Origin of the sequence: Haloechinothrix alba (assembly GCF_900188115.1) — a bacterium.
In the GTDB taxonomy this organism is placed as follows: domain Bacteria; phylum Actinomycetota; class Actinomycetes; order Mycobacteriales; family Pseudonocardiaceae; genus Haloechinothrix; species Haloechinothrix alba.
Window position 1 is genome coordinate 173,014 of sequence record NZ_FZNW01000003.1, and the last position, 103,835, is coordinate 276,848.

Genomic DNA, 103,835 nt, shown 5'->3' on the forward strand with positions numbered 1-103,835 from the left:
TCCTGGCCGAGCCGCAGCGTCAGCGTGCCGCCCATGGACTGGCCGAAGATGTAGACCGATGCGCACTCCTCGAGCAGCCGTTCGGCCTCGTCCCGCACCCGGGCGTACCAGTCCTGCCACCTGGTCTTGTTCAGCTCCCGCCAGCTCGTACCGTGGCCGGGCAGGCGCGGGCACCGCACGGTGAGCCCGGTGCGTGCCAGGTACTCACCCCAGGGCCGCATGCTCGCGGGCGTCCCGGTGAAGCCGTGGCACAGCAGCACACCGACCTCACTCGAGCCGGGGTGCTCGAACGCCTCGGCGCCGGGCGTCACGGGCATCTGCTGCCCCTTTCCTGTACGCGCGCTCGCGGTGGGTGCTACCTGGCCGGTGGATGCCGACCGTCCCTACCATGGTGGCACGACTCGCCGGGCCGAGGCTCGTGAGCGGACATCCCGTACGGTACCGGTGCTGTCGGCGCCCGTGTGAGATCGGTCGCTTACCCGCCCGTGGTGGGCGCCTGCCGTTGTGCGGGCGGAGTCATCGTTCGTAGGCTGAGGACCGCGGTGCTGGAAGGTGGGTGCGCGGTGCTGTACTGGTTCTTGAAGTACGTGGTGCTGGGGCCGTTGTTGCGGCTGCTGTGGCCGACCAAGGTCACCGGGCGGGAGAACATTCCCCGGACCGGTGCCGCGATCCTGGCCAGCAACCATCTCGCCGTGGCCGACTCCTTCTTCCTGCCGTGCCACGTCCAGCGCCGGATCACGTTCCCGGCCAAGAGCGAGTACTTCGAGGGCCCCGGCATCAAGGGCAAGCTGCAGAAGTGGTTCTTCAGCGGGACCGGGCAGTTCCCGATCGACAGGGGCAGTGGCTCCGCAGCGCAGGCCGCCCTCGACACGTCCGTCCGCCTGCTCAGGGAGGGGCGCCTGCTCGGTATCTACCCGGAGGGCACCCGCTCGCCGGACGGCCGCCTCTACAAGGGCAAGAGCGGGCTGGCGAGGATCGCCCTCGACGCAGGCGTTCCCGTGATCCCGGTCGCGATGATCGGCACCGACCGCGTCAACCCGATCGGATCACGCATGTGGCGCCCGCGCCGCCTGGAGATCCGCATCGGCGAGCCGCTGGACTTCTCCAGGTACGCGGGCCTCGCGGGTGACCGTTTCGTGGAGCGTGCGATCACCGACGAGGTCATGTACGCGCTGATGGAGCTGTCCGGCCAGGAGTACGTCGACATGTACGCGGCTCGCGCCAAGGAGCTTGCCGCGGGTGAGGACGTGCGGGTGCCTGCCGCGCGGCGGGGAGGGGCCGCCGATGGTGACCGGGCGCCGCAGTCGAAGACCGGCTGAGCCGCTCGCGTGCCGAAGCCGTGGCACGCGGAGAAACCGGGGCCAGTAAGGTTTGCCGCGTGCGATTCTTCTATGACACCGAGTTCATCGAAGACGGCGTGACGATCGACCTGGTCTCGATCGGTGTCGTGTCCGAGTCGGGCAGGGAGTTCTACGCCGTCTCGACCGAGTTCGACCCGGACAAGGCCGGTCCGTGGGTCACCGACAATGTCCTGCCCAAGCTGCCACCACGCGGCGACGCGGCGTGGCGCAGTCGCGCGAGTATCCGCGCGGACCTGCTCGACTTCCTCGGCAGGCCGCGCGACGGCGTGCAGCTGTGGGCATGGTTCGCCGCCTACGACCACGTCGCCCTCGCGCAGCTCTGGGGTGCCATGCCTGCCCTTCCACGGCAGCTGCCGCGGTTCACCCGCGACCTCCGTCAGCGCTGGGAGGATCTCGGCAAGCCCAAGCTCCCGCCCGCGCCGGCCGACGCGCACGACGCGCTGGCCGACGCCAGGCACAACCTGCGGCGATGGCAGATCATGGAAGAGGAGCGACGGAGGAAAGGGCTCCCGGTAGCGGGGTAGGGCGGTCCTGTCGAACCCGCCGCGCGGGCTCACTGCGTCGCGAGGGGAGCGTCGCAGTGTCCGGAAGGTGGACCGGCAGGGACGTGCGTCCTAGCCCTCCGCCCGGCCGGAACCACGTTGCCCGCGCCTGGCGACCGCATCCGCCAGCCGGCTGATCAGGTCCTTGGTGGTCTGCCAGCTCATGCACGCGTCCGTGATGCTCTGGCCGTAGTGCAGCTGGTCCGCCCGGCCCAGTGTGAGGTCCTGGCGCCCCTCGTGGAGGAAGCTCTCCAGCATCACCCCGACGATGTCGCGGTCACCTCCGGCGATCCGGTCGGCGAGCTCGCCGGTGACCTCGGCCTGACGGTGATGGTCCTTGCCGCTGTTGCCGTGGCTGGCGTCGACGATGACCCGCTCGGGCAGGCCGGCCGTGCGCAGCTTGGCGACGGCCTCGGCCACGCTCGCCTCGTCGTGGTTCGGACCGGACGAGCTGCCCCGCAGGATCACGTGGCAGTCCGCGTTGCCCGAGGTCGTCAACAGCGCGGCGAGCCCGTCGTCGTTGATACCGGGGAAGACATGGCTCGCCGCGGCCGCGCGGGCGGCGTCCACCGCGACCTGGATGTCGCCCTCAGTGGAGTTCTTGATGCCGATCGGCATGGACAAGCCGCTGCAGAGCTGGCGGTGAACCTGGCTCGCCGCGGTACGGGCGCCGATCGATCCCCAGCTGACGGTGTCGGCGATGAACTGCGGCGTGATCGGGTCGAGGAACTCGCAGCCGACGGGAAGGCCGAGCGTCGAGATGTCCAGCAGGAGCTGCCGCGCGATGCGCAGCCCCCTGTTGACGGTGAAGCTGCCGTCCAGGTCGGGGTCGTTGATCAGGCCTTTCCACCCCAGGGTGGTGCGCGGCTTCTCGAAGTAGACCCGCATCACGACGTGTACATGCTCGCGCACCGACTCGGCGAGTGTCGCCAGGCGGCGCGCGTACTCCAGGCCGGCCTCGGGGTCGTGCATCGAGCACGGACCGACGACGACGAGAAGCCGGTCGTCGTGTCCGCCGAGGATGTCGACGGTCTCGGCACGTCCCTGATGGACCGTCTTCGCGGTCGGCGCGTCGATCGGGATCTCCTGGCGAAGCAGGGCGGGCGAGAGCAGCGGGCTCATGCCCGTTACGCGAGTGTTGTTGAGATCGCCGTCGACCGGCGCGGAGGGCGCCGCGGAGAGCTGTGTCGAATCCTGTGCGGTATCGGCAGACGACATCGCGGGGTCTTCCTTTCCGCAAGCCGCGCTCGCGGAAATCGCCGAGCCGGCTTGCCATTGACTGGATTTCCGGCTCGGACAGGGAATGATCAGCGCATGGTGGTAGCGCCGTGCCCGGTCCGGGCCGGCCCGATAAACCACCGATAGCGCTGCATGGCCGACACACTAACACCCTTACGCCGTGGCATTCACGACGCAGTGAGCCACGTGACCCCGCCGTGCGTGACCCTCGTGCGGGCCACGGCCGCTTCACCAGCGGTTTCGGGTGGCTTCGCGCAGGCCGCCATTTCCGGTCGAGGTGTACATCACGGCCGGAGGCCGGTCCCGCTAGGGTGGGGAAGGGGCGAGTGATCTGGCTCACCGGTCGGCTCGCTCCGGTACGGGGTAGGACAGCGTGTTTCGCCCCGGGTAAGCCCCGGCAGCGACACGTGGCGACGGTAGACAAGCGGAGGTTCGATGCGCGTCGGAGTACTCACGGGTGGCGGGGACTGCCCCGGCCTGAACGCGGTGATTCGAGCGATCGTCCGTAAGGGCACGGAGAAGCTCGGCTGGGAGGTGCTCGGGTTCCGGGACGGTTGGCAGGGGCCGCTGACCGGAAGGAGCATCCCGCTCGGACTGACCGATGTGGACCACATATTGAGTCGTGGCGGTACGATCCTCGGCTCCTCGCGCACCAACCCGTACAAGCAGGACGGCGGGGCCGGCGCGATCAAGAACGTTCTCGCCGAGCAGGGCGTCGAGGCGCTGATCGCGATCGGTGGCGAGGACACGCTCGGAGTGGCCAGGCAGCTGTCCGAGGAAGGTATCAGGGTCGTCGGTGTGCCCAAGACGATCGACAACGATCTCGCGGCCACCGACTACACCTTCGGGTTCGACACCGCGGTACACATCGCGACCGAGTCGATCGATCGGCTGCGCACCACGGCCGAGTCCCACCACAGGGCGCTCGTCGTCGAGGTCATGGGTAGGCACGCGGGGTGGATCGCGCTGCACTCCGGGCTGGCCGGGGGCGCCAACGTGATCCTGGTCCCCGAGCGCCCGTTCGCGGTCGACAAGGTGGTCGAGTGGGTGCAGAGCCGGTTCGAGCGGATGTACGCGCCGATCATCGTCGTTGCCGAGGGCGCCGTTCCGGAGGACGGTGAGCAGGCCCTGCACTCGGGAGAGACCGACGCGTTCGGGCACGTCCGCCTCGGTGGTGTGGGGACCTGGCTCGCCGACGTGCTCGGGGAACGAACCGGTAAGGAGTCACGCGCGGTCGTGCTCGGGCACACCCAGCGTGGTGGCACCCCGACCGCCTACGACCGGGTGCTGGCGACGCGTTTCGGCCTGCACGCCGTCGACGCCGTCGCGGAGGGCGACTTCGGCACGATGGTTGCGTTGCGCGGAACCGAGATCCGTCGTGCCGGCCTGGACGAGGCGACAGCCGAGCTCAAGACCGTGCCGCCGGACCGCTACGCCGAGGCGGAGGTGTTCTTCGGTTGACGGTTCCTGAGATACGTACGGTTCCGTGATCGGCCGTTCTCCCGGGGTTCGGGTGACCGGCTCTGGATCGGTCCAGGCGTCGAAGCTAAGGTGTGTGAACGTGACTCGACGCGCGAAGATCGTTTGCACGATCGGCCCCGCCACCGCTACGAGGGAGAAGGTGCGGAGCCTGATCGACGCCGGAATGAACGTGGCGCGGCTGAACTTCAGCCACGGCGCCCACCGTGACCACAAGCAAGCCTATGACCTGATCCGGGATGTGGCCGCCGAGACGGGCGAGCCGATCGGGATCCTCGCCGACCTGCAGGGGCCGAAGATCCGGCTGGGGACCTTCGGCCAGGGCCCCGTCGAATGGCACGCCGGGGACACCGTGCGTATCACGGTCGAGGAGGTCGAGGGTACTCCGGAGCGAGTGTCGACGACCTATGCCGGCCTGGCCGACGATGCCAAGCCGGGCGATCGCCTACTTGTCGACGACGGCAGGATCGGTCTGACCGTCACCGCAGTCGAGGGCGACGACGTGGTGTGCGAGGTCACCGAGGGCGGTCAGCCGAGTGACAACAAGGGCGTGTCCCTGCCCAGCATGGATGTGTCGGTGCCCGCGCTGCCCGAAAAGGACATCGCCGACCTCGAGTTCGCCCTCGAACTCGGTGTCGACTTCGTCGCGATGTCGTTCGTGCGCTCGCCTGCTGATATCGACCTCGCCCACCAGGTGATGGACAGGGTCGGCACGAGGCGTGTACCGGTGATCGCCAAGCTGGAGAAACCGGAGGCGGTCGCCAACCTGGAAGCCATCGTCCTGGCATTCGACGGCGTCATGGTCGCCCGCGGCGACCTCGGCGTTGAGCTGGCACTCGAGCAGGTCCCTCTGGTGCAGAAGCGAGCGATCCAGATGGCGCGGGAGAACGCCAAACCGGTGATCGTGGCGACCCAGATGCTCGACTCGATGATGGACAGCTTCCAGCCGACACGAGCGGAGGCCTCGGACGTGGCCAACGCGGTGCTGGACGGTACCGACGCGGTCATGCTCTCGGGGGAGACGAGTATCGGCCGGTACCCCATCGAGACGGTCGAGACGATGAGCCGGATCGTCACGGCGGTGGAGGCCGAGTCGACCGTTGTGCCTCCGCTGAGCCACGTGCCCCGGACCAAGCGCGGAGTGCTGTCCTACGCGGCACGGGACATCGGCGAGCGGCTGAACGCCAAGGCGCTGGTGGCCTTCACGCAGTCCGGCGATACGGTCCGGCGGCTCGCCCGGCTGCACACCAAGTTGCCGTTACTGGCCTTCACACCACTGGAAAGCGTGCGGTCCCAGCTCGCGCTCACCTGGGGCACCTCGGCCCAGATCGTGGATCCGGTTGCCTCGACGGACGCCATGGTGCGACAGGTCGATCAGGCCATGCTGGCGAACCCGCGATACCAGCCCGGTGACCTCGTGGTGGTCGTGGCGGGGTCGCCGCCGGGAACTGTCGGGTCGACCAACCTGATCCGGGTGCACCGGCTCGGGGAAGAGGACCACGCATGAGCGGTGCCCGCGGTGCGGAGGGTGCCGATGACCAGACGGTGGTCGACCAGCTGGTGAGCCTGCTCGACCTGGAGAAGATCGAAGAGAACATCTACAGGGGCGTCTCCCCCGAGCACTCGCCGGTGCGGGTGTTCGGGGGGCAGGTGGCCGGCCAGGCACTCGTCGCCGCGGGCCGTACCGTACCGGCCGAACGAGGCGTGCACTCGCTGCACGCCTACTTCATCAGGGGTGGGGACCCGAGCGTGCCGATCCTGTACGAGGTGGACCGCATCCGCGACGGGCGTTCGTTCACCACACGCAGGGTTGTCGCCATCCAGCACGGCAAGGCCATCTTCGCGCTGTCGGCGTCGTTCCATCTGGCCGAGGAGGGCATCGAGCACGCTGTGGAGATGCCGGATGTCGATCCGCCCGAGTCACTGCCGACGCTGCCGGAGCGGCTCAGCGGTGTCGAGGACAGGCTCGGGATCCACGCAAGGCGGCGCCCGATCGACCTGCGCTACGTCAACGACCCACCGTGGGTCACCCGCGAGAACGGCGGCCGGGAAGGCCGCAACCAGGTGTGGATGCGTGCGGACGGCCGCCTGCCCGATGACGGGTTGTTGCACGTGTGCGTGCTGACCTATGCCTCCGATATGACCCTGCTCGACTCGGCGCTGGCCAGGCACGGCGTGTACTGGGAGATGGACAAGGTGCTCGGCGCCAGCCTCGATCACGCCCTGTGGTTCCACCGGCCGTTCCGTGCCGACGAGTGGCTGCTCTACGACACCGAGTCACCGTCGGCCTCCGGTGCGCGTGGCCTGGCCACCGGCCGGTTCTTCGACGGCGACGGCAGGCTGATCGCGACTGTGGTGCAGGAAGGCCTGTTGCGCGTGCTGTGAGGAACCCGGCCCGGCCGGTATCGCGGCCGACCGGCGCGGGTGAGGAATGACCGGTACTGCGCCCGACCGGCGCGGGAATGAAGTGGAGTCCGGGGCCGGTCGGGGGATTTGCGACCCCGGACTCCAGTGCACCCCGTTCCGGCGACGAAGGGGGACCTGGGGAGGGTCGCCGCCGGTCATCGAGGACGTACGCGTGAATCACGCCCTCCGTAGGGTGCGGATGCGAGTGTACACACGCGGAGTGCAACTTGCACCAGGTGCCCCGGCGCGTCGGGTGGATCGTGACTCGGCGGCTCCGCCCGGCTGGTTAGATGGTCCGGTGGAGACTGTTACGGGGGGTCGCGAAACCCCAGGAGGGATGCGGAGGTGCCGTTATGGCACGAGGTCACGGGCCCGAGGTGCGCCGTCGCAGGCTGGCGAGTGAGCTGCGCAGGCTTCGTGAGGCAGCCGAGCTGACGATCGGTGAGGTGAGTGACCGCCTGCGGTGCTCGACGTCGAAGGTCAGCCGCATCGAGACCGGGCACGTCGGCGTGCGGCCGCAGGATGTGCGGGCCATGTTGACGCTCTACGGCGTCGGCCAGCGCGAGTCGGACGAGCTGGTGCAGCTGGCACACGAGGCCCGCACGCGGGGCTGGTGGCACTCCTACAGCGAGGTGTTCACCGGTTCGTTCGTCGGGCTCGAGGCGGACGCGAGCTCGTTACGGGCATTCCAGGCGTTGCTGGTACCCGGGTTGTTGCAGACCCGGCGATACGCACACGCCGTGATCAGGGCCATGCGACCGCACGCACCGGATGCCGAGATCAAGCGCCGGGTGTCGGCACGTATGCGGCGGCAACGCCTGCTGGCCGAGGAGTCACCCCCGTCGTACGAGGCCGTGATGGACGAGGCCGTACTGCACAGGGTCGTTGGCGGGCGTGACGTGATGACCGAGCAGCTGCTCCGGCTGCGCGAAGCCGCGGCGCTGCCGCACGTGACGCTCCGCGTCGTGCCGTTCGACGCGGGAGCCCACTCGGGGATGGAAGGGCCGTTCCTCATCCTGGGCTTTCCCGAGCGGGCCGACCCCGACGTGGTGTACGTGGACAGCACGACGGGTGGTGTCTGCCTCGAGGAACCGGGTGAGGTGGAGCGGTACTCGGTGATGTTCGACCACCTCCGGTACCACGCTCTCGGTCACGAGGACTCCACGCGGGTGCTCGACAAGCTCTCCGGAGCCGCGCGCAGCCGTTGACCGGGATCGCACGAGGCATGCTGCGACGGGTCGACAGCGGACAGTGACGACCATTGAGTCGGGCGGGCGCGTGTGCGAGAGTCCGCGCAGCGAGGTCACTCGTGACATGACGGGCCGCCGACCGTCCGCGCGGGCGCGGTGGCACGGCAGGGGATATGAGGAGCCCGAACGAGGAGCGGGGAGTGATGATCGACAGTGCGCGTTGGCGTAGGAGCCGGCACAGCGGTGGTGGGAACGACTGCGTGGAGGTCGCCCACGACGGCGGCGCGACCTTGATACGCGACTCGAAACTCCCTCGCGAGGGTGTTCTGGTCGTCCCGGAGTCGGGTTGGTACGGTCTGCTCGCCGCGCTGAAGTGGGACCCGGCCGTGGGCTCCTGACTCGGCAGGCGGACGCGAGCGGGAGCTGTGACCGGGCCGCGTGGCGCCGTGGTGAGCCGGGCGGCGCGCGATCCCTTACCCGGTTTGCGGGTGAGGCGAGCTCGCTGAGGTGCTCGGGTAAGGGGATCTACCACCCCGCTCGGGTCCGACGGTAGGTGATTCCCCGATGCCGGGGACCCGCCCTCAGGACGATTCTTGCGTTGCAGGTCGAACGCAGTGATCGTCGAACGGCCGTCGAGCGGCCGTAGGGAGGCGGGGTCATGGAGCAGCGCACGCTGGTCGACGCCTGGAGCGCCGAGATCGCCTACCGCCACGAGCGGCTCGCGGCGGATGCTGAGGCGGTGCGCAGGACGCGACAGGCTCGCGCACGGGCGAAGGCCGATCGTGCCGAGCGGCGTCGCAGGCCCGGACGAGCAGACCCGGACGGGGGCGCGTCCGGAGCCGACGACCGTCCCGGCCGGAAGTGGGGGGCAGGCCGGGAACGGACGCCGGTCGCGCGATCCGGCGCGTGTGGCGTCCTGCTGCCCGGCGAGGCCGGCATGGGCAAGTCGCGGTTGGTCGCCGAGCTGGGTCGGCGCGCGACCGAGTACGGCGCGCTGGTCCTGACCGGTCGTTGTGTCGACATGTCCGAAGGTTCCCTGCCGTACCTGCCGTTCTCCGACGCGCTCGCGCCGCTGGCGATTCCGAAGGGTGGCGAGCTGCGCGGGGTGTTGCGGTCCCGGCCCGCGCTCGGGCGGCTGTTCCCGCAGCTCGTCCAGCCGACCCCGGCCGCAGCGGACTCCTCCCCGTTCACCGTCGAGCACGAGACGATGCGCCGTCCCAACGCCGAGCAGGACATCGGCCAGCTGCAGCTGTTCGACGCCGTCGTGCACGCGTTGACGGAGCTCGCCGATGAGCGCCTCGTCGTGCTCGTCGTCGAGGACCTGCACTGGGCCGACAGCTCGACGCGCGATCTGCTCGCCTTCCTGTGTGCCCGCCTGCGGTCGCAGCGCCTGTTGTTGCTGGCGACGTACCGGCATGACGACGTGCACCGCAGGCATCCGCTGCGCCCGCTACTCGCCGAGCTCAGCAGGGCGGGGCGGGTGGACCGGATGGAGTTGTCCGCGCTGTCCGCGGACGATGCCCACGCGTTCGTCACGGCGATATCGGACGGGCAGCTCGGGGACACCGCGGGGAACATCGTGCGGCGAGCGGAGGGTAACGCGTTCTTCCTCGAGGAGCTTGTCGCCTCCGGAGCGGAGAGCGAGCACGAGGTGCCTGCCGGCCTCGCGGAGGTGCTGCTCGCACGGGTGGAACGGCTTCCTGCCGTCGCACGGCAGCTCATCCGGGTCATATCGGTGGCTCACGGTGGAGTGGCGCACGGGGCGCTGAGCGAAGTCGCCGGGCTCGATGAGCTCGAGCTGGAGGGTGCCCTGCGCGAAGCGGTACAGCACGGCGTGCTCGTCGTGGACAACGGCTACTACGCGTTCCGCCACGCGTTGCTGCGTGAGGCCGTCTACGCGGACCTGCTTCCCGGCGAGCGCACCCGGATGCACGCCGCCTACGCGCGCAGGCTGGTCGGGATGCGACGCAGTGGCGTGGCCGCGCAGCTGGCGTATCACAGCTTCGAGAGCAATGACCTGCCCACGGCGCTGGAGGCGTCCCTGCGCGCGGCGCAGGAGGCCGAAGCGCTCGGCGCGCCCGGCTCAGCACTGCGGCACATCGAGCGGGCGTTACGGGTGTGGGACGCTGTGCCGCCGGAGCGGCGCCCGGACGACGTGAACGAGCTCGAGCTCACCAGGAAGGCCTCGCGTGTCGCGGGAGTCGCGGGCGAGCCGGACCGCTCGATCTCGTACGCGCGTGCCGCGGTGGCCCAGCTCGCCGAGCCGAGTACCCTGCAGGTCAGCGGGGAAGAGGCGGCCAAGATCCACCTGCGTCTCGGGCGGGCGCTGCTCGGCATGACGGCCTCGCTCGACGAGGCGGCATCGGTGATCGACCGTGCCTGGGACCTCGTCGCCGATGCCGAGCCGAGCCATACCCGGACCTGGGTGCTCGCGGTACGCGCACGGATACTCCGTGGCCGGGGCAAGTTCGAGGAGTCGCTGGCCAGCGCGCAGCGCGCGCTCGCGGAAGCGCGCGCCTACGACCTCGGTGGCGCCGAGGCGGACTCGTTGATCACGATAGGCAGGCTCGCCGAACACAGGGGCGACTCCACGGCGGCCCGCGAGTACCTCCGTACGGCGCAACACAAGGCGGCCGAGTCACACGCCGTCGGTACGGAAATGATGGCGCGTTACTATCTCGGCCTCGGATACGAGGAACGCGGCGAGCTCGACGAGGCGGTCGCCGCGTTCGACGACGCGGTCGCGCGGGGTGCCTCGATCGGGGCCGGGCTGACCACCTACGGCGTGGAGTCCCGGGTGCGGCAGCTGCACCTGCGTTACGTGCGGGGCCAGTGGAGCGGTATCGACGCCGCCGAGCCCAACCGGAACGCGTTGTCGAGCATCACGGCGGCGTCACTGGCAGGACCGATCGCCCACGTGCTCGCCGGGCAGGGCCGTTTCGAGGACGCGCTGCGGCTGGTGGACGAGATGCGCCCGCACGTGCGGGTCGAGCTGCTGATCGCCATCGCGGCTGCTGCGGTCGGCACGGACGTTGCCTGCTGGAAGGGGGAGCACTCCGTCGCGGTGCGTCGCGCAGAGGAAGGCATCGCGTGGTTCGACGAGCACGTCCCCGAGCTGCTCGCCTGCGTGCGGGTGGCGGCGCTCGGCATCGCCGCGGCGGCCTCCCATGCGGGCGGGCACCGCCTGCGCCTCGACCGTGCAGGCGAGGACGACGTGGTCGGTGCCGGGGAGCGGTTGCTCGGGCGCACCAGGAGCGTGCTCGATACGCGGTCCGGTGAGGTGGATCCGGCGCCAGGGACGGCGATACGGCCGGTCGGTCCGGAAGCCTTGGCCTGGCAGGTACGGGCCGAAGCCGAGGCGACCAGGTTGCGGGGCAGCTCGGACCCCGAGCTGTGGGCGAAGGCGGTGGAGGCCTTCGGCTACGGGGCTGTGTACGACCAGGCGGTGTGCCGGTGGCGCTGCGCCGAGGCGTTGCTCGACGCGCACGACACAGGTCCGGCCGCCGAGCATCTGGCGGAAGCACATGCCGTCGCCGAGCGGATCGGCGCCGTCCCGCTGCGTGACGCGGTCCGCGCGACGGCGGCGCGCGGGCGGGTGACGCTGGCGGGGCAGCAGGCCCCCCGGGCGGCGAGTACCGGTCCGCTCACCGAACGGGAGAGGGCTGTGCTCGAGCTGGTAGCCCTCGGCCGGACGAACCGGCAGGTGGGTGCGGAGCTCTACATCAGCGAGAAGACCGTCAGCGTGCACCTGTCCCGCGCGATGGCCAAGCTCGGCGCAGGCAGGCGGGCCGAGGCCGTAGCTATCGCCTACGACCGCGGCCTGCTGAATGCTGAATGACGCTTTCAGTCCATGACATGCGCTGAAAGCGTCATTCAGCATTCCGTACGGACTGAAAGCGTCATTCAGCGTGGTAGGTGCCGCATGGCCTTGACGCCACGGGACATGAGCCTGGTCCACAGCTTGGGTGGCATGCCGCGGAACGGTCGCAGGCGCAACCCGCGCTGGGCGGCGATGGTCTGGGACTCGGTGTAGCGCAGGATCCCGTCGGCACCGTTGCGCCGCCCAACGCCGGAGTCACCGACGCCGCCCATCGGGGCATCGATCGACCCGAAGCTCGCTGCGAAACCCTCGTTGACGTTGACGGTCCCGGCGCGGATCCGGGCCGCGACAGCCCGACCGCGTGCCCCGTTGCGGGACCACACGCTCGCGTTGAGCCCGTAGGCCGTTGCGTTCGCGTTGTCGACGGCCTCGTCGAGGTCGGTGTATCCGTAGATCGACACGACGGGCCCGAACGTCTCCTCGGCGTAGACGGTCATCTCGGGCGTGACATCGGTGAGCACCGTCGGTTCGTAGAACAGGGGCCCGAGCTCGGGTCGCGCCCGACCTCCGGTCAGCACGGTGGCGCCCTTGCCGCGTGCGTCCTCGACGTGCCTTGTGATCGTGTCCAGCTGGTCGGCCGAGGTCAGTGACCCGATGTCGGCACTGAAGTCCAGCTCCGCTCCGAGCCGTAGCCGCTCGGTCTGTGCGACGAACGCGCGGGTGAACTCCTCCTTGACGGACTCGTGCACGTAGATCCGCTCCACCGATACGCACAGCTGCCCGGCCGACGAGAAGCAGGCGGTCACGGCGCCCTTGGCAGCGGCATCCACCTTCGCGTCGTCGAGCACGATCATCGGGTTCTTGCCGCCGAGCTCCAGGGAGAAGCTGGTGAGCCGCTCGGCGATCTGACCGGCCAGCCGTTTACCGGTGGGGGTCGATCCGGTGAACCCGACGTAGTCGGACTCCTCGACGATCGCGTCGCCGATCACCGAACCGCGGCCGAGCACGATCGTCCACGCGTCCTCGGGCAGACCCGCCTCGCATGCCAGCTCGTGCAGCCAGAGGGCGCTCAGGCAGGTCTGGTTGTCCGGTTTCTGTACGACGGCGTTGCCCGCAGCGAGAGCGGGCAGGACGTCGAGCGCGGTGAGCGCGAGCGGGTAGTTCCACGGCGAGATGATGCCGGCAACCCCCTTGGGGTGCCGGACCTCGCTCGCCCTTGTCAGTACCGGCAGCGCTCCGGCCCGCCGTTTGGCGCCGAGCAGCTTGGCGCTGTGCTTGCCGTAGTACGACGCGCACAGTGCCGCCGCGGCGACCTCGTCGAACGCGTCCATGCGGGACTTGCCGGTCTCGGCCTGGATGAGATCCAGGACCTCGTCCTGCCTGTCCAGAACGAGGTCCTGCAGCCGCAGGAGGATTCGTTGCCGCTCCGCGACGGGAACCGCTGACCAGGAGCGTTGGGCCTGGCGTGCCCCGGAGTAGGCTGCGCGTGCCTCGGCGTCGGTCGCCTGCGGAAGGGTGGCGATGGGGTTGCCGGTGAACGGCGCCTGCACCTCGGTCCCGCCGGTGTCGTAGCCGCCGGTGACACGGGCGAGCAATGCCTGTGCGCGGGTCCGCGACGGCGCGCCCGGCACGCCACCGATGGTGCCGTGTTGGCTGGTGCTGGCTGTGACCTTGGCCGGCAGGGTGCTCGTCACGACGCCTCCCGTTACTCGTGGGTAGCTTCTCCCGATGAGCATACTGGCGGTACGGCGCTGAACCAAGGTGCCCGTCGGCACGCGCGTGGTGACTGCCGTCGGCGAGCTCGATCAGCGAGCACCGTCAGCGAGCTTCCGTGCCGACCAGGATGCGTTTCCATTCCTCCAGCAGCTGCTTGCGGCGAACCGGGTCCCCGCCGATCTCGGCGTCGAGGGCGAGACCGCGGATGAGGTTGACGGTGAGCCAGAACAGCGTCTCGGTCCGTTCCGAGGGGCTCTCGCCGGTCAGGGACGTGAACAGCGCCAAGGTCGACTTGCCGAGCGCGCGGTCAACGGGGCGGATCGCGGTCTTGAGCTCGGCGTCGGTGCGTGCGGCGACCCACAGCTCCATCACGGCAGCCGAGAGTGTGCCCGAGAACCCCTGCCAGAGCAGCTCCACACCCCGTTCGATGCGCTGCGGCCCGTACGGGAGGCTCCCTGCGGCATCGACGATCTCCTCGCCGATGCGATGGGTGAGGTGCTCGACGGCGGCCGCCATGAGGTCGGCCTTGGTCGTGAAGTGGTGCTGCTGGGCACCCTTGGACACGCCTGCGCGCGCGCAGATCTCGTGTACCGACGTACGCGCGTAGCCCAGCTCGATCAGGCAGTCGACGGTCGCGTCGAGCAGGGCGGTGCGGGTGTGAGCGCTGCGCTCGGCCTGGGTGCGATGGCCCCGGACGCCTCGCCCCGAGGGGTCCTTGGACGGTTCGGCACTGCCCACGTCACGTCTCCCTTGATCGCCCGACGAGTGCACTGTACATTCCAAGTAGAACTTACCTTCCAGTTGGAATGTTTTCTAGTCGACACCGGCATGGGACGCGTCCCGCGCACGAGGCACAGGAGGCCCGAGTAATGGCGCTGCAACTTCCACCGAGCTCGTGGAATGACTCCGATATCGAGGCGTTCCGGGAGCTGGCGCGCACCTTCTGCCAGAAGGAACTCACTCCGAACCAGGAGCGGTGGATCGAGAACAAGCAGGTCGACCGCGAGCTGTGGACCAAGGCCGGGGAGGTGGGTCTGCTCGGCCTGTCCATTCCCGAGGAGTACGGCGGTGGTGGCGGGACCTTCGCACACGAGACCGTGCTCTTCGAGGAACAGGCACGCGCGGGCGACGGAGCGTGGGGCGTCAGCGTGCACAGCGGCATCGTGGCGCACTACCTGCTCGCCTACGCCTCGGAGGAGAAGAAGCGGGAATGGTTGCCCAAGCTGTGCTCGGGCGAGTTCGTCGGCGCGATCGCGATGACCGAACCCGGCACCGGGTCGGACCTGCAGAGCATCGCGACACGTGCGGTACGGGACGGGGACAGTTACGTCATCAGTGGCTCCAAGACCTTCATCACCAACGGAGCGCACGCCGATCTGGTTGTCGTGGCGGCCAAGACGGACCCGGACGCAGGCGCGCAGGGCGTGTCGCTGTTCGCCGTGGAGACGTCGGCCGAGGGTTTCCGCAGGGGACGTGTGCTGGACAAGGTCGGGTTGAAGGGCCAGGACACCGCGGAGCTGTTCTTCGACGACGTACGCGTGCCGGCCGAGAACCTGCTCGGGGAGCAAGAAGGCATGGGCTTCGTCCAGCTCATGGAGCAGCTGCCACAGGAACGGCTGATCATCGCGGTCACGGCGGTGGCCGGTATGGAGGCCGCCGTCAACCAGACGCTCGAGTACACCAAGGAGCGCGAAGCGTTCGGCCGCCCGATCTTCGGGTTCCAGAACACCAAGTTCACCCTCGCCGACGCCGCGACCGAGGCCGCGGTGAGCCGGGCGTTCCTTGACCAGTGCATCGAGCGGCACCTGCGTGGCGAGCTGGACGTCCAGGGTGCGGCCATGGCCAAGCTGTGGACGACCGAGCGGGTCAACAAGGTCGTCGATGACTGCGTGCAGCTGTTCGGCGGTTACGGGTACATGGCGGAGTACCCGATCGCGCGCGCCTGGACCGATGTCCGGATCAACCGGATCTTCGGCGGCACGAACGAGATCATGAAGGAGATCATCTCGCGGTTCCTGTAACGAACTTGCCGGGCCCGAGGACCGGGCTCGTGATGACGACATCGAGAGGATGAGATCGCATATGGCAGCAGGCCCCCTTTCCGGGCTGCGTGTCGTGGAGCTGGCCGGGTTGGCCCCCGGCCCGTTCGCGTGCACCGTGCTGGCCGACCTGGGCGCCGAGGTGATCCGGGTGGACCGCGCGAAGCCGGGAGCCGATGTGCTCATGTTCGACAACGACCCGCTGATGCGCAGCAGGCGCACCATCGGCGTGGACACCAAGACCGCTGAGGGCGTGGAGCTGGTGCTGCGCCTCGTGGACCGTGCCGATGTGCTCGTCGAGGGGTTCCGGCCAGGGGTCGCCGAACGGATGGGACTTGGCCCGCAGGAGTGCCACGCGCGCAATCCCGCGCTGGTCTACGGCCGGATCACCGGATGGGGCCAGGACGGTCCGATGGCATCCTCGGCGGGCCATGACATCAACTATGTGGGCCTGTCGGGTGTGCTGGAGCGGATCGGGCGTTCCGGGCAGCGCCCGGTGCCCCCGTTGAACCTGGTCGCCGACTACGGCGGTGGTGGTCTACTGCTGGCGATGGGCGTGCTCGCCGCGCTGTACGAACGGCAGCACTCGGGCGAGGGCCAGGTCGTAGACGCATCCATGGTGGACGGTTCCGCGCTGCTGGCGACCAGCCTGTACGGGCTGCGCGCGAACGGTGGCTGGTCGGGTGAGCGTGGCGAGAACATGCTCGACGGCGGAGCCCCGTTCTACGACACCTACACCACGGCGGACGGCAAATATGTCGCGGTCGGCGCCATCGAGATGCGCTTCTGGGGCGACCTTGTGAAGGTGCTCGGGCTGGACGCCGACGAGCTGCCGTTCCATTTCGACCAGAACGAGTGGCCGCGGCTGCGCAAGATCCTCGCCGACGAGATCGCCAAGTACGACCGGGACGAGCTGGTGGCGCGTGCCGAAGGCACCGATGCGTGCATCACACCCGTGCTTTCACCGGAGGAGGCGCCCTCGCACCCGCACAACGTGGCGCGCGGCACGTTCGTCGACGTCGGCGGCGTGCGGCAGCCCGCCCCGGCGCCGAAGTTCGACCGCACGCCTGCCGAGGACCCGACCCCGCCGCACGAGCGTGGTTCGGACACCGAGGAGGTGCTCGGCGAGCTCGGCTTCGCCGGCGCCGACGTGCAGCGGTTGCGCGAGGCCGGAGCGATCGCCTGACTCAGCCGGGTAGCACGATCTCCGCGAACACCGCCCGGTGATCCCCGCTGGGCACGTCCGCTGTAGCCACGTCCCGGGCCGAGGCTCGCTCGTCGAGCACGATGTGGTCCAGTGTGGCCAGCGGCACGGGGAGGTACCGCTGGAGCGGCCAGGTGGGCACGAGCCCCTTGCCCACCTGGCCGGCCGCGTCGGCGTAGCCGGAGTCGAGCAGCCGCCGGAGCTCGGCATGGTCCAGCGTGGCGTTGAAGTCGCCGGACAGGATGCGTAGCGGATCGTCCGCCGCGGCTTCCGGCAGGGCGCGCAGCTCGGCGCGCCAGTCGGTAGCTCGGGTCACGGGTGGCACCGTGTGGACCGCGACGATCTCGACGGGCAGGGCGGAGTCGAGCCGTACACGCGCGCTCGGTTGCCGGAACCAGGATCCGCCGACCTCGCCCAGCTCCTCCAAGGGGTACCGCGAGGCGATCCCGGAGCCTGCCGCGGCGGGCGCCGGCATGAAGTGCTGGTGCGGCAGGAGCTCGCCGAGGCCGGCTGCGTCCAACTCCGTGGCCGTTCGCGGGTGCAGCTCGAGCACGGTCAGCACGTCCACCTCGTACTCGCGCACCAGCTCGACAACGGCCTCCGGGTCGACCCGGCCGAAGAAGAGGTTCACGGTGAGCACCCGCACCGTGGCACCGTCGGACTCCGGCCTCTCGGCCGGCAGCGCCCTGGGGAGCATGACGGCCACAAGCGCGACGACCAGTGCTGTCACGATGCCGCCGACCCACAAGCGGCGCAGGACAAGAGCCAGTACACCGAGCACGCCCCCGGCCAGCGTGACAGCCGGTGTCAGCGCCAGCAGGGCCGTCGTGTAGCGGTTGCCATCGGTCCACAGCAGGCCGGAGACCACCAGCCGCAGGACGGCCGCAGCGCAGAACGCGGCGGCGAGCAGGACGAGGACCGTGGTGACGACGCGGGCCACGAGCGCGCGCCGCGGGCGGGGTTGCTCGTGACCACGGACCGGTTCCCGGGGTCGCCTCACGCGGTACCTCCTCGTGCGCCGCCGTACGCGTACGTCCGTCGGTCGTGCCTGCCGCAGTCGACCAGCCGATCGGCCCACCGTGTCCGGCCACTCCTCGCTACCGGTGGTTGGCCAGACTCACCGCATGTCACGCGCGCGACAGCGGGACAGGAGCCTGCCTACGCGCCCTGCTTCGGGATCGGACCGGCAGGCAACGCGATACTGGATGCTATGCGAGAGCCGGATGCCGCTGCGGACGACCCGTCGTGCCGGCACAGGCAGCTCGGCTGGGAAGGGTTCCACAACGCAAGGGATCTCGGTGGCCTGCCCACCATGGACGGTCACAGCACGCGGTTCGGCGCGTACGTCAGATCGGCGGAGCCGACCCTGGTCACCGGAGCGGGGTGGCAAGCGGCGCTGGACGCGGGGGTGCGCACGATCGTCGACCTGCGCAACGCGGACGAGATCCGACCGGTGACGGGGGAGGGACCGACGCGGCTCGCGGGGACGGCGTTGTTCCCCCGCACGACGGACACCGCCGTGGCGCATGCCGGATGCGACAGGTGGGAGGGTGGAGGGAGCCGAAGGTGCCATCGGGCTCCATAGAAGGAGCCGATGGCACCTTCGGTCCACAATCGGCACCGCATCTCGTGGGCGCCCAAGGTGGCCTTGGTTCCATAGAAGGAGCCAAACGTGACATTCGGCTCCAACCCCTCATGTCTCGAAGGTGCCGTGGCGCCCGGCTCCGCCTGCGAAGCGGGCCGCGCCGGAGATCGCCTCCTCGGAGAGGGAGGTGTTGCCTGTGCCGATCGTGAACTCCCTTGCCAGCGCTTCCTCGGCACTCTGGCCGTGTTGCTCGAGGACCGACTGCCGGTCGGAACGCATGCAATCCTGCGGGAATGCCGCGATCTGCGCCGCAAGTTCCTCGGCGGCCGCACGTGCCTGGCCCTGAGGCACGAGCCGGTTCGCCAGACCGATCGCGTGGGCCTCATGCGCGTCGACCGGGCGGCCAGTCAGGATCAGGTCCATCGCGCGGGACTCGCCGATCAGCCGGGGGAGCCGGACGGTGCCGCCGTCGACAAGTGGCACGCCCCATCTGCGGCAGAACACGCCGAACACCGCCGACTCGTCCGCGACTCGCAGGTCGCACCACAGCGCGAGCTCGAGGCCCCCGGCCACGGCGTGCCCGTGCACCGCCGCGATCACCGGCTTGCCGAGCCGCATCCGGGTGGGTCCCATCGGCCCGTCGCCATCGGGATCGAGCACGTTGCCGCGTTCGGTACCGACGGCCTTGAGATCGGCCCCGGCGCAGAACGAGTCCCCGGTGCCGGTCAGTACAGCCACCCGGGCCGCAGGGTCGCGGTCGAACTCGCGGAAGGCCTCCGCGAGGGCGCGCGCCGTCGGCCCGTCCACGGCGTTGCGCGCCTCGGGGCGACGAAGGGATACGGTCGACACGGGCCCGTCGCGTTCCACGTCTACGTTGTCGGGTGTCACGATGGCACTCGCCTCTCTGTCACGGACGGGGTGCTTACTCTATGCTTATTCGTGGACACACTGAAGTGGCCTCGTCACGCTCGCGAGGCCGTCACGACCGGATGGGATAAGGACGACTATGCCACCGAATCTCAAGAAGGCCTTGATCGTCGGTGCTGTTGGTCTCGTGCTGTTCTTCCTCATTACCCAGCCGACGGAGTCCGCTGGCGCGGTACACGCCGTGCTCGGGTGGCTGCAGGAAGGTGCGGAGGCCTTGGTGACATTTGTTCGTGCCCTGTTCGAGTAATCGTCACTCGAGTGTGGGGTGTCTCACAGTGCGGACCGTGATTAGGCCATCCGAGTGGTTTCCCTGGATGAAGGTCCAGGTCATCGAATTCTCTCAACTGAAGGTCTGGCGAACGTCCCCGGTCGCGTCCTACCGTGCTCACAATACGTGACCGACCGGTTCTGCATCGTTAACAGGCAGGACGGTTCATCGAGGGAGGCGGATATGACCCGAGACCCAGGTGTGGACGCGTTGATCCGGCAGTGGTCGGCCGAGCGGGATGCGACAGCCGAGGACAGCGAGGTCAACCGCATTACGGCGGAGTGGCTGGCCGACGCGCCGAGCAGCGCACCTGGGATCCCTGGTCAGCGCGACAACGGGGGAGACTCCAGCTGGTCGGAGGTGCAGGCTGCCGACCCCCGCTACGTCGAGGCCATGCGGCGCAGGCTTCCCGGCGTGCCCGAGGAGCTTCTGGGCGCGGCGGCGCGCTGGTGGCAGGTGGTCGGCGGCCTGGCCGAGGCAGAGGAGTGGTGGGACGCGGGCATCAGCCCGCTCGACCAGCGTGCCTTGGAGTACCGGGCGGCCGGTTTGGCTCCCGGCGACCTCAGCGTGCATCTCGGCCCGTACACCGTGCTGGAACACCTGCGGCGCGGAAGCGCGGCCGCCTGGTGCGTCGCGCGGCTGGCCAAGGCCCGGCGCGCGGCCGCATCCTGAGCCCGCCCGACAGCCCTCGCCCGACAGCCTTCGCACGACACCGTATGCGGCGTTGTGCACCGCATTCGGCGCGCGCCTCTTCACTGACGTGTGACATCGGATCGTGGTACAACAACGCGTAACGTGACCGCGGTGCGCGTCGTTGTGTAACCGGGACGGCATCACCGTACGCGCATGCCGATGGTGCGGGCGCGGTCACGGTTGTGCGGGAGTGTTCGAACGGGAGGCAGGTGTCCGTGCGACAAGCGCATAGCGCGGATGGTGGTCCGGAGGCCGACGGGCCGACGGATCCCGCACGCTGGCGCCGGGAGACCGGTGGCGTCCTGGCGCGGCTGGGCATCGTGGTCGGTGTGCTGCTGGTGGCAGGAAGCGGCGTATTCGCGTTGAACCACGTCACGGCACCGGAGTTCAGCCCGACGACCAACGAGATCCCCGCGCTGTCGGTGCAGCCGGCGTCGGTGGAGCCTGGTACGAACGTGCCGGGTAACGCGACGGTGGCCGGCACGGCCGTCGAGGGCGACGAAGATCGCGACGACGCGGAGCCGGACGAGCCGGAGCAGCCGTCGGCCCGGGAAACGCTGCGTGACTGGGCCGAGAGGCTCGGTCCCGAGCTCGACGTCCCGCCCCGAGCGCTGGTCGCGTACGGGATGGCCGAGATCTCGATGCGGGAGAGCCAGCCGAGCTGCCAGTTGTCCTGGGCGACGTTGGCAGGGATCGGCCGGGTCGAGTCCTATCACGGCCAGTACGGGGACGCGGTCCTCCAGGACAACGGAGTGCCGTCCGAGCCGATCATCGGGATCGCGCTGGATGGCTCCGGTGACGTGAAACGGATCCAGGACACCGACGGGGGCAAGTGGGACGGCGATGCGGAGTACGACCGCGCGGTCGGGCCCATGCAGTTCATCCCGAGCACCTGGAGCCGGTTCGCGGTGGACGGCAACGGCAACGGCGAGTCCCACCCGCAGCAGATCGACGACGCCGCGCTCGCTGCGGCCCACTACCTGTGCCGCAGCGGCCGCGACATGTCCAGCGGGCAGGGCTGGTGGCAGGGTGTCCTGTCGTACAACGACTCCGTCGAGTACGGGCAGCGCGTCTTCGCCGTCGCCGACTCGTACGCGAGCACGGCGCAGTCACTCGGCTGAGTACGGAACCGGTCGCGCCCCGTCAGCGGCTGCCGGAGCACCCTCCTGGCGGCCGCGCAAGCGCTGGACGCGTGGCAGCCGCGCGCTCGCCGGCGGGTGAGCGCGGTGTGTGACGGTGGCCTTCGTGACGCCCGCGTGAAGTGCTAGCGTCGATTCGTGCCGGTCAACAGCTTCTCCGTCGGGCGAAGGCTCGCCGAGGTCGGCGTCTGCGTCGCCAGCCTGGCCGCGAGTGTCGCGCTGGCCTGGTGGCAGTGGGAGCAGTTCGCGTCGGCGGGCGGCACACTGCAGAACCTCGGCTATGTGCTGCAGTGGCCCCTGTTCGGGCTCTTCCCCGCATTCGTCTGCTGGCGTATGCGCGTGCTACGCAAGCGGGCCGCAGGCGACGGCCACGGGACGGATCAGGTGGCGCCGGGCGATCCAGGGGATGCGCTCCGGCGCGCACCCGGTCCGGCCGTGACCGGCAGGCAGGGCGGCGATGCCGGCGACGGTGGCGGCGAGGCCGGGGCCGGCGACGGGGCCGATGACGAGCTCGCGGCCTATAACCGGTATCTTGCGGAGCTGAACGCGCGGGACAACCACCGAGGAAGGCCGGCTCACCCGAGATGACAACGCGTACGGAATCGAGCGGTTCAGCGTCCCCAGCCGTGGAGGGGGGCGCGCTTCGGCGGTTCCGCGCCGCGGCGATCACGACCGGGTTCGGGCTGCTCGGGCTGGTCGTCGTGATGATCGTGCGTTACGGCTTCGGCAACGCGACCCCCTCCGCGGTGTGGTCGCCGATCCACGGCGTCATCTACATGGTTTACATGGCCCTGACCATCGATCTCGCTATCAAGGCACGCTGGTCCATCGTGGGCACCCTGCTGGTGCTGCTCGCCGGGTGCGTCCCGGTCGTGTCGTTCGTCGCCGAACATCGCGTTACCAAGCGGGTGCGTGCCGGCCTGCGGATCTGAGAACAGGTACACCCCGAGGGGGTCGCGACGCGCCCGCGTGCCGGGCTTGTCGTCGGTCGGCAGGCGGTCGGCAGGCGCTGACGGCAGCACACTGGGCGCGGTAACGGTGTCCCGCATGTTCCCGGTCGCACCGTAATGCGCTACGGTCCGTGACTATTCCGGCCGGGAGGCGCGGTTCGATCTTTCCGTAGCGATACTGACGCTCGCTTGCAGTTACGATAAGTAATCGAAAGCGGAAAGTGCTCCGGCAATGAACCGCCGAAAGTGTTGCATTCTCCCGGTGTTGATCACTTGCTGTTCCGTAAAACGGGCCTGGATGGCGGGTGAACACCACATCATCGTGCGTAGATTTCCCCGTAACGCTCGCCAACTGCGACGCTCAGTATGTACATCCAGTGCGTTATGTCCAGAGTTCTAGCCCATATGGGTGACACATAGCCTGCGGCTTGCGCTGCGTTGGTGACGGAATGCGGTAAGTTCATGCGTAGACATGGAGAAAGCTCACCCTTTAGCGTGGGCGAGACGGGAAATCGCAGGTCACGGAAGGAATGCGAGTCACGGTGGTGATCACCTGATAGGTGTAAGATTCTCCCGTGGTGCGAGACGTAGTGGTCCGTGGCAGAGCTTGACCCGGATTCCGGAAAACAGGGTCGAACGCGTTGAACAGGGAGTCACATTCGTGGCCGATACAGGACAAGAGCAAGTTCCTGTCGAGAAACTTCTCGGTCGACAACCACAACGGTCGGCATCCTGGAGGCACCGGCTGGCCACGCTCAGCCGGTGGCGTGACTGGAACCTGCCGGTGAAGCTGGCGGCAGTCACGATCGTGCCCATCCTCATCGCCGCCGTTCTCGGTGTATCCACCCTGAACGGGCAGCTGGACCGGGTCAGCAGCCACGAGCGCACCGACAGCCTGCTCAGCCTCAGCGGCGAGGTGGGCCTGCTGCTCGACCTGGTCCAGCAGGAGCGCACCGAGACCGTGGCCTCGCTGGTCGACGGGATGGAGGGGGGCGAGCTCGACGATGCTCGCGCGGCCGTCGACAACCAGATCGACACCACAAGGCAGGCCGCCGAGCAGGCCGTGCAGTCCGACCGGGGTATGGCGGACGCGGTGAGCGAGACCGAGAACGTCCTCGGCCAGCTCGGGCAGCTGCGGGAGGACGCTGACGCGGGACAGCTGGAGCCGGTTGCGGCGATCGACGAGTACTCGGTGATCACCGAGGCGTTGCTCGGACTCGACGCCGCTGCGGTGTCCAGGATGTCCGAGGAGGCGCTCGGCGGTACTCCACAGGCGCTCCTGGACCTGCGCGGCGCGCAGGAGGCGACATCGGCACAGCAGTCGCTGGTCGCCTATGGCATCGAACGGGGCATTCTCGCTCCGTCCGAGCTGAGCAGGACCCGCACGGCAGAGGTCCGGATCGAGGACAGGCTCGCGGGCTTCGAGGCGTCCGCCACTCCCGAGCAGCGGCAGCTGTTCGACACGACGATCAGTGGCCCCAGCTTCGCCACGCGCGAGCGCATGGCCAGCGCCGCATTCGGTGAGCTCGGCTCGCCTACGGACATGGCTGTCCAGCAGCTCCCGCTGGACGAATGGACCAGTAGCTCGAGCAGGATCGTCAGCCAGCTCTCCACTGTCGGGGACGAGCTGCACGCCGAGGCCACTGACGTCTCCGCGGCACTGCTCGCCGACGCGCGCAAGAGCGTGACGCTCCTGTCGGTACTGCTCGGGCTGGCCTTCGCCCTCGCGCTGTTCGTGGTTTTCGTGATCACACGTCACCTGCTTCGCTCGCTGCGAGAGCTGCGGTCCAGCGCGATGCAGGTCGCCGAGGAGCGGCTACCGGCAGCGGTGCGGGACATCCAGGACGACAGGTCCGGTGCGGTGGACATCGCGCCGGTACCGGTGAGTTCCCGCGACGAGGTGGGCCAGGTGGCGCGCGCGTTCGACGCGGTACACGACCAGGCACTGCGGCTGGCCTCCGAACAGGCGACGATGCGCAGCGCCTACAACAGCGTCTTCGTGAACCTGTCCCGCCGAAGCCAGAGCCTCGTGCAGCGGCAGCTTCAGCTCATCGAGCAGCTGGAGCGCGACGAGGAGGATGCCGACCAGCTCGCCACCCTGTTCCACCTGGACCATCTCGCCACGCGGATGCGCAGGAACAACGAGAACCTGATGGTCCTGTCCGGTTCGGAGAGCGCGCGCCGGTCGGGCAGGCCCGTCAGTACCGCCGACGTGCTGCGCGCCGCCGTCTCGGAGATCGAGCAGTACCAGCGAGTGGTGGTGCCCTCGCCGCCGACGACGAAGATCGTGGGGCACGCGGCGAGTGATCTGATGCGGCTGCTCGCCGAGCTGTTGGAGAACGCGACCGCGTTTTCCCCACCGGAAAGCCAGGTCACGATCGCGACAAGCGTTGCGCCGGACAGCTCGATGACGATGGACGTCCTGGACAGCGGGATCGGTATGAGCGACGAGGAGGTCGCGGAGGCGAATGCCCGCATGCGGGCCTCGTCCCCCGTGGACCTGGTGTCCTCACGGCGGATGGGACTGTTCGTGGTGGGGCGCCTCGCGAGCAAGCACGGTTTCAGCGTCACGCTGTACGGCGGTAAGGAGACCGAGGGCGTGCGGGCCTGCGTGACCGTGCCTGCGCAGCTGGTGATCGGTGCCGACGGTGGCCCGCTGACCACCGAGATGCCTGCGATCACCGAAGACACCCAGCTGCCGCGACGGCAGCCGGGCGCCAGTGGCGTGCGTCCGTCGGGCGGCGAGGCTGCGCAGGACAAGGGTGCGGGGCAGCAGGAACCCGTCAACGGCTCGCACCCCCGTGCCGCCCAGCAGGGCATCCAGCAGGCGGCCCAGCAGACGACCCAGCAGGATAGTAGCGGGGCGGGCCCGGCGACGGGGTCGGCGAGCACCGACCTGTTCACCCCGGCAGGCGGTGGAGATGGTTCGGCGAACCAGGCTCCCGACGGCGGCAACGCAGACCCCGGCGCGGGTTCGGCCTCGCCGCGGTTCAACGGGCTACCGCAACGCGAGGCCCCGGACACCTCCTCGACGGGTGAGCTCCCCACGGGCGAGGCCCTGTTCGCTCCGGGGACCGCACCGCTGTCCGACTGGTGGTCCTCCGCCGCCGCGGAGCCGGTCGAGCACCAGGAACGACCACAGTCGGGGAGCAGGCCGGAAACGACGCCGATCTTCGACGAGATGCTGTCGGTATGGTTCCGCACCTCGCTTGGCTCGAGCACGGACAGCTCGGCTGAGCAGTCCGCGGCGTTGAGCACCTGGGACTTCGCGGCGGACAAGAACTGGCAGACGGTCCGGAAGGTGGCCAACTCCGCTCCGGAGGCCTATACCGAGGCCGGTCTCCCCCGCAGGGAACGTGGCGAGCAGCTGTTGCCCGGCAGTGCAACGAGCGAACCCGCGGAGGCCACACCCAGCAGGTCGGCACTCGGCCGTGCGGATCTGCCCGCGCGAGACCCGCACGACGTCCGGGGCAGGCTGAGCAACTTCCAGCGCGGTGTCAGCAAGGGGCGCAACGAGAGCAAGCAGCAGCCGGAGGCCGGATCCGGTGGTGCGGGTGAGGGCAGTGTGCCGGATGGCGCCGGCCGGCACGCGCAGGGAGCCGAGGCGCCGGAGGCATCCGGCTACACCGACACCGGACTGCCGCGCCGTCGCCGGGGCGAGCAGCTGGTCGCGGGAAGCGTTTCCGGGCAGCAGGCGGCCACGGCGGGGGCCCACCAGCAGCCGGAGCGGGACCCGAACGCGATGCGTGGCCGGCTGAGCAGCTTTCAGCAGGGCATCCGCCGGGGCCGCAGCAGCATGACCCAACCGGCCGAGGACGGCAGTGACGAGAAGCGGGAGATCGGTGCTGGAGGGGAGGCCTGATGGCGACGACGTGGCCTGAACAACCGCGATCTTGCCGGTGTCCCTACAGCACAGTGCCTGAAGAGATGGAGGGTGAATGACGTCGCCACAACCCCAGCAGAACCAGTTCGGTTGGCTGGTGAACGATTTCGCGGAGCGAGTGCCCGGGGTCGCGCACGCGGTGGTGGTCTCGGCGGACGGCCTCTTGCTGACCTCGTCGGCACGCCTTCCGCTGGATCGGGCGGATCAGCTCGCGGCCGTAGCGTCCGGGCTGGTGAGCCTGACCCAGGGTGCGGCCCGGTGCTTCGAGGCGGGTGCGGTCAACGAGACCGTGGTGGAGATGGAGCTCGGCATTATGGTGCTGATGTCCATCAGCGACGGCTCGTGCCTGGCCGTGCTCGCGGCGCCGACCTGCGACATCGGCCAGGTGGCTTATGAGATGACCTTGCTGGTCGATCGGGTCGGTCAGATCCTGACTCCCGAACTTCGGGCGCAGCTGCAGGGGTCCGGAGGATCCCTGCTCGGAGCATCTACGGGATGACGTGATGACAGCCATACCACAGCAGGGGGCGGGTTCGGGGAGACCGGACCCACGCCGCGGCGGACGCTCACGGCACCGTCCGCGGCACGTTCAGCGTAAGGAGGGTGAGGCGATGTCTGCGCAGTCGCTTTCGCAGCGTATGCCGACCCAGGTCATACCCGCATTACCCGAAAGGGATTCCGCTTCGGCAGACGATGCGGCTATGGTGCGTCCGTACATGCTCACCGGTGGGCGTACGAGGGCGAAGTACCCGCTCGAGCTGGAGACGATGGTCTCGGTCAAGGAGGGGGTGCCGTTCGACGGCACGTGTGACCGGATCGAACACCGCGCGATCGTGGACGCTTGTCCCACGCCTCGGTCGGTTGCCGAGATCGCGGTGAGGCTCGGGATGCCGCTGGGCGTGGCGCGGGTGTTGGTCAGCGACGCGGCTGACGCAGGGCACGTGACCGTGCACAGGACGATGTCCGGTACAGATGGTGCCGAGGCACACCTGCTGTTGATGGAAAGGGTGTTGAGTGGACTCCGTCGGCTTTAGGAAGGTGTTGAGCGCCTTGCCGAGGTGGTTGGACTGCCGAGCGCACCGCGATACGGTGCGCGGGTGCCTTCTCCCGAGGTCGGATCGTTCCCCACACGGTCAGGGTCGGGAGCCGGCCGCCCGTTGTATGGTGAGTACCTCTCGGGGATCGTCGTCCGCCGTATTGGGGGTATGCAACGGTGAGTAACCCGGCACGGCAGCTGGCGCAACAGCAGTCCGACTCCTCGACCATGACCTCGGCCAAGATCGTGGTCGCCGGTGGGTTCGGCGCGGGCAAGACGACCTTCGTGGGTTCGGTATCGGAGATCGTGCCGTTGACGACGGAGGCGATGATGACCGATGCCAGTACCGGCATCGACGACCTCGCCGCCACCCCGGACAAGCAGGCGACGACCGTGGCGATGGACTTCGGCAGGGTCTCTCTCGATGAGGACCTGATCCTGTACCTGTTCGGCACACCCGGTCAGCAACGGTTCTGGTTCATGTGGGACGACCTGGTCCGCGGTGCCATCGGTGCGGTGGTGCTCGCCGATACACGGCGGTTGGCCGACTCGTTCGCCCCCGTCGACTTCTTCGAGGATCGCGGGCTGCCCTATGTCGTCGGCCTCAACACCTTCGACGGGGTGCTCCGTCACGAGGTCGACGACGTGCGCGAGGCACTCTCGGTGGAGCCCACGGTGCCGATCATCCGGTGTGACGCGCGTGATCGTGAGTCGACGAAGCAGTCGCTCATCACGCTCGTCGAGTACGCCATGAAGCAGTGGGTCGCGATGAACGAGAGCGGGCACCGGTGAAGACCTCGGGTGAGGTGTGGGTCACGTGTATCGGGTACTTCCAAAATAGTAGGAAGTCCTAGTATTTTGGAAGCATGAGCGCAGACCTGCACCGTCCGGTGAACCCCGTTCGATTCGTCACAGCATCCAGCCTGTTCGACGGCCACGATGCGTCGATCAACATCATGCGGCGCATACTGCAGTCGCAGGGTGCCGAGGTCGTCCACCTCGGTCACAACCGGTCGGTGGACGAGGTCGTGACCACTGCGATCTCCGAGGATGTGCACGGTATCGCCGTTTCGGCCTACCAGGGTGGCCACGTCGAGTACTTCACCTACCTGGTGGAGTTGCTCCGGGAGCGTGGGGCCGGGCACATCAAGGTCTACGGCGGGGGCGGCGGTGTGATTGTCGACGAGGAGATCGAGCTGCTGCACTCCCGGGGCGTGGCGCGGATCTTCTCCCCGGAGGACGGTCAGCGGCTCGGGCTGCCGGGCATGATCAACACCATGATCGCGGAGTGCGACCACGACCTGACCGGGACGCCGTTGGGGTCGGCCGAGCGGTTGCTGTCCGGGGACGTGCCGACGCTGGCGCGGGTGATCAGCCGTCTGGAAGGTGATGCGCTGCCGGAGGAATGGCGCGCGGCCATCGACGACGGTGCCCGGGCGCGCACGGTCCCGGTGCTGGGCATCACCGGTACGGGAGGCTCGGGCAAGTCCTCGCTCACCGATGAGCTCCTCCGCAGGTTCCGGCTCGACCAGGAGGACAAGCTACGTATCGCGGTGCTGGCTGTCGATCCCTCGCGCAGGCGGGGCGGGGGAGCGTTGCTCGGTGACCGGATCCGCGTGAACTCGCTGGGCTCGTGGTCGGCGACGGGCGCGAGTGGCGCCGATAGCCCGGTGTTCTTCCGCTCCATGGCCACGCGGACGACCAGCGGTGAGATCCCGACGGGGCTTGACGAGTCGATCCGCGCGTGCAAGGCGGCAGGCTACGACCTGGTGATCGTGGAGACCCCCGGCATCGGTCAGGGCGACGCGGGCATCGTCGACCATGTCGATGTGGCGCTGTACGTGATGACCCCGGAGTTCGGCGCGGCCTCGCAGCTGGAAAAGATCGACATGCTGGACTTCGCCGACGCCGTGGCCATCAACAAGTTCGAACGCCGGGGCGCCGAGGACGCGCGCCGTGACGTCTCGCGCCAGCTCGTGCGCAACCGGGAGGATTTCGGCGCGTCCCCCGACGACATGCCGGTGTTCGGTACCAGCGCCGCGCGTTTCAACGACGACGGCGTGACCGCGCTGTACCAGCACCTGCGAGACGCGTTGGCCGGGCGGGGGCTGAGCGTGTCGGCGGGCACCCTTCCCGAGGCCACAGGAAAGGTCTCCACGGAGCTGAGCACCGTCATCCCGGCGTCGCGTGCCAGCTATCTCGCCGACATCGCTGCGATCGTCCGCGGGTATCACGAGCGCACCCGCGCGCAGGCCAACGCCGTGCGGTACGTCGACCAGCTCACGGCCGCGCGGGACGCACTCACGGCCGACGGCGCCGACACCGGTGCCATCGACCGGCTCATCGACGAGGCACGGCAAGGTGTGGACGAGGAGTCGGAGCGGTTGCTCGCCGAGTGGTCCGAGCGGGCAGCGGCCTACCGCGAGGACGAGCTCGTGGTGCAGATCAGGGACACCGAGCTGCGCAACGAGCTGTGGCGGGAGACACTGTCCGGCAGCAGGATCCCGCGGGTGGCGTTACCCCGCTACCGCGACTCCGGGGATCTGCTGGCCTTCCTGCGCCGGGAGAACCTGCCCGGCTACTTCCCGTTCACGGCGGGGGTGTTCCCGTTCAAGCGGGAAGGGGAGGACCCGGCGCGGATGTTCGCGGGGGAAGGCGACCCGTTCCGCACGAACCGCCGGTTCAAGTACCTCTCCGCCGACTCGGAGGCCAAGCGGCTGTCCACCGCGTTCGACTCGGTGACCCTGTACGGCCACGACCCGGGCACCTCGCCGGATGTGTACGGCAAGATCGGGACCTCGGGCGTGTCGATCGCGACGCTCGACGACATGAAGGCGCTCTACGACGGGTTCGACCTGACGAGCCCGTCGACGTCGGTGTCGATGACCATCAACGGTCCGGCACCGACCATCCTGGCGTTCTACCTCAACACCGCGATCGACCAGCGGATCGACGCGTTCCGCGCGGAGCACGGGCGCGAACCCGATGAGGACGAGGCCGCCGAGCTGCGCTCCCGGGCGCTGCGCAGCGTGCGTGGCACGGTGCAGGCCGATATTCTCAAGGAGGACCAGGGGCAGAACACCTGCATCTTCTCCACCGAGTTCTCCCTGCGGATGATGTCCGACATCCAGGAGTGGTTCATCGAGCACGACGTGCGGAACTTCTACTCCGTGTCGATCTCCGGGTACCACATCGCCGAGGCGGGCGCCAACCCGATCACACAGCTGGCGTTCACCCTGGCCAACGGGTTCACCTATGTGGAGTCCTACCTGGCGCGTGGCATGCATATCGACGACTTCGCCCCGAACCTGTCGTACTTCTTCTCCAACGGAATGGACGCCGAGTACACGGTTATCGGCAGGGTTGCCAGGCGGATCTGGGCCGTGGCGATGCGCGAGCGCTACGGCGCCAACGAGCGCTCGCAGAAGCTGAAGTACCACGTGCAGACGTCGGGCCGGTCGCTGCACGCCCAGGAGATGAGCTTCAACGACATCCGGACCACGCTCCAGGCGCTGTGCGCGCTCTACGACAACGCGAACTCGCTACACACCAACGCCTTCGACGAAGCGATCACCACCCCGACGGAAAGCTCGGTGCGGCGCGCGATGGCCATCCAGATGATCATCAACAAGGAATGGGGGTTGTCCAAGAACGAGAATCCCCTGCAGGGCGCGTTCGTCATCGACGAGCTGACGGACCTGGTCGAGGAGGCCGTACTCGCGGAGTTCGAGCGCATCTCGGAGCGTGGCGGCGTCCTCGGCGCGATGGAGAACGGCTACCAGCGGGGCAAGATCCAGGACGAGTCGATCCATTACGAACGACTCAAACACGACGGTGAGTTGCCGATCATCGGGGTGAACACGTTCCTCAACCCGCACAGCGAGGACGAGGAGTCCGCGACGGTCGAGCTCGCGCGCGCGACCGAGGAGGAGAAGCAGTCCCAGCTCCACCGCGTCGCCGAGTTCCAACGGCGCAACTCCGCAGCGGCCGAGCAGGCGCTCGAAGCGCTCCGCGAGGCCGCTACGCGAGGGGACAATGTCTTCGACGTGCTGATGGACGCCGCTCGGGTGTGCTCCCTCGAGCAGATCACCCAGGCCTTCTTCGAGGTCGGCGGCCAGTACCGGCGCAACGTCTGAGGGCCGTTCCCGATCTGGCCGCCGGTCGAACAGCCGGACCCGCCGAACCTGCCACGCGGTCACGATGAACCCTGGCGCCAGCCCTGTGCGGGTGACTCGGTCAGGGACGATCGCGTTCCGGCGTTCTGCTCACCCTGCCGTGCCGGAGCGGTCCCGACGGGCCGGCCGCCGCGTCGGGCGAGACGGGCGAGCCGGTACGGGTGTCTGCGGGGCGCTCGGAGTGTGCGGCCGGGTCACCACCGGAAGTATCGGCCCCTTGATCGAGCTGCTCGAGGCGAGCGCGCAGCAGCTCGAGCACCGGGGTGCGATCGGCATGCGCGTGCTCGTGCTCGATCAGCTCGATCAGCTCGTCGCGCTCCAGCGCCCGGATCTGATGCTGCACGCTCGTCAGCGGTAGCTCGTCGAAGTCGGGAATGGGCAGTCGGGCCGCACGTCGTGTCACGGGTGTTTCCTTTCGGCGTCAGCGGAACAGCGCAGCCAGCTCGGGCGGCAGCTGATCGATCGTGTCGGTGAGCTCATCCTCCGGTGCCGAGCCGTGCAGCGTGCGAAGCACGGCGCTCACCTGCTTCTCTACCTCGTCCAGGTCGACGCTCGGGATGAACCCGGCTATCTTGTCCAGGAACGCGTGCTTGTCGAACGCTGTCGCATGGCCGTGTTCCTCGGCGAGCTCGGCGTGCAGCTCGGGCGGGAGCCAGGCAGCGAGTTTCTTCGCCTGACCTCCCGAGACGGACTGCCCGAGTACGGTCATGGCCGCGCGGCTGAGCTGGTGGCTCTCGCCATAGGTCTCGAGTCCCGCGCGGTCCTGTACATTCCGGACGAACTGGTGCATCTCGGTGCTGTGCCCGGTCGTGGTGTTCACGGGTCTTCCTCCACTGTTTCGGTCTGTGCCCGCCCCTGCGGCAGCCGATCGCCGTGCTCGTCGACGGGCCAGGTGTGTCGATGGGGTGACGTCGCTTTCAGGTTTGCTCGGGACGTTGCGGCACGGCATCCTCGACGTGCTGGGCGCTGTGGTAGGTCCCTTCCGGAAGCCCGCGCACCGCGCGTTCCGTTCGCGCGTCGGGCTCGCGCTCGACGACGTAGCCGAGGATGTCCTCCTTGGTGGCCGGGTACTCCAGGCCCTGAAGGGCCTTGCGTACCCGCCTGATGTCAGCGTCCGTCATGGCCGGTACGTCCTCCCTCACTCCGGCGTCGTGGTGAAACGCAGCAGCGCGCCGAGCCCGTCGTCGAGCTCGACCGTGCCTTCCTCGACGAGCACCAGATCGGCTCGGGTACATGCGGCGGCACGCAGTAGGGCCTCCTCCGCGGGCACGTGCGCGACCCACTCGGCGCCGAGTGCGCTCAGCGTCGTCTCGTCCGTTGCCACCTGGTTGGGCTCGGACCCGATGGCCAGGACGCCGTTGGCTCCGGACTCGCCGGTGTCCCGAGACCACAGCAGGGTGCTGACCTGGTCGTGCAGCAGTGCGTCGACCGTGCCCTTCCAGCCCTCTGTGGCATGCGCGCGGTTTCCGCGTGCCCGCTCGAACTCGCTGACGGCTTCCTCGACCCGGGACCGCAGTGCCGTCGCGACCGCCTCGCCGACCTCCCGGTGGAGGGACTCGTCCACGGCGTGCCTGCCCCGGTGGCTCGCGCCGGTTTCGATGACCAGCTCCCGCACTCCCTTGCGAAGCCGGTCGTGTACCAACTTGCGCTGTTCGACGTCGCCACCGAGCACGATCACCTCGGCGGCGTGCTCGCGCACCTGGCGGGTGAGCTCCTCGGCAACCGTGTCGGCGTTGCTCTTCCACTGCTCCTCGACGCGCTGATGGTGGTGCTTCTCGTCTCCCTCTCCCGCGGCGTGACTCTTGTGGTGCGGGTCGTCATCCCCCTCGACCGTGACGTGACCGGCGTAGCCGGACGAGTCGACGACCGTGATGTCGCCTCCGATCCGGTCGACCATGGCCAGCGCATGCGGGATGCGGGCACGTCGCATGCGCAGGTAGGGCATGAGCTGGGGAACCTGCTCGAAGGCGACCCCGGCGTCGTCGGCGAACTGCTCGGGTGGTTCGTCGAGCTCGTCGTGGAACACCACGGTGTCCCCGGCGGCCACCAGCACCTGACCGCGGCTGCCCGTGCGAGCCTCGTGCCGCGCGATCTTCGACTCGAGCGCGTCGAGGGTTCGTTTGTCCGCGCCCTGCTGGCTCAGCCGCTCCCGGGCCGAGCGCCACCGCAGCTCGATCGCCTTCGCCGCGTCCTCGGAGTCGGCCGAGGTGTCCAGGTAGAGCGTGGCGAACGGGCCCTCCTGGCGGTAGACATCCTGGAGGAACGCGAGCTTCATGATTGTGACCTCTCATCCTGTCGAGACGGTCGGTCCGTGCTGTTTGGGCCGGCATCCCGCCCGCCGGGCCCCGGCGGTTGCGGCTGTGCGGGCTCACGCACTCCGTGCCTGCTTCTCGTGGCTTCCCTCGGCCACTTCCTCGACCAGCTTGGCGCAGAAGGCGGGCAGGTCATCGGGCCTGCGGCTGGTGACCAGCCCGGAGTCCACGACGACCTCCTCGTCGGACCACCGGGCGCCCGCGTTGCGCAAGTCCGTCGCCAGACTCGGGTAGGAGGTCAACCTGCGGTCGGCGACCACGCCTGCCTCGATGAGCAGCCACGGGGCGTGGCAGATGGCCGCGACCGGCTTTTGCCGGGCCACGAAGTCGTGCGCGAGCCGGACCGCGTGCGGGTTCAGCCGGAGTGCGTCCGGGTTGGCTACTCCACCCGGTAACACGAGCCCGCCGTAGTCTTCCGGCCGAGCCTGGTCGACGATCTGGTCGACATCGAACGTGTCGGCCTTGTCGAGGTGGTGAAACGCCTGCACGGTGCCACGCCGGGTGGAGATCAGCTCCGGCGTGCCGCCCGCTTGCCGGACCGCATCCCACGGGCTGGTCAGCTCGACCTGCTCCACGCCCTCGTGCGCGACGAGGAAGGCCACCTTCGTGCCGGACAAGCTCGTGCTCATCGGAACACGCTCCTACCAACCGCATCGCGAGCCACGGGGAACACGCGGGCGCGTGTGCCCCGCACTGGCTCTCGGGTACTCCGTTACCGGTGTACTGATACCCGGCGCGCACCTGCCCGAAACGTGGTGCCGCCATCCGGCCGGGTCACGCGGTGCGGAGTAGGCAGACTCCGGTGTCCACGGCGCAGGGTGGGTTACGAGCCGACCGTCAGGTCGCAGACCTTCCACTCGTCGTCCTCGACGATCATCTCCAGTCGCAGGGCCTGCTCCTCGGGCATGGTTCCCTCCCACTTCGCGGGGATCTCGTCGAAGCTGGCCGTCACGTCGGCCGTCGCCGTGTCCTCGTTCTCGGTCACCGAGTCGAGGCTGACCGTGACCCGGAACTCCGGCTGCTGACCGTCCTCGGCCTCGCCGACGAACTCGCGGGCCTTGTCCCGCGCGTCCTCGCACAGAACGGCGATCATCCCATCGGTGTCCTGCTCGTTCATCGCGGTGACCGCTTGCTGTGCGGTGGTTTCCGGGTCCCCCGGTCCGTCGCCGAGCAGCACGGCGATGAGTACCGCCACGCCGGCGAGGACGAGCGCCGTTGCCCCACCGAGAACCCAGGCCAAGCCCCCTTTCGGCGGGCGCGGAGTCGACTCCCCGCCCGCCGAGGGGTCGTCGCCGGCTCCCGCGGACTGCCCGTTCCCAGCGCCGTTCCCGGATGAACGCTGTTGCGACGTATCCGCGTCCCGGGATTCGTCCGGGTCCTGGGATCCTGGTGGCTGGGACATCTACCGCTCCTGCTCTCGCAGCGCGGTCTCCGGCCGATCCGGAGACGCTGGCTGGTCCGTGTGGCGTGAAGTCTAACCGGCGGTTCCGGCCCGGCGGATCCCGCAGGGCCGCCGGTGCCGGTTCCACCGGACGGCGGGCAGTGCGGCGAGACCGGGCATGCACGGAACAATCGGGAGTGCGGCACGGTTCTACAGTGACATGAAGTTCGGTGTCGCTACATTCGTGACGGACAACGGTATCCGCCCGGGTTCGCTGGGGCGCGCGCTGGAGGATCGTGGCTTCGACTCGTTGTTCCTGGCTGAGCATTCCTACATACCGGCGAGCAGGGAGTCTCCTTACCCGGGTGGCGGTGAGATGCCGTGGATGTACTACCGCACGCTGGACCCGTTCGTCGCGCTGAGCGCCGCCGCGTCGACGACCAGGAACCTCCTGGTCGGTACGGGGATCGCACTCCTGGTCCAACGGGACCCGCTGCATACCGCCAAGGAGGTCGCCAGCCTGGACCAGGTCTCGGAAGGCCGGGCGGTATTCGGGGTCGGTGTCGGGTGGAACCGCGAGGAGATGCGCAACCACGGGACGGACCCGAGTATGCGGGGGGCACTGCTGAACGAGCAGCTCGCCGCGGTGACACGACTGTGGACGGAGGATGAAGCCGAGTTTCGCGGCAAGCTCGTCGATTTCGAGCGGGTTCACGCGCGACCGAAGCCGGTTCAGCGCCCGCACCCGCCTATCTACATAGGAGGCGAGAGCGCTGCCGCGTTGCGGCGGCTCGACGAGCACGGCGACGGCTGGTTGCCCCGTCCGGACACCGCGCCGGAGGAGATCGCCCGGGTACGCGCGTCCTTCGCGGCGCAGGGCCGCGAGCTGCCCGTCACGATCTTCGGGGCCGGGGTGGACGAGGACCTGCTCGCGCGATGGGCCGAGGCCGGCGTGGACCGCGTTACCTTCCTGCTGCGTACCCGCCGGGAGGACGAGACCCTCGCCGAGCTCGACGGGCTCGCCGAGGTCGCGGCACGGCACCGGTGACCGCGCCGGGTGTGCGCGGTCACGCTCCCGACAGTGCCGACGCCGGCGGCCGAAACGCGGTGCGGCACCGGCGAGTGAATGGCGTTCACGCTACGTTGGGGGCGGACGGGTCGCCGAGGTGAGGAGTGGGTCGAGGTGTGCGGCCGTGAGGTGATACCCAAGCTGACCGCCTGAGCGGGCGGGCAGGGCCGGACCGGCCGTCGCGAGTGCGGGCCATGCGTGCCGTGCTCGTGGCAATCTGGGACGGAGGCGTGGCTGCTGGCCGCGCCGCCAGACGGACCAGTGGTGGAGGCGTGCCTGTGCGTGGCGAGAGCTGGCTCGACGTGCCGGACGACGCCGAGTTCGGCACGTACGTCCTGCCGTACGGGGTGTTCTCGCAAACGAAGCGGGGCGATGCGGCGCCACGGAAGACGGGTGTCGCTGTGGGCGACAGCGTGCTGGATCTCGCTGCGGTGGCCGGGCGGCTCGGTGAGGACTTCACACCTGTTGTCGCGTCCGGGTCGCTGAACCCGCTGCTGGCCGCGGGGCGACCCGTGTGGCGTGTGGTGCGGGAACGGCTCACCGAGTGGCTGCGCGACCCGAGCTACCGCCCCGTGGTGATGGCCAACCTGATCCCGCGCGCGGACGTGCGCCTGCACCTGCCGTTCGAGCCCGCGGATTTCGTCGACTTCTACTCCAGTGAACACCACGCGCGCAGCGTCGGCCGCATGTTCGGAGCAGGCGGGGGCTCGCTACCGGCCAACTGGAAGCATCTGCCCGTCGGCTACCACGGCCGCGCCGGCACGATCGTGCCCTCCGGTACCCCCGTCGTGCGGCCGCGCGGGCAGCGCGGGCCCGGTGAAGGCGGCTCCCCCGCGTTCGGCTCCACCCGCAAGCTGGACTTCGAGGCCGAGGTGGGGTTCGTCGTCGGCGTGCCGTCCGAGCTGGGCAGGCCCGTCGGTGTCGACGACTTCGCCGAGCACGTCATCGGGGTCTGCCTGGTCAACGACTGGTCGGCGCGGGACATACAGGGCTGGGAGAACAAGCCCCTCGGCCCGTTCCTCGGCAAGTCCTTCGCCACGTCGCTGTCGCCGTGGGTCGTGCCGCTCGACGCGCTCGGCCATGCCTGGGTGGTACCGGAGGGGCCGCGCGAGGAGACGTTTCCTTACCTGCGCTGCGGGGGCGCGTGGGGCCTGGACCTGAGGCTGACTGTGCGCCTGAACGGCCATCCAGTCGCGCAGCCGCCGTTCTCGACGATGTACTGGACGGGCGCGCAACAGCTGGCGCACATGACCGTGGCAGGCGCGTCGCTGCGTACCGGGGATCTCTTCGCCTCGGGCACGGTGAGTGGCCCGGAACCCGACCAGCGCGGGTCGTTGCTCGAGCTGAGCTGGGACGGCAGCGACCCGATCCTGCTGCGCGACGGGTCGCAGCGCGGCTACCTCAACGACGGGGACGAGGTGAGTATCTCGGCGACCGCTCCGGGGCCGGGCGGGAGCCACATGGGACTCGGTGAGGTGACCGGGCGCGTGCTGTCATCGACGTAGGCAGGTGCGCGCGAGCGGGGCGAGGCCTCCGGAGTTTCCCCGTGGAATATCGATGCAAATGCATTGGTTATCCCGTTGGTATCATCGAACGAGGAGGAAGCCATGCCAGCCGTGACGGTAGACGACGTTCTGGTGCTGCCCAGGGTGGCCGGCCCGGATGTCTCGACGAGCGTGGAGCGCACCGTGTCCGCGGTGACAGCGGCTCCCCAGGGGTACGAGGGGGAAGGATTCCCGGTACGCAGGGCGTTCGCGGGTGTCAACCACCGCGATCTCGACCCGTTCATTCACATGGATCAGATGGGGGAGGTCGAGTACGCGCCGGGCGAGCCCAAGGGCACCGCATGGCACCCGCACCGCGGGTTCGAGACGGTCACCTACATGCTGGACGGACAGATCGAGCACCAGGACTCCACAGGGGGTGGCGGGCTCATCGCCGGTGGTGACACGCAGTGGATGACGGCGGGGAGCGGGTTGCTGCACATCGAGGCTCCGCCCGAGGCCGTCGTGATGTCCGGTGGCCTGTTCCACGGGGTGCAGCTGTGGGTGAACCTGCCCGCGCGGATGAAGATGACCGACCCCCGCTACCAGGATATCGGCGGCGGTGAGGTGAAGCTGCTGACCACCGAGGACGGCGGTGCCGTGCTGCGGCTGATCGCCGGTGAGGTGGGTGGTCACACGGGTCCGGGTGTCACGCACACGCCGATCACGATGGTGCACGCCACGGTCTCGCCGGGAGCGCAGGTGCGCTTGCCGTGGCGTCCGGACTTCAACGCGCTGGTGTATGTCCTGGCCGGTTCGGGCACCGTGGGAGCGGAGCACCGTCCCGTCTCGACAGGCAACCTCGCGGTGTTCGGGGCCGGTGACGCGCTGACGGTGCGCGCCGGGACCACCCAGGAGAGCCGCAGCCCGCAGCTGGACGTTCTGGTGCTCGGCGGTCAACCCATCCGGGAGCCGATCGCCGCGTACGGGCCGTTCGTGATGAACACTCGCGACGAGCTGATCACGGCGGTCGAGGACTTCCAGGCCGGCAGGCTCGGCACGATTCCCGCCACTCCCAAGGACGGCGGGGCTCCCGGCGGGGGTCACTGACGGTGAGCTCGGCTCACACGTCGCTGCCGGAGCGCTGGCGCAGTATGGCGTGCACCTCGTCGTCCTCGACCTGGTGGAAGTCGCGGTACCACTGGCCGACGGCGTAGAACGTCGATGGTTCGTCGAGGGTGTGCACGGCATCGGCCTCGGTCTCCACGCGCTCGCGGGCGGACGTCGAGGCCACCGGTACGGCGACGGTGATCGACAGCGGGTCGTAGTGGCGCAACGCGCGCACGGCCGCGACGGCAGTGAGGCCGGTGGCGAGGCCGTCGTCGACGAGGACGACGTCGCATCCGCGTACCTTGAGGGGACCTTCGTCGCGGTAGGCGTTCTGGCGCCTGCGGGCCTCGGCCGCCTCGGATGCGCGGCGATCGTCCAGCTGCGCGGGCTCGAGGCCGAACGCGCGCAGCGATGCCGTGTCGTACAGGTGCGCGCCGTCCGCTGTGACCGCACCGATCGCCAGTTCGGGCTGGGTAGGGGCTCCGATCTTGCGCGCGACCATCACGTCGAGTGGAGCGCCAAGGGCATCGGCCACCCCGGCGGCCACGGGCATACCGCCGCGCGCGAGTCCCAGCACGACCGGGTCGGTCCAGTGCCGGCGCGCCAGGTCCCTGCCGAGGAGGCGTCCGGCCTCCAGGCGGTCGGCGAACCGGTGTCGTGCCATCACACGTCCATCATGCGCTCGAACGCGGCAGAAGACTAGATAACTTACTGATAGTAAGTTATGCTGAGTCCGTTCGTGACAGCCAAACGGGGACAGGAATCGAGGCGCGGCGGTGAAGGACTTCTCGGGCAAGGTGGCCGTGATTACCGGGGCGGGATCAGGCATCGGCAGGGCGCTCGCCGTCGCGCTGGCCAGGCAGGGTGCTCGGCTTGCCCTGTCGGACGTCGACTCGGCGGGGGTGGCCGAGACGGCGGGGTTGTGCGAGAAGGAGGGCGCGCAGGCGCGCCACTACGTGCTCGATGTGGCCGACCGCGCGGCGGTGCAGTCCCACGCCGAGACCGTGGTCGCCGACTTCGGCCGGGTGAACCTGCTGTTCAACAACGCGGGCGTCGCCCTCACCGCGAACGTGGCGGATATGACCTGGGAGGACCTCGACTGGATCGTCGGCATCAACTTCTGGGGGGTCGTGCACGGGACGAAGGCGTTCCTGCCGCACCTCGTCGAGTCCGGTGACGGGCATCTGGTGAACGTCTCCAGCGTGTTCGGCATCATTGCGGTTCCCAGTCAGGGTGCGTACAACGCGACCAAGTTCGCGGTGCGCGGGTTCACCGAGGCGTTGCGCCAGGAGGTGCGGCTCGACAAGCAGCCGGTGGGGGTCAGCTGCGTGCATCCCGGCGGGATCAAGACCAACATCGCCAGGAACTCGCGAGCTGCCGAGGGGCTCAACACCGACGAGCTGACCGCCCTGTTCGAACGTGTGGCGCGTACCACACCGGATAGCGCCGCTGACCGTATCCTGCGGGGCGTGCACAAGAACGAGGCGAAGATCCTCGTGGGCGCGGACGCCTACGCGCTCGACGGCATGGCCCGGCTGTTCGGGTCCGTCTACCAGCGCATCGTCGGTGCGGCAGCACGGCTCGGTCCCCGGAAGTAACGCCAGGGGTTCCCCTCCCGCGGTCCGATCGGGCCGAACCGGTCGCAGGCGGCGCTCCCGGTTGCTAATCTGTGCGCTCGGGTGCCGGCTGTCCTGGGGCAGCTCGTGATGATGGGGAGGAGCGTGTCGATGTCGGATTCCGAGGAGGATCGGTCACAGGGCCGTCCGAGCGGAATGGACCAAGCCGAGGTCATGGAGAACCTCCCGATCGACAATCCCGTGCGGTCGGCGCAGGAGGCCCTGTGGCAGATGCGGGAGGCCGTGGCCCACGCAGGCGTGCCGGACATCTCCTTCGACCGCGACGGCGTCGACCACGTGATCGGCGAGCTGGAGGTGATCATCAGCGAACGGGAGCGTTCCCTGTCTCAGGCAGATTACCTTGCACGTATCCAGCCGATGGGCGACGAGTACGCCAGCGAGTGGATGGTCGAGACGGCTAATGGCGCTGGTAAGGAGTACCTGGCGTTCGCCGAGGCCGAGATCGATAGCTTGAGAAAGTTCGTGGAGCACTTGAAGCAGGTGCGCGACGAGTACCTGGAACACGAGGAGCAGGTCGCTGACGATCTGAACCGGGGAGTTCAGGCCTGAATGGTTACATACAGAATCGCCGCGCTTGTGGCCGGGTTCGCGCTTTTGGTAGCGGGATGCACCAGTGACACAGATGGCTCTCCGGAGTCGACGGATGATGGAGACGGCCCGGGGGCGACTGGCGATCCAGATCCGGGTGGCGTCGAACTGCCGCACAGTGGAGCGCCTTCGGTGGATAACCCGATCGACCCGGAGCCATTCTTGGGTGAACCGTGTAGCGTGTTCGACGTTGATGCGCTGGAAGTGGCTGGGTTCGAGATTCTAGAAGTGACTCCAGAGCCGAAGGCACCCGTCGGTCCGACATGTCAATGGATTTTCGACCCGCGTTCGGATGGTTCGTTCAGTGGGATTTTCGGTCAGTTGGATGAGCAGGGCGTGAGTTCTGTGTACGCGCAACGTGATTCGTTGGACTTGTTCGAGGAGTTGGATCCGATCGAAGGACATCCGATCGTGGCGTATAGCCAGCATGATGGGCGCGAGAGCGGGCGCTGCTCAGTAGCGGTCGGATTGCGCGATGATTTTGCCTATGACATTGGCGTCACGGCTATCGGGGTCGATAACGAGTACAGCGCTGATCCGTGCGGTACGGCGCACGAACTCGCAGGTCTGGCGATCGAGACGATGACCGAGGGGGAGGAATGACGTACGGAATGATTCCCGGTGAGGTCTGCTACAGCGGCCATGAGCTCTACGACAAGATGCATGCCAAACCCGCGCCGACCAGCACGCTCGATGCGGCCTGCGATGCCGCGCAGAAGCTGCGTAACCAGCATCGGGACATCTCGATTCGGCTTTCCGCGCTGCGAATGGCGATGGACGAGGCCTGGCAGGGCGAGGCGTCGCAGACAGCCAAGGCAGAGATGAAGCGGTTCGAGGAGTACTCGGCGCAGGTCTCGGAGAACCTGGAACCGTCCACGATGAACTTCCAGGCGCAGAGCAATGCGTTCATCGAGGACCGCGACAGGATGGAGAAAACCTCGGACAAGCCGCCAGAGGGGGACAGTTTCAGCTTTCTGCCCGGCAGGGAGAGCGAGGACGAGAAGCGTGCCGAGTGGAACGCGGTCGCCCAGCGCAACGTGGAGATCTACCAGGGCTACACCAACACTACGCAGGCCAACACGACCCAGTTGGTGACCGAGTACCCGAAGCCGACGTTCAACTCCTCCGACGCCGAGTTCAGCCGATCCGGCAGCGCCATCGGCGGCGGAGCGGGTACGGCGCCGACCGCGTCGGGTGGTGCTGGTACGACAGTTCCGGCTGGGGCGGCGCCCGCTGGGAGCGGTGGTTCGACGACTGCGCCGGGGGTCGGGGGGACCGGTGCCGCGGGGGCTGGTGGTGCCGGTTCCGGTGGTGCTGCTGCTGGGGGGTCGGGCACTGGTGCTGGTGGTCGGCAGGGTGGTGTGCGGTTGCCGGATGGCAGTATTCGGTATCCGGATGGCACGATCCGGCGGCCGGATGGGAGTTTGGTGCGTCCGGATGGGACGGTGATCCCGCCGAGTGGCACGAGCGCCTCGGGGCTGGGGGCAGGGCGTGCCGCTGGGGATTTCGGGCCGACCGGCTCGGGCGCTGGTGGCGCTGGGGGCATGGCCGCTGGGGGGATGGTGGCCGGCGGCATGGCTGGTGCCGGTGGTGCTGCTGGTGGGGGTCCGGGTGGTGCGGGTGCCTATAGCGGGCAGGGCCAGTTCGGGCCGACCGGTTCGGGAGGCGCGGCCGGTGCTGCCGGGGGTCAGGCTGGTGCTGGGGGTGCCCGTCCGATGGGTGGGGGCATGATGGGTGCTGGCGGTGGTCGTGGTGGCCAGGGTGGTGGCGATGAGGAGCATGAGCGCAAGTTCGTGCAGGATGAGCAGCTGGACAGTGGGTTGCCGGTGATGCGGGATGAGCATGGGGAGAAGGAGTACGACCCGGTGACGGGGATGGTCATCATCGATGGGGTCATCGGCGAGTAGCCGCACGGGTACACGAGAGGGGGAGTGGCGGTGATCACGCGGCCGGTGACGATCAGCCTGGAGACCTACTCCACGCTGCTGGACAAGGAGAACCTCGGCGAGGCCCACACCACGTTGCTCGGCGGCGTCATGTGGTATCCGCCGGATGCCGCCCGCGAGCGCGATGTGCGGGTGCTCGGTGAGCTGCGCGAGCAGGGCTTGGTGGATGGCACGCGGGTGTCCGAGGCCTTCTACGACACGCTGGTCACCATGCAGCGCCCCACCGTCGAGTACTACACCTACTTCGGTGAGCCAGGTACGGAGCGCAGGAGCGTCCGCAGCGCCGTGCTCGGCAGGGAGGCCGTACTCGTGCACGCCGACAACCGGCGTATCGACATCGAACCCATCCCGGGCGAACAGCTCGGTGTGCGGCTGGTTTCCGCGCTCCCCGACACGCCCGCCGCGCAGACGAAGTCCATCAACTGCGACGGGGCCGACCTGCTGGCGCTGGCGGATGGCAAGTCCCTACCGTCGGGGCCGTCGGCCAACGACGCCAAACGCATGAAACGGTGGTTGGAGGAAGAGCGCAGTAACGCGGGGCAGCTCTTCGTCGGAGTGCGTGACCAGCAGGGCACTCGCCGGGTGAACAAGGCTCCCGTCCCGTGCTGGATCGACACCGGCTCGGGCAGGCTGCTACTCACGCCGGGTGCGAACGGGTGGTACACCCTGCGATCGGGCGACACACCGACCGTCGCCACGCAACTGTCCGAACTGGAGCAGCGACTGCGCGGCTAGCCTACCTCCGCGCCGCAGGTCCTGCCCCGAACCGTGTACGGAAGGTTCACCACGCGTGCGGAGAGCCGGGCGGGCCCGCGTCGGGCGGGGCCATGCCCGCAGCGCGAGCCAGCTCGAGGGCCAAGCCCTCCGTGCGGATCCTGCGGTCGATGTAGACAAGGGCCGTTACCGTGACGGCGAACGGGTACGCGACTGAGGCGGCGAGGACCTCGCCGACCGTGGTCAGGATGATCTGCTCGTTCGTGGTCGTCGAAGCCGGGTCGACGCTGCCGCCCGCCATGATCCCGAACGGCAGCGTCACAACGAGGTTGATGACGACGGTGATCACTACGACCAGTGCCATGATCCCGAAGATCCGCCACCACGAGTTGAGCACCAGATCCCAGGAGCGGCGCATCGCGTGCAGAACCGAGGAGCGCTCCAGCACCAGGGCGGGAGCGGCCAGGGCGAGCACTATCGCCGCCCAGATCCCCGGGATGAGGAACAGCATGGCGCCGGCGAACACGATGACCCCTACCAGGAATGTGACGCCGAGAAGAGGGATCAGACGGGGCCTGAGGTCCTCCCACGCCTCCGCGAAGCCGACGGTCCGGCCGAGCACGGCCTTCCCGACAACGATCGTGGCCAGACCGGTCACGAACAACTGCGCCAACATCATGAACCCGAGCGAGACCCCGTTCACGGCCAGGTTGTCGAGCATCAGGCCCGCCAGCTGCTCGTCGGTGGCCTCGCCGGTACCGGCCGTCGCGGTCAGCTCCTGAATACGCGGCCAGACCAGCGCCAGCGCCAGCAGCTGCCCGATACCAACGACAACGAACGCCGCGCCGAACAGCATGGCCGCGTGCGAGCGAAGGGTGGCCAGCGCGCCACCGAGGATGTCGCCGAGCCCGAGTGGTCGTAGCGGGATCACGCCAGGCTGGAAGCTTCCCAGGTCGGGCCAGCCGCCACCACCCAGCGGCGCGCTGCTCTCCGGCGGCAACGGCGCCACCCCCGGGTATTCGGAGGAGTACCGGTTCTCCTCGCCCGGCTGCCGCTCCTCGTTCGGATCGGGGTCGGGCCTGTCGCGCGCGTCGCTCATTACTACCTACTCGCCGTGTTCGAGCTGTCCAAAGGTGCCTCGCGGGTGTACAGGTCACTCTAGCCGATGGCGTCGCCGGCCCGGGTGGTCGAGGGAGCGGGGTGGCGGGAGTGAGATGGACCCCCGCACCCACTGCAGCAATGACAATCATTTCCATTAGTATCTCGGTGCGAGGCTGGGAGGAGATGATCGAGTGAGTGGTCCGAGCGCGGTGGCGCATCGAGTGGGGCAGCTGCGCGAGCAGCTGGAGGCGGTACCCGACCTGAACCCGTCCGACACGGTGGACGCGCTGTTCACCGAGCTGGTCGAGCTGTGCTGCTCGACGCCGCCCCGGGTCGCCGAGGCAGCCATGGCCGGGCTCGATCAGCACGCGAGCGCGCTGCAGAACCTGTGCGCGAGCGGCGAGTCCGCGCTCGAGGAGTACTGGGCCCGGCGCATCGCCGCGGCCACGGACCCGGAGGCGGAGCTCGCCCGCTTCCCGTACCTGAACAACTACCGCGACCTGGTGCGGATGGAGCTCGGCATGGTAGCCGCGATGGGGGAGCCGCGGCCTGCGCGCGTCGCCGTGCTCGGTTCCGGGCCGCTTCCGCTGACGGGCCTGATACTCGCCGGCGAGTACGGCGCACGCGTCGTGCACGTCGACCGGGACGGTGACAGCCTCGCTTCGGGTGCTGCGGTGGCGAGCGCGCTCGACGTGCCAGGAGTGGGCACGGGGGTACGCGCCGACCTGGAGGATCCGGACTGTGTGGACACGCTCGTACAGGCCGGGGTGCACACCTGCGACGTCGTCGTGCTTGCCGCACTGGCCGGACAGGACGCGCGGGCCAAACGCGCCATCGGCGAGCGGCTCGGCGCGCTGCTGCCTGCCCACACACTGGTGCTCGTGCGGTCGGCCGTGCGGCTGCGCAGGCTGCTGTACCCGCAGGTACGGGCCGAGGACCTGACCGGGTTGCGCGTCGAGCTCGAGGTGCACCCCTACACCGACATCGTCAACTCGGTACTGGTCGCGCGCCCGGCGGGTGCGGGGACCGTGTGATCGCGACGCTGCGGCGGGTGCGCTCGCGCTGGTTCCGCCTCGCCGAGCTGGGCGAGCTGCCTGGTGTGGTGCGCCTGCTTGTGATCAGCCAGCTGGTGTTCAACATCGGTTTCTACCTCGTGGTGCCGTACCTGTTCGGGCACATGGCGGGCGACCTCGCGCTGGCGGGGTGGATGGTCGGGCTGGTGCTCGGATTGCGCACGTTCAGCCAGCAGGGACTGTTCTTCCTCGGCGGAGCGCTCGCCGACCGGTTCGGGCCGAAACCGATGGTCCTGCTCGGCTGCGCGCTGCGGGTGCTCGGTTTTCTCCTGCTCGGCCAGGCGGGATCGGCGCCGGGCATCGTCGTCGGTGCGTTGCTCACCGGGGTCGCCGCGGCGCTGTTCTCCCCGGCCGTGGAGGCGCTGCTGGCCCGTGAGGCAGGCGCCCTCGACCGCTCGGGCGGGGCGCGCCGGTCGGATGTGTTCGCGCTGTTCGCGGTGGCCGGCGAACTGGGCGCGGTCGTCGGCCCGATGCTGGGCGCGTTGTTGCTGCTGGCCGACTTCACGGTGGTGTGCACCGTGGCGGCCGGGATCTTCGTGGCCGTCGCCCTGGCACACCTGCGGTGGTTGCCGGGCCACGGCGGCGCGCACGATCCGGAACCGATCCTGTTCGGGTGGCGTTCGGTGCTGGCCAACGGAACCTTCCTCGTGTTCGCAGCCGGCTATGCCGGCTACCTGGTCAGCTACAACCAGCTCTACCTCGCGCTGCCCGCGGAGCTGCGGCGTGCCACGGGTAGCGAGGCCGCGCTCGGCTGGCTGTTCGCGTTGTCGTCGGTGATGGTGGTGGCCGGCCAGCTTCCGGCGACGGCATGGGCACGCCGCAGGCTCGGGTCCGACCGCGGGATGGTGGTGGGTCTCCTCGGCATGGCGGCCGGGTTCCTGGTGGTCGCCGTCGTCGCGTTCTTCCCGCCTGCTGCCGGTCCGGTCGCCGTCGTGCCCGCGATCGCCATGGTCGTGCTGCTCACGCTCGGCCAGATGCTCGCGGTACCGTTCGCCAAGGACGTCGTTGCCCGGTTGGCGGCGGAGCGGCGCCTGGGTACCTACTTTGGACTCGTGCACTCGGTCGGCGGTGCCGCGGTGCTGGCCGGGAGCACGGTTACGGGGGCGCTGCTCGACGTGTCGGACTCGCCCGGACTCGGCTCCGCATCCGCCTGGATCGTGCTCACGGCCGTTCCGCTGGCCGGTGCGGCCGCGATGGGCGTGCTCGCCCGGAGAGGCGCGCTGTCACCTGCCCATCGAACCGCATCTGCTGACGGAGGTGACGGATAGACGAGCCGCACACGGTATACGGCGCTTCGCGGGGGCGGTGCCGGTCGCGCTGCTGACCACGGGCTGCTTCGGTGGACCGGGCCCGCCCACCCGAGCGCTGGTACGCGCCGGGTTCCGGTCCGGCCGTCAGGGACGTGCCCGGCGGTGCCGAGTCGCCCCTGACGGCGGTCGGTACCCTGTCAACTGAGCGCTTGCTTGGATCAGGGCCGGCGTGCGTGGATGTCGCGTCATGGGAGGCAGGATGACTACGAGCTCGACGGCGTGGACCGAACCGGGAGCGCACGAGGTTGCTCCCGGCGTCTACCGGATGCCATTGCCGATGCCCAACGACGGCCTGCGCGCGGTCAACGTGTACGCGATCGAGGACGGTGACGGGGTGGTCCTCGTCGACGCCGGATGGGACGTGCCGGAGGCGCGTGAGGCACTCCGGTCGGCGCTGGCCTCGCTCGGCTACGAGCTCGCCGACGTGCGTCGCATCCTCGCCACCCATGTGCATCGCGACCACTACACCCTCGGCGTCTCGCTGCGCAGGGAGTTCGGTATGCCGATCGCGCTGGGGGAGGGTGAGCGGCCGACTCTGCGGGCGATGTTGGACGAGGACACCGCCGGCCGGATGGGTGAACTGCGTCGATGGGGTGCGGAGGGACACCTCGCCGAGCTCGCCGCGAGCTACGATCCGGACGTCGTGCGCCGCAGCTTTGACTGGCCCGACGAGTGGATCGACGACGTGGTCGACATCGAGCTGAACAAGCGCGTCCTGCGCGCGGTACCGACCCCGGGTCATACCCGCGGGCACCTGGTGTTCTGCGACACCGGTTCCGGCTTGCTGTTCAGCGGCGACCACGTGCTGCCACACATCACCCCGTCGATCGGTTTCGAGCCTGCGATGGCCAGCTCACCCCTCGGCGATTTCCTGCGCTCGCTGAGCAGGTTGCGCGACTATGCCGATATGCGCCTGTTGCCTGCGCACGGCCCGGTCGCCGACAGCGCGCACTCGCGGGTTGAGGAGTTGCTCGAGCACCACGACCGCCGGCTGGCCGACACGGCACGAGCGGTCTCGGATGGCGCGCGCACGGTTTACGAGACAGCGGGCATGCTCGGGTGGACCCGGCGTGCGCGGTCCTTCGCCGAGCTCGACGAGTTCAACCGGTTTCTCGCTGTGGCCGAGACGGCAGCACACCTGCGGCTGCTCGCCGAGCGTGGCCTGCTCGATGTGCGTTCCGTCGACGGCGTCGACCACTACTCGCCGGCTACGCCCTGACCGCGCGGGGACGTTCCGGCGGGACCGCGGGGTCGGGGGCGACTCCGACGGTGGCCGCGCCGAGTCCCAGCTCGGTGGCGGCACCGAGGTCGTTGCTGGTGTCCACGTCACACCGCAGACCCGGCCACGGGCCCCACAGCGGGACGGCCCCGCTTGCCAGGTGTGCCGCCGCGGAGCTCGGTCCGAAACGTGGCTCGAGCGCCCCACCTTCGGCGCTGAGCAGCAGCGTCGTCCCGGTACCTTCCCTGTCGGGGCAGAACGCGCGAGCGCCCCGCGCGGCATGTACGGCAGCTGTGACCTCGACGGGGCGTAGCGCGGGCAGGTCAGCCAGCAGTGCCCCGACCCGCGTGCCGGGATACCGTTCGCGCAGGTGGCGCTCGCCGAGTTCGAGGGCGGCGTTGAGCCCGCCTGCGGAGGTGTCCGGCAGCGTCGACGCACCGAGCTCGCGACCCGCGGCCGTCACGTCGGGGTCCGGGGTGACTACCAGCACCTCTCGTACGGCCTCGGCCGCGAGGACGGCCGACACGGTATCGGTGATCAGGGCGAGCACGGTGCGCTGGTGTTCGGCGCGGTCGCCCGAGCCGAATGAGGCGAGCAGCCTGCTCTTGGCAAAGGGCAGACCCTTTACCGGTACGACGAGGTCCACTGTGCGCATCTCAGCCTGTGTCCGGGGTACTTACGTGTCAGGGCGGTTGGTCGATGGGGTGGTTCCGCGACGTCCGATCGGCGGCCACCGGACTCAAGCATACTGCGAGTGCACAATCGACGGCTCTCGTGCGTGACGGGTTCGCCGCGCCCGTCAGCTCCGGCAAGGCGGGTGTCGATCGGCTGCTCGCGGGACTGCGTGGCGGAAACGACTGGTGAGGGAGACCACTCGGTGCGCCGCACGCCCACGGCCCCGCCCGCGTTCCCGTCCCCGGCAACGGTGACGTCGTGACCAACCGGTAATACGGGAACGTGTTTCACCGACGCGGTTCACCCGTTAGTGTGATGTCCAACAGGGTTCGTGTGCCGGACAGACAAGGAATGTGTCGCCATGACGAGACGGTTACTGCGTGTGGCAGCGCTCGCCGCTGGTTCCGCCTTGGCCGCGCTGGCGCTCGCGCCGGGCCAGGCCGTAGCGCAACAGGAAGTCATCCAGCCGGGTGCCTCGATCACCACCGGGGACGGCTACTGCACGCTGAACTGGATATACGACGGGACGGGAGACCAGGCAGGCAGTGTCTACGGCGGAACGGCGGCACACTGTGTCGACGGGGTCGGCCAACGCATCTCCCTGGCCACATCGAGCTTGGGAGAGGCGACCGTCGAGTTCGGTGAGGTCGCCTTCGTCGCCGACGAGCTGGACTACGCGTTCATCGAGATCGACACCGAGCACACCGATCTGGTCGATCCGGCCATGCAGGGCCATCCGGCGATTCCCACCGGGGTGTCCACCACCGAGACCGCGCAGGTCGGGGATCTGATCCAGTTCTCGGGGCACGGAGTCGGCTTCCACCTGACCCCGATCACGCAGGAACAGCGCGTCGGCATCCTCGGATACAACGACGGCACGCAGCACTACGTCAACGGCGCGGTCAGCCCGGGAGACTCCGGCGGGCCGGTCGCCGACCTCACCGACGGCAACAAGGCGCTGGGACTGGTGAACACGCTGGGTGCAGGCGTTGCCGAGCTGCCCTACGTCGGGGAAGGTGGCGTCTCGCTCGAGGGCATGTTCGCCGATGCGGCCGCGTCCGGCTTCACCGTGACGCTGCGTACCGTGGGCTGACACCGGCGTGACCGGCCGCGCGTCACGAACCCGGCCGGATCACCCATCGCCCCGCGCGCATCACGCCCTCGACCCGAAGCGCGTCGTTCACGGCGACAAGGTCCGCCCGGTGGCCGGGCGCGAGGGAACCCGCGTCGGTGAGCCCGAGCGTGCGGGCAGGCGTCGACGACGCCGCGCGAACGGCCTGCCCCAGCGGGTAGCCGGTGGCCTCGACGAACCGCCGCACTGCTGCGTCGAGCGTCAGCGTGCTGCCTGCCAGCGAGCCGGTGGTGGCCAGCCGCGCCTGGCCGTGCCGGACGACGACGTCGAGCTCGCCGACGCGGTACCGACCGTCCGGCGCTCCCGCGGCGGCTATCGAGTCACTGACCAGCAGGACGCGATCGGTCCCCGCGACCAGTGCCGCGTGCCGCAGCATCGCGTCGTGCAGGTGATGACCATCGGCGATGAGCTCCACCCGGCAGCGACCGTCCTCGGTCAGGGCCACCGCAGGTCCGGGTTCCCTGTGGTGCGTCGAGCGCATGCCGTTGAACAGGTGCGTGCCGACCGTGGCGCCCGCATCGATGGCGCGCCGGGTGGTCGCGTACGTGGCGTCGGTGTGCCCGATGGCGGCCACCGCGCCGTGTCCGACGATGCGCCGCACGGCGTCGATGCCACCGTCGAGCTCGGGGGCGAGGGTCACCATGGAAATCGTTCCCCTGCCCGCGGTGAGTAGCCTTTCCACCTCCTCGGGCCGGGGAGGGCGGAGGTGCTCCGGAGCGTGCGCACCTCGGTGCCTCTCGCTCAGCCACGGGCCTTCGAGGTGCACACCGGACAGCAGGCCGTCGTCGACGAGGTCGGCGAGCGCGCGCACGGCACGCTCGAGGCTCTCCAGAGGGGCCGAGACCAGGCTGGCCACCGTGCTCGTCGTGCCGTGGCGCAAGTGGGTGCGCGCGGCGTTCGCTGCGGCGTCCGGGTCGCCGTCGGAATAGCTGAAGCCGCCCCCGCCGTGCGTGTGCGCGTCCACGAATCCGGGTAGGACTGTCAGTGCGGGCAGGTGAACGACAGGCGCCGGTACGGGTGGTTCGCCGGCGCCCACCTGCCGTACGCGGTCCCCGACGATGTGTACCCACCCGTGGTGATGGGACTCCGTCGGCGTGGTGACCGTCCCGGCACGGAGTACGTGCCCGTCCGGCCGGGACGTCTGCTCGCTCACCACGTCGAGGTCTCCTTGCGCAGGCCGCGTGGCGCGTCCGGGTCGTACCCGCGGGCGAGCGCCATGGTGTGCGCGAGCCGTTGCAGCGGGACGATCTGCAGGATCGGCAGGAGCTGCTCCTCGGTGCCCGCGGGCAGGGCGAGCACGCAGTCACCGCCTCCCGCCACGGACGGGTCGCCGAGTACGCACAGCTCGGCGCCGCGCTCATGGACGTTGTCGACGACCGGCCGCATCGCCTGCCCGCCCGCGCCTTCCGGGATCACCGCGATGACGGGGCGGTCCTGGTCGATCATGGCCAGGGGGCCGTGCAGCAGATCGGCCCCGGAGAAGGCGTGCGCGGACAGGTACGCCGTCTCCATCAGTTTCAGCGCCGCTTCCCGTGCCGTGGCATAGGCATAGCCCCGCGCGGTCGTGACAAGGGTGCCCGCGAACCGGAAACGGTCGGCCACGGACTGGACGTCCGGCTCGTCCAGCAGCGCTGCCGCCCGTTCCGGCAACGCGTGCGCGGCGTCCGTCGGCGCGCCCCGTACGTACGTGAGCAGGAGCCACAGGGTCAACAGGCTCGCAGTGTAGGTCTTGGTCGCCGCCACGGCCCGTTCGGTGCCGGCGCGCATGTCCAGGTGGAGCTGCGCCGTGGCGGCGAGGTCGGACTCGGCGTTGTTGGTTACCGCGAGCGTGGTCGCGCCCGCGCGCCCGGCTGCCGCCGTGGAGTCGACAAGATCAGGTGAGCCACCGGACTGGCTGACCGCGATCCACAGGACCCCCGTCATGTCCGGACGCGCATCATAGGTGGTGAGCGTGGACGGAGAGGCCATCCCGGCCGGAAGCCCGAGCATGATCTCGACAAGGTACTTCGCGTACAGCGCGGCGTGGTCGCTGGTGCCGCGCGCGGCGAGCAACACGAACCGGGGGCGGCGCGTGACGATCGCGCTCGCGACCGTGCGCGCTCGGGCCGCGCCGCCGGACAGTATTCCCTCGAGGGTCCCGGGTTGCTCGCGGATCTCGGTCAGCATGAGCTCACCGCGCGGGTGCTCTCCGGAGGTGGCAGGGGGAGTGCTCATCGGCGACCTCGTGGTTGTGGTGTGCGCGTGACGGTGTGCTGCCCCGTACGGCGAGTCCCGCGGTTGGTTGACGCCGGACGGCCTCTATTGTACCAATGGTACATTATTTGATACCGGAGGTACATATGCGAGTGGCGCAGGTACGCGACGTCCTGACGGACCTCGTCGACGAGATGCGGCCGGGAGACCCCCTTCCTGCCGAGCGGGAGCTGGCCGCGCGCGTCGGGGTGTCGCGCATGACCCTGCGCAAGGCCGTGGACGAGCTGGTGACGGCGGGCCGCGTAGTGCGCAGGCACGGCGCCGGATCGTTCGTCGCCGCCACGAAGGTGACACAGCCGTTGACCGCGAGCTCGTTCACCGAGGACATGCTGGCTCGTGGCCACGTACCCGGATCCCGCACGCTCGACACCACGACCTGCTCGGCCGGGGCGGTGCTCGGGCGGCGGCTCGAGGTCTCCCCGGAGGCCGAGGTGCTGCGGGTGCGGCGGCTACGCCTGGCGGACGGGGCGCCCATGGCCATCGAGGACCTGCACGTGCCGGCCGCACTCGTTCCGGGGCTGCACGGCACGGATCTGGCCGATCACTCGTTCTACGCGTTCCTGGAACAGCGCTTCGGGGTGCGTGTGGTCACCGGATCGCAAGCCCTTGAACCCACGGTGACCGACCCGGAGGAGTCGGAGTTGCTCGGTGTGCCGGTGCACACGCCCGCGTTCCTGTTCGAGCGAACGTCCCGGGACGAGCATGGGACGGTCGTCGAGTTCGTGCGCTCGATCTACCGTGGCGATCGCTACCGCATCGTCGCCGAGATCCATGCCGGGCGGCCGGCACCGACACCGGCTACGGGTGGAACGGCAGGTGGCGGATGACGGATCCCGCTGCCTGCGGGCAGTGGCCGACACCGCCGAAGGCGCGGCAGGCGGGTCTGGCAGACTCTCGTCGTGATGCAGGTGGGATTGCGGATCCGGCGCCGTCTGCCGGCCAGTCCGCTCGTGTTCGGTATATCGGTGCTGGTCATCCTCGCGTTCCTGGTCGTGGGACTCACCGCGACGTCGGCGATGCGACGGATGTTCGACAGCGCGCAGTCCGGAATCGCCGCGTGGTTCGACTGGTACTACATACTCACAGTCGGCGGGTTCCTTGTCTTCGTGATCTGGTTGGGCGCGAGCAGGTTCGGCCGGATCCGGCTCGGCGAGCAGGACGGCGAGCCGGAGTACCGGTACATAACCTGGTTCGCGATGCTGTTCACCGCCGGTATGGGGATCGGCCTGGTCTTCTGGGCGGTGGCCGAGCCGCTGTCGCACCTGGCCGACCCGCCGATGGCCGAGCCCGGTACGGCGCGCGCAGAGACCGAATCGATGCGTTTCACCTTCTTCCACTGGGGCCTGCACGCGTGGGCGATCTACATCGTGGTCGGGGTCTGCCTCGCTTACTTCTCCTACCGGCACAACCTGCCGCTGGCGATCCGCAGCGCTCTGTACCCGATCCTGGGGGAGCGGATCCACGGCCGTCTCGGAGACGTCGTCGACATCTTCGCGGTGTTCGGCACCATGTTCGGGGTCGCTACCTCGTTGGGTTTCGGCATCCTGCAGGTCAACGCCGGATTGTCCAGCTTGGATCTGGTGCCGCAGTCCACCGGTGTGCAGCTGGTGCTGATCGCCGCGATCACCTGTGCCGCCGTGTGCTCGCTGCTGGCGGGACTCGACAAGGGGATCCTTCGGCTGTCGGTGACCAACCTCGGCATCGGAGTCGTGCTGATGCTGTTCGTGCTGGTGACGGGGCCGACCACGGACGTGCTGGGTAGCTTCGTGCAGCAGCTCGGCCACTACGTCCAGACCTTGCCCGAGACCACGTTGTGGACCGACTCGCAGGAGCAGACGGGATGGCAGGTCGGCTGGACCATCTTCTACTGGGGGTGGTGGATCAGCTGGTCCCCGTTCGTGGGCATGTTCATCGCCCGGGTGTCCAGGGGCCGGACGATCCGTGAGTTCGTGTTCGGCGTGTTGCTGATGCCGACGCTGTTCACCGTCGTGTGGATGGCCGTCTTCGGCAACACGGCGTTCTCGGTGGACTCCGAGACCGGCGGGGCGCTCTCCGGCCAGGCTGTCGACGATCCCGCCGTGGCACTGTTCGGCATGCTCGGCCAGCTCCCCCTGACGACGGTGCTGACCGTCCTGGCGATCGTGCTGGTGGCGGCGTACTTCGTGACGTCGTCGGACTCGGCGTCGCTGGTGATCGCCATGCTCACCTCGGGTGGCGACCCGGATGCGCCGAAGGCGCAGCGGGTCTTCTGGGCCGTGCTGCAGGGCGGTGTGGCCGCGGTGCTGCTGCTTGCCGGTTCCGGCGGGCTGGACGCGCTGCAGACGGCGGCGATCACCACGGCGCTGCCGTTCAGCGTGATCATGCTGCTGATGTGCTACGGGCTGGTGCGCGCGTTGTACGCGGACGGGAGGGTGGACAGCCTCGACCGGCTCGCCCTGACCACCCCCGCACACTGCGCGGTCCCGGAACGCCGGGGTGCCGCACGCAGCCCCTTCGCCGACCGGATCCAGGGCTCACCCTGATCCATCAGGCGGCATCCCGCGACCCGGAGCCGGTCGCGCGCCGGGTGTGTGTGACGGCGATATGGGGGAGCGGCCGCAGTCGGGGACGTACCCGGAACGTGGCGTGCCGTGCGAAGACGGCCACCGCTAGAGCCGTGCACAGTGCGGTCAGCGTGCCACCGGCGAGCAGGGACCACCGGGCGCCGAGCGTGTCGGCGAGCCAGCCGATCACCGGTGCGCCCGCCGGCGTGCCGCCCATCAGGATGGTGATGTACAGCGAGAGCACGCGCCCGCGGATGTGGTGGTCCACCGTGGTCTGGATGTACCCGTTGGCCACGGTGAGCACCGTCATCACGAGTACGCCGATCGGTGCGAGGGTGAGCGCGAACGTCGCATACGTCGGCATCGAGCCCGCGGCCACGGCGAGTACGCCGAACAGGACGGTCCCCCCGACGAGCAGGCGCAATCGGGGTAGCCGCCTGCGTGCCGCGACAAGGGCACCGGACAGCGTGCCGACGGCCAGGATCGAGCCGAGCAGCCCGTACTCCTCCGGCCCGCGGTCGTAGACCTCGGTGGCCATCAGCGCCATGGTCATCTGGAAGTTCATCCCGAACGTTCCGAGGCCGAACACGATGGTCAGCACCATGACCAGGTCGGGACGCGAGCGGACATAGGCGACGCCGGCGCGCAGCCGCCCGAGAGGGCCCGTGGTGTCACCGTCGGCCGGGCTTGCGCGGGTGGATGGGAGGCGCAACATCAGCAGCATCGTGATCGGTGCGGCGAACGAGAGCCCGTTGATGACGAACAGCCACCCCGTCCCGATCAGCGCGATCAGCCCCCCGGCGGCGGCGGGCCCGATCAGGCGGGCGCCGTTGAACGAGGCGCTGTTGAGCGCGACCGCGTTGGTGACGTCGGCCTGGCCGACCAGCTCGGAGACGAAAGCCTGCCGGGCGGGGTTGTCCAGCGCGTTGCCGACACCGACCAGGAAGGCGAGGACGTAGACGTGCCAGATCTGGGCGGCGCCCGCGAGTACGAGCGTTCCCAGCACGAGGGCGAGCCCGCCGAGGAAGCTGTTCGTGGCCAGCAGCAGCGTTCGCTTCGGCAGCCGGTCGGCCAGGAGGCCGCCGAAGGGTGCGACCAGCAGGAACGGCAGGAACTGCAGGCCCGTGGTGATGCCGACCGCCTGGGCACCACCGCCGAGGACGACGAGGACCAGCCAGTCCTGGGCGACCCGCTGCATCCATGTGCCGATGTTCGACACGAACATCCCGGACCAGTACAGGCGGTAGTCGCGATGACGCAGCGAGTGGAACGTGCGGCTCACGCGAACTCGACCCGACTACGGATCGGCGCCGCGCCGGGCGACCCGTGCGCGGCTGCCGGGGTGAACCTTGCCGCGTGCACTGCCGTTAGCGTAGCTCACTAGTTTCGCACGCGCGCGCCCAGGCGCCCGGTGAGCGCCGGGATCAGGCGATGGGGTCACCGGGGTCGGCGCCGTCGTCGGGCCGTAACAGCCGGACCTCTCCGCTGGTACCGACGGCCCCGAGCAGCAGGAACTCGCTGGTGAACCCCGCGATCCTCTTGCGCCCGAGGTTGATCGCGCCCACGACCGTCCGCCCGATCAGCTCCTCGGCGGAATAGTGGGTGACCTGGGCGCTCGTCCACCGGTGGCCGAGGACACCGAAGTCCACGGCGATCTTCCATGCGGGGGAGCGTGCCTCGGGGAAGGGCTGCACCTCGGTGACGCGGCCGACCCGCATGTCGACTGCGGGGAAGGCATCGGGCGCATCCGGCTTCGGAGAATCGTCCATTCCGTAAAGCCTAGCGCCGGCTGTGCGCGAAGCGCGGGTGGGACGTCCGGGGACCGGCGTCCGGCTTCGGGCACAGCCGGCGTCAGCGGTGGTCGAAGCCGGGTCAGTTGGATTCGCCCTCACCCTCGGGCTGCGGTTGCTGGCCCTCCTGTCCCGGCTGTTGCCCTGGCTGCTGCTGGGGCATCTCGGGCATCTCGCCGATCTCCTCCTCCGGGGGCGCCTCGATCTCGACCGGCTCGCCCCAGTCGGAGTAGTTCACCGTGATGACGGACTCGCCCTCCGGTGCCTGTTGCTGCTGCCCCTGCTGGCCCATCGACTCCGCGGCCGCAGCGTACAGCTCCGTCAGGTTCATGGTGACCTGCATGGGGAGGTCATCCTCGTTCACGTCGAGGTTGACCCGGTACGACTCGATGCCGGACTGCTGCAGGGACTGCAGAGCCTCCCGGGTCATGCCCATCGGGAGGTTCTCCTCGAGCTCGCCGATGTGGACCTCCGTCTTGTACCGGGTAGCCTGCTCGCCTGCCACCTCGATCTCCTCGGTGTCCAGGATCGTGCCTGCCTCCTTGAGCTGGCCGAGCACGCCGGCGGGGTCGGCCTGGCGGGGCAGCTGGTCCATGCCGCCGAACATCTGTGCCACCTGGGGACTCTCGGTGAGGTCGAGCCACGGTGCGTCGGTTCCCACCGCGGACTGCATCTGCTCGGGAAGCTTCATGTAGACGGCATCGCCGACCTGGCGGAGCTCCGTTTCCTGCCCGCCTGCGTCCAGTGTGACGTCGACCGCGGAGCTCTCGTCGCCGTGCCGGTACTGACCCTGCCCACCGGCCGTCTGGCCACTGATATCCATCTCGAGGTCGAAGCTGGCTGACCCCTCTTCCTTGGCCTGCTCGCCCGCGGCGAGGGCGATGTCCGCGGCGCTGTTCGGATCCTCCTGGGCGGACGTGTCGTCCGAGTCCTCACCGCCGCCGCCGTCGCCGCCGCAGCCGCTCACCGCCAGGGCAAAAGCGAGGATTCCGGCTGTCACGAGTGATTTGCGCATATCATTCTCCTGCGTGCGGGGTCCCTATTCGTGCGTCAGGCTGTTTCTCGATCCGTCACCCACTCCAACGGAGGCGTTTCGCGCCCGCACGGTGCAGGGCTGTGCGCAACGCCGTCGTCATCGCTCGATCACGGTACTGCTCGCGATAGTGCCAGGCGTACGCGCGGAGTTCGAAACCGGGTGAAGCAATTCGATGCAGGATGACTCGCCGTTTTCCGGTTTGTGCGAATTACGGAGGCCATATTTGTCCAGAAAGCGACGCCCGGCGAATATATTTGACGTGAATTTTATATCCGGCCGGGGAGGCTATCGAGCGCTTCCTGCGTCAGGTACGCGAGTGCCAGTTCTCGAGTTCCTGCCGGGTTGGCGGGTCCGCGCCGGCTCGTGAACAGGTCAGCGCGGCAACTCGCGCCGCATGGGTGACCGCGCTGCGCAGGGCGCCCTCGTCCATCGCGGCAAGCAGGCCGTGACTGCCGACGCCGAGCAGGCCGGTCGAGTGCAGTGCCGCGAGCAGGCCCGCGGAGAAGGCATCGCCGGCACCCACGGTGTCGATCACGGTGGCCGGGATCGATCCGACGCGCGTGTCGGCGGCATGGTTGAGGGCCCAGGCGCCATCGGCGCCCAGCGTGACGATCACGAGCGCTGGTCCCCACGACAGCCATCGCCTGGCGATGGCGGCCGCCTCCTGACCGGGGTGGAGCCAATGGAGGTCCTCGGCGCTGACCTTGACGATGTCGCAGTGGGGTACCTGGCGTTCCATCCGGCGTCGTTCGTCCTCGCGTGATCCGATGAGCGAAGGCCGGATGTTCGGGTCGAACGAGACGGAGATCTCGCGGCTCGGCCCGTACGTGCGAAGCAACTCGTCGATCGCTGCATATCCGGGTGGGCGCGCGGCCGCGAGCGAGCCGGTGTGCACGCAGACGCACTCCGGTGGCAGCCGGGGGATGCCGGCGACGTCCCAGCTGAGCCGGAAGTCGTAGGTGGCACCACCATCGTCGTCGACGGCCGCCAGCGCCAGGCTGGTCTGCGGCGCCGGGCTCGGGAGTAACTGCAATGCCACACCGCTGGATCCGAGGTGCTCGCGCACCAACCGGCCGGCGAGATCGTCACCGAGCTGCGTCGCCAGAGTAACCGGGAGCCCCAGCCTGGCGAGCCCGACGGCGGTGTTGGCCGGACTCCCGCCCGGGTGCGCGGTGAATACGTCGCGCTCGCCATTGGAAACCAGGTCGAGCAGCGCTTCTCCCACCACGGTAATCACTCTGGGCCTCCGTTCCTGTAGCGCCCCCGGGTCCGGGCAAGGCATTGACGTGCTGAGTGAAGCGTGCCACACTTTCGAGCTACTGACAACGTTGTCGACAACGTGATCAACGTGAGGACGGTCATGGTGAACGATCCTGGTGCAGTCGATGCGACACCTGCACGCGCACCGACGATCAAGGACGTCGCGGCGCGAGCGGGCGTAGGCATCAAGACCGTCTCGCGGGTGCTCAACGACGAACCGAACGTGCGTCCGGAGATGCGCGACCGCGTGCTCGAGGCGATGGCCAGTGTGGAGTACCGGCGCAACTCGATGGCCAGCAGCGTGCGGCGACGCGATCAGCGCACCGCCTCGATCGGCCTTGTCGTGGAGGATCTGGCCAACCCCTTCGCGTCACAGCTGACGCGGGTCGTGCAGGACCACGCGCTGCGACGGCGCTACCTGGTACTCGTGGGATCCAGCGACGGTGTTGCCGAGCGCGAACGCGAGATCGTCGGTGAGTTCTGCTCGCGCAGGGTCGACGGCCTGCTTGTCGTGCCGTCCGGCACGGACCAGTCCTATCTGGCCGCCGAGCGCGAGCGAGGTACGCCGGTGGTGTTCATCGACCGTCCGGGTAAGAAGATCACGGCCGACGCCGTCGTCTCGGAGAACGAGATCGGCGTGCAGCAGGCCACGGAGCACCTCGCCCGGCACGGTCATACCCGGATCGGCTATCTGGGTGACCGGCAGTCCGTGCACACCGCGGAGCGACGGCTCGCGGGCTACCGGGCGGCGATGACCGAGCTCGACGCCGAACCCGACACAGGATGGGTCCGTACGGAACTGACGGATGCCTCCGCTGCCTACCGCGCGGCTACGGGGATGTTCCAGCAGGATGATGCCGCGCCTACGGCTGTGGTGTGCGGCAATAACCTCATCACGGTGGGGACGCTGCACGCGCTGCAGGCACTGGGGCTGCGGGAGACCGTTGCGGTGGTCGGCTTCGACGATCTCGATCTGGCCGACCTGCTGCGACCGGCGCTGACCGTGATCACGCAGGACATCGAGGCGATCGGCGAGCGTAGCGCGGACCAGCTGTTCACCCGTCTGGACAACCCTGGCGAGGAGTACGCGCGGGTGAGCGTACCCGTGCGGCTTGTCCCGCGCGGGTCCGGCGAGATCCCGCCACCGCCACACGGGGAAGGGGAGTGAGGCCGCGATGCGAGCCGCGGTACTGCGAGGGGTCGAGGACGTCGAGGTCGTCGAGCGGGATGTTCGGCGACCAGGATCGCGAGAGGTGCTGGTCGAGGTCGGTTCGGTCGGCGTGTGCGGATCCGATGTGCACTACTACGAGCACGGAAGGGTCGGGAACTTCGTCGTCACCGAGCCATTGGTGCTCGGACACGAGGCGTCCGGGACCGTGGCCGCGCTCGGTAGCGAGGTCACCGGACACCGGGTCGGTCAGCGTGTCTCGATCGAGCCGGGGGTGCCCGACTTCACCTGCGCCGAGTGCCGGAGCGGCCGGTACAACCTGTGTTCCGCGGTCCGGTTCATGGCGACACCGCCGGTCGACGGCGCTTTCTGCGAGTACGTCACCGTGCACGAGGGGTTCGCGCACCCGGTACCGGAAACCATCAGTGACGACGAGGCTGCACTGCTCGAACCGTTGTCCGTCGGGGTGTGGGCCTGTCGCAAGGCAGGCGTCGGCCCCGGTGACCGGGTGCTCGTGAGCGGAGCGGGCCCGATCGGGCTCGTGACCGCGCAGGCCGCGCTGGCGTTCGGTGCCACAGAGGTCCTCGCGTCCGACGTGAACCCGCATCGCCTGCGCCTTGCCTGCGAGCTCGGCTGCGGGGACGTGATCGACGTCGGCACGACGGCGGTGCGTGACACCGGTTTCGAACCGACGGTCCTACTGGAGTGTTCCGGCAACCCTGGCGCTACGACCGAGGCGATCCGGACCGTGGCGCGTGCGGGGCGGGTGGTACTGGTCGGGATGGGTGCCGAGGAAATCCCGCTGTCACTGTCGCATGTGCAGGAACGTGAGATCGCGGTCGCCGGAACGTTTCGTTACGCGAATACCTGGCCCACCGCGATCGCGCTTGTCGCGTCCGGCAGGGTCAATGTCGCCGGGCTGGTCTCCGCGCGCTTCAGCCTCGATGAGGTGGAGTCGGCGCTGAACTACGGCCGTCGCGACGACAAGGCTGTCAAGGCGATCGTGCGCCCGTCGATGGACGTGCTGGGGTAGCGATGAGCGTGCGCGGATCAGCTCCCGTACACCCGGCTACGCACGGAGGCGTACTGCCCGCGAACGGCGCGACCGGCAGCCTCGTCACCACCTTCGATCGTCGTGGTCGCAGTGACCGGCCATTCGGGTGGCTGTTCGGTCCCCGCGAGCGCCCACGCGGCCTGGCGAGCGGCACCCACGGCGACGTACTCGCCGGGAGTGGGAACGGTTACGGGGACACCGAGCACGGTCGGTGCGGCGGCCCGGACCGCCGCCGATCGCGCGCCGCCACCGATCAGCAGCACCCGCCGCACGGTCACGCCCTGCTCGCGCAGTGCGTCCAGCCCGTCGGCGAGCCCGCACAGCATCCCTTCGACGGCGGCGCGGGCCACGTTCTCCTGCGTCATGGCGTCCCTGCGCAAGCCGTGCAGGGATCCGGCTGCCTCTGGCAGGTTCGGCGTCCGTTCACCGTCCAGGTAGGGAAGCAGGACGAGGCCGCCCGACCCGCTCGGAGCCGCCAGTGCGAGCCGGTCGAGCCCGGCGAGGTCGGTGTCGAGCATCGTGGCTGTCGCGGTGAGTACCCGCGCAGCATTGAGCGTGCAGACCAGGGGAAGGAACCGACCGGTGGCATCGGCGAAGCCGGCCACCGTTCCGGTCTCGTCGGCGAGCGCGTGATCGTGCACCGCGAACACCGTGCCGCTGGTGCCGACCGACACCACGACGTCGCCGATCTCGGCCCCGAGCCCGAGTGCCGCCGCCATGTTGTCGCCGGTGCCTGCGGCGACGGCGGTGCCGGACGGCAGGTGCCCGACCAGCTCGGCCGGCTCCGCGACCCGGGGCAGTGCGATGTTCCTGCCGAAGGCAAGCCCGACGATATCGTCTCGGTAGCGGCGCTGCGCCGGGGAGAAGTACCCCGTGCCGGAAGCATCGCCCTGGTCAGTGGTTGGTTCGGCGCCCATCCCGGTGAGCTGCCACGTCAGCCAGTCGTGTGGCAGCAAGACGGTGGCGACCCTGGCTGCGTTGCGGGGTTCGTGCTCGGCGAGCCACCGAAGCTTGCTCACTGTCAGGCTCGCGACAGGGACGCTGCCGACTGCCCGTGCCCACTCGTCCGGTCCACCGAGCTCGGCGATGAGGTCGGCCGCGGCGCCGGCCGACCTCGTGTCGTTCCACAGCAGGGCGGGTCGGACGGTGTCGCCGCTGTCGTCGACAGCCACCATACCGTGTTGCTGGCCGGCCACCGCGATGGCGTGTACCCCGTCGAGCACCCCCGCGCCGGCCGCCGTGTAGGCCTGCCACCAGTGGGTGGGGTCGACCTCGGTGGTATCCGGATGCGGTGCCCGTGCCTCGCGGACCACCTGACCGGATGCGGCGTCAACCACGACGATCTTGCAGGTTTGGGTCGAGCTGTCAATACCTGCCACGAGCGCGCCTTCGGCCGGTGTTTCCGGTGTCACTGCCACGCCTCCTTCGGTGCCTGGTCGCTGGTCTGCGGGTCCGTCCGGTCACGGGCCCGGCCGGCTCGCATGCTCGGCGAGCACGGCGCGGGCCGTACCGGAGTCGGTCACCAGCGCCGTGATGAGTCCGGCTTCGAGCACGGCTCGCACGGCCGCGGACTTGTGCGTGCCACAGGCCACCGCGATGACCTCGGGTACCTGTCGAAGCTCGGCCGCGGTGATCGCGATGACACGTTCGTCCAGACCGCTGATCATCCGGCCGTCCTCGCCGAGCAACCGGGCACAGACCTCGGCCCGGGCACCCCGCTCTCGAAGTTCGGCGCCCTCCCTGCTGGTCAGCGAGTCCCGCACGAGCGAGTCGGGCGGGTCCCACGAGCCGATGGCGACGACGGCCTTGGTGAGGTCGCTGTAGCGCTGCATCGCGTCGGCGACCTGGGGCTGACCGCGCAGCCCGTGGGCTGTCGCGGCGTCGGCCACGACGAGCGGGGCGTAGACGGGAAACGCGGGGCCGCGGGCGAGGCTGGCGACCCGCCGTACGAGCTCGACCGAGTTCTCCTCGACCCCGCCGGGGTGTACTCCGGTCAGTTGGACGACCGTGAGCCGGGGCAACGTCGTCAACGCGCGCGCCATGTCCTGGAGGGTCCGGGAGCACGCGAGTCCGATGACGTCTCCTTCTGCGACGACCTCGGTGAGGTAGTCGGCCGCGATCCTGGCGACGTCGCCGCGGATCGCGGCCGGCGACTCCTCGGCGGAAGCGACGACCACGGCTTCGGTCACCCCGAACTCCCTGCGCAGTGTGTCGGAGAGCTCCGGGTCGATCTCGGCGGGCACTGCGATGTCGATGCGGACCAGGCCGGCGGTTCGTGCCTCGTCCAGCACGCGCGCGACCTTGAACCGGCTGATGCCGAACTCGTTCGCGATGTCGACCTTGGCCACGCCGTCGATGTAGTAGCGGCGGGCGATGGTGGCGGCGCGTATCAACTCCCCGGGGCGCAGCTCCCGGCTTCGGGTTTCGGTTGGCATCCATACACTCCTGCTCATAAGAGCGCAATTGCGCTCATTATTGCACGATCTCTTGACGGGTGCCACAGGTCACTATGCAATAGCTCATGCGCTCAGTTGCTCAGTTCATTGCTCGTATGAGCGCCACGGACGAGGAGGTCCCATGCAGAGCAGACGCAGATCGACCCGGCTCCGCACCGCGTACGGCGTCGCGCTGAGCGCGGTCGTGCTGGCCGTACCCGCGTGCGCCGGAGCCGGAGGCGGTGGTGGTGGGTCCGGCGAGACCATCACGATCGCCACGGTCGGAAACCCGCAGATGCAAGACATCGAGCAGCTGAGCTCGGAGTTCGAGTCCGAGCACGACATCTCGGTGGAGTTCGTGACTCTTCCCGAGAACGAGCTGCGTGACCAGGTGACCCAGGACATCGCCACCGGGGCCGGGCAGTACGACATCGTCACGATCGGTACCTACGAGACCCCGATCTGGGCGGAGAACGAGTGGATCGAACCACTCGACGAGTACGCGTCGGAGGACGGTTATGACGTCGACGACATCCTCACGCCGGTGCGCGATGCACTGTCCTACGAGGACACGCTCTATGCCGCACCGTTCTACGGTGAGTCGTCCTTCCTGATGTATCGCGAGGACTTGCTCGACGAGGCCGGGCTGACGATGCCCGAGCAGCCGACGTGGGAGGAGGTGGCCGAGCTCGCCGCCGAGCTGGACGAGGAGGAGTCGGGCACCGCCGGCATCTGCCTGCGCGGACTTCCGGGGTGGGGCGAGGTTCTCGCCCCGTTGAACACGATCATCCATACCTTCGGAGGGCGCTGGTACGACGAGGACTGGAATGCGCAACTGACTTCCGAGGAGACCACCGAGGCCGTGCAGTTCTACGTCGACCTGGTGCGCGAGCACGGCCAGCCGGGGGCGGCGAACTCCGGGTTCACCGAGTGCATGACGGCGGTCAGCCAGGGTGACGCGGCCATGTGGTACGACGCGACCGTCGGTGCCAGCTCGCTCGAAGACCCGAACGAGAGCGACGCCGCGGGCAGGATGGGCTACGCGCAAGCACCGGTGCAGGAAACCGAGCACGGTGGCTGGCTGTGGGCCTGGTCGCTGGCGATCCCGAGTACATCCGAGCGCAAGGACGCGGCGTGGGAGTTCATCTCCTGGGCGACGTCCAAGGAGTACATCCAGCTGGTCGGCGAGGAGCTGGGCTGGACCCGCGTACCGCCCGGCAGCCGCGCGTCCACCTACGAGATCCCCGAGTACCAGGAGGAGGCAGGCGAGTTCGCGGAGCCGACGCTGGAGGCCATCGAGGGAGTCGACGTCAACCAGCCGGGGCTGCACGAGCAGCCGTGGGTCGGCGTCCAGTACATCGCGATCCCGGAGTTTCAGGACCTGGGAACGCGGGTCTCGCAGGAGATCTCAGCGGCGATCGCCGGTAGGCAATCGGTGACCGAGGCCCTGGACAAGGCGCAGTCCTATGCCGAGGAAACGGCCGAGTCGGGCGGGTACTCCGGGTGATGAGCGCACCACCAGTGGTCGATGGCCGCGCCGGTGGAGCGGCGGCACCGGCGCGGTCGACCACGCCCACAGCCGTCGAGCGACTCAAGCGCCGCATCCCGCTTCTACCGGCGCTCGTGCTGACGATCGTGCTGACCCAGGTGCCGTTGCTCGGCACGGTCTACTACAGCTTCCATTCCCGCAACCTGCTGCGCGGGGATGCGATCGAGTTCGTCTGGTTCGCCAACTACGCCGACATTCTCGGTGACGAGCATTTCCGTACGGCCGTGCTCAACACGGTGGTGCTCACCGCCAGCACGGTCACGCTGTCCATCGCACTCGGCGTCGCGCTCGCCGTGCTGCTGGACAAGGCGTTCCTGGGGCGGAGCGTGGTGCGCACGCTGCTGATCACGCCCTTCCTGGTGATGCCTGCCGTGGCGGCCCTGCTGTGGAAGCACGCGATGTTCGACCCCGTCTACGGCCTGCTGAACTGGTTCCTCTCTCTGGTGGGAGTCGGCCCGATCGACTGGATCAGCGAGCTGCCCATGTTCTCGATCGTGCTGATGATGACGTGGCAGTGGACGCCGTTCATGATGCTGATCGTGCTCGCCGGGCTGCAGAGCCAGTCCCCCGAGGTGCTCGAGGCCGCGAAGGTTGACGGCGCGCGCGCGTTCGCCACGTTCCGACGTATCACCCTGCCGCACCTGAGGCGCTTCATCGAACTGGGGATCCTGCTCGGTTCGATCTTCATCGTGCAGACCTTCGACGCGATCTTCCTGATCACCCAGGGTGGGCCGGGGCAGGCGACGATGAACCTGCCGTACTTCATCTACCAGCGCACGTTCCGGGCGTTCGAGGTCGGTGAGTCCGCGGCAGCCGGGGTCATCGTCGTCGCGGGCACGATCGTGATCGCGATCTTCGCTCTCCGGGTGATCCTGAACCTGTTCCGAGAGGAGGGGTGAGCCGTGCTCGAGACCGCCCCGACACCACCGGCATCCGGCGAGGCCTCGCACAGCGAGCGGGCGGCGGCGGCCCGGCGCCGCACGCGGCGACCGCGCTCGCTCGGCGTCGCGGCGCTGGCCTGGACGGTCGGGCTGGTGTTCTTCTTCCCCGTGCTGTGGATGTTCCTCACCGGCTTCAAGCACGAGAGCGAGGCCTCGACGACGCCGCCGACATGGTTGTTCGTGCCGACGTTCGACCAGTTCCGGGCGATCCTGGGTCGCGACTTCCTGCCGTACTTCCTGAACTCGCTGACCGCATCGGTCCTGTCCACGGTTCTGGTGGTCGTCCTGGCCGTCCCCGCAGCCTACGCCCTGTCCCTGGCTCCGGTGCGGCGATGGAAGGATGCGCTGTTCTTCTTCATCTCGACCCGCATGATGCCGCCGGTCGCGATCATCCTGCCGCTGTACATCATCGCCAACAACATCGGACTGCTCGACAACGTCACGATGCTGTCCGTTGTGTACACCGTGATGAACCTGCCGATCGCGGTATGGATGATCCGGTCGTTCCTCGTCGAGCTGCCTGCCGAGGTGCTGGAGGCATCGCGCGTCGACGGCGCGAGTATCGGCACCGAGATACGACGCATCATACTGCCGATGATCGCTCCAGGGGTGGCCGCGACCGCGCTGATCTGCTTCATCTTCGCGTGGAACGAGTTCTTCTTCGCGGTGAGCCTGACCTCTACGAAGGCGGCTACCGTGCCGGTGTTTCTCACCGGCTTCATCACGGCGGAAGGGCTGTTCTTGGCGCAGCTGTCCGCCGCGTCGATGATGGCGGCCCTTCCGGTGATCCTCGCCGGGTGGGTGGCCCAGAAATGGTTGGTTCGTGGTCTTTCCCTCGGGGCGGTGAAGTGAATGCGCGCTGCTGTCATAGAAACTCCAGGCCGGGTCTCGGTCAGCTCCGTCGCCGATCCGGCTCCGGAGGAGCGCCAGGTGGTCATCGAGGTCGCTTCGGTGGGTATCTGCGGCACGGACCTGCATATCCTCGACGGCGAGTTCGCCCCGACCCCGTATCCGATCATCCCGGGGCATGAGTTCGCAGGCACGGTCGTGGCGATCGGTTCGCAGGTCACGGAGGTTGCCGAGGGAGAAAGGGTCGCCGTGGATCCCTCGCTGTTCTGCGCGGAGTGCCACTACTGCGCGCTCGGCAGGGAGAACTTGTGCGAACGGTGGAGCGCGATCGGAGTGACGACCTCGGGCGCGTGCGCCGAGTACGCGCTGGCTCCGGTGGCCAACTGCCAGCGCATTCCCGAGCAGATGTCGCTCGAGCATGCTGCGCTCATCGAGCCGCTGTCCTGTGCCGTGCACGGGTTCGACCTGCTGCCCTGCCGCATGGGTGAGCACTACCTCGTGTACGGGGCGGGAACGATGGGCCTGATGATGGCGCAGCTGGCCAGGCGGGCAGGCGCCGCCAGCGTGTCCGTGGTCGACCTCAACCCCGATCGGCTCGATGTCGCGGCGGCGCTCGGTGCCGACGCTGTCGCGCGAGACGCCGACGAGCTCGATCGGCCGCAGGGCTGGGAGGTCGTGGTGGACTGCACCGGTGCGGTACCCGCGATCGAGGACGGTCTCCGGCGGGTGCGGCGGGGCGGCACCTTCGAGGTATTCGGGGTCGCTGCTGCCGAGGCCTCCGCTTCGTTCTCACCGTTTCGCGTGTACAACGACGAGATCACCATCGTCGGCAGCATGGCCGTGCTGCACAGCTTCGAACGCGCGGTGGCCCTGATGTCTGCGGGCGCCGTCGACGCGGCGACGATGCTCAGCCACAGCTTCGCGCTCGAGGACTACGCCGAGGCCATCGAGGCGTTCCGGCAGGGCCTCGGCCGCAAGTTGCAGATCAATCCCGCTCGACCCTAGCGGCCGAGGAGATAACAGGAAGGACACGCCGTCATGGCAACGATCACCTACGAGGCGGCCACCCGCTTCTATCCCGGGTCGGAACGTCCGGCTGTCGACGGCCTGGAAATCAGTATCGAGGACGGGGAGTTCCTGGTCCTGGTCGGCCCGTCCGGGTGCGGAAAGTCCACGTCGTTGCGGATGCTCGCCGGCCTGGAGGACGTGGACGAGGGCGCGATCCGCATCGGGGACAGGGACGTGACCACGCTCGCCCCCGGCCGACGGGACGTGGCGATGGTGTTCCAGTCCTATGCCCTCTACCCGCACATGAACGTGGCCGAGAACATGGCTTTCGCCCTGGAAATGGCGAAGATGCCCAAGCAGGAGCGCCGTAGGCGCGTCAGGGAGGCCGCCAGGATCCTTGACCTGGAGCCGTTCCTGGACCGCAAACCCAAGTCGCTCTCCGGAGGTCAGCGCCAGCGTGTCGCGATGGGACGCGCGATCGTGCGTGAGCCGCAGGCGTTCCTCATGGACGAGCCGCTGTCGAACCTGGACGCCAAGCTCCGCGTGTCGACTCGCTCGCAGATCGCTGCGCTGCAGAAGCGGCTCGGGGTCACCACCGTCTACGTCACGCATGACCAGGTCGAGGCGATGACGATGGGGGATCGAGTGGCGGTGCTCAACGAGGGGGTGCTGCAGCAGTGCGACTCACCCCGGGCGCTTTACCAGCGCCCTGCCAACGCCTTCGTGGCAGGCTTCATCGGCTCGCCCGCGATGAACATCCGGGAGTTCGCGGTGCACGACGGGCACGCCCGGATCGGAGATCGTGATGTCGAGGTGTCGGACGAGCTGCGAGCCGCGCTGGCCGATGAGGGGTTGGATCGAGTCCTGCTGGGGTTCCGCCCGGAATCGGTCGATCTCGTCGGCCCTTCCGAGGGGTTCACGGCATCCGTGCAGCTGGTCGAGGAGCTCGGCGCCGATGCCTACCTGTACTGCAGTATCGCCGGAACCGACCATGCCGGTGATCCGGACATCGTGACCCGTATCGACCCGGCTCGGCCGCCGCGCGTGGGGGAGACCGTGCACCTTCGGGTGCGTGCCGGCCACGAGCACGCGTTCTCCCCGGTCACGGGAGAGCGACTGAGTTCCTGATACGCGGCACCGCGGGTGGATCGCACCCGAAGACCTCACCTGCCGAGCAGCGAGCCGAGCGAGGTGTCCGCGTCCAGCTCGCCCCCCAGGGCGCGAGCCGTGCCCGACAGCATCGAGCAGAGCGCCGTCGTCAGGTAGGTCGTGAGCTGGCCCGCGCTCAACGACCTCTCGTTCGGATCGGCGCGCCAGCTGTTCACCGTCGCGTCCACGAACCCGAGCACGCCGAATGCCGTTGGCCGTGCGAGCCGGGGATCGCCGTCGTAACGCGCCAGCGCGCGGCCGACGAGATCCTCCACGCGCGCGGCAACAGCCGTGCGCGCGCCGCTGATCGCCTGCGAGGCGAGAACCTGCTTGTCGCTGGATCCGGCGACGAGGAAGTGATGCAGGTGGGGGTGCCGCTCGATCCAGCTCACATACGTACCCACCGCGTGCCGGATGACCTCGCTCAGCGTCCCGTCCGGCGACAGTACCGGCGTCAGCTCGGCGAGGAGCATGTCCACGATGCGGCGGCGAACGTGCTCGTCGAGGTCCTCGCGGCCGTCGAAGTGCCGGTAGACGACCTGGCGGGGCAGCTCCAGCCGCTGCGCGATGCGCCGCACGCTGACGCCGGTGCCCTCCTCCTCGATGGCGCGCAGCGCCGCGTCGACGACTTCCGTGCGGCGCTGTTCCTTGTGTTCCTGCCAGCGTGTCGTACGCCCGTCGACGCGTGCGTCCTTGGTCGTGTTCACCGTATCCAGCACGGCTGCCACTCTACATCGCTCGCTCGGCCGTCCGGTCATTGACTGTGACAACATGTCACACTAATCTATGTGTGACGGTTGGTAACGGGTCAACAGTGGCCGTGCGAGCAAGGGAGCTGCGATGGCCGAGAACGGGAACGTGACGCGGGAGCAGGTCGCCGAGAGGTTGCTCAGCGGGTCGGTCAAACGGTCCTACGAGCCTGTCGTGGATATCGACTGGGACGCCCCGCTGGACGAGAGCAAGCTGTTCCTGCCCGAGCGGGTCATCTCGCTGTACGGCACGCCACTGTGGGAGAGCATGAACCACGCGCAGCGCAGGGAGCTCTCCCGTCAGGAGCTGGCGAACGTGCTGAGCGCGGGGATCTGGTTCGAGAACGTGCTCAACAGGATGCTGTTGCGCGAGCTACTCGCCGAGGACCCCACGGACCGCCACGCCCATTACGCCCTGACCGAGATGGGGGACGAATGCCGGCACATGGTCATGTTCGGGCGGCTCATCGACCGGATAGGCGCGCGGCCCTACCGGTTGCGCGGGCTCGGCCTGCTGGGCGTCACGGCGTTGCCGACCGCCATCAGGCGCTCGTTCGTGTGGGTGGCCGCGTTGATCGGGGAGGAGATCTTCGACGCCCTGCAGCGGCGGATGGTGGACGCCCCCGAGCTCGAGCCGCTGGTGTCGCGGATGATGCGGATCCACGTGACCGAGGAAGCCAGGCACATCCGGTTCGCCCGTGAGGCCCTGGCCAGGACGGCCCCCTCCATGAGCCGGTGGGAACGGGAATACACCGGCAACCTGATGGGCATCGGTGCCCCGCTGTTCGCGGCCCTGTTCACGAACCGGCACATGTACTCGCGCGCCGGTCTGGACGGTAAGGAGGCCAAGAGCCAGGCCCTGAACAACCCGTACTTCGCCGAGGCCCGGCGGTACGGGTTCGCCGATCTCGGGAACTTCCTGGAGAGCGTAGGCATGATGCGGCCTGCCGCCCGGTACATGTGGAAGCGCTGGGGGTTCATCGCATGACCGCCGACACGCGCGCACAGGTGATCATCGTCGGAGCCGGCTTCGCCGGGTTGTGCACCGCCATCAAGCTCGCCGAGGCAGGTTTCGAGGACTTCCGCATCCTGGAGAAGGCCGATGAGCTCGGTGGCACCTGGCGGGAGAACACCTACCCGGGATGCAGCTGCGACGTCCCCTCGCTGATGTACTCGTACTCCTTCGCGCCGAACGCGCACTGGACGCGCATGTACGCCCGGCAACCGGAGATACTCGACTACCTTCGCCGCGTGGTGCGGCGCTACGGCCTCGGCAGGCACATCGAGTTCGGCACGGAGGTCACCTCCTACGAGTTCGACGAGGACGCGGACCGGTGGCACGTGCGGACAGCAGGCGGACGGAGCTACTACCCGCGTATCGTGGTGGCCGCTCCCGGACCGCTGCACCAGCCGAAGGCTCCCGAGGTTCCCGGCAGGGACCGCTTCCGCGGGAAGAGCTTCCACTCGGCGCAGTGGGACCACTCCTACGACACCGCCGGCAAGCGCGTGGCGGTGATCGGGACCGGAGCCAGCGCCGTGCAGTTCGTCCCGCGGCTGGCGAGGGACGCGCAGCGGTTGTCGGTGTTCCAGCGCACACCGCACTGGGTGCTACCCAAATGGGACAGACGCCTGACCCGTACCGAACGGCTCGCCTTCCGCGTGGTCCCCGGGCTGCGCAGGCTGTACCGCTACGCGATCTACTGGATCCACGAGGCCCTCATCCTGGGGTTCCTGCACCCGCGCCTGATGAGGCGTATCGAGGCGATCGCCAAGGGCCAGCTGCGACGCCAGGTTGCCGATCCCGGGCTCCGGCGCGCGCTGACCCCGGACTACACGATCGGCTGCAAGCGGATCCTGATCTCCAGCGACTACTATCCCGCGCTGCAACGCGAGAACGTCGAGCTGGTCACCGGAGGGATCGCCGAGATAACCGCGGACGGGATACGTACCCACGACGGCTCCGAGCGGGAGTTCGACGCCATCGTCTACGCCACGGGCTTCGCCGTGAGCGACCGGTTCGCCGCCGAGCGCATCGTCGGCAAGGGTGGCCTGACGATCCAGCAAGCCTGGCGGGACGGCATGGAGGCCTTCCAGGGGATCGCGGTGGCCGGGTTCCCGAACTTCTTCCTGATGCTGGGGCCGAACTCCGGCGGCGGCAACCAGTCCATCGTGTTCATGATCGAGGCACAGGCGGGCTACATCGTGCAGTGCCTGCGACAGATGGAGCAGCGGGACGTTACCCGAATCGAGGTCCGTGCCGCGGTGCAGCGCCAGTTCAACCGGTGGGTGCACGGCAAGCTCGCGGGAAGCGTGTGGAACACCGGTGGCTGCGACAGCTGGTACCTGGACGACACGGGCGCCAACCGCGCGGCCTGGCCGGGCTCGAGCGTCTCGTACTGGCGCCGGATGCGGCGGCTCAACCCGGAGCACTTCGAGTGGACCTCGGCCGCGGACCGCGAACCGGAGCATGCCTATCACGGACCCGCCACGCTGGCCGCCGGCACGGAGGAGCTGCCCGTGACGGTCACGCTGTCCGGGCACCTCGAACCGATCGACGGGGCGTTCCACTGGTACGGCCGGGTCGCCGCCGACGACGCGGTGATCGCGTGGAAACGGGCCAACCGGCGGGTCATGCTCACCCTGCCGGGGCGCGAACCCGTGCACGCTCGGCTTGTCGAGGTGGATCCCTGGGGGCACGTGCGCATCAGCGGTGCGGGAATCCCCCCGTTCCCCGTCGAGTCGTTGGAGGAGATCGAGCGGACGGAGGTGACAGGCTCACCGGTTGCGGGGAGCTAGTCTCCTTCCGCGGCCTCGGGCGTCATGACCACTGCGGACGGTAGCGCGTCGAACGCCTCGACCACTCGGCTCACGAGCGTGTCGCGCGCGCCGTGCCCCTTGCGTTCGCTGTGCCGCTCCTGCCTGACCCAGTTCTTGGCGCCGCAGCGCCACGCGCCGACCGCCAGCTCGCCGAGCAGGCGCAACCGCACGTCGGCACGGCTGTCCACGGCCAGCTTCGACTCGATCTGCTCGACAAGTCGTTCCTGGGTTCGCAGCGAGCACACGTTGCTGTGGTCGCGCAGCGCCGGGGTGCGCGCGATCAGGCCTCGAGTGGCGATGAAACGTCGCTCCCACTCGGCGTCCATCCCCTCCAGCGCCGAGACCAGTGCCCGCCGGAGGGTCGCCAGCACCGGACCGTCCAGCGGGGTGCGGGCGAACCCGGCGACGTACGCGTCCCACAGCTCGGTTTCCGCGGCCGTCGCGACGTCCTCCTTGCTCGAGAAGTAGCGGAAGAACGTGCGCTTGGAGACTTCGACCTCGTCGACGACCTCGTCGAGGGTGATCTCGTCGAAACCGCGCTCGAGGAACAGCCTGAGTGCCGCGTCCACGAGGGCGCGGTGGGTGCGGAGCTTCTTGCGCTCCCGCAGGGGGAGGTCGCGGTCGGGGTTCGCCGGCATGCGCGGGGTCACCACCTCAGCGTAACGAGGGCGCGGTGCGGGACACGCCACTCGCCATATTGTGACAGTAAGTGTAAACTGCCACTGAATGACATTATTGCTCGGGCGAATCGGCCAGGGGGACTGATGACACGACACTCCACGCCGGTGGCGTATCCGGCCGCGCTGGCGGTGCTGCTGCTCGCCTCGACGCTCGGCGTGATGGCAGGCGCGATCGTGATGCCCGTGCTCGAGGTCATCCGGAACGACCTCGACGTGGACGGTACTGCCGCCGGACTGGTCATCACCGCGCACGGCCTGGCCATCGCGCTGTTCAGCCCGTTGATCGGCCGCGCCATCGACCGGTGGGGCGTGCGGCTGCCGATGGCTGCAGGGCTGGTGCTCTACGGGCTCGCCGGGGGAGCGGGCACGGTGTTGACGTCCTACCCCCTGCTGATCGCGAGCCGGCTGATGCTCGGTGTCGGCGCCGCGGCGGTGTTCAGCGGTACGACCGTGGCGATGCTGACGCTGTACCGCGACGGTGAGCGTGACAGGGTGATGGGGTGGCGGACGACGGCGACCACCCTGGGTGGGCTGGTCTGGCCGCTGCTCGGTGGCGCGCTCGGCGGGTTGTCCTGGCACGCGACGTTCGCGATCTACCTGATCGGGATACCGCTCGGAGTGGCGACCCTGGTCACGCTGCCCGACGAGGCGGCCGGGCAGGATCGGCAAGCGCAGCCGGAGGGCGGGGCGGTACGGATGCTGCGGCGCTACCCCGCGCTGCTCGCGTGGTACGGCCTCATGCTCACGACCGGGCTGCTGATGTACTCGCTGGCGGTGTTCATCCCGCAGCGCCTCGCCGAACTCGGGGTACACGAGCCCCTGCGAGTCTCGCTGTTCATGGTGGCCATGTCGATCGCGGCCGGCGTGGTCGGGCTGGCCTACGGGCGGTTGCGAGCCCGGTTGGACTACGCGGCGATGTTGCGAATCACAGCGGCGTGCTGGGTAGCCGCCTTCGGCGTGCTCGGTACCGTCGGTGTCCCCGCCATCCTGCTCGTCGCAGCCGCGTTGTTCGGTTTCGCCAACGGCCTCCTGCTTCCCACCATCACGGTGCTGATCGGTGAGACGCCTCCTGCCGAGCAACGTGGCAGGGCCACCTCGCTGTCCGCCACGGCGATGTTCATCGGCCAGTTCGCCTCGCCCTTGCTGTTCGGGCCGCTGATGGGGGCTGTGTCGATCAGCACAGGGTATCTCGTGGCGGCAGGGCTCTCCTCGCTGATCCTGGTCCTGTTGCTCGCCTCGACCGTTCGCGACCCCGATGTCGCGGTGAGCAGCACGAGACGTACCCGAGAGCCTGCGGCCGCGGCTGCCTGTGATGATGATGTCGATCGCCCGACCGCACCCTTACATGATCGGTGACTGCACTGCTAGCGTCGCTGTGCAGCCATCCAGTTCGCCGAGTACGTCGGGAGAATGCCAGCATGAACTCCTCCACTGAGCCGGCCATGAAGCTGACCTCGCTGTCCCAGGGGGCCGGCTGCGCGTGCAAGCTGCCGTTGGCCAAGCTGGAGAGCATGTTCTCCTCGCTCGGTGCGAACCTGGAGTCGGCCACAGGGGAGATGCTGGTCGGCGCCTCGGAGGGTGACGACGCCGCGGTCTATCGCCTCGACGACGACCGCGCGCTGATCCTGACCACCGACTTCTTCACCCCGATCGTGGACGATGCCTACGACTGGGGCCGGATCGCGGCGGCCAACGCCCTGTCCGATGTGTACGCGATGGGCGGGCGGCCGATCATCGCGGTCAACCTCACCGCGTGGCCGGGCAACGACGTGCCCATGGAGATGCTGTCCGACGTGCTGCGCGGGGGTGCCGACGTGGCGCGCGAGGCGAGCTGCTTCATCGGTGGCGGGCACACCATCGACGATGCGGTTCCCAAGTACGGGATGGCCGTCGTCGGCCTGGCGCACCCGGACCAGCTCTTCCAGATCGATCAGCTGCGGGCCGGTGATGAGCTTGTGCTCACCAAGGCGCTGGGCACAGGGGTGATCGCCACGTCGATCAAGGCGGGAGGCGCCAGCAAGGAGTGGATCGACGGTGCGGTCGACTCGATGACCACGCTCAATGCCGACGCCGGCGCGGTCGCCTCGAGCGCGGGGGCACGGGCGGCCACCGACGTGACCGGCTTCGGCCTGCTCGGCCACCTGCACCGGATGGCGCGTGCCAGCGGCGTCGCAGCCGAGATCGACTCCTCTGCCGTCCCCACCCTGCCCGGCGCGGTCGACGCGGTCGCCGCGGGCTTCGTTCCGGGCGGCACCAAGGCCAACACCGACCACCTCAGCTCCGTGGTCAGCGTCGCAGACGACGTCGACAGCGAGATGGCGGTGCTGTTGCACGACGCCCAGACGTCCGGCGGCATGCTGATCGCGGTTCCCTCCGGGACGGACAGCGCGGCTGTCGTCGCCGAGCTGCGTGGCAAGAACCTCCCCGCTGCGGTGATCGGCCGTGCCGCCGCAGGCACCCCCGGCCACGTCACCGTTGTGCGCTGAATGACGCTTTCAGTCCGTCTCGTGGACTGAAAGCGTCATTCAGCATTCAGCGCACGGTGCGGCGGACGGCGGCGCTGATGAAGTCTACGGCCAGGGTCAGCAGGATCAGCGTGGCCAGCGTGGTCAGCGCGGCGCCGTAGTCGAAACCGCTCAGCTGTTGCGCCAGCGCGTAACCGAGCCCGCCCGCCCCGACGACGCCGACGACCACGGTCTCCCGGATGGTGACCTCCCACCGGTACAGGCCGTAAGCGGCGAAGCGAGGCGTCGCGGCGGGTACCACGCCGTAGCAGAAGACCTGCGCCGCCGAGGCTCCGTGCGCGCGCAGCGCGCGCAGCGGCCGGACGTCCAGGTTCTCCGCGGACTCGGCCATCAGGCGGCCGAGCACGCCGACGGTGTAGACGCCGAGTGCCAGCGCGCCCGGCAGGATCCCGGGATAGAGGACGAACAGGAACAATAGCGCCCACACCGGTGGCGGGATGGCCCGCAGCACCACGAGGACCAACCTGCTCGCCGCGAACAGGACCAGGCGCGCGGCACGCGAGAGCACATGACGCCGCGTGTGGTAGCTGCCGCGCGGAAGGTTGGCCGCAGGGAAGGCGAACAGCGCTGCCCCGCAGAACCCGATCACCATGGCCAGGATCGAGATGGCGAGCGTGACCGCGCTGAGCCACACCAGCCCGGACAGGCCGTCGCCCGCCAGGGAGGGCGGCCATGCGTCGCCGAGCAGTCGCCGGGTGTGTTCCCACGTCTCGCCGCTCCACAGCACGGCGAGATCCAGCCCGATCCACCACACGGACAGGACGATCAGGGCGAGGCCGAGTACCCCTGAGCCGACGAGAACCGGGTCGGCTCCGCGCCCGGTCCGCTGCGTGCCGTCGGCGCGGGCACTCCGCCTGGCCCGTACCCGCGAGCTCCAGAAGTCCGCTGCGACGCTGAGCGCGATCAGTGCGTAGAGCAGCGTCCATATCTCGTCGTAGTGCAGGCTCTGGAAGCTCAGCGAGAGCTGGAAACCCAGGCCGCCGGCCCCAACGAGGCCGAGCACGGCTGCGCTGCGGATGGCGCACTCGAAACGGTAGAAGCCGTAGGAGAGCAGGTCGGACAGTGCGGGTGGCAGCAGGCCGTAGATCATCGCCGAGCTCCGGCTCGCGCCGCCCGCCAGCAGGGCCGAGTACGGCTGCCGCGCGGTCTCGTCCAGCAGCTCGGAGAACACCTTGGCCGTGACCGCGCCGAACGGGATACCGATGGCCAGTACCGCCACGATCGGGTCGAGCCCGAACACGATCAGGAATATCAGGCCCCAAACCACCTCGTGGATACCGCGGGGCACCACGAGCACCGTCCGTGCCAGCATCCAGGAGACCGTGCCGCGCTTGCCGCGCGCGCGGCGGCCGAGTGACCACCATGTCTGCGAGGTCAGCACGCCACCGACAATGCCGATCACCAGGCTGAGTGCGGTGCCGAGGACCGCGTACGCCAGGGTGGTGAGTGCGGCCGTCCCTGTCAGTGCCAGGAACTCGCCGTCGAGCCGGGGGGCACCCGCCGCGCGGAAGAACTCGACGAACGCGGGGATCCCCTCGGCGCGGAGCACGTCCCGCTCACCGACTCCGGCGGCCACCAGCGAGGCGCCGGTGACGGCCACGGCCGCCAGTGCCCACAACCACCGCTGGCGTGAGCGCCGGGAGCCGCCGCTCCGCCCGGCCGGAGCGGGAGCCGACGTCTCCTCGACCCCGTCGAGCGCGCGCAGCGACACCGTCATGCCGACCCCGGTGGCTGTTCGATGGCGTACAGGGCACGGACCTCGTCATCGTGGAGGTTCTCCCTGCGCTTGTCGAACACGATCCTGCCGTCCCGCAGACCGACCACGCGCTCGAACTTGTCCAGCGCCATGTCCACGTCGTGCAGGCTGGCCAGCAGCGCGGTCTCGGACTCGGCGCTGATGTCCAGGAGCAGCTTCATGATCTCAAGTCCCCTGGTCGGGTCGAGGCTGGCAACGGGCTCGTCGGCGAGGATGGCCTCGGGTTGTTGCACGAGGACCCTGGCGATGGCGACACGCTGCTGCTCCCCACCGGAGAGGTCACCGGTGCGCTCGTGCAGCTTGTCCCGGATACCGACCTGCGCGAGCGCCTCACGCACGCGCGGCACATCCCTGGGTAGCAGCAGGGACAGCGCAGCCTTCCAGAACGGCCACGCACCGAGCCTGCCCGCGTTCACGTTGTGGACCGTACGCAGCTGGGCCACCACGTCGAACCGCTGATGGATCGTACCGATACGTCGCTGGGTAGCGCGGATGTGCCTGGCCGAGGCGCGCCCGTACGGGCAGCCGAGCGCCCGCACCTCGCCCCGCGTGGCCGCCGTGGTGCCGTTCAGCAGGCTGATCAGCGTCGTCTTGCCCGCGCCGCTCGGGCCGATGATCGCCACCCGTTCCCCGGAACGCACCACGAGGTCCACACCCGACAGTGCTTCGACCTGGCCGAGCCGGACGCTGACCTCCCGGAGCTCGAAGACGATATCGTCGTCGCGGTCACCGGCCTGCGGCTCGGGGCCCGCTCGCTCCGTGGCGCGCTCGGCCCGGCGGTCGCGCCGCCTCGCCTGCTCCGCGTCCCGCGCCATAGCGATCACAGCAACCCGACATCGCGAGCGACCTTCTCGATCCGCTCGTAGTTCTCGGCCTCCGTGGCGATGAAGCCCTCCGCCTGGAACATCTGGAGGATCTCCCGTTCGCGTTCGTCACTACCGTCCAGGTCGAGCAGTGCCTGGGTCAGGTTGTCGGTGAAGCCGGAGCCGAACTCCGCGTCCAGCTCCGGCCGGGCCAGCCAGTGATAGTCGTGATAGGTGGGCGTGCGGAACACCTCGCGGACCCGGTCGGTGTCGACGGCCCCCTCCTCGACGCGGTCGTCCCACAGTGCCGCGTTGAGGGCGCCGACCTCGTAGGTGCCTTCCTCGACGAGCTTCGCCGTGGTGTCGTGGGATCCGGAGAAACCGACCTCGCCGGCGAACTCGTCCACAGAGACACCCGCCTCGGACAGGAAGTGCTGGGGCATGACCCGTCCGGACGTGGACGACTCGCTGCCGAAGGTGAACGAGTGCCCGGCCAGCTCCGTCAACCCGGCTTTGTCGTCGAACGGCTCGAGACCGGTGTCGGTGTTGGCGACGAACACGCTCTCGAACTCCGCGTCGATGGTGCGCTGCGCGATCGGTTCGGCCCCGTCGACCTGGTCGCGTGCCTGCACGCCCGTGACCCCGCCGAAGAACGCCAGCTGCAGGTCGCCGCGCTGGAATGCGGTGACCGCTGCGGTGTAATCGGTGACCGGTACGTACTCGACCTCGACGCCGAGCTCCTCGCTGAGGTAGTCGGCCAGCGTGCCGTAGGTGCGTTGCAGCTGCTCGGGGTCCTGGTCGGGGATCGCGCCGATGCTGAGGGTGTCACCGTCGTCGCCTCCCTGACCACTCGGATCGCCAGGGGCGCTCCCGCAAGCCGCGGCACCGAGCGTCACGGCCGCGAGGGCCAGGATCCTGAGGGGCGCGTAGCGCATGGTGGCTCCTTTCACTCTGGTCACGTCAGTGACAGCTCGGCGAGCAGGTCGGCCCAGGCCGCGTGCTCGCGTCGCGGGTCGACGAGTTGTCGCAGGTTCCGGCACTGGCGTGCCAACTCGGTGTAGAAGCCGTCGCGGTCGGACTCGGCGGCGGCGAACAGATCGGCGAGGGACTCGGTGTCGCCTGCGGGGAAGTAGCCGGGATAGTCGGGCCCCAGCAGGCCGATGGATCCCGGGATGGCCGAGGAGATCACGGGGACGCCGGCGGCGATCGCCTCGGAGATGACGTTCGCGCCACCCTCGTGTTGCGAGGCGAGTACGAGCAACCTGCTGCGTGCCAGCACGTCGAGCGCCTGTGCCCGGGTGCGCTCACCGAGCCAGCTGTACCGCGGGTTCGTCGCCGACTCCTCTCGCGCCGCCGCCGCGAGGTCGTCATCGAGCGCGGCGCCGACGTGGGTCACGTGGACGCGCGAGTCCGGTGGCAACAGCCGCACGGCCGCGGCCGGGCGGAGCGGGTCCTTCACGGCGCGGATGTGCGCGAGCTGGGCTACCTCGACGATGCCGTCCGCGGGCCTGCGTCGCTCGATGGGTGGCACCGACTGCAGGATCACGCGGCACCGCTCGCGCCGCGCGTTGTCGAACTGGTCACGTCCGTGTTCCTGCAGCACGACGATGCGTGACGCCAGGTCGAGCACCTCCGGCTCGACACCGGTGCTGCGCAGGTCCGGGTAGAGGTCCGTGCCGGTCAGCGCGAGCACGATCGGTGCCTGCGGGTTCTCGGCACGGAAGGCGCGGATCGCGTCCGCGCTCTTGCGCGCGTGCAGCGCGATCAACGCCGTGTAGCGGCCTCCCGGGTACTCCTGTGCGGTCCGTACCTCGTGGCCGAGCTCGCGCAGGATGTCGGCCCAACGCTGGGCGGTGACCCCGTTCCCGAGGACGGTGTTCGGGGCCGCGGGGCTGACCAGCAGGATCATGTCAGTGAACCGCACAGGTCCGGAACCCGGCGAGAACGTCCGCGCGGTCCGGTGTGAAGTAGTTGCGCAATGTGGATCGGGCGTACCGGCCCCTTGTCGGCCACCCTCCGCCGCGCAGCACCTTGCGCTGCCCGAAGAACTGCTCCGAGTTGTCGCCGTAGGCGTCGCGTTCGAAGTTCGGGTAGGCCTGGAAGTCGCTCGCCGTCCACTCCCACACGTTGCCGATCATCTGCCGGCACCCGTCGGGGGAGTCACCCTGGCCGCACGCGCTGACCGGGACGGGGCCCCTGGATCGCCAGTCGGTGGCGGCCTCCGCAGGCTCCGGCAGCCGCGATCCCCACGGGTAGGTACTCTTGTCCTGCCGTCCCGCTGTGGCGGCGAACTCCCACTCGGTTTCGGTCGGTAGCCGCCTGCCGGCCCAGCGGCAGAAGGCGTCGGCCGCCCACCAGCTGATGTGGCTGACCGGTAGGTCCGGTTCCAGATCCACCCACCCGTCGAAGTGGCGCCGTTGCCAGCCACCGTCCGGTCCGGGCCGCCAGTACATCGGGTGCGTGGCCCCGCTCGCCGCGAGCCAGGCGCCACCATCGGACCACAGACCGGGTGTGCGGTAGCCGCCGTCCTCGACGAACTGCGCGAACTCCCGCTGGGTCACCGCGGTGGCCGCCATCGCGAACGAGCCCACGTCGACCGGATGTGCCCACTTCTCGTTGTCGTAGACGAACGGGTCGCTGCGCTGCGCGCCGAGCAGGAAGCGGCCACCTGCGAACTTGACGTCCCCGCCGAACTCCTCGCCGGACGCGTCGAACGACGCCCCGGTGTCGGTGAGCCCGGCCATGTGCGGGGCAGGGTGGCCGAGGAGCTGCCGGGTGTAGGTGAACGCCTCGGTGTGCGTGTCGTGATGGTGCACTGTGTAGCGGGCGAAGTGCCGGACGACATCGGTGGCATCGCCCGCCGTCACCTCCTGGGCGACGCGCTCGGCCACGGTGCGCAGGTACGACAGTGTGTTCTCACGGGACGGCAGCGCCAGGTACCAGCGCGTGTCGTGCGGGACGGAGCCCGAGTCGTACAGGGCGTCGGCATACGGCAGGATCGGGTCCCTGCCGCAGGCGCGCCTGAGCACGAAGAGCTCCTGGAACCAGGCGATGTGCCCCAGCTCCCAGAGCAGCGGGTTGACGGTGGGCAGCAGCGGACCGATCAGCTGGTCGTCTGTGAGGTCAGCGACGAGCTCCTCGGCGCGGTGCGCTGCGTCGGATATCCAGCCGGCCAGTTCCTCCGCGGTCACCTCGCGGTGATTCACATCGCCTCCCTACTCGTCCGCCGGGGCCTTCTGGTGGCCCTCGGGCGATGCCGTTACATTCCCCCGGTCCGGGGGACGATGAGCGTCGCCAGCGATGAAAACACAGTACGCGCCGGCTGTCAGCGTCCATCAGAGTTGATCTCGGCCGTATTCCGGCCATTCCGTGTCAGTGCGCTGACAGTCGCAGGCGCCGACTGTGCCTCAGGGAGTCGCGCGGGCGAGGCTGAGCGCGAACCGTCCCGCCGCGTCCGTCCACCAGCTGTGCAGCTCGAACCCGGCCGTGGCCAGCTCGGATGCCACGTGCTCGCGACGGAACTTCGTGGAGACCTCGGTACGCATCTCCTCGCCCTCTGTGAAGTTGATCTCGAGACCGATCCCGGGGAGCGTGACGCGCATGTCCCGATCGGCACGCAGCCGCATCTCGATCCATTCCTGTCGCTCGTCCCACACCGCGCGGTGCGTGAACGCCTCTGGGACGAAGTCGGCGCCCAGCTCGGCGTTGAGGACGTGCAGGACGTTGCGGTTGAACTCGCCGGTCACTCCCTGGGAGTCGGCATAGGCACGAACCAGGGTGTCGGGATCCTTGACCAGATCTGTGCCGAGCAGCAGCCATTCGCCACCGTCGAGAGCGTCGCGTAGCGAGGTCAGGAACTTGGCGCGCTCGTCGGGCAGCAGGTTCCCGATGGTGCCGCCGAGGAACGCGACCAGGCGGGGACGCGATCCGTCCGGCACAGCGAGGGAGCTGGTGAAGTCGTCGACGACACCGTGCACGCGCAGCGCGGGGTAGGTCTCGGCGATGGCGTGCGCTGCCTCGCGAAGGGCCTGCTCGGAGACGTCGAGCGGGAAAAACTCGCGCAGGGTCCCAGAGGGGGTCCCAGAGGGAGCCACCGAGGTGCCCCCCTCGGTGGGGCCGTCCGGCGGCCCGTTCGCGCTGAACGCGTCCAGGAGTAGCCGCGTCTTGACGGAGGATCCGGACCCGAGCTCGACCAGTGCCCCCGGCCGGGTGACGGTGGCGAGTTCGGGCGCGCGCTCGGCGAGGATCTCCCGTTCGGCGCGGGCCGGGTAGTACTCGGGGAGCCGCGTGATGTCCTCGAACAGCTCACTGCCCCTGGCGTCGTAGAACCATTTCGGGGGCAGCCACTTCGGCATCGAGGTGAGTCCGGTGAGGGCGTCGGCGCGCAGCGCCTCGGCCGCCTGTTCGGGCGTGTGCCGGATCTCGACGGTTGCTGGCGGCATGGTCACCTCGCAGTGAGCTGATGGACGGTCGCCCATGATGATCTCTGACGAGGGGACACAGGGAAAGCTGTCACGCCTGCGTCCTTGTTCATAGTCGGGCAGTCCACCACGTCGCCGTCCCCGAACATCATGGGTCACTTGCAGTTTCCGCCCGCGAGTCGGCTACGCCGACCCTCGTCCGCAAACGCGTGGACAGCCCTCCGAGCCTCCGGCGGGGATCACACCCCGGCCGGGGCGGGCATCGCCCGTGCCGGCCGGGGTGTGACCGGCTGGCGTCACGCCGCCTGCCGGTCCAGGTCGCTCGCGTCCACCTCGAAGCGCAGCTCGCCATCGACCACGTCGACGGCGACCCGCCGGCCGCTGTCCAGCTGCTCGTCGAGCAGCAGGTCCGCGAGCCTGTCGTCGACCTCTCGCTGGATCGTGCGACGCAGCGGCCGCGCACCGAACTCGGGTTGGTGCCCTCGCTCGGCGAGCCAGTCGACGGCCGCGTCGGTGAACTCCAGATCGACACCCTGGTCCCGCAGCCGCCTCCGGCTGTCCTCGAGCAACAGGTCGGCGATCGTGTGCAGCTCCGTGGCGCTGAGCTTGCGGAAGATCACGACCTCGTCGATGCGGTTGAGGAACTCCGGCCGGAACGACTCCTTGAGCCTGCCCATCAGCCGTTCGCGTACGGGCCTCTCGCTGGCGTCCTGGCCGGGAGAGGTGAAACCGAGGGTGCCCGACCCGCTGGAGATGACGTCCGAGCCCAGGTTGCTCGTCATGATCAGCACGGTGTTCCTGAAGTCGACGGTGCGGCCCTGCCCGTCGGTGAGCCGCCCGTCGTCCAGCACCTGGAGCAGGATGTTGAACACATCGGGATGTGCCTTCTCGACCTCGTCGAGCAGGATCACCGAGTATGGGCGGCGCCGCACGGCCTCGGTCAGCTCGCCGGACCGGCCGTAGCCGACGTAGCCGGGCGGCGCCCCGACCAGCCTGCTCTCGGTGTGCCGCTCCTGGTACTCGCTCATGTCCAGGCGCACCATGCTGTCCGTGTCACCGAACAACGCTGCCGCCAGTGCCTTGGCCAGCTCGGTCTTGCCGACACCGGTCGGCCCGAGGAACAGGAAGCTCCCGATGGGCCGCTGGGGGTCACCCAGCCCCGCGCGGGAGCGTCGCACCGAGCGGGCGATGGCGTGTACCGCGTCCTGTTGCCCGACGACCCGCTTGTGCAGCTCGTCCTCGAGCCGCTGCAGTCGGGTCTTCTCCTGCTCGGTGAGGCGCTGTACGGGCACGCCGGTGGCGCGTGAGACCACGCCCGCGATGTCCTCGGTGGTGATCTCGACAGCGTGCTCGTCCTCGTTCGAGACAGCCGTCGCGAGGCTGTCCTGCAGCGCGTTGATCTCATCGCGCAGCGCGGACGCCCGCTCGTAGTCCTCCTCGGCGATCGCCTTTTCCTTCTGCCTCTCCAGCCGCTCGGCCTTCTCGCGCAGGTCGCGGCGCCCGTCGGCTCCGGGGCCGATACTGAGCCGCTTGCGTGCGCCTGCCTGGTCGAGCACGTCGATCGCCTTGTCCGGCAGGTGCCGGTCGGTGATGTAGCGATCCGACAATGTCACGGCCGCGGTGATCGCGTCATCGGTGAACCGCACCCCGTGGTGCTGCTCGTACTGTCCGCGCAGCCCGTCGACCACGGCGACGGCCTCGTCCACACCGGGCTCGTCGACGAGAACCGGCTGGAACCGGCGTTCCAGTGCCGAGTCGGACTCGATGGTGGAGCGGTACTCGTCGAGTGTCGTCGCGCCGACCATGTGCAGCTCACCACGGGCCAGCCGCGGCTTGAGCATGTTCCCGGCGTCCACGGCGCCCTCCGCGCCGCCCGCACCCACCACGGTGTGCAGCTCGTCGACGAACACGATGATCTCGGAGCTGTTCGCGGCGATCTCGTCGATCACCTTGGTCATGCGCTCCTCGAAGTCACCCCGGTAACGCGTGCCGGCGAGCATCCCGGAGATATCCAGTTGCACGATCCGCTTACCGGAGAGCATGGCAGGGATGTCGCCCTCGGCGACGCGCCTGGCGAGGCCTTCCACGATCGCGGTCTTGCCCACGCCGGGTTCGCCGATGAGCACGGCGTTGTTCTTGGTCCGGCGGGTCAGGATCTCGATGGTCTGCTCGATCTCGCTGTCCCTGCCGATGACCGGGTCGATCGCACCGTCCCTGGCACGCGCGGTCAGGTCGACGCCGTACTGGTCCAGCGTGGGGGTCGCGCTGCTCTCCTGGTCACCGTCGGCGCGTGTCCTTGTCGCAGCCGACTGCAGCGACTCCGGCGTGACATCGGCACTGAGTAGGATGTTGCCCGGCGTGGACCCGTGGTTGGCGGTCAGCGCCAGCAGCAGGTGGTCGGCGTCGATGTAGGCCGAGCCGACGGCCCGGGAGATCTGGTGGGCACCAAGCAGGACGGACCGGGCGGCCGACGTCAGCGGAGGCGGGGTCGAGTCGCCACCGCCCGCGTCGGCCGAGCCGGCAGGCGGTAGGCGCTTGGCGGCCCGCTCGGCGAGCTCGTCCGGGTCGGCGCCCGCGTCGTTCAGCAGGTTCCTTGTCGGCTCGGTCCGCGTGGCTGCGAGCAGGATGTGCAGCGCGTCGACCTCGCCATGGCCCCGTTCGGCAGCCTCGCGCGCCGCCGTGCCGACCACCTCGTGGGCCTGCTGTGTCATCAGCTTGCCGATGTCGATGCGGCGCACGGAACGGTCGCCCCCGAAGAACCGGGCGAAGAAGTCCTCGAACGGTTCGCCGTCGGGGCCGAATTCGTTGGCCATTCCTACCCCCTTCGGGAGGTTATCGAGTGATGTGCACCCGACAGAACGTCGGTGGACGCCCGATTGTTTCCGGTGCGACTCGCGGCGTTATGTGCGTCACTTCAGCCCAGCTCACGGTGGTGAGTGGGAACAAAATGGAATGGCAGAGCGTTCTATCGGACTAGCTTTCGCCGAGAGAGAACGTCGACTCCGTCTCGGCCCGGGAATACGACCGGAATGCTATGTGCGTGTCGGTCTTGAGAACGCCCGGAACCCTGTTGATCCGCTCGGGAATGACCGTCGCGAGGTCCTGATGGTCGGGCACTCTGACGATGGCGACGATGTCAATCTCGCCCGCGCACGAGTACGCCTCCGACACACCGTCGATCTCGGCGATCGCTTGAGCTGTCGCGGGCAGCTTGTCCGGTGCGGCGTGCACGAGCACGATCGCGGTGATCACAGTAGCCTCCTTGACTGGCCCTGGACGTCGGGTGCCCGTTGATCATAGCCCGTCCTCGCCGGTGCGATGAGTTTTCCTCCGTGCCCTTGTCCATCCCTGTGACAGGCCGCGTAAGCGGGCCGCAACGAACCAGCACGCCGATAGTGGAGGGTAACCATGCCTACGAAAGCCTTCGTGAACCTGCCGGTCAAGGACCTGACGAAGTCGGTCGCGTTCTTCACCGAGCTGGGCTTCGAGTTCGATCCGAAGTTCACCGACGACAACGCCACCTGCATGATCGTCAACGACGGTGTCGCGGTCATGCTGCTGGTCGAGGAGTTCTTTGGCAACTTCACCAGCAAGAAGCCCTGCGACACGGGCACACACGCCGAGGCGATCATCGCGCTGTCCGCGGACAGCAGGGACGAGGTGGACAGCCTGGTCGACCGCGCGCTGAGTGCGGGCGGGAGTCCGTCGAACGAGCCGATAGATATGGAAGGCATGTACGGGCGCAGCTTCCAGGACGTCGACGGGCACAACTGGGAAGTCATGTACATGGACCCGAGCGTGATGGGGCAGTAGGCCACGCGGGAACGGTCGCGCCTCGCCCTATCGCCGCGCGAGGCGCGACCGGCGGTGGGCGGCCATCCGAACGGGGGCGTTGACCGAGCCGTAGCCCGCGTAGCCGCCGACGCGCTGGACGATCTCGAAGAACACCCGTGAGCCGAGCATCTCGGTGTAGAGATGGAAGAACGCACCGTGCTCGTCCTGGTCGTAGAGCACGTCGCAGGCGCGCATCCGCGCGATCAGGTCGGCGTCGAGCTCCAGCCGGGCCTCGAGGTCGTCGTAGTAGTTGTCCGGGACCGGAAGGATCTCGCCGCCGCGCTCGCGCATCGCCTGGGCGCTGGCGAAGATGTCGTCGGAGGCGAACGCGATGTGCTGCGGGTCGGGCACGCCCGGCGCCCACTCGCCCCTGCGAAGCAGCGTGCTGTTCAGGGCGATCCGCACGTCGCCATCGACGTCGGTCACGGCCCTGCTGCGCATCAGGCCGAACGGCGCGGCGTACTCGGCGTCGTGGTGCGGCTCGAGACCGAGCACCGACCGGTAGAACAGGCCTGCCTCGTCGAACCAGTCGAACGGCTGGGTCAGGGCGACATGGTCGGTGCGGGCCAGGCCCGTTCCGCCTGCGGTCTCGGTGCCGGTGAGGATGAAGTCGGACAGCCAGCCCACGTCGTCCTCCGCGCCGGTGCGGCAGAAGAACACCGCCGTGCCGTCCGGCGCGGCCACCGACGACAGGTCCGCCTCCGCGGGCCCTCGCGTGCGCGGCAGCACCGGGGCGAGCAACGCCTCGGCCCTGCGGGCGGAGCTCGCCGGGTCGAGACTGTCCACGGCCAACGCGCGTATCTCGGCGACCCCGCCGGGCTCGTCGCCCGCGTCGACGGTGTTGAGCAGCACCCGTGCGGTGCCCTGCTGCCAGAGCTGCACCGGCTTGGACCGGTGCTGGCCCCTGTGCGCGAAACCCATCGTGGCCAGCGCCCGCTCCACCCTCGCTGCCGAGCGCGCGTCCACCCCCAGCTCGGTGAAGGCGTGGCCGGTCAGCTCCGCAGCGCCGGGTAGTGACCCGGCTGCGGCTCCGGTCGCGGTCCCGGTTGTGGCCCCGGTTGTGGCCGGGACCGCAGCCCGTTCGGTAGCGACCGCGCGACCGCGGTGGTCGACGGCCTCGTCGAGGGTGCGCAGGGAGCGCATCGCGTCCACAGCCGTGCGGTTGGGGTCGGACTGGCGGAAGACGTCGTTGAACACCTCGAGCGACAGCGGACCCGAGTAGCCGGTGTCCAGCACGTCCCGCAGGAAGGTGGGCAGGTCGAAAGCGCCCTGGCGGGGGAACAGCCGGTGGTGCCTGCTCCACTGCAGCACGTCCATGGACAGCTGTGGCGCATCGGCCAGCTGCAGGAAGAACAGCTTCTCGCCGGGGATCCCGGCGATGCCGGACGGGGAGGGCTCGCGGGAGAGCACGTGGAAGCTGTCCAGGCACAACCCGAGCGCGGGATGGTCGCCGCGCCGGACGATATCCCAGGAACGGGCCCATGTGTCGACGTAACGCCCCCACGCAAGCGCCTCGTAGGCGATCCGGATCCCGCGTCGCGAGGCATGCTCGGCCAGGGTGCGTAGCTGTGCGGCTGCCAGCTCGTCGTCATCGACAGCGTGCGGCGATACGGTCGAGCACACCAGCATGGTCGAGGTGCCGAGCCGCTCCATGACGTCGAACTTGCGCTCGGCCCGGCGGAGACCGGCATGCAACCGGTCCTCGTCGACCCCCTCGAAGTCCCGGAACGGCTGGTACAGCTCGATCGACAGGCCGAGGTCCGCGCACAGCCTGCCTACTTCCTCCGGCGAGGCGGGGGAGGCGATGAGGTCGTTCTCGAAGATCTCCACCCCGTCGAACCCCGCTGCGGCCGCGGCTTCCAGCTTGTCCTCCAGCGTGCCGGACAGGCACACGGTGGCGATGCTGGTGCGCATGCCACCGCCGTGCGGGTGTGCGTGTGTCATGGCGTTCCCTCCTCGTGTGCCGGATGACTGGCCTGCTCCGCGTTCCCGGGGATCGCCACAGGGCCATTGGTGCGGGCCGCCGCCGCGATCGCCTGGGTCGCCCGCAGCGTGCGTACGCCGTCCTGGCCCGTGACGAGGGGCGGCGTTCCGGCACGGAGCACGTCGTGGAAGTGGTCGAGCTGGGCGCGCAGCGGGTCGCGGCGTGGCACATCGACCACCGATGTGTCGAACGGCTCGGTCCAGCCGGGCTGCCCCTGGTAGGTCGTCAGCCGCATGGTGGGCACGGCAAGCGATCCCCGGGTTCCGGTGACGACGTAGCAGTCCTCGTCGCCGGCGTGCGCGTAACGGGGGTTCTCCCCCGACGTCTGCTCCCAGCTCCGTGTCGACGCGGCGGTGTCGGACAGCAGGAACGTCCCGAGCGCGCCGCCGGCGAAGCGCAAGCCGATCGCGACGGTGTCCTCGACCGTGAACCCCCGGGCGCTCGTCGAGGCGGTGGCCTGCACTTCGACGATCTCCCCGCACAGCGCGCGCAGGTTGTCGACCTCGTGGATCATGTTGATCAGGATGGGGCCGCCACCGGGGTCGCGACGCCACGGCGCGGCTTCGAAGTAGCCGTCCGGTTTGTAGAACAGCGCGCTGCCCATGAGGGCGACAGGGGAACCGAGCGTTCCGCGCGCCACGATCTCCTGCGCGGTGGCCAGGATGGGGCTGTGCCGGCGATGGTGGCCCACCAGAAGCGGGACGCCCGCAGCGGACGCGGCCGCGACCAGCTTCTCGGCGTCGGCGACGTTGTCGGCGATGGGTTTCTCCACGAGTACCGGCACGCCTGCGGCGACACACTCCAGCGCGCAGCCGACGTGCTGGGTGTTCGGTGTGGCGACGACGGCACCGTCCGAGCGGGATACGGAGAACGCCTCGGCCGGTGACGCGTACCGCGGTACGCCTGCCTGCTCGGCGAGGTCGCCTGCGGCCGGGTCGGGATCGATGATCGCCGCGAGCCTGCACGCAGGGTGCTCCCGCACGAGCGCGATGTGCGTGCGGCCGATCAGCCCTGCGCCGACGACAGCTATGGCAGCGCTATCCGTTGTGGTCATTTCCGGCATCGCCCGGTCGGCATGTGGACGTGCACTTCGGGTAGTCCTTCCCGGAGTCTGCGGTGAGGTGGACCGGTGGGCGGTGGGGAGCTCGGGAGCCGCCGGATCTCCCCACCGCCGGGCCGCGTGAGGGTCAGGACGTGCTCTCGCGGGTCTTCTCGTAGAACTCGAGCTGCTTGCCGTCGAGATTGTCCAGGAAGTACTCCTCGGTCCTCGCCCGGAACGCGTCGCGGTCGACATCATCGACTATCTCGACGTCACCGCCCTGCTCCCATTCCCGGATGATCTCGTCCTCGTCCTCCTCGATGCACGTCCGGTTCTCCTGCCGTGTCTCGTGCACGGCCGCGGCGAGGGCATCCTGCTGCTCGCCCGAGAGCTCCTGCCAGCGGTCCTCCGAGATCACGATCATCTGCGAGCCTGTCTGGTGACCACTCATGCTGACGTGGCTCTGCACCTCGTCGAAGCTCTTCTCGGCGATCGTCGGGATCGGGTTCTCCTGCCCGTCGATGACCCCTTGCTGCAGGCTGACGTAGACCTCCTCGAAGGCCACCGGCGTGGCTTCCGCGCCCATCGCCTCGGCGTTGGTCAGGTAGGTGGGAGAGTCGGGGAACCGCATCCGCAGCCCCTCGAGGTCCCCGGGCGTGCGGATCGGCTCGTTGGCGCTGAAGTGCCGCATCCCGAAGTACCACGTGTCCAGCACCCGAGCGCCGGTCTCCTCCCGGAAGCCCGCGAAGACCTCGTCGGCCGCCCCGCCGTCGACGACCTCGAACAGGTGGTCCGGACCGTCGATGGCGTAGGCCATGTCGAACACGCCGATCGGAGCGTAGGCCGAGGCGAGCGCGGACGAGCCCTGCACGTCCATGTCGACGTCACCGGACATCACCGAGGTGAACCGCTCGTCGTCGGCGCCGAGCTGGCTGTCCGGAAACGTCTCGATCTCCACGCCGGCGTCCTGCTCGGCAACCTTCTCGGCCACCCGCTCGATGCCGCAGCGTGTGTGGGGGTGGTTGGTGGTGTAGCTGTTGGCGAAGGACAGCGTCACGGACCCGTCCTCGCCGCCGTTGCCGTCGCCGCCTGCCGCGTTGCAGGCGGCGGCCAGCAGGGCTGTGGCCGGCAGGACGGCCACCAGCCGGAGCTGCTTGCGTTTCGTGCTGTGTCGCATCGTTGTCTCCTTACGGTGACGGGCGGTACCGGGTCGGCCGCCCACTCGTTGGACCGTCATAAACCGAGTGCGTGAGGCAGGCCCAGTACGACGGACGGGACGAACGTGACGAGCAGCAACACGGCTACCAGGGGGATCAGGAACGGTGCCGTGCCGCGGAAGACCTCGTGTACCGGGGTGTCGGTCACCGGGCTCATCACGTAGAGAACCATGCCGATCGGCGGGGTCAGCAGTCCGATCATCAGGTTCAGGATCACGATGACGCCGAAGTGCAGCGGATCGACGCCGAACTGGACGGCGATCGGCAGCAGGATCGGCACCGTGATCACCAGGGCCGATGTTCCCTCCAGAACCGATCCGATCAGGATCAGCAGGACGTTGACGATGAGCAGGAAGACGATCTGGCTGTCGGTGATGCCCAGCATCGCCTCGGCGATCGCCTGTGGGACCTGCTCGCGGGCAAGGATCCAGCCGAGCAGCCCGGACGCGGCGATGATCAGCGTGATCGACGCCGTGGTGGTGGCTGTGTCGCGCACGATCGAGCCGAGGTCACGCAGGCTCAGCTTGCGGTAGGCCAGTCCCAGTACCAGGACGTAGGCTGCGGCGACGGCGGCCGCCTCGGTGGGGGTGAACAGTCCGCCGAGGATCCCGCCGAGGATGATGACGGGCGCGCCGAGCGGGCCGAGTACGTGCAGGGTCGCCGTGCGGAAGCGCCGCCAGGCGAAGGGTTCCCCGCGCAGCCCGGTTTGCCACCGCGACCAGATGAACACGGCCAGCGCAAGGCCGGTCGCCATCAGCGCGGCCGGAACGATCGATGCGGCGAACAGCGCGCCGGTGGACACCGCGGCGACGGAGGCGTAGATGATCGCGGGGATGCTCGGCGGCATCACCGGACCGATCACGCTGGAGGCCGCGGTCAGGCCCACGGCGAACTTCCGCGGGTAGTTGTTGCGCATCATCGCGGGCACCTCGACCTTGCCGAGGCCTGCCGCGTCGGCGAGTGCCGACCCGCTCATCCAGGAGAAGCCGAGGCTGACGCCGATGTTGACGTAGCCGAGACTTGCCCGGAGCCTGCCGACGGTGGCCAGGGCGAACTCGAACAGCCGCTCGGCGATGCCGGTGTGGTTGGCGATGACACCGACGAGGATGAACAGCGGTACCGCCAGTAACGGGAAGCTGTCCACGGCCTCGGTGACCATGCGCAGGCTCAACCCGGTCGACCGGCCCCCGGCGATCATGTAGACGAGGCAGGGCCCGAGGATGGCGAAAGCGGCCGGAACTCGCAGTACCAGCAGCGTGGCGATGCCCAGAGCCAGTAGCATCATGCTCATCCCGCCTGCCCTCCTGCACCGTCGCCTGCCTGTTCGCCTGCCGGGTCGCCGTTGCCCGCGCCAGGGGCGACGATCGCGACGAGCGCGCGGATCGCCGTGAGCACGAGCCCGATCAGCGGGATCACGTAGAGCCACTTGACCGGCATTCCCAGGCCCGGCGAGGTCTGCAGCGGGGGCAGCTGCAGCAACTCGACGGCCTCGTAGGCGAACCCGGCGCACACCGCGGCGACGACCAGGTTGGCCACGACCTCCACGAACCGCAGCGCGCCGGCCGGCACGGAATGGTCGATCAGCTTCAGGGTGATGTGGCTGTCGCGACCCATCAGGTAGCCGGCCACCGCGAAGGTCAGCCACACCAGGCTGAACCGGGCCAGCTCGCCTGCCCAGGTCCAGCTGTCCATCGGAAGGTAGCGCTGGAGTGCCTGGATGAGCATGAGCGCGAAGACGAGCACGACCAGTGCGCTGCCGAGGATCTGCTCGCCGCGCGCGAGCAGGCGCAGCACCGCGAAGCCCGGGCCGGCGCGCCCTCCGGGACCGTCCGGTTGGCGTCTCATGCGGACTCCTCCCGCCAGGACGACAGGTCGATCCAGGACTTGCCGGGTGCCTCGCGGGCCTTGGCGAACGCGGCGGCGGCGTTCTCCGGGTGTGAACCGGCCTGGAGAACCTGCTCCGGTGTCACCGACCCGTCGGCGACGGCCGCGGCCGTGGCGGAGAAGTCGGTGGGGTGGTCGTAGATGAGCGAGCCCACGATCGTCACCTGCCGCTGCACCAGTTCGCGGGTGGACACCGATACCGGGGACCGGCTCATGCCGATCATCACGACCGTCCCGCCGCCCGCGACGGCTCGCAGCGAGGTATCCCAGGCCGCAGGCACGCCCGCGGTGTCGAACACCAGCGGGAACGGTTCCACCTCCGCCGTCTCGACGCGCTTGGCTCCGAGTTGCTCGGCAAGCTCCAGCCTGCCCTCGTGCGGTTCGGTGACCGACACCTGTGCGCCCGCCGCAAGCAGGGTCTGGCAGGTGAACAACCCTTGCGACCCCGCCCCGACGACCAGGCACCGGTCACCGGGGGCCACCCCGGAGCGGCGCACCGCGGTGCGGGCGACGGCCAGCGGTTCGGTGCAGCCCAGCGCCCCGTCGGAAACGGTGGCCGGGACGGGCCAGGTGAAGCGTGCAGGCACGGCTACCCGCTCGGCGAGCAGACCCGGGTCGTTCATCCCGACGATGCGCCGCCTGTCGCACGCCGAGGTCCGGCCGTTGCGGCAGGCGACGCAGTCGAAGCAGCAGTAGTTGGGCTCGATGACCACGCGCTGCCCGACGTGCCGGTCGACGACACCGGGGCCGGTCGCGACGATCTCGCCGCCGCCCTCGTGTCCCATCACCCAGGGCAGCGACGGTACGGCCCGGTCGCCGTCGTAGACGCTCAGATCCGAGCCGCACAAGCCGACTGCCCGGATCGCGACGACCACGTCGCCGGGCCCCGGTTCGGGATCCGGCCAGTCGTTCACGAGAGCCACTGCCTGGGGCTCGGTCAACACGATGGCGCGCATTCGCCTGCTACCTCGCAACGCTTCATCCGTGGTCAGCGGGGTGATCGCTGACACAACTGCGTGGTTCATCCAGACGGTAAGCGGTTGTCGCAACAACGGCAAGCGGTTGCCAGAAGTTGCCACGACGAGTAGAAAGAACCGAGGAACTACCCTGCGGATATGTGCGGGTCGGAGGCCGGCTATGGCACGGGATGAGCGGAAGCGACCGACGATCTACGACGTCGCGCGGGAAGCGGAGCTGGCCCCGTCGACGGTGTCGCGAGCGCTGTCCAACCCGGGGCGGGTGAGCTCGCGGACCCGCGAACACGTACTCGCGGTCGCGGACCGACTGGGGTACCAGGTCAACTCGCTGGCGAGCGCGTTGCCGTCCGGACGGACGCACACGGTCGCGCTGTTCGTGTCGGACATCACCAACCCGCACTTCTTCGGGATCATCCGGGGCGCGGAACACCAGGCGCGGGCGGCCGGGTGCACGCTCATCCTCGGGGACACCGAGGAGTCACCGGAGGTGGAGGCCAGGAACATCGAACGGCTCGGCAGCTCGGTGGACGGCTTCGTCGTCGCGGCGAGCCGGATGACCGACGAGGACATCGAAGCGCTCGCGGGCAAGCACAGGGTCGCCCTCATCAGCAGGCAGCTGGCGGGCCTGCCGAGCGTCATCGTGGACCATGTGGACGGTACCCGGGAGATCGTCGAACATCTCGCCGCGCTCGGGCACGAGTCGCTCGTCTACCTCGCCGGCCCGCGCAGGGCATGGTTGACCGACCAGCGGTGGCGCGGCCTCGCGCAGGCCGCGCGGCGGGTGGGGATGTCGGCGAGGCGACTCGGCCCGTTCCAGCCGACCATGCGGGCAGGTGCGAACGCGGCCGACGTCGCGTTGGGCTCCGGGGCGACAGCGGCCGTCGCGCACAACGACCTGATGGCGATCGGGATGCTGCGCCGGGTAGCGGAACGCGGCATGCGCGTGCCGGACGATCTCAGCGTCGTCGGGTTCGACGACATATTCGGATCCGACATCTCCTCTCCCGCACTGACCACGCTCGGCGGGCCGTTCGAGGAGGTCGGGCGGCTGGCTGTGGACTCGTTGCTCGGGATGCGGGAGAAGTCGCGGGAAGCCGGCCGCGCCGAGCAGATCGTCCTGCCGTCACACCTGGTGATCCGTGGCTCGACGGGGAAGGCCCCTGTGCGGTAGCCGACGGTGTGGTAGCGCGCACCACCGCAGAACGTCCCGCGTACGACCCGACAGAACCCGGCGACCTGCGCGTGGCTCGCAGCGGCGATCACCACCCAGGACCTGAAGGGGCGGGGAGCGGACGACTGGACGGCCCCCGCAGGCTCCCGGCCGCGTACGGCCCGCTGAGCCGTGGGCGCTCCTGCCCCGAGCGCGCTCCTGGGTTGCTCAGCCTGCCGAAGCAGGTGCCGGTGGCTCAGCGTGGGCGCTGTGCTCGTGCTTCCCTGCCAGCGGAGGCATCGGCCTGCATCTCGCCCTCGCAGCAGGACTCCTTCCACTTGCATACGGGACACAGCCACCGCGTCCGGGCCGGCTCGAATACCGTGGCGCAGCGGGAGCACTCGATCATGTTCTCTCCGGGAGCGTCTGCTCGGTGTCGGGTGCCCATGATGCCTGACGTGTGCCGCAGCACGCATGCGCACCGGCGAGCCGTGTGGCTGCGTGGCCCCTCCGGATGCGCCCGGTATGGCTGGATACGTCCGGCATTTCGGAGTTTCATGGCGGTATGCGACCCGGAGCAGGTGCGGTCCTGGCCGTGGCGGTTACCGCCGTGGCGTTGTTCGGCTGCGGTTCGACCGAACCGTACCCGGTTCCGGATGATGCAGTGGTGCCGGATGACGCTTTCGTGCCGGATCACCGTCTGGTACCGGATGACGGCCGCCGCGCGCCGGGCCCGCAGGATCCGTGCGCGGGCACGGCGCGCACGCCGCCCCCGTACCCTGGTGACGTCGCCTCGACCGTGGCCGATGCCGTCACCGGGTCCGTGAACGGCGCCGATGTCGGGATCGTGGTCCTCGACCGGTGCGCGAACGAGACGGTGGCCGCGTTCGGGCCCGATCAGCCGTTCTACACGGCGTCGGTGGTCAAGCTGCTGATCGCCGTCGAGATCCTGAGCAGGGCGGACACGACCGGACTGGCCGCCGCGGACCGCCGGGAGGTCGAGGCGATGCTGGCTCGCAGCGACGACGGCGTCGCGTCGCGACTGTGGGACACCCACGGCGGCAGGGACATCGTGCGGGCCGACCGTACGTCGCGGTTCTGCTCACCCGTTTCCCGGCGGGCACGACATTCGACGACGGCCGGGAAGCCCTGACCGCAGGCGCCCGCGAACTCACCGCGACGCTGGACTGACGGTGCGTAGCAGGCGCGGATGTCGTGCGCCCTGCTGGACGCGGGCCGAGGTGCCCGGCTGTCGAGGCGGTGGCAGGCGATGTCCGATGGCCTGCCCACGATGGGCTACCCGGCTTGTGCACGGACCGGCAGCATGTCGGATGATCGTGCGTGGACAGCTACCGGCACCCGAGGAGGCATGTCATGGGCGGCACCGCACTGGTAACCGGCGGAACGGGCGGCCTGGGCACGGCGGTGACGGGGGAGTTGCTGCGCCAGGGCTGGCGGGTCGTGGTGCCGTGGAACTCGCCCGGGTCCGCGGAGCACGTTCAAGAACACGACAACCTCGATCTGATCAAGGCCGACCTGTTCGAGGAAGGCGACGCGGCGTCGGTGGCCGGGCGGGCTGCTGCTGATCCGGACGCCCCATTGCGCGCGGTGGTCAACCTGGTGGGCGGCTTCGCCATGGGAGGCAGGGTGCACGAGGCACCGGTCGCCGACTTCGAGCAACAGCTGCGCCTGAACCTGCGCCCGGCCTACCTGACCTCGCAGGCCGCGATCCCGCATCTGATCGACAGCGGGGGCGGCTCTGTCGTGTGCGTGTCCAGCAAGGCCGCGCTCAAGCCGTTTCCCGGGGGCGTGGGTTACGTGACGTCGAAGGCGGCCCTGCTGGCGTTCGTCGACACGCTCGCCGTGGAGTACAAGGGAAAGGGCATCCGGAGCAACGCTGTGCTGCCAGGCATGATCGACACTCCGGCGAACCGTGCGGGGCAGCCGAACGCCGACCGCAGCAACTGGACCGCGCCGGAGGACATCGCCTCGGTGATCGCGTTCCTGTGCGCCGGGGACTCCTCGGTCGTCAACGGCGCGCACGTGCCGGTATAGCGTGCCGGGCACAGGGCGCCGCGGCGGCCACGCCACCCTGGCTGTGACTACCCTTCCGGTGCCCCGCCTGCCCGGACGTCCACGATCGGCAGCCGGAGCGCGGCCGGGGCGTGTGTCGGTACCGCAGGTCGGGCCGGTGGCACCGGGTGGAGGCGCCGGTAGGTCGCTCGAAGGGGCGGCCGCTGGTCGGCCTCGGACCGGTTCGGCCAGAACGCCATCGCGCGCTCGGCCTGGGCTGTGATGGTCAGCGACGGGTTGACCCCGAGGTTCGCCGAGATGGTCGAGCCGTCGACCACGTGCAGCCCCGGATGCCCGTACACCCTGTGCCACGGGTCGATCACACCGGTTTCCGGTGAGTCCCCGATGGCGCATCCGCCGATGAAGTGGGCGGTCATCGGGATGTTGGCGATGTCACCGAGCTGCCCGCCAGGGGCGCCCCCGATCTTCTCGGCGATCCGCCGGGTGGCCTCGTTGCCGACGGGGATCCAGGTCGGGTTGGGTTGCCCGTGCCCCTGCTTCGAGGTGAGCCGGTAGCGACCGAACCGGGTACGCCTACCGGAGACGGTGATGGAGTTGTCCAGCGACTGCATCACCAGCACGATGATCGTCTTCTCCGACCAGCGCCGGACGGACAGCCAACGGAGCTGCCGCGGGTTGCCGAGCATCTCCTTGAGCCAGGTGACCCATCGCGGGTGGCGCTTCCCGCCGTCGGTCAGCGCCGTCTGCAGCAGCCCCATGGCGTTGCTGCCCTTGCCGTAGCGCACCGGTTCGACATGGGTGTGCTCGTCGGGATGGAAGGACGACGTGATCGCGATGCCCCTGCTGTAGTCGACATCGGTGCTCGGGGCGCGGGCCCCCATGATGGCCTCGGAGTTGGTCCGGGTCAGTGTGCCCAGCTTCGCCGAGATGCCTGGCAGGGAACCGCTGTCCCGCATGCGGTGCAGCAGCTTCTGGGTGTTGTAGGTTCCGGCCGCGAAGACGACCTGCTCCGCCGTGAAGCTGCGGCGGTCCCGCGGCCGCTTACCGGAACGCCCGGTGGCCACGGTCTCCACCACGTACCCCTCGTCGCGGCGCGGGCGCACCTCGGTGACGGTGGTCAGCGGGTGAACCTGCGCCCCGCTCTGCTCTGCCAGGTACAGGTAGTTCTTGTCCAGCGTGTTCTTCGCGTTGTGCCGGCATCCGGTCATGCATGAGCCGCAGGAGACGCAGCTCGACCGCTGCGGCCCGGCCCCGCCGAAGAACGGGTCGGCGACCTCGGTCCCCGGCGGCGTTCCCGGCCCGCCGAAGTACACGCCTACCGGCGTGTGATGGAACGTCTCACCTGCCCCCATGTCCTCGGCGACCTCGCCGACGACCCGGTCCGCGTCGGTGTGCAGCGGGTTCTCCACGACGCCCAGCATGCGCTCGGCCTGGTCGAAGAATGGGGCGAGCTCGTCGCGCCAGTCGGTGATATGCCGCCACTGCGGATCCTCGTAGAACGGCGCCAGCGGCTTGTACAGCGTGTTCGCGTAGACCAGCGACCCTCCGCCGACGCCGGCGGCTGCCATGATCACCGCGTCCTGCAACAGATGGATCCGTTGCAGCCCGTAACAGCCGAGCCGCGGTGCCCACAGGAAGCGGCGCAGGTTCCACGAGGTCTTCGGGTAGGTGGTCTCGTCGAAGCGCCTGCCGGCTTCCAGCACGCCGACCCGGTAGCCCTTCTCGGTTAGCCGAAGCGCGCTGACCGAGCCGCCGAAGCCGGAACCGATGATCAGCACGTCGTAGTCGTAGCCGTTGTCGCTCATGCTCCCGCCGATCACGTCGTCGTCGATGGAGGTCACGGTAGGCGCCGGGTAGCGGCTGGTCACAGGTGCGAACGCGCCAGAGAGTTACTATGTCCGGCCAGGAGATGGTTCCCGCGAGCGGGGAGTGACCAATGGTGCGGTGGGATGTGCGGCGACCGGCCGCGAGCGCGCTGCTGCTCACCAAGCTCGGCGCAGAGAGCGGTGTAGCCACGCGGACCTGCCTGCGCGGCAGCGGCGTCACCGCCGAGCAGCTGGAGGATCCGTCGACCGAGCTGACCGCGGCGCAGGAACTGACCATTACCCGTAACCTGCTGGACGCGCTCGGGCACCCGGAGGGGCTGGGGTTGCGCGCGGGCGCGCGCTATCACCTCACCACCCACGGCATCTGGGGGTTCGCGCTGATCAGTAGCCCGACGTTGCGCAGCGCCATCGATGTGGGCCTGCGTTTCCTCGACCTGACCTACTCGTACTGCCGGATCGAGGTGCGCGAAGGGGAGCGGGGATTGCTGCTGGTGCTCGCCGCGCCGGATGTCCCCGTCGACCTGCGACGGTTCGCGGTGGAGCGGGACGTGGCCGCCATCCGGACGCTGCAGTCCGACCTGCTGGCCGAGCCGGTGGCGCTGCACGGCGTACGGTTCGCCTTCCCGCCGCCGTCGGGTTCGGTCGACCGTTACGCGGAACTGTGCGGCGTACGCCCCGAGTTCGGCTGCGCGGAGAACGTCGTCGAGATCGACCCTGTTCTGCTGGACGCGCCGTTACCGCAGGCCGACGAGCACAGCGCCGCGCTGATGCGGCAGCAGTGCCGCGAGCTTCTCGAGCGCAGGCAGCAACGGGCGGGCCTGGCCGGACAGGTCCGTGAGCACGTGCTCGCACGGATGAGTAGCCCGCCGGGTCGTGCCGAGATGGCCGCTGCGCTGCACATCAGCGAGCGGACGCTACACCGGCGACTCGCAGAGGAAGGCACGTCCTATCGGGATGTGCTGAACGACGCTCGCGCGGAACTGGCAGAGGACCTGCTGTCGACGGCGGGACTTCCGGTGGCCGAGGTCGCAAGGCGGTTGGGCTATGTGGAGGTGACCAGCTTCTCGCAGGCCTTCCGGCGATGGAAGGGCGTCGGGCCACGTACCTTCCGGGGAGGTATCGCGCCCCGGAAGGCGCCGTGAGCGGCGCGAATACAATTTCCGATTCGACATAGTGCGTAATGGGCAACGGTTGCGTATTCATCACCGTACGATTGTGCTTCGCGAGTCGAGGGATCATTTCGCGGTGAGAACGGTCACCGGCGTGGTTGTGGCGATTTCCCCGTTCGGCACGGCGGGCGAGCAATCTGCCGATACCGGCGGAACAAGGTGACCAGGATCACGGTGACAAATTACTCGGCGCGGTCCCCTGCCCGGGAAAACTCCAGTTGAGTGGGGCCGGACAGCGCGGTCGCGGCGCCGGCGCCGGGCTACGCGTCGAGTGATGTGCGCGGCCAACCGGACCGGAATTGGCTCGTTCAGAGTAGTTTCACCTGACCGCGAGAGTTACTATTTTCTCCACGTGGGTCCCGTCCACTCATCTCGACAGCGCGGTCGTGGGTGAGCTTGCGATAGGCTCCCTGGAGCGTTTGGTGAACTGCCGTGATCGACGTCGACAGGATATTATTGTCGACAGGAGGGAAACCCAAGTACGACATGAACACCATCGCACTCGAACTCGTGCCGCCTGACCTCGACGGCGGTGTGGACAAGGCTGTCGAGGAAGCTCGCAAGGTGGCGGAGAACGCCCGCGCCACCGGGATGACCGAGCGCATCAAGCACCTGATGATCCCGGGCATCATCGCCGAGGACGACGACCGCCCGGTCGAGATCAGGCCGAAGATGGACACGCTCGACTTCTGGAACACGGTGCGGCCGGAGATCGGCGATGTGCAAGGCCTGTGCACTCAGGTAACCGCCTTCCACGACAAGCCCCAGCTCACCGACCGTCTACAGGATCTGGTCGACGCCGGTATGGACGGCATCACCTTCGTCGGTGTGCCCCGCACACTCGCCGATGGCCAGGGTCCGGGGGTTGCCCCGACGGACGCGTTGAGCGAGTTCCAGGACATCGTCGACAACCGTGGCGTGATCCTGATTCCGACCCGGGAAGGCGAGCAGGGGCGTTTCAACTTCAAGTGTGAGCGCGGCGCCACTTACGCGATGACGCAGCTGCTGTACTCGGACGCCATCGTCGACTTCCTCAGCGACTTCGCCAAGGAGACGCCGCATCGGCCCGAGATCCTGCTGTCCTTCGGCTTCGTGCCGTCCGTGGAGAGCCGGATGAAGCTGATCGACTGGCTCATCCAGGACCCGGGCAACAGTGCCGTCGAGCAGGAGCAGAAGCTCGTCGCGCAGATTGCCGAGCGCTCCTTCGAGGAGCGCAAGCAGTTCCTCGTGGACCTGTACAAGCGCATCATCGACGGGGTCTACGACCTCGGCTTCCCGCTCAGCGTGCATCTCGAGGCGCCGTACGGCTACTCCAAGCCGGCCTTCGAGACCTTCGCGGAGATGCTCGACTACTGGGAGCCGAGCCCGAACGGCTCCTGAGCCGCGAGCCGCTCCAGAACCAGAAGCTCTGGTCCGACCGCCAGCAGGATGTTCCGGCAGCCGCGACCTCCCCGCGGAGGCCCCGTCTGCCGGACGGCGGCCGGACCAACCGCTGTTGCTTGTCTGGCTCTGGTCCGACCGCCAGCAGGATGTTCCGGCAGCCGCGACCTCCCTGCGGAGGCCCCGTCTGCCGGACGGCGGCCGGACCAACCGCTGGTACACCGCGCCGGGTCGTCTGATTGGCTAGCGCGATGAATGCGTTGTCCGATCTCGTAGTCGCCGATTTCTCCCGCGTGCTCGCTGCCCCGTACGCGACGATGCTGCTCGCCGATATGGGCGCCGATGTGATCAAGGTCGAGCATCCGGAAAGAGGGGACGAGACTCGCGGCTGGGGGCCTCCGTTCGCCGGGCAGGAGGCCACCTACTTCCTCTCGGTCAACCGCAACAAACGCTCCCTCGGGCTCGACCTCGCGGACCCGGTGGACAACCGGCGCGCTCACGAGCTCGTGCGCAGGGCTGATGTGGTGGTGGAGAACTTCAGGCCCGGCACCATGGCCAAGTACGGGCTGGCCTACGAGCAGGTCAGCGAGATCAACTCGGGTGTGGTGTACTGCTCGATCACCGGCTTCGGTTCCGAGGAGGGGGCCGACCTGCCCGGCTACGACCTCCTCGTGCAGGCTGTCGGCGGGCTGATGAGCGTGACCGGGCAGGAGCCGGGGCAACCCGTGAAGACGGGCGTCGCTGTCGTGGATGTGCTCACCGGGCTGCACGCGATGACCGGGATCCTCGCCGCGCTCCGTCACCGCGACGCCACCGGCCAGGGGCAGCTCGTCGAGGCGAACCTGCTCACATCGTTGCTGTCCGGGCTGGTCAACCAGAGCGCCGGATACACCCTCGCGGGCGCGGTGCCCGGGGCCATGGGCAACCGGCGCCCGTCCGTCGCACCGTACGAGCTGTTCGCTACCGCGGATGTCCCGATGGTGCTGGCCGTCGGGAACGACCGGCAGTTCGCGACGCTGTGTGACGGCATCGGCGTGCCGGAGCTCGCCCGTGATCAGCGATTCACCACGAACTCCGACCGGGTCGCGCACGTCGAGGAGCTCGGGGAACTGTTGGCAAAGCGGCTGCGGGAACGCACCGCGAAGGAATGGTTCGACCTGCTGACCCCGCTGGGAGTGCCGTGCGGACCGGTGAACGACGTGGCGGGTGCCTTCGCGCTCGCGGACGATCTCGGTTTGCGCTCCCGCGCGTCGATCGGCCGTGCGGGTGACGCCGAGGACGACGCCGCCGAGTTCGTGGCCAACCCGCTCTCGCTGTCGGAGACCCCGCCCGTGTACCGGGCACGCCCACCCCATCTCGGCGAACACACCGCGGAGATCGTTGCCTGGCTCGACGGAGACGAGGGACGGTGACGACTCGCGACTGCGCGCGGTTGTCAGAAGGGTGGGTCGCCGGGTGGGTCGGTGCCGCTGGTTGTGCGGTCGGTGGGGGTGTCCGATGGGGTTGGTTCGGGTGGTGCGGTTGGTGGGTGTTGTTTCGTGGTGTAGCACCGTCCGGTGGGGGTGGTGATGGTGGTGGTGCCGGTGGTGGGGTTGTGGTGGAGGGTCCAGTGGGGGTGGTCTTTCATGCGGTGGTGCCGGCGGCATTTGGCTCCGCCGTTGGTGTGGGCAGTGGTGCCGTGTTCACCGCGTCCCCATCCGCGGAGGTGGTCGTAGTCGCTGTGCTGGGCGGGCCGGTGGCAGCCGGGTGTGGTGCATTCGGCATCGCGCACGGCCACCAGGTCGCGGATGGCGGTGGTGGGCCGGTAGCGCCTGCGCCCCACGTCCAACACGGCGCCGCTGGCGGGGTCGGTGAGGACTGTGCGCCATACGCTGTTCTCGCTGGCCAGGATGTGGCGGGCGATCGGGGCGGGGAGGGGCCCGTAGCCGGAGAGTTCGCAGCCCGTCTCCGTCATGCCCAGCGCGGTGTCGATGGGCATGTGCAGGAACACGGTCGCCGCCGCCTCCGGCACACTCACCCCGGGATCCTGCCCGAGCAGGAGGTTGGCGTGGATATCGGCCCGCAGCTGGTCCAACGTACGCGCATCGCCCCGGTGACGTTGCTTGCGCGCGAGCGCGTCGATGCGGGCATACGCCGAAGCCGCCACCTCGGC

94 protein-coding genes (1 of these 94 running past the window's edge) are annotated in these 103,835 nt (G+C 69.0%); 53 read left to right on the forward strand and 41 right to left on the reverse strand.

Annotation, left to right across the window (positions count from 1 at the left end; all coding sequences use genetic code 11):
- On the reverse strand, positions 1-317 hold the 5' portion of the coding sequence (locus CHB84_RS03535) for an alpha/beta hydrolase (RefSeq protein ID WP_089300012.1). Its footprint begins 454 nt before the window's first position; only the first 317 of its 771 coding nucleotides appear in the window; its start codon is at positions 315-317; its stop codon lies beyond the left edge, outside the window.
- 246 nt (positions 318-563) lie between these two features.
- Here CHB84_RS03535 and CHB84_RS03540 point away from each other — a divergent pair, with 246 nt between their 5' ends.
- Together CHB84_RS03540 and CHB84_RS03545 are read left to right on the forward strand one after the other, a co-directional pair.
- The gene (locus CHB84_RS03540) at positions 564-1,319 is read left to right on the forward strand and encodes a lysophospholipid acyltransferase family protein (RefSeq protein WP_089300013.1); all 756 of its coding nucleotides are present in this window, start codon (positions 564-566) and stop codon (positions 1,317-1,319) included.
- A gap of 59 nt (positions 1,320-1,378) precedes the next feature.
- Entirely contained in the window at positions 1,379-1,885 is a 507-nt protein-coding gene (locus tag CHB84_RS03545; protein ID WP_089300014.1) for a polyadenylate-specific 3'-exoribonuclease AS, read from the forward strand.
- A gap of 90 nt (positions 1,886-1,975) precedes the next feature.
- Here the strand turns inward: CHB84_RS03545 and CHB84_RS03550 are convergent, their stop codons facing one another.
- Complete coding sequence (locus CHB84_RS03550; RefSeq protein WP_089300015.1) at positions 1,976-3,121, reverse strand: 3-deoxy-7-phosphoheptulonate synthase; 1,146 nt, start codon at positions 3,119-3,121, stop codon at positions 1,976-1,978.
- A gap of 456 nt (positions 3,122-3,577) precedes the next feature.
- On the opposite strand from CHB84_RS03550, the gene CHB84_RS03555 reads away from it, so the two are divergent.
- The 6 genes from CHB84_RS03555 to CHB84_RS03580 all read left to right on the forward strand — a co-directional run bounded on the left by CHB84_RS03555 (position 3,578) and on the right by CHB84_RS03580 (position 12,055).
- Positions 3,578-4,603, forward strand: a complete 1,026-nt coding sequence (locus tag CHB84_RS03555) for a 6-phosphofructokinase (protein ID WP_089300016.1) — start codon at positions 3,578-3,580, stop codon at positions 4,601-4,603.
- A gap of 100 nt (positions 4,604-4,703) precedes the next feature.
- Complete coding sequence (gene pyk / locus CHB84_RS03560; RefSeq protein ID WP_089300113.1) at positions 4,704-6,128, forward strand: pyruvate kinase; 1,425 nt, start codon at positions 4,704-4,706, stop codon at positions 6,126-6,128.
- Positions 6,125-7,006 (forward strand): acyl-CoA thioesterase II, encoded by an 882-nt coding sequence (gene tesB / locus CHB84_RS03565; protein ID WP_089300017.1) that lies wholly within the window; start codon positions 6,125-6,127, stop codon positions 7,004-7,006. The genes pyk and tesB overlap by 4 nt, the downstream gene beginning before the upstream one ends.
- A gap of 374 nt (positions 7,007-7,380) precedes the next feature.
- Positions 7,381-8,235, forward strand: coding sequence for a helix-turn-helix domain-containing protein (locus tag CHB84_RS03570; RefSeq protein WP_089300018.1), 855 nt, complete (start codon positions 7,381-7,383; stop codon positions 8,233-8,235).
- Between the two features lie 185 nt (positions 8,236-8,420).
- Positions 8,421-8,615, forward strand: a complete 195-nt coding sequence (locus CHB84_RS03575; protein WP_089300019.1) for a DUF397 domain-containing protein — start codon at positions 8,421-8,423, stop codon at positions 8,613-8,615.
- A gap of 260 nt (positions 8,616-8,875) precedes the next feature.
- Complete coding sequence (locus CHB84_RS03580) at positions 8,876-12,055, forward strand: helix-turn-helix transcriptional regulator (RefSeq protein WP_089300020.1); 3,180 nt, start codon at positions 8,876-8,878, stop codon at positions 12,053-12,055.
- Between the two features lie 65 nt (positions 12,056-12,120).
- Here CHB84_RS03580 and CHB84_RS03585 read toward each other — a convergent pair whose 3' ends face one another.
- Together CHB84_RS03585 and CHB84_RS03590 are read right to left on the reverse strand one after the other, a co-directional pair.
- A complete protein-coding gene (locus CHB84_RS03585) occupies positions 12,121-13,731 on the reverse strand; it encodes a succinic semialdehyde dehydrogenase (RefSeq protein WP_245818527.1) in 1,611 nt (536 codons plus the stop codon).
- Between the two features lie 124 nt (positions 13,732-13,855).
- Positions 13,856-14,491: a TetR/AcrR family transcriptional regulator gene (locus CHB84_RS03590; RefSeq protein WP_089300021.1), complete on the reverse strand. Its 636-nt coding sequence runs from the start codon at positions 14,489-14,491 to the stop codon at positions 13,856-13,858.
- A 131-nt stretch (positions 14,492-14,622) separates the two neighbouring features.
- Here CHB84_RS03590 and CHB84_RS03595 point away from each other — a divergent pair, with 131 nt between their 5' ends.
- Both CHB84_RS03595 and CHB84_RS03600 read left to right on the forward strand, forming a co-directional pair.
- Positions 14,623-15,774 carry an acyl-CoA dehydrogenase family protein gene (locus tag CHB84_RS03595; RefSeq protein ID WP_089300022.1) on the forward strand — a complete coding sequence of 384 codons (1,152 nt, stop codon included), beginning with the start codon at positions 14,623-14,625 and terminating at the stop codon, positions 15,772-15,774.
- 61 nt (positions 15,775-15,835) lie between these two features.
- Positions 15,836-16,978: a CaiB/BaiF CoA transferase family protein gene (locus tag CHB84_RS03600; protein WP_089300023.1), complete on the forward strand. Its 1,143-nt coding sequence runs from the start codon at positions 15,836-15,838 to the stop codon at positions 16,976-16,978.
- 1 nt (position 16,979) lies between these two features.
- On the opposite strand, the gene CHB84_RS03605 is transcribed toward CHB84_RS03600, so the two are convergent.
- Entirely contained in the window at positions 16,980-17,996 is a 1,017-nt protein-coding gene (locus tag CHB84_RS03605) for an endonuclease/exonuclease/phosphatase family protein (protein WP_245818528.1), read from the reverse strand.
- A 210-nt stretch (positions 17,997-18,206) separates the two neighbouring features.
- Here CHB84_RS03605 and CHB84_RS03610 point away from each other — a divergent pair, with 210 nt between their 5' ends.
- On the forward strand, positions 18,207-18,581 hold the full coding sequence (locus CHB84_RS03610) for a tyrosine-protein phosphatase (protein WP_089300025.1): 375 nt from the start codon (positions 18,207-18,209) through the stop codon (positions 18,579-18,581).
- Positions 18,582-18,689: 108 nt separating this feature from the next.
- Here the strand turns inward: CHB84_RS03610 and CHB84_RS03615 are convergent, their stop codons facing one another.
- A complete protein-coding gene (locus tag CHB84_RS03615; protein ID WP_089300026.1) occupies positions 18,690-19,469 on the reverse strand; it encodes a crotonase/enoyl-CoA hydratase family protein in 780 nt (259 codons plus the stop codon).
- Positions 19,470-19,587: 118 nt separating this feature from the next.
- On the opposite strand from CHB84_RS03615, the gene CHB84_RS22725 reads away from it, so the two are divergent.
- The 10 genes from CHB84_RS22725 to icmF all read left to right on the forward strand — a co-directional run bounded on the left by CHB84_RS22725 (position 19,588) and on the right by icmF (position 31,613).
- On the forward strand, positions 19,588-19,755 hold the full coding sequence (locus CHB84_RS22725) for a hypothetical protein (RefSeq protein WP_176439764.1): 168 nt from the start codon (positions 19,588-19,590) through the stop codon (positions 19,753-19,755).
- 204 nt (positions 19,756-19,959) lie between these two features.
- Positions 19,960-20,448, forward strand: a complete 489-nt coding sequence (locus CHB84_RS03620) for a transcriptional regulator (RefSeq protein ID WP_089300027.1) — start codon at positions 19,960-19,962, stop codon at positions 20,446-20,448.
- 236 nt (positions 20,449-20,684) lie between these two features.
- Entirely contained in the window at positions 20,685-21,590 is a 906-nt protein-coding gene (locus tag CHB84_RS03625; RefSeq protein WP_089300115.1) for a lytic transglycosylase domain-containing protein, read from the forward strand.
- A gap of 156 nt (positions 21,591-21,746) precedes the next feature.
- Positions 21,747-22,196: a hypothetical protein gene (locus tag CHB84_RS03630; protein ID WP_089300028.1), complete on the forward strand. Its 450-nt coding sequence runs from the start codon at positions 21,747-21,749 to the stop codon at positions 22,194-22,196.
- A complete protein-coding gene (locus CHB84_RS03635) occupies positions 22,193-22,540 on the forward strand; it encodes a DUF3817 domain-containing protein (RefSeq protein ID WP_089300029.1) in 348 nt (115 codons plus the stop codon). Before CHB84_RS03630 ends, CHB84_RS03635 begins: the two co-directional genes overlap by 4 nt.
- 679 nt (positions 22,541-23,219) lie before the next feature.
- On the forward strand, positions 23,220-26,420 hold the full coding sequence (locus tag CHB84_RS03640; protein WP_245818529.1) for a sensor histidine kinase: 3,201 nt from the start codon (positions 23,220-23,222) through the stop codon (positions 26,418-26,420).
- Positions 26,421-26,496: 76 nt separating this feature from the next.
- Positions 26,497-26,940, forward strand: coding sequence for a roadblock/LC7 domain-containing protein (locus tag CHB84_RS03645; RefSeq protein WP_089300031.1), 444 nt, complete (start codon positions 26,497-26,499; stop codon positions 26,938-26,940).
- Positions 26,941-27,142: 202 nt separating this feature from the next.
- Positions 27,143-27,475 (forward strand): DUF742 domain-containing protein, encoded by a 333-nt coding sequence (locus tag CHB84_RS03650; RefSeq protein WP_245818530.1) that lies wholly within the window; start codon positions 27,143-27,145, stop codon positions 27,473-27,475.
- Between the two features lie 230 nt (positions 27,476-27,705).
- Positions 27,706-28,269, forward strand: coding sequence for a GTP-binding protein (locus CHB84_RS03655; RefSeq protein WP_089300117.1), 564 nt, complete (start codon positions 27,706-27,708; stop codon positions 28,267-28,269).
- Positions 28,270-28,343: 74 nt separating this feature from the next.
- Positions 28,344-31,613, forward strand: coding sequence for a fused isobutyryl-CoA mutase/GTPase IcmF (gene icmF / locus CHB84_RS03660; protein ID WP_089300032.1), 3,270 nt, complete (start codon positions 28,344-28,346; stop codon positions 31,611-31,613).
- Between the two features lie 100 nt (positions 31,614-31,713).
- On the opposite strand, the gene CHB84_RS03665 is transcribed toward icmF, so the two are convergent.
- From CHB84_RS03665 to CHB84_RS03690, 6 genes are all read right to left on the reverse strand, one after another.
- The gene (locus tag CHB84_RS03665; RefSeq protein ID WP_089300033.1) at positions 31,714-32,055 is read right to left on the reverse strand and encodes a DUF8129 domain-containing protein; all 342 of its coding nucleotides are present in this window, start codon (positions 32,053-32,055) and stop codon (positions 31,714-31,716) included.
- An 18-nt stretch (positions 32,056-32,073) separates the two neighbouring features.
- Positions 32,074-32,472, reverse strand: coding sequence for a DUF2267 domain-containing protein (locus CHB84_RS03670; RefSeq protein WP_245818531.1), 399 nt, complete (start codon positions 32,470-32,472; stop codon positions 32,074-32,076).
- A 97-nt stretch (positions 32,473-32,569) separates the two neighbouring features.
- Positions 32,570-32,773 carry a DUF2795 domain-containing protein gene (locus CHB84_RS03675; protein ID WP_089300119.1) on the reverse strand — a complete coding sequence of 68 codons (204 nt, stop codon included), beginning with the start codon at positions 32,771-32,773 and terminating at the stop codon, positions 32,570-32,572.
- A gap of 17 nt (positions 32,774-32,790) precedes the next feature.
- Positions 32,791-33,927, reverse strand: coding sequence for a baeRF2 domain-containing protein (locus tag CHB84_RS03680; protein ID WP_089300034.1), 1,137 nt, complete (start codon positions 33,925-33,927; stop codon positions 32,791-32,793).
- Positions 33,928-34,020: 93 nt separating this feature from the next.
- Positions 34,021-34,593, reverse strand: a complete 573-nt coding sequence (locus CHB84_RS03685; protein ID WP_089300035.1) for a type 1 glutamine amidotransferase domain-containing protein — start codon at positions 34,591-34,593, stop codon at positions 34,021-34,023.
- A gap of 194 nt (positions 34,594-34,787) precedes the next feature.
- Positions 34,788-35,366: an Rv0361 family membrane protein gene (locus CHB84_RS03690; protein ID WP_141134560.1), complete on the reverse strand. Its 579-nt coding sequence runs from the start codon at positions 35,364-35,366 to the stop codon at positions 34,788-34,790.
- Between the two features lie 199 nt (positions 35,367-35,565).
- Here CHB84_RS03690 and CHB84_RS03695 point away from each other — a divergent pair, with 199 nt between their 5' ends.
- The 3 genes from CHB84_RS03695 (at position 35,566) to CHB84_RS03705 (ending at position 39,008) form a co-directional block, all read left to right on the forward strand.
- Entirely contained in the window at positions 35,566-36,393 is an 828-nt protein-coding gene (locus CHB84_RS03695; RefSeq protein ID WP_089300120.1) for an LLM class F420-dependent oxidoreductase, read from the forward strand.
- Between the two features lie 293 nt (positions 36,394-36,686).
- On the forward strand, positions 36,687-37,919 hold the full coding sequence (fahA, locus tag CHB84_RS03700; protein ID WP_425432269.1) for a fumarylacetoacetase: 1,233 nt from the start codon (positions 36,687-36,689) through the stop codon (positions 37,917-37,919).
- Positions 37,920-38,021: 102 nt separating this feature from the next.
- Positions 38,022-39,008, forward strand: a complete 987-nt coding sequence (locus tag CHB84_RS03705; protein ID WP_089300038.1) for a pirin family protein — start codon at positions 38,022-38,024, stop codon at positions 39,006-39,008.
- A 13-nt stretch (positions 39,009-39,021) separates the two neighbouring features.
- On the opposite strand, the gene CHB84_RS03710 is transcribed toward CHB84_RS03705, so the two are convergent.
- Positions 39,022-39,672, reverse strand: coding sequence for a phosphoribosyltransferase (locus CHB84_RS03710; RefSeq protein WP_089300039.1), 651 nt, complete (start codon positions 39,670-39,672; stop codon positions 39,022-39,024).
- A 112-nt stretch (positions 39,673-39,784) separates the two neighbouring features.
- Here CHB84_RS03710 and CHB84_RS03715 point away from each other — a divergent pair, with 112 nt between their 5' ends.
- The 5 genes from CHB84_RS03715 to CHB84_RS03735 all read left to right on the forward strand — a co-directional run bounded on the left by CHB84_RS03715 (position 39,785) and on the right by CHB84_RS03735 (position 43,914).
- Positions 39,785-40,606, forward strand: coding sequence for an SDR family NAD(P)-dependent oxidoreductase (locus tag CHB84_RS03715; RefSeq protein WP_089300040.1), 822 nt, complete (start codon positions 39,785-39,787; stop codon positions 40,604-40,606).
- A 129-nt stretch (positions 40,607-40,735) separates the two neighbouring features.
- Entirely contained in the window at positions 40,736-41,194 is a 459-nt protein-coding gene (locus CHB84_RS03720) for a hypothetical protein (RefSeq protein WP_141134561.1), read from the forward strand.
- On the forward strand, positions 41,195-41,836 hold the full coding sequence (locus tag CHB84_RS03725; protein ID WP_089300042.1) for a DUF3558 domain-containing protein: 642 nt from the start codon (positions 41,195-41,197) through the stop codon (positions 41,834-41,836).
- Positions 41,833-43,140: a WXG100 family type VII secretion target gene (locus tag CHB84_RS03730; RefSeq protein WP_141134562.1), complete on the forward strand. Its 1,308-nt coding sequence runs from the start codon at positions 41,833-41,835 to the stop codon at positions 43,138-43,140. Before CHB84_RS03725 ends, CHB84_RS03730 begins: the two co-directional genes overlap by 4 nt.
- Positions 43,141-43,170: 30 nt before the next feature.
- Positions 43,171-43,914: an ESX secretion-associated protein EspG gene (locus tag CHB84_RS03735; protein ID WP_176439766.1), complete on the forward strand. Its 744-nt coding sequence runs from the start codon at positions 43,171-43,173 to the stop codon at positions 43,912-43,914.
- Between the two features lie 46 nt (positions 43,915-43,960).
- On the opposite strand, the gene CHB84_RS03740 is transcribed toward CHB84_RS03735, so the two are convergent.
- Positions 43,961-44,992 carry a DUF7847 domain-containing protein gene (locus CHB84_RS03740; RefSeq protein WP_089300045.1) on the reverse strand — a complete coding sequence of 344 codons (1,032 nt, stop codon included), beginning with the start codon at positions 44,990-44,992 and terminating at the stop codon, positions 43,961-43,963.
- Positions 44,993-45,185: 193 nt separating this feature from the next.
- Between CHB84_RS03740 and CHB84_RS03745 the strand changes: the two genes are divergently transcribed.
- The 3 genes from CHB84_RS03745 (at position 45,186) to CHB84_RS03755 (ending at position 48,596) form a co-directional block, all read left to right on the forward strand.
- Positions 45,186-46,028, forward strand: coding sequence for a nicotianamine synthase family protein (locus tag CHB84_RS03745; protein ID WP_176439767.1), 843 nt, complete (start codon positions 45,186-45,188; stop codon positions 46,026-46,028).
- Positions 46,025-47,335 (forward strand): MDR family MFS transporter, encoded by a 1,311-nt coding sequence (locus CHB84_RS03750; protein WP_089300047.1) that lies wholly within the window; start codon positions 46,025-46,027, stop codon positions 47,333-47,335. The genes CHB84_RS03745 and CHB84_RS03750 overlap by 4 nt, the downstream gene beginning before the upstream one ends.
- Positions 47,336-47,576: 241 nt before the next feature.
- Positions 47,577-48,596: an MBL fold metallo-hydrolase gene (locus CHB84_RS03755; protein WP_089300121.1), complete on the forward strand. Its 1,020-nt coding sequence runs from the start codon at positions 47,577-47,579 to the stop codon at positions 48,594-48,596.
- Here the strand turns inward: CHB84_RS03755 and cofC are convergent.
- Positions 48,586-49,251 (reverse strand): 2-phospho-L-lactate guanylyltransferase, encoded by a 666-nt coding sequence (gene cofC / locus CHB84_RS03760; protein WP_089300048.1) that lies wholly within the window; start codon positions 49,249-49,251, stop codon positions 48,586-48,588. The two genes, CHB84_RS03755 and cofC, sit on opposite strands and share 11 nt — an antisense overlap.
- A gap of 381 nt (positions 49,252-49,632) precedes the next feature.
- On the opposite strand from cofC, the gene CHB84_RS03765 reads away from it, so the two are divergent.
- Positions 49,633-50,364, forward strand: a complete 732-nt coding sequence (locus tag CHB84_RS03765) for a chymotrypsin family serine protease (RefSeq protein WP_141134563.1) — start codon at positions 49,633-49,635, stop codon at positions 50,362-50,364.
- A gap of 22 nt (positions 50,365-50,386) precedes the next feature.
- On the opposite strand, the gene nagA is transcribed toward CHB84_RS03765, so the two are convergent.
- Positions 50,387-51,556 carry an N-acetylglucosamine-6-phosphate deacetylase gene (nagA, locus tag CHB84_RS03770; protein WP_089300122.1) on the reverse strand — a complete coding sequence of 390 codons (1,170 nt, stop codon included), beginning with the start codon at positions 51,554-51,556 and terminating at the stop codon, positions 50,387-50,389.
- The gene (locus tag CHB84_RS03775) at positions 51,553-52,617 is read right to left on the reverse strand and encodes an SIS domain-containing protein (RefSeq protein ID WP_089300050.1); all 1,065 of its coding nucleotides are present in this window, start codon (positions 52,615-52,617) and stop codon (positions 51,553-51,555) included. The genes nagA and CHB84_RS03775 overlap by 4 nt, the downstream gene beginning before the upstream one ends.
- A gap of 125 nt (positions 52,618-52,742) precedes the next feature.
- Between CHB84_RS03775 and CHB84_RS03780 the strand changes: the two genes are divergently transcribed.
- Positions 52,743-53,483, forward strand: a complete 741-nt coding sequence (locus tag CHB84_RS03780; RefSeq protein ID WP_089300051.1) for a GntR family transcriptional regulator — start codon at positions 52,743-52,745, stop codon at positions 53,481-53,483.
- Positions 53,484-53,558: 75 nt separating this feature from the next.
- Complete coding sequence (locus CHB84_RS03785) at positions 53,559-55,178, forward strand: BCCT family transporter (RefSeq protein WP_245818540.1); 1,620 nt, start codon at positions 53,559-53,561, stop codon at positions 55,176-55,178.
- Between the two features lie 4 nt (positions 55,179-55,182).
- Here CHB84_RS03785 and CHB84_RS03790 read toward each other — a convergent pair whose 3' ends face one another.
- From CHB84_RS03790 to CHB84_RS03805, 4 genes are all read right to left on the reverse strand, one after another.
- Positions 55,183-56,481, reverse strand: coding sequence for an MFS transporter (locus tag CHB84_RS03790; protein WP_089300053.1), 1,299 nt, complete (start codon positions 56,479-56,481; stop codon positions 55,183-55,185).
- 142 nt (positions 56,482-56,623) lie between these two features.
- On the reverse strand, positions 56,624-56,968 hold the full coding sequence (locus tag CHB84_RS03795; RefSeq protein WP_089300054.1) for a tRNA-binding protein: 345 nt from the start codon (positions 56,966-56,968) through the stop codon (positions 56,624-56,626).
- A gap of 103 nt (positions 56,969-57,071) precedes the next feature.
- The gene (locus CHB84_RS03800) at positions 57,072-58,004 is read right to left on the reverse strand and encodes an SCO4651 family lipoprotein (RefSeq protein WP_089300055.1); all 933 of its coding nucleotides are present in this window, start codon (positions 58,002-58,004) and stop codon (positions 57,072-57,074) included.
- A 325-nt stretch (positions 58,005-58,329) separates the two neighbouring features.
- Positions 58,330-59,262: a carbohydrate kinase family protein gene (locus CHB84_RS03805; RefSeq protein WP_217898454.1), complete on the reverse strand. Its 933-nt coding sequence runs from the start codon at positions 59,260-59,262 to the stop codon at positions 58,330-58,332.
- A 126-nt stretch (positions 59,263-59,388) separates the two neighbouring features.
- Between CHB84_RS03805 and CHB84_RS03810 the strand changes: the two genes are divergently transcribed.
- A complete protein-coding gene (locus CHB84_RS03810) occupies positions 59,389-60,453 on the forward strand; it encodes a LacI family DNA-binding transcriptional regulator (protein ID WP_245818532.1) in 1,065 nt (354 codons plus the stop codon).
- Positions 60,454-60,460: 7 nt separating this feature from the next.
- Complete coding sequence (locus tag CHB84_RS03815; RefSeq protein ID WP_089300057.1) at positions 60,461-61,486, forward strand: NAD(P)-dependent alcohol dehydrogenase; 1,026 nt, start codon at positions 60,461-60,463, stop codon at positions 61,484-61,486.
- A gap of 17 nt (positions 61,487-61,503) precedes the next feature.
- Here CHB84_RS03815 and xylB read toward each other — a convergent pair whose 3' ends face one another.
- Both xylB and CHB84_RS03825 read right to left on the reverse strand, forming a co-directional pair.
- Entirely contained in the window at positions 61,504-62,919 is a 1,416-nt protein-coding gene (gene xylB, locus CHB84_RS03820; protein WP_089300058.1) for a xylulokinase, read from the reverse strand.
- A gap of 48 nt (positions 62,920-62,967) precedes the next feature.
- Entirely contained in the window at positions 62,968-63,942 is a 975-nt protein-coding gene (locus CHB84_RS03825; RefSeq protein WP_089300059.1) for a sugar-binding transcriptional regulator, read from the reverse strand.
- 142 nt (positions 63,943-64,084) lie between these two features.
- Here CHB84_RS03825 and CHB84_RS03830 point away from each other — a divergent pair, with 142 nt between their 5' ends.
- The 5 genes from CHB84_RS03830 to CHB84_RS03850 all read left to right on the forward strand — a co-directional run bounded on the left by CHB84_RS03830 (position 64,085) and on the right by CHB84_RS03850 (position 69,417).
- A complete protein-coding gene (locus CHB84_RS03830) occupies positions 64,085-65,449 on the forward strand; it encodes an ABC transporter substrate-binding protein (RefSeq protein WP_089300060.1) in 1,365 nt (454 codons plus the stop codon).
- Entirely contained in the window at positions 65,449-66,390 is a 942-nt protein-coding gene (locus CHB84_RS03835) for a carbohydrate ABC transporter permease (RefSeq protein ID WP_089300061.1), read from the forward strand. Before CHB84_RS03830 ends, CHB84_RS03835 begins: the two co-directional genes overlap by 1 nt.
- 114 nt (positions 66,391-66,504) lie before the next feature.
- Positions 66,505-67,284 carry a carbohydrate ABC transporter permease gene (locus CHB84_RS03840; RefSeq protein ID WP_245818541.1) on the forward strand — a complete coding sequence of 260 codons (780 nt, stop codon included), beginning with the start codon at positions 66,505-66,507 and terminating at the stop codon, positions 67,282-67,284.
- Positions 67,285-68,286, forward strand: coding sequence for a zinc-dependent alcohol dehydrogenase family protein (locus CHB84_RS03845; protein WP_089300062.1), 1,002 nt, complete (start codon positions 67,285-67,287; stop codon positions 68,284-68,286). It abuts the gene before it with no gap.
- 33 nt (positions 68,287-68,319) lie between these two features.
- Positions 68,320-69,417 (forward strand): ABC transporter ATP-binding protein, encoded by a 1,098-nt coding sequence (locus CHB84_RS03850; protein ID WP_089300063.1) that lies wholly within the window; start codon positions 68,320-68,322, stop codon positions 69,415-69,417.
- Between the two features lie 35 nt (positions 69,418-69,452).
- Here the strand turns inward: CHB84_RS03850 and CHB84_RS03855 are convergent, their stop codons facing one another.
- A complete protein-coding gene (locus CHB84_RS03855; RefSeq protein ID WP_245818533.1) occupies positions 69,453-70,157 on the reverse strand; it encodes a TetR/AcrR family transcriptional regulator in 705 nt (234 codons plus the stop codon).
- Between the two features lie 121 nt (positions 70,158-70,278).
- Between CHB84_RS03855 and CHB84_RS03860 the strand changes: the two genes are divergently transcribed.
- Both CHB84_RS03860 and CHB84_RS03865 read left to right on the forward strand, forming a co-directional pair.
- The gene (locus CHB84_RS03860) at positions 70,279-71,175 is read left to right on the forward strand and encodes an AurF N-oxygenase family protein (protein ID WP_089300065.1); all 897 of its coding nucleotides are present in this window, start codon (positions 70,279-70,281) and stop codon (positions 71,173-71,175) included.
- On the forward strand, positions 71,172-72,983 hold the full coding sequence (locus CHB84_RS03865; RefSeq protein WP_089300066.1) for a DUF4873 domain-containing protein: 1,812 nt from the start codon (positions 71,172-71,174) through the stop codon (positions 72,981-72,983). Before CHB84_RS03860 ends, CHB84_RS03865 begins: the two co-directional genes overlap by 4 nt.
- Here the strand turns inward: CHB84_RS03865 and CHB84_RS03870 are convergent.
- Positions 72,980-73,654 carry a TetR family transcriptional regulator gene (locus CHB84_RS03870; RefSeq protein ID WP_217898455.1) on the reverse strand — a complete coding sequence of 225 codons (675 nt, stop codon included), beginning with the start codon at positions 73,652-73,654 and terminating at the stop codon, positions 72,980-72,982. The genes CHB84_RS03865 and CHB84_RS03870 overlap by 4 nt on opposite strands.
- Before the next feature lie 114 nt (positions 73,655-73,768).
- On the opposite strand from CHB84_RS03870, the gene CHB84_RS03875 reads away from it, so the two are divergent.
- Positions 73,769-75,040, forward strand: coding sequence for an MFS transporter (locus tag CHB84_RS03875; protein WP_089300068.1), 1,272 nt, complete (start codon positions 73,769-73,771; stop codon positions 75,038-75,040).
- A 62-nt stretch (positions 75,041-75,102) separates the two neighbouring features.
- The gene (gene selD, locus CHB84_RS03880; RefSeq protein ID WP_089300069.1) at positions 75,103-76,170 is read left to right on the forward strand and encodes a selenide, water dikinase SelD; all 1,068 of its coding nucleotides are present in this window, start codon (positions 75,103-75,105) and stop codon (positions 76,168-76,170) included.
- Positions 76,171-76,216: 46 nt separating this feature from the next.
- Here the strand turns inward: selD and CHB84_RS03885 are convergent, their stop codons facing one another.
- The 8 genes from CHB84_RS03885 to CHB84_RS03920 form a co-directional block, all read right to left on the reverse strand.
- Positions 76,217-77,926 carry a PhnE/PtxC family ABC transporter permease gene (locus CHB84_RS03885; RefSeq protein ID WP_089300070.1) on the reverse strand — a complete coding sequence of 570 codons (1,710 nt, stop codon included), beginning with the start codon at positions 77,924-77,926 and terminating at the stop codon, positions 76,217-76,219.
- The gene (locus tag CHB84_RS03890) at positions 77,923-78,780 is read right to left on the reverse strand and encodes a phosphonate ABC transporter ATP-binding protein (protein ID WP_089300125.1); all 858 of its coding nucleotides are present in this window, start codon (positions 78,778-78,780) and stop codon (positions 77,923-77,925) included. Before CHB84_RS03890 ends, CHB84_RS03885 begins: the two co-directional genes overlap by 4 nt.
- A 5-nt stretch (positions 78,781-78,785) precedes the next feature.
- Positions 78,786-79,703: a putative selenate ABC transporter substrate-binding protein gene (locus tag CHB84_RS03895; RefSeq protein WP_089300071.1), complete on the reverse strand. Its 918-nt coding sequence runs from the start codon at positions 79,701-79,703 to the stop codon at positions 78,786-78,788.
- Between the two features lie 20 nt (positions 79,704-79,723).
- Positions 79,724-80,692 carry a selenoneine biosynthesis selenosugar synthase SenB gene (gene senB / locus CHB84_RS03900; protein WP_217898456.1) on the reverse strand — a complete coding sequence of 323 codons (969 nt, stop codon included), beginning with the start codon at positions 80,690-80,692 and terminating at the stop codon, positions 79,724-79,726.
- Positions 80,679-81,974 carry a selenoneine synthase SenA gene (gene senA, locus CHB84_RS03905; RefSeq protein WP_217898457.1) on the reverse strand — a complete coding sequence of 432 codons (1,296 nt, stop codon included), beginning with the start codon at positions 81,972-81,974 and terminating at the stop codon, positions 80,679-80,681. The genes senB and senA overlap by 14 nt, the downstream gene beginning before the upstream one ends.
- A gap of 201 nt (positions 81,975-82,175) precedes the next feature.
- The gene (egtD, locus tag CHB84_RS03910; protein WP_089300073.1) at positions 82,176-83,210 is read right to left on the reverse strand and encodes an L-histidine N(alpha)-methyltransferase; all 1,035 of its coding nucleotides are present in this window, start codon (positions 83,208-83,210) and stop codon (positions 82,176-82,178) included.
- A 275-nt stretch (positions 83,211-83,485) separates the two neighbouring features.
- Positions 83,486-86,002 (reverse strand): ATP-dependent Clp protease ATP-binding subunit, encoded by a 2,517-nt coding sequence (locus CHB84_RS03915; protein WP_089300074.1) that lies wholly within the window; start codon positions 86,000-86,002, stop codon positions 83,486-83,488.
- A gap of 160 nt (positions 86,003-86,162) precedes the next feature.
- On the reverse strand, positions 86,163-86,441 hold the full coding sequence (locus tag CHB84_RS03920; RefSeq protein ID WP_089300075.1) for an Lrp/AsnC family transcriptional regulator: 279 nt from the start codon (positions 86,439-86,441) through the stop codon (positions 86,163-86,165).
- A gap of 156 nt (positions 86,442-86,597) precedes the next feature.
- Here CHB84_RS03920 and CHB84_RS03925 point away from each other — a divergent pair, with 156 nt between their 5' ends.
- Entirely contained in the window at positions 86,598-87,002 is a 405-nt protein-coding gene (locus CHB84_RS03925) for a VOC family protein (RefSeq protein WP_089300076.1), read from the forward strand.
- Between the two features lie 27 nt (positions 87,003-87,029).
- Here the strand turns inward: CHB84_RS03925 and CHB84_RS03930 are convergent, their stop codons facing one another.
- The 6 genes from CHB84_RS03930 to CHB84_RS03955 all read right to left on the reverse strand — a co-directional run bounded on the left by CHB84_RS03930 (position 87,030) and on the right by CHB84_RS03955 (position 94,172).
- Positions 87,030-88,967 carry a bifunctional sugar phosphate isomerase/epimerase/4-hydroxyphenylpyruvate dioxygenase family protein gene (locus CHB84_RS03930; protein WP_245818534.1) on the reverse strand — a complete coding sequence of 646 codons (1,938 nt, stop codon included), beginning with the start codon at positions 88,965-88,967 and terminating at the stop codon, positions 87,030-87,032.
- Positions 88,964-90,061, reverse strand: coding sequence for a Gfo/Idh/MocA family protein (locus CHB84_RS03935; protein ID WP_089300128.1), 1,098 nt, complete (start codon positions 90,059-90,061; stop codon positions 88,964-88,966). The genes CHB84_RS03930 and CHB84_RS03935 overlap by 4 nt, the downstream gene beginning before the upstream one ends.
- Positions 90,062-90,194: 133 nt before the next feature.
- On the reverse strand, positions 90,195-91,223 hold the full coding sequence (locus CHB84_RS03940; protein WP_089300077.1) for a DctP family TRAP transporter solute-binding subunit: 1,029 nt from the start codon (positions 91,221-91,223) through the stop codon (positions 90,195-90,197).
- A 56-nt stretch (positions 91,224-91,279) separates the two neighbouring features.
- Positions 91,280-92,554 (reverse strand): TRAP transporter large permease, encoded by a 1,275-nt coding sequence (locus CHB84_RS03945; RefSeq protein WP_089300078.1) that lies wholly within the window; start codon positions 92,552-92,554, stop codon positions 91,280-91,282.
- Entirely contained in the window at positions 92,551-93,108 is a 558-nt protein-coding gene (locus CHB84_RS03950) for a TRAP transporter small permease (RefSeq protein ID WP_089300079.1), read from the reverse strand. The genes CHB84_RS03945 and CHB84_RS03950 overlap by 4 nt, the downstream gene beginning before the upstream one ends.
- Positions 93,105-94,172 (reverse strand): zinc-dependent alcohol dehydrogenase, encoded by a 1,068-nt coding sequence (locus tag CHB84_RS03955; RefSeq protein WP_342743922.1) that lies wholly within the window; start codon positions 94,170-94,172, stop codon positions 93,105-93,107. The genes CHB84_RS03950 and CHB84_RS03955 overlap by 4 nt, the downstream gene beginning before the upstream one ends.
- Positions 94,173-94,284: 112 nt before the next feature.
- Between CHB84_RS03955 and CHB84_RS03960 the strand changes: the two genes are divergently transcribed.
- The 3 genes from CHB84_RS03960 (at position 94,285) to CHB84_RS03970 (ending at position 97,329) form a co-directional block, all read left to right on the forward strand.
- Positions 94,285-95,295: a LacI family DNA-binding transcriptional regulator gene (locus CHB84_RS03960; RefSeq protein ID WP_089300081.1), complete on the forward strand. Its 1,011-nt coding sequence runs from the start codon at positions 94,285-94,287 to the stop codon at positions 95,293-95,295.
- 574 nt (positions 95,296-95,869) lie between these two features.
- Entirely contained in the window at positions 95,870-96,427 is a 558-nt protein-coding gene (locus tag CHB84_RS03965) for a serine hydrolase (RefSeq protein WP_176439768.1), read from the forward strand.
- A 221-nt stretch (positions 96,428-96,648) separates the two neighbouring features.
- On the forward strand, positions 96,649-97,329 hold the full coding sequence (locus CHB84_RS03970) for an SDR family NAD(P)-dependent oxidoreductase (protein ID WP_089300083.1): 681 nt from the start codon (positions 96,649-96,651) through the stop codon (positions 97,327-97,329).
- A gap of 47 nt (positions 97,330-97,376) precedes the next feature.
- Here CHB84_RS03970 and CHB84_RS03975 read toward each other — a convergent pair whose 3' ends face one another.
- Positions 97,377-99,113 (reverse strand): GMC oxidoreductase, encoded by a 1,737-nt coding sequence (locus CHB84_RS03975; RefSeq protein WP_089300129.1) that lies wholly within the window; start codon positions 99,111-99,113, stop codon positions 97,377-97,379.
- 131 nt (positions 99,114-99,244) lie between these two features.
- Here CHB84_RS03975 and CHB84_RS03980 point away from each other — a divergent pair, with 131 nt between their 5' ends.
- From CHB84_RS03980 to CHB84_RS03990, 3 genes are all read left to right on the forward strand, one after another.
- Positions 99,245-100,276: an AraC family transcriptional regulator gene (locus CHB84_RS03980; protein WP_089300084.1), complete on the forward strand. Its 1,032-nt coding sequence runs from the start codon at positions 99,245-99,247 to the stop codon at positions 100,274-100,276.
- 513 nt (positions 100,277-100,789) lie between these two features.
- On the forward strand, positions 100,790-101,683 hold the full coding sequence (locus CHB84_RS03985; protein WP_089300085.1) for a mycobacterial-type methylenetetrahydrofolate reductase: 894 nt from the start codon (positions 100,790-100,792) through the stop codon (positions 101,681-101,683).
- Positions 101,684-101,934: 251 nt separating this feature from the next.
- Positions 101,935-103,095, forward strand: a complete 1,161-nt coding sequence (locus CHB84_RS03990) for a CaiB/BaiF CoA transferase family protein (RefSeq protein ID WP_089300086.1) — start codon at positions 101,935-101,937, stop codon at positions 103,093-103,095.
- Positions 103,096-103,118: 23 nt separating this feature from the next.
- On the opposite strand, the gene CHB84_RS22730 is transcribed toward CHB84_RS03990, so the two are convergent.
- A partial coding sequence (locus tag CHB84_RS22730; RefSeq protein ID WP_217898458.1) for a 13E12 repeat family protein occupies positions 103,119-103,835 on the reverse strand: 717 nt, incomplete at its 5' end.

Bases quoted from the DNA above. Each gene is read 5' to 3' on its own strand.
- CHB84_RS03550 (WP_089300015.1), bottom strand. From the start codon at position 3,121: ATGTCGTCTGCCGATACCGCACAGGATTCGACACAGCTCTCCGCGGCG.
- CHB84_RS03555 (WP_089300016.1), top strand. From the start codon at position 3,578: ATGCGCGTCGGAGTACTCACGGGTGGCGGGGACTGCCCCGGCCTGAAC.
- tesB (WP_089300017.1), top strand. From the start codon at position 6,125: ATGAGCGGTGCCCGCGGTGCGGAGGGTGCCGATGACCAGACGGTGGTC.
- CHB84_RS03570 (WP_089300018.1), top strand. From the start codon at position 7,381: ATGGCACGAGGTCACGGGCCCGAGGTGCGCCGTCGCAGGCTGGCGAGT.
- CHB84_RS03575 (WP_089300019.1), top strand. From the start codon at position 8,421: ATGATCGACAGTGCGCGTTGGCGTAGGAGCCGGCACAGCGGTGGTGGG.
- CHB84_RS03580 (WP_089300020.1), top strand. From the start codon at position 8,876: ATGGAGCAGCGCACGCTGGTCGACGCCTGGAGCGCCGAGATCGCCTAC.
- CHB84_RS03595 (WP_089300022.1), top strand. From the start codon at position 14,623: ATGGCGCTGCAACTTCCACCGAGCTCGTGGAATGACTCCGATATCGAG.
- CHB84_RS03600 (WP_089300023.1), top strand. From the start codon at position 15,836: ATGGCAGCAGGCCCCCTTTCCGGGCTGCGTGTCGTGGAGCTGGCCGGG.
- CHB84_RS03610 (WP_089300025.1), top strand. From the start codon at position 18,207: ATGCGAGAGCCGGATGCCGCTGCGGACGACCCGTCGTGCCGGCACAGG.
- CHB84_RS22725 (WP_176439764.1), top strand. From the start codon at position 19,588: ATGCCACCGAATCTCAAGAAGGCCTTGATCGTCGGTGCTGTTGGTCTC.
- CHB84_RS03620 (WP_089300027.1), top strand. From the start codon at position 19,960: ATGACCCGAGACCCAGGTGTGGACGCGTTGATCCGGCAGTGGTCGGCC.
- CHB84_RS03635 (WP_089300029.1), top strand. From the start codon at position 22,193: ATGACAACGCGTACGGAATCGAGCGGTTCAGCGTCCCCAGCCGTGGAG.
- CHB84_RS03645 (WP_089300031.1), top strand. From the start codon at position 26,497: ATGACGTCGCCACAACCCCAGCAGAACCAGTTCGGTTGGCTGGTGAAC.
- CHB84_RS03650 (WP_245818530.1), top strand. From the start codon at position 27,143: ATGGTGCGTCCGTACATGCTCACCGGTGGGCGTACGAGGGCGAAGTAC.
- CHB84_RS03655 (WP_089300117.1), top strand. From the start codon at position 27,706: ATGACCTCGGCCAAGATCGTGGTCGCCGGTGGGTTCGGCGCGGGCAAG.
- icmF (WP_089300032.1), top strand. From the start codon at position 28,344: ATGAGCGCAGACCTGCACCGTCCGGTGAACCCCGTTCGATTCGTCACA.
- CHB84_RS03675 (WP_089300119.1), bottom strand. From the start codon at position 32,773: ATGACGGACGCTGACATCAGGCGGGTACGCAAGGCCCTTCAGGGCCTG.
- CHB84_RS03680 (WP_089300034.1), bottom strand. From the start codon at position 33,927: ATGAAGCTCGCGTTCCTCCAGGATGTCTACCGCCAGGAGGGCCCGTTC.
- CHB84_RS03685 (WP_089300035.1), bottom strand. From the start codon at position 34,593: ATGAGCACGAGCTTGTCCGGCACGAAGGTGGCCTTCCTCGTCGCGCAC.
- CHB84_RS03690 (WP_141134560.1), bottom strand. From the start codon at position 35,366: ATGTCCCAGCCACCAGGATCCCAGGACCCGGACGAATCCCGGGACGCG.
- CHB84_RS03695 (WP_089300120.1), top strand. From the start codon at position 35,566: ATGAAGTTCGGTGTCGCTACATTCGTGACGGACAACGGTATCCGCCCG.
- CHB84_RS03705 (WP_089300038.1), top strand. From the start codon at position 38,022: ATGCCAGCCGTGACGGTAGACGACGTTCTGGTGCTGCCCAGGGTGGCC.
- CHB84_RS03710 (WP_089300039.1), bottom strand. From the start codon at position 39,672: ATGGCACGACACCGGTTCGCCGACCGCCTGGAGGCCGGACGCCTCCTC.
- CHB84_RS03720 (WP_141134561.1), top strand. From the start codon at position 40,736: ATGTCGGATTCCGAGGAGGATCGGTCACAGGGCCGTCCGAGCGGAATG.
- CHB84_RS03725 (WP_089300042.1), top strand. From the start codon at position 41,195: ATGGTTACATACAGAATCGCCGCGCTTGTGGCCGGGTTCGCGCTTTTG.
- CHB84_RS03730 (WP_141134562.1), top strand. From the start codon at position 41,833: ATGACGTACGGAATGATTCCCGGTGAGGTCTGCTACAGCGGCCATGAG.
- CHB84_RS03740 (WP_089300045.1), bottom strand. From the start codon at position 44,992: ATGAGCGACGCGCGCGACAGGCCCGACCCCGATCCGAACGAGGAGCGG.
- CHB84_RS03755 (WP_089300121.1), top strand. From the start codon at position 47,577: ATGACTACGAGCTCGACGGCGTGGACCGAACCGGGAGCGCACGAGGTT.
- cofC (WP_089300048.1), bottom strand. From the start codon at position 49,251: ATGCGCACAGTGGACCTCGTCGTACCGGTAAAGGGTCTGCCCTTTGCC.
- CHB84_RS03765 (WP_141134563.1), top strand. From the start codon at position 49,633: ATGACGAGACGGTTACTGCGTGTGGCAGCGCTCGCCGCTGGTTCCGCC.
- CHB84_RS03775 (WP_089300050.1), bottom strand. From the start codon at position 52,617: ATGAGCACTCCCCCTGCCACCTCCGGAGAGCACCCGCGCGGTGAGCTC.
- CHB84_RS03780 (WP_089300051.1), top strand. From the start codon at position 52,743: ATGCGAGTGGCGCAGGTACGCGACGTCCTGACGGACCTCGTCGACGAG.
- CHB84_RS03785 (WP_245818540.1), top strand. From the start codon at position 53,559: ATGCAGGTGGGATTGCGGATCCGGCGCCGTCTGCCGGCCAGTCCGCTC.
- CHB84_RS03795 (WP_089300054.1), bottom strand. From the start codon at position 56,968: ATGGACGATTCTCCGAAGCCGGATGCGCCCGATGCCTTCCCCGCAGTC.
- CHB84_RS03800 (WP_089300055.1), bottom strand. From the start codon at position 58,004: ATGCGCAAATCACTCGTGACAGCCGGAATCCTCGCTTTTGCCCTGGCG.
- CHB84_RS03815 (WP_089300057.1), top strand. From the start codon at position 60,461: ATGCGAGCCGCGGTACTGCGAGGGGTCGAGGACGTCGAGGTCGTCGAG.
- CHB84_RS03825 (WP_089300059.1), bottom strand. From the start codon at position 63,942: ATGCCAACCGAAACCCGAAGCCGGGAGCTGCGCCCCGGGGAGTTGATA.
- CHB84_RS03830 (WP_089300060.1), top strand. From the start codon at position 64,085: ATGCAGAGCAGACGCAGATCGACCCGGCTCCGCACCGCGTACGGCGTC.
- CHB84_RS03835 (WP_089300061.1), top strand. From the start codon at position 65,449: ATGAGCGCACCACCAGTGGTCGATGGCCGCGCCGGTGGAGCGGCGGCA.
- CHB84_RS03845 (WP_089300062.1), top strand. From the start codon at position 67,285: ATGCGCGCTGCTGTCATAGAAACTCCAGGCCGGGTCTCGGTCAGCTCC.
- CHB84_RS03850 (WP_089300063.1), top strand. From the start codon at position 68,320: ATGGCAACGATCACCTACGAGGCGGCCACCCGCTTCTATCCCGGGTCG.
- CHB84_RS03860 (WP_089300065.1), top strand. From the start codon at position 70,279: ATGGCCGAGAACGGGAACGTGACGCGGGAGCAGGTCGCCGAGAGGTTG.
- CHB84_RS03865 (WP_089300066.1), top strand. From the start codon at position 71,172: ATGACCGCCGACACGCGCGCACAGGTGATCATCGTCGGAGCCGGCTTC.
- CHB84_RS03875 (WP_089300068.1), top strand. From the start codon at position 73,769: ATGACACGACACTCCACGCCGGTGGCGTATCCGGCCGCGCTGGCGGTG.
- selD (WP_089300069.1), top strand. From the start codon at position 75,103: ATGAACTCCTCCACTGAGCCGGCCATGAAGCTGACCTCGCTGTCCCAG.
- CHB84_RS03885 (WP_089300070.1), bottom strand. From the start codon at position 77,926: ATGACGGTGTCGCTGCGCGCGCTCGACGGGGTCGAGGAGACGTCGGCT.
- CHB84_RS03890 (WP_089300125.1), bottom strand. From the start codon at position 78,780: ATGGCGCGGGACGCGGAGCAGGCGAGGCGGCGCGACCGCCGGGCCGAG.
- CHB84_RS03895 (WP_089300071.1), bottom strand. From the start codon at position 79,703: ATGCGCTACGCGCCCCTCAGGATCCTGGCCCTCGCGGCCGTGACGCTC.
- egtD (WP_089300073.1), bottom strand. From the start codon at position 83,210: ATGCCGCCAGCAACCGTCGAGATCCGGCACACGCCCGAACAGGCGGCC.
- CHB84_RS03915 (WP_089300074.1), bottom strand. From the start codon at position 86,002: ATGGCCAACGAATTCGGCCCCGACGGCGAACCGTTCGAGGACTTCTTC.
- CHB84_RS03925 (WP_089300076.1), top strand. From the start codon at position 86,598: ATGCCTACGAAAGCCTTCGTGAACCTGCCGGTCAAGGACCTGACGAAG.
- CHB84_RS03930 (WP_245818534.1), bottom strand. From the start codon at position 88,967: ATGACACACGCACACCCGCACGGCGGTGGCATGCGCACCAGCATCGCC.
- CHB84_RS03935 (WP_089300128.1), bottom strand. From the start codon at position 90,061: ATGACCACAACGGATAGCGCTGCCATAGCTGTCGTCGGCGCAGGGCTG.
- CHB84_RS03940 (WP_089300077.1), bottom strand. From the start codon at position 91,223: ATGCGACACAGCACGAAACGCAAGCAGCTCCGGCTGGTGGCCGTCCTG.
- CHB84_RS03945 (WP_089300078.1), bottom strand. From the start codon at position 92,554: ATGAGCATGATGCTACTGGCTCTGGGCATCGCCACGCTGCTGGTACTG.
- CHB84_RS03950 (WP_089300079.1), bottom strand. From the start codon at position 93,108: ATGAGACGCCAACCGGACGGTCCCGGAGGGCGCGCCGGCCCGGGCTTC.
- CHB84_RS03955 (WP_342743922.1), bottom strand. From the start codon at position 94,172: ATGAACCACGCAGTTGTGTCAGCGATCACCCCGCTGACCACGGATGAA.
- CHB84_RS03960 (WP_089300081.1), top strand. From the start codon at position 94,285: ATGGCACGGGATGAGCGGAAGCGACCGACGATCTACGACGTCGCGCGG.
- CHB84_RS03970 (WP_089300083.1), top strand. From the start codon at position 96,649: ATGGGCGGCACCGCACTGGTAACCGGCGGAACGGGCGGCCTGGGCACG.
- CHB84_RS03975 (WP_089300129.1), bottom strand. From the start codon at position 99,113: ATGAGCGACAACGGCTACGACTACGACGTGCTGATCATCGGTTCCGGC.
- CHB84_RS03980 (WP_089300084.1), top strand. From the start codon at position 99,245: ATGGTGCGGTGGGATGTGCGGCGACCGGCCGCGAGCGCGCTGCTGCTC.
- CHB84_RS03985 (WP_089300085.1), top strand. From the start codon at position 100,790: ATGAACACCATCGCACTCGAACTCGTGCCGCCTGACCTCGACGGCGGT.
- CHB84_RS03990 (WP_089300086.1), top strand. From the start codon at position 101,935: ATGAATGCGTTGTCCGATCTCGTAGTCGCCGATTTCTCCCGCGTGCTC.